The sequence below is a fragment of the Halomonas sp. DP1Y21-3 genome (genome assembly GCF_019801245.1).
Lineage (GTDB): Bacteria > Pseudomonadota > Gammaproteobacteria > Pseudomonadales > Halomonadaceae > Halomonas > Halomonas litopenaei.
The window spans coordinates 916395-1030116 of sequence record NZ_JAHVJM010000001.1; the positions used below are offsets into that span (position 1 = coordinate 916395).

The 113722-nt window shown below is 65.7% G+C and carries 103 protein-coding genes and 1 pseudogene (2 of these 104 only partly in view); 55 read left to right on the forward strand and 49 right to left on the reverse strand.

Going from position 1 to position 113722, the window contains the following annotated elements:
* The 4 genes from secD to KUV74_RS03955 all read left to right on the forward strand — a co-directional run.
* Positions 1 to 622, forward strand: the 3' portion of a protein-coding gene (gene secD, locus KUV74_RS03940; RefSeq protein WP_108131253.1) for a protein translocase subunit SecD. Its footprint begins 1229 nt before the window's first position; 622 of the gene's 1851 nt are visible here — the last part of the coding sequence; the start codon falls outside the window, past its left edge; it ends in the stop codon at positions 620 to 622.
* A gap of 34 nt (positions 623 to 656) precedes the next feature.
* Positions 657 to 1580, forward strand: coding sequence for a protein translocase subunit SecF (gene secF, locus KUV74_RS03945; protein ID WP_045992759.1), 924 nt, complete (start codon positions 657 to 659; stop codon positions 1578 to 1580).
* Positions 1581 to 1825: 245 nt separating this feature from the next.
* Positions 1826 to 2881, forward strand: coding sequence for a CNNM domain-containing protein (locus KUV74_RS03950; protein WP_222515670.1), 1056 nt, complete (start codon positions 1826 to 1828; stop codon positions 2879 to 2881).
* 118 nt (positions 2882 to 2999) lie between these two features.
* On the forward strand, positions 3000 to 3845 hold the full coding sequence (locus KUV74_RS03955) for an ABC transporter substrate-binding protein (protein ID WP_222515671.1): 846 nt from the start codon (positions 3000 to 3002) through the stop codon (positions 3843 to 3845).
* Between the two features lie 116 nt (positions 3846 to 3961).
* On the opposite strand, the gene KUV74_RS03960 is transcribed toward KUV74_RS03955, so the two are convergent.
* On the reverse strand, positions 3962 to 4786 hold the full coding sequence (locus KUV74_RS03960) for an inositol monophosphatase family protein (RefSeq protein WP_222515672.1): 825 nt from the start codon (positions 4784 to 4786) through the stop codon (positions 3962 to 3964).
* Positions 4787 to 5029: 243 nt separating this feature from the next.
* On the opposite strand from KUV74_RS03960, the gene trmJ reads away from it, so the two are divergent.
* The 14 genes and pseudogenes from trmJ to der all read left to right on the forward strand — a co-directional run bounded on the left by trmJ (position 5030) and on the right by der (position 18863).
* On the forward strand, positions 5030 to 5878 hold the full coding sequence (gene trmJ / locus KUV74_RS03965; RefSeq protein WP_222515673.1) for a tRNA (cytosine(32)/uridine(32)-2'-O)-methyltransferase TrmJ: 849 nt from the start codon (positions 5030 to 5032) through the stop codon (positions 5876 to 5878).
* Between the two features lie 179 nt (positions 5879 to 6057).
* A pseudogene (gene cysE, locus KUV74_RS03970) lies at positions 6058 to 6855 on the forward strand (serine O-acetyltransferase); the annotation flags it as partial.
* A gap of 341 nt (positions 6856 to 7196) precedes the next feature.
* Positions 7197 to 7667 (forward strand): Rrf2 family transcriptional regulator, encoded by a 471-nt coding sequence (locus KUV74_RS03975; protein ID WP_045992750.1) that lies wholly within the window; start codon positions 7197 to 7199, stop codon positions 7665 to 7667.
* Between the two features lie 41 nt (positions 7668 to 7708).
* A complete protein-coding gene (locus KUV74_RS03980) occupies positions 7709 to 8869 on the forward strand; it encodes an aminotransferase class V-fold PLP-dependent enzyme (protein ID WP_222515675.1) in 1161 nt (386 codons plus the stop codon).
* 125 nt (positions 8870 to 8994) lie between these two features.
* Positions 8995 to 9321: a HesB/IscA family protein gene (locus KUV74_RS03985; RefSeq protein ID WP_045992748.1), complete on the forward strand. Its 327-nt coding sequence runs from the start codon at positions 8995 to 8997 to the stop codon at positions 9319 to 9321.
* A gap of 208 nt (positions 9322 to 9529) precedes the next feature.
* Positions 9530 to 9955: a nucleoside-diphosphate kinase gene (ndk, locus tag KUV74_RS03990; protein ID WP_222515676.1), complete on the forward strand. Its 426-nt coding sequence runs from the start codon at positions 9530 to 9532 to the stop codon at positions 9953 to 9955.
* Positions 9956 to 10055: 100 nt separating this feature from the next.
* Positions 10056 to 11183, forward strand: coding sequence for a 23S rRNA (adenine(2503)-C(2))-methyltransferase RlmN (gene rlmN / locus KUV74_RS03995; RefSeq protein ID WP_222515677.1), 1128 nt, complete (start codon positions 10056 to 10058; stop codon positions 11181 to 11183).
* A gap of 120 nt (positions 11184 to 11303) precedes the next feature.
* Positions 11304 to 12035, forward strand: a complete 732-nt coding sequence (gene pilW / locus KUV74_RS04000; RefSeq protein WP_222515678.1) for a type IV pilus biogenesis/stability protein PilW — start codon at positions 11304 to 11306, stop codon at positions 12033 to 12035.
* Positions 12036 to 12066: 31 nt separating this feature from the next.
* Complete coding sequence (locus KUV74_RS04005; RefSeq protein WP_222515679.1) at positions 12067 to 13146, forward strand: RodZ domain-containing protein; 1080 nt, start codon at positions 12067 to 12069, stop codon at positions 13144 to 13146.
* 9 nt (positions 13147 to 13155) lie between these two features.
* Positions 13156 to 14268, forward strand: coding sequence for a flavodoxin-dependent (E)-4-hydroxy-3-methylbut-2-enyl-diphosphate synthase (gene ispG / locus KUV74_RS04010; RefSeq protein WP_045992780.1), 1113 nt, complete (start codon positions 13156 to 13158; stop codon positions 14266 to 14268).
* 60 nt (positions 14269 to 14328) lie between these two features.
* Positions 14329 to 15612: a histidine--tRNA ligase gene (gene hisS / locus KUV74_RS04015; protein WP_261395062.1), complete on the forward strand. Its 1284-nt coding sequence runs from the start codon at positions 14329 to 14331 to the stop codon at positions 15610 to 15612.
* 28 nt (positions 15613 to 15640) lie between these two features.
* Positions 15641 to 16300, forward strand: coding sequence for a YfgM family protein (locus tag KUV74_RS04020; protein ID WP_045992744.1), 660 nt, complete (start codon positions 15641 to 15643; stop codon positions 16298 to 16300).
* Positions 16297 to 17463: an outer membrane protein assembly factor BamB gene (gene bamB, locus KUV74_RS04025; RefSeq protein WP_222515680.1), complete on the forward strand. Its 1167-nt coding sequence runs from the start codon at positions 16297 to 16299 to the stop codon at positions 17461 to 17463. Before KUV74_RS04020 ends, bamB begins: the two co-directional genes overlap by 4 nt.
* Positions 17460 to 18863, forward strand: coding sequence for a ribosome biogenesis GTPase Der (gene der / locus KUV74_RS04030; RefSeq protein ID WP_045992742.1), 1404 nt, complete (start codon positions 17460 to 17462; stop codon positions 18861 to 18863). The genes bamB and der overlap by 4 nt, the downstream gene beginning before the upstream one ends.
* 166 nt (positions 18864 to 19029) lie before the next feature.
* On the opposite strand, the gene KUV74_RS04035 is transcribed toward der, so the two are convergent.
* On the reverse strand, positions 19030 to 19905 hold the full coding sequence (locus KUV74_RS04035) for an ATP-binding protein (protein WP_045992741.1): 876 nt from the start codon (positions 19903 to 19905) through the stop codon (positions 19030 to 19032).
* Positions 19906 to 20085: 180 nt separating this feature from the next.
* Between KUV74_RS04035 and KUV74_RS04040 the strand changes: the two genes are divergently transcribed.
* Together KUV74_RS04040 and KUV74_RS04045 are read left to right on the forward strand one after the other, a co-directional pair.
* Positions 20086 to 20889 (forward strand): M48 family metallopeptidase, encoded by an 804-nt coding sequence (locus KUV74_RS04040; RefSeq protein WP_108131243.1) that lies wholly within the window; start codon positions 20086 to 20088, stop codon positions 20887 to 20889.
* Between the two features lie 169 nt (positions 20890 to 21058).
* Positions 21059 to 21331 carry a hypothetical protein gene (locus KUV74_RS04045; RefSeq protein WP_045992739.1) on the forward strand — a complete coding sequence of 91 codons (273 nt, stop codon included), beginning with the start codon at positions 21059 to 21061 and terminating at the stop codon, positions 21329 to 21331.
* Between the two features lie 152 nt (positions 21332 to 21483).
* Here KUV74_RS04045 and aroE read toward each other — a convergent pair whose 3' ends face one another.
* The 4 genes from aroE to dprA form a co-directional block, all read right to left on the reverse strand.
* Positions 21484 to 22305 (reverse strand): shikimate dehydrogenase, encoded by an 822-nt coding sequence (aroE, locus tag KUV74_RS04050; RefSeq protein WP_222515681.1) that lies wholly within the window; start codon positions 22303 to 22305, stop codon positions 21484 to 21486.
* Between the two features lie 56 nt (positions 22306 to 22361).
* The gene (hemF, locus tag KUV74_RS04055; RefSeq protein ID WP_222515682.1) at positions 22362 to 23294 is read right to left on the reverse strand and encodes an oxygen-dependent coproporphyrinogen oxidase; all 933 of its coding nucleotides are present in this window, start codon (positions 23292 to 23294) and stop codon (positions 22362 to 22364) included.
* 95 nt (positions 23295 to 23389) lie between these two features.
* Positions 23390 to 23950: an L-threonylcarbamoyladenylate synthase gene (locus KUV74_RS04060; RefSeq protein WP_222515683.1), complete on the reverse strand. Its 561-nt coding sequence runs from the start codon at positions 23948 to 23950 to the stop codon at positions 23390 to 23392.
* A 177-nt stretch (positions 23951 to 24127) separates the two neighbouring features.
* Entirely contained in the window at positions 24128 to 25471 is a 1344-nt protein-coding gene (gene dprA, locus KUV74_RS04065; protein WP_261395063.1) for a DNA-processing protein DprA, read from the reverse strand.
* A 218-nt stretch (positions 25472 to 25689) separates the two neighbouring features.
* On the opposite strand from dprA, the gene def reads away from it, so the two are divergent.
* From def to KUV74_RS04095, 6 genes are all read left to right on the forward strand, one after another.
* Positions 25690 to 26202, forward strand: a complete 513-nt coding sequence (gene def, locus KUV74_RS04070) for a peptide deformylase (protein ID WP_045992735.1) — start codon at positions 25690 to 25692, stop codon at positions 26200 to 26202.
* A 170-nt stretch (positions 26203 to 26372) separates the two neighbouring features.
* Positions 26373 to 27350 carry a methionyl-tRNA formyltransferase gene (gene fmt / locus KUV74_RS04075; protein WP_108448512.1) on the forward strand — a complete coding sequence of 326 codons (978 nt, stop codon included), beginning with the start codon at positions 26373 to 26375 and terminating at the stop codon, positions 27348 to 27350.
* Positions 27351 to 27421: 71 nt separating this feature from the next.
* On the forward strand, positions 27422 to 28726 hold the full coding sequence (rsmB, locus tag KUV74_RS04080; protein WP_045995222.1) for a 16S rRNA (cytosine(967)-C(5))-methyltransferase RsmB: 1305 nt from the start codon (positions 27422 to 27424) through the stop codon (positions 28724 to 28726).
* Between the two features lie 59 nt (positions 28727 to 28785).
* Positions 28786 to 28992, forward strand: coding sequence for a dodecin (locus KUV74_RS04085; protein WP_045995219.1), 207 nt, complete (start codon positions 28786 to 28788; stop codon positions 28990 to 28992).
* Between the two features lie 178 nt (positions 28993 to 29170).
* A complete protein-coding gene (gene trkA / locus KUV74_RS04090; protein WP_045995220.1) occupies positions 29171 to 30544 on the forward strand; it encodes a Trk system potassium transporter TrkA in 1374 nt (457 codons plus the stop codon).
* 132 nt (positions 30545 to 30676) lie between these two features.
* On the forward strand, positions 30677 to 32125 hold the full coding sequence (locus KUV74_RS04095) for a TrkH family potassium uptake protein (protein ID WP_108448511.1): 1449 nt from the start codon (positions 30677 to 30679) through the stop codon (positions 32123 to 32125).
* A 39-nt stretch (positions 32126 to 32164) separates the two neighbouring features.
* On the opposite strand, the gene KUV74_RS04100 is transcribed toward KUV74_RS04095, so the two are convergent.
* On the reverse strand, positions 32165 to 33052 hold the full coding sequence (locus tag KUV74_RS04100; protein WP_222515684.1) for a LysR family transcriptional regulator: 888 nt from the start codon (positions 33050 to 33052) through the stop codon (positions 32165 to 32167).
* A gap of 99 nt (positions 33053 to 33151) precedes the next feature.
* Here KUV74_RS04100 and KUV74_RS04105 point away from each other — a divergent pair, with 99 nt between their 5' ends.
* The 3 genes from KUV74_RS04105 (at position 33152) to KUV74_RS04115 (ending at position 36382) form a co-directional block, all read left to right on the forward strand.
* A complete protein-coding gene (locus KUV74_RS04105) occupies positions 33152 to 33721 on the forward strand; it encodes a lactoylglutathione lyase family protein (protein WP_108131235.1) in 570 nt (189 codons plus the stop codon).
* A gap of 97 nt (positions 33722 to 33818) precedes the next feature.
* A complete protein-coding gene (locus tag KUV74_RS04110) occupies positions 33819 to 35051 on the forward strand; it encodes a TraB/GumN family protein (protein ID WP_222515685.1) in 1233 nt (410 codons plus the stop codon).
* 179 nt (positions 35052 to 35230) lie between these two features.
* On the forward strand, positions 35231 to 36382 hold the full coding sequence (locus KUV74_RS04115) for an alpha-hydroxy acid oxidase (protein WP_222515686.1): 1152 nt from the start codon (positions 35231 to 35233) through the stop codon (positions 36380 to 36382).
* On the opposite strand, the gene KUV74_RS04120 is transcribed toward KUV74_RS04115, so the two are convergent.
* From KUV74_RS04120 to KUV74_RS04145, 6 genes are all read right to left on the reverse strand, one after another.
* Positions 36379 to 36969 (reverse strand): carboxypeptidase-like regulatory domain-containing protein, encoded by a 591-nt coding sequence (locus tag KUV74_RS04120; protein WP_222515687.1) that lies wholly within the window; start codon positions 36967 to 36969, stop codon positions 36379 to 36381. The two genes, KUV74_RS04115 and KUV74_RS04120, sit on opposite strands and share 4 nt — an antisense overlap.
* A 102-nt stretch (positions 36970 to 37071) precedes the next feature.
* Positions 37072 to 38598, reverse strand: coding sequence for a hypothetical protein (locus KUV74_RS04125; RefSeq protein ID WP_146164622.1), 1527 nt, complete (start codon positions 38596 to 38598; stop codon positions 37072 to 37074).
* Positions 38599 to 38834: 236 nt separating this feature from the next.
* Entirely contained in the window at positions 38835 to 39716 is an 882-nt protein-coding gene (locus tag KUV74_RS04130) for a tRNA-uridine aminocarboxypropyltransferase (RefSeq protein WP_213228237.1), read from the reverse strand.
* A 171-nt stretch (positions 39717 to 39887) separates the two neighbouring features.
* Positions 39888 to 40610, reverse strand: coding sequence for an SIR2 family NAD-dependent protein deacylase (locus KUV74_RS04135; RefSeq protein ID WP_222515688.1), 723 nt, complete (start codon positions 40608 to 40610; stop codon positions 39888 to 39890).
* 47 nt (positions 40611 to 40657) lie between these two features.
* Complete coding sequence (gene aceK / locus KUV74_RS04140; RefSeq protein ID WP_108131228.1) at positions 40658 to 42400, reverse strand: bifunctional isocitrate dehydrogenase kinase/phosphatase; 1743 nt, start codon at positions 42398 to 42400, stop codon at positions 40658 to 40660.
* 165 nt (positions 42401 to 42565) lie between these two features.
* Complete coding sequence (locus KUV74_RS04145; protein ID WP_045993073.1) at positions 42566 to 44044, reverse strand: TrkH family potassium uptake protein; 1479 nt, start codon at positions 44042 to 44044, stop codon at positions 42566 to 42568.
* A 161-nt stretch (positions 44045 to 44205) separates the two neighbouring features.
* Here KUV74_RS04145 and KUV74_RS04150 point away from each other — a divergent pair, with 161 nt between their 5' ends.
* From KUV74_RS04150 to KUV74_RS04160, 3 genes are read left to right on the forward strand one after another with little or no spacing between them, the layout of a single operon-like run.
* Positions 44206 to 44982 (forward strand): pseudouridine synthase, encoded by a 777-nt coding sequence (locus KUV74_RS04150; protein WP_222515689.1) that lies wholly within the window; start codon positions 44206 to 44208, stop codon positions 44980 to 44982.
* Positions 44982 to 45779 carry a tRNA cyclic N6-threonylcarbamoyladenosine(37) synthase TcdA gene (gene tcdA / locus KUV74_RS04155; RefSeq protein ID WP_222515690.1) on the forward strand — a complete coding sequence of 266 codons (798 nt, stop codon included), beginning with the start codon at positions 44982 to 44984 and terminating at the stop codon, positions 45777 to 45779. Before KUV74_RS04150 ends, tcdA begins: the two co-directional genes overlap by 1 nt.
* A 19-nt stretch (positions 45780 to 45798) precedes the next feature.
* Positions 45799 to 46032 (forward strand): DUF1653 domain-containing protein, encoded by a 234-nt coding sequence (locus KUV74_RS04160; RefSeq protein ID WP_045993070.1) that lies wholly within the window; start codon positions 45799 to 45801, stop codon positions 46030 to 46032.
* A gap of 350 nt (positions 46033 to 46382) precedes the next feature.
* Here KUV74_RS04160 and bfr read toward each other — a convergent pair whose 3' ends face one another.
* From bfr to lptF, 5 genes are all read right to left on the reverse strand, one after another.
* Positions 46383 to 46868, reverse strand: coding sequence for a bacterioferritin (bfr, locus tag KUV74_RS04165; RefSeq protein ID WP_045994716.1), 486 nt, complete (start codon positions 46866 to 46868; stop codon positions 46383 to 46385).
* Between the two features lie 365 nt (positions 46869 to 47233).
* Complete coding sequence (locus tag KUV74_RS04170; RefSeq protein WP_045994717.1) at positions 47234 to 47440, reverse strand: bacterioferritin-associated ferredoxin; 207 nt, start codon at positions 47438 to 47440, stop codon at positions 47234 to 47236.
* Between the two features lie 340 nt (positions 47441 to 47780).
* The gene (locus tag KUV74_RS04175; protein WP_222515691.1) at positions 47781 to 48260 is read right to left on the reverse strand and encodes an RDD family protein; all 480 of its coding nucleotides are present in this window, start codon (positions 48258 to 48260) and stop codon (positions 47781 to 47783) included.
* Between the two features lie 199 nt (positions 48261 to 48459).
* A complete protein-coding gene (lptG, locus tag KUV74_RS04180) occupies positions 48460 to 49524 on the reverse strand; it encodes an LPS export ABC transporter permease LptG (RefSeq protein ID WP_222515692.1) in 1065 nt (354 codons plus the stop codon).
* A complete protein-coding gene (gene lptF / locus KUV74_RS04185) occupies positions 49521 to 50603 on the reverse strand; it encodes an LPS export ABC transporter permease LptF (RefSeq protein ID WP_083970631.1) in 1083 nt (360 codons plus the stop codon). Before lptF ends, lptG begins: the two co-directional genes overlap by 4 nt.
* Before the next feature lie 194 nt (positions 50604 to 50797).
* Between lptF and KUV74_RS04190 the strand changes: the two genes are divergently transcribed.
* The 4 genes from KUV74_RS04190 to KUV74_RS04210 all read left to right on the forward strand — a co-directional run bounded on the left by KUV74_RS04190 (position 50798) and on the right by KUV74_RS04210 (position 57375).
* Positions 50798 to 52315 carry a leucyl aminopeptidase gene (locus KUV74_RS04190; protein WP_222515693.1) on the forward strand — a complete coding sequence of 506 codons (1518 nt, stop codon included), beginning with the start codon at positions 50798 to 50800 and terminating at the stop codon, positions 52313 to 52315.
* 241 nt (positions 52316 to 52556) lie between these two features.
* Positions 52557 to 53651, forward strand: a complete 1095-nt coding sequence (locus tag KUV74_RS04195) for a branched-chain amino acid aminotransferase (protein ID WP_045994721.1) — start codon at positions 52557 to 52559, stop codon at positions 53649 to 53651.
* A gap of 66 nt (positions 53652 to 53717) precedes the next feature.
* A complete protein-coding gene (locus tag KUV74_RS20780) occupies positions 53718 to 54296 on the forward strand; it encodes a DNA polymerase III subunit chi (protein ID WP_261395074.1) in 579 nt (192 codons plus the stop codon).
* Positions 54297 to 54528: 232 nt separating this feature from the next.
* Positions 54529 to 57375: a valine--tRNA ligase gene (locus tag KUV74_RS04210; protein WP_222515694.1), complete on the forward strand. Its 2847-nt coding sequence runs from the start codon at positions 54529 to 54531 to the stop codon at positions 57373 to 57375.
* 135 nt (positions 57376 to 57510) lie between these two features.
* On the opposite strand, the gene KUV74_RS04215 is transcribed toward KUV74_RS04210, so the two are convergent.
* Positions 57511 to 57756 carry a helix-hairpin-helix domain-containing protein gene (locus KUV74_RS04215; RefSeq protein ID WP_222515695.1) on the reverse strand — a complete coding sequence of 82 codons (246 nt, stop codon included), beginning with the start codon at positions 57754 to 57756 and terminating at the stop codon, positions 57511 to 57513.
* 267 nt (positions 57757 to 58023) lie between these two features.
* Between KUV74_RS04215 and KUV74_RS04220 the strand changes: the two genes are divergently transcribed.
* On the forward strand, positions 58024 to 58830 hold the full coding sequence (locus tag KUV74_RS04220; RefSeq protein ID WP_222515696.1) for a hypothetical protein: 807 nt from the start codon (positions 58024 to 58026) through the stop codon (positions 58828 to 58830).
* A gap of 24 nt (positions 58831 to 58854) precedes the next feature.
* Here the strand turns inward: KUV74_RS04220 and KUV74_RS04225 are convergent, their stop codons facing one another.
* Complete coding sequence (locus tag KUV74_RS04225) at positions 58855 to 59316, reverse strand: META domain-containing protein (RefSeq protein ID WP_124804938.1); 462 nt, start codon at positions 59314 to 59316, stop codon at positions 58855 to 58857.
* A gap of 226 nt (positions 59317 to 59542) precedes the next feature.
* Between KUV74_RS04225 and KUV74_RS04230 the strand changes: the two genes are divergently transcribed.
* The 4 genes from KUV74_RS04230 (at position 59543) to KUV74_RS04245 (ending at position 63708) form a co-directional block, all read left to right on the forward strand.
* Positions 59543 to 59947 (forward strand): DoxX family protein, encoded by a 405-nt coding sequence (locus KUV74_RS04230; RefSeq protein WP_045991298.1) that lies wholly within the window; start codon positions 59543 to 59545, stop codon positions 59945 to 59947.
* A gap of 272 nt (positions 59948 to 60219) precedes the next feature.
* A complete protein-coding gene (locus KUV74_RS04235; protein ID WP_222515697.1) occupies positions 60220 to 61683 on the forward strand; it encodes a DASS family sodium-coupled anion symporter in 1464 nt (487 codons plus the stop codon).
* 385 nt (positions 61684 to 62068) lie between these two features.
* Positions 62069 to 62533 (forward strand): NfeD family protein, encoded by a 465-nt coding sequence (locus tag KUV74_RS04240; RefSeq protein ID WP_108131216.1) that lies wholly within the window; start codon positions 62069 to 62071, stop codon positions 62531 to 62533.
* A gap of 137 nt (positions 62534 to 62670) precedes the next feature.
* Positions 62671 to 63708, forward strand: coding sequence for an SPFH domain-containing protein (locus tag KUV74_RS04245; protein ID WP_045991301.1), 1038 nt, complete (start codon positions 62671 to 62673; stop codon positions 63706 to 63708).
* Positions 63709 to 63859: 151 nt separating this feature from the next.
* Here the strand turns inward: KUV74_RS04245 and rpoH are convergent, their stop codons facing one another.
* The 4 genes from rpoH to ftsY form a co-directional block, all read right to left on the reverse strand.
* Entirely contained in the window at positions 63860 to 64726 is an 867-nt protein-coding gene (gene rpoH / locus KUV74_RS04250) for an RNA polymerase sigma factor RpoH (protein WP_045991302.1), read from the reverse strand.
* Between the two features lie 130 nt (positions 64727 to 64856).
* Positions 64857 to 65900: a permease-like cell division protein FtsX gene (gene ftsX, locus KUV74_RS04255; protein WP_045991303.1), complete on the reverse strand. Its 1044-nt coding sequence runs from the start codon at positions 65898 to 65900 to the stop codon at positions 64857 to 64859.
* Positions 65897 to 66565, reverse strand: a complete 669-nt coding sequence (gene ftsE / locus KUV74_RS04260; RefSeq protein ID WP_045991304.1) for a cell division ATP-binding protein FtsE — start codon at positions 66563 to 66565, stop codon at positions 65897 to 65899. Before ftsE ends, ftsX begins: the two co-directional genes overlap by 4 nt.
* Complete coding sequence (ftsY, locus tag KUV74_RS04265) at positions 66562 to 68130, reverse strand: signal recognition particle-docking protein FtsY (protein WP_222515698.1); 1569 nt, start codon at positions 68128 to 68130, stop codon at positions 66562 to 66564. The genes ftsE and ftsY overlap by 4 nt, the downstream gene beginning before the upstream one ends.
* Positions 68131 to 68301: 171 nt before the next feature.
* On the opposite strand from ftsY, the gene rsmD reads away from it, so the two are divergent.
* Both rsmD and zapB read left to right on the forward strand, forming a co-directional pair.
* Positions 68302 to 68976: a 16S rRNA (guanine(966)-N(2))-methyltransferase RsmD gene (gene rsmD, locus KUV74_RS04270; protein ID WP_222515699.1), complete on the forward strand. Its 675-nt coding sequence runs from the start codon at positions 68302 to 68304 to the stop codon at positions 68974 to 68976.
* Positions 68977 to 69140: 164 nt separating this feature from the next.
* Entirely contained in the window at positions 69141 to 69362 is a 222-nt protein-coding gene (gene zapB, locus KUV74_RS04275) for a cell division protein ZapB (RefSeq protein ID WP_045991307.1), read from the forward strand.
* Between the two features lie 149 nt (positions 69363 to 69511).
* Here zapB and KUV74_RS04280 read toward each other — a convergent pair whose 3' ends face one another.
* From KUV74_RS04280 to prfB, 7 genes are all read right to left on the reverse strand, one after another.
* Positions 69512 to 70093: a GNAT family N-acetyltransferase gene (locus KUV74_RS04280; protein WP_253028930.1), complete on the reverse strand. Its 582-nt coding sequence runs from the start codon at positions 70091 to 70093 to the stop codon at positions 69512 to 69514.
* The gene (locus KUV74_RS04285) at positions 70065 to 71003 is read right to left on the reverse strand and encodes a hypothetical protein (protein WP_222515700.1); all 939 of its coding nucleotides are present in this window, start codon (positions 71001 to 71003) and stop codon (positions 70065 to 70067) included. The genes KUV74_RS04280 and KUV74_RS04285 overlap by 29 nt, the downstream gene beginning before the upstream one ends.
* A complete protein-coding gene (locus KUV74_RS04290) occupies positions 71000 to 71311 on the reverse strand; it encodes a BolA family protein (RefSeq protein ID WP_045991309.1) in 312 nt (103 codons plus the stop codon). The genes KUV74_RS04285 and KUV74_RS04290 overlap by 4 nt, the downstream gene beginning before the upstream one ends.
* A 72-nt stretch (positions 71312 to 71383) precedes the next feature.
* Positions 71384 to 72850, reverse strand: a complete 1467-nt coding sequence (locus KUV74_RS04295) for an MFS transporter (protein WP_222515701.1) — start codon at positions 72848 to 72850, stop codon at positions 71384 to 71386.
* A 163-nt stretch (positions 72851 to 73013) separates the two neighbouring features.
* Positions 73014 to 73400 (reverse strand): hypothetical protein, encoded by a 387-nt coding sequence (locus KUV74_RS04300; protein ID WP_045991311.1) that lies wholly within the window; start codon positions 73398 to 73400, stop codon positions 73014 to 73016.
* 159 nt (positions 73401 to 73559) lie between these two features.
* On the reverse strand, positions 73560 to 75089 hold the full coding sequence (gene lysS / locus KUV74_RS04305) for a lysine--tRNA ligase (protein ID WP_222515702.1): 1530 nt from the start codon (positions 75087 to 75089) through the stop codon (positions 73560 to 73562).
* A gap of 150 nt (positions 75090 to 75239) precedes the next feature.
* Positions 75240 to 76338 (reverse strand): peptide chain release factor 2 gene (gene prfB / locus KUV74_RS04310; protein ID WP_197037043.1). Its coding sequence is split into 2 segments (ribosomal slippage): positions 75240 to 76262 and positions 76264 to 76338, totalling 1098 coding nucleotides; the frame shifts between segments, so codons are not numbered across the junction.
* Between the two features lie 386 nt (positions 76339 to 76724).
* Between prfB and KUV74_RS04315 the strand changes: the two genes are divergently transcribed.
* From KUV74_RS04315 to KUV74_RS04335, 5 genes are all read left to right on the forward strand, one after another.
* Positions 76725 to 78356, forward strand: a complete 1632-nt coding sequence (locus KUV74_RS04315) for a peptide ABC transporter substrate-binding protein (RefSeq protein WP_222515703.1) — start codon at positions 76725 to 76727, stop codon at positions 78354 to 78356.
* A 158-nt stretch (positions 78357 to 78514) separates the two neighbouring features.
* A complete protein-coding gene (locus KUV74_RS04320; RefSeq protein WP_261395075.1) occupies positions 78515 to 80128 on the forward strand; it encodes an ABC transporter substrate-binding protein in 1614 nt (537 codons plus the stop codon).
* Between the two features lie 75 nt (positions 80129 to 80203).
* Positions 80204 to 81130, forward strand: a complete 927-nt coding sequence (oppB, locus tag KUV74_RS04325; RefSeq protein WP_045991315.1) for an oligopeptide ABC transporter permease OppB — start codon at positions 80204 to 80206, stop codon at positions 81128 to 81130.
* Positions 81131 to 81139: 9 nt separating this feature from the next.
* Positions 81140 to 82024 carry an ABC transporter permease gene (locus tag KUV74_RS04330; RefSeq protein ID WP_045991316.1) on the forward strand — a complete coding sequence of 295 codons (885 nt, stop codon included), beginning with the start codon at positions 81140 to 81142 and terminating at the stop codon, positions 82022 to 82024.
* A gap of 20 nt (positions 82025 to 82044) precedes the next feature.
* Complete coding sequence (locus tag KUV74_RS04335; RefSeq protein ID WP_108131209.1) at positions 82045 to 83679, forward strand: ABC transporter ATP-binding protein; 1635 nt, start codon at positions 82045 to 82047, stop codon at positions 83677 to 83679.
* 104 nt (positions 83680 to 83783) lie between these two features.
* On the opposite strand, the gene KUV74_RS04340 is transcribed toward KUV74_RS04335, so the two are convergent.
* The 3 genes from KUV74_RS04340 to KUV74_RS04350 form a co-directional block, all read right to left on the reverse strand.
* Positions 83784 to 84830 carry an MBL fold metallo-hydrolase gene (locus KUV74_RS04340; protein ID WP_108131208.1) on the reverse strand — a complete coding sequence of 349 codons (1047 nt, stop codon included), beginning with the start codon at positions 84828 to 84830 and terminating at the stop codon, positions 83784 to 83786.
* A 47-nt stretch (positions 84831 to 84877) separates the two neighbouring features.
* Entirely contained in the window at positions 84878 to 86812 is a 1935-nt protein-coding gene (locus tag KUV74_RS04345; protein WP_222515704.1) for a TonB-dependent receptor domain-containing protein, read from the reverse strand.
* A 364-nt stretch (positions 86813 to 87176) separates the two neighbouring features.
* Positions 87177 to 88505 (reverse strand): OmpP1/FadL family transporter, encoded by a 1329-nt coding sequence (locus tag KUV74_RS04350; protein ID WP_308812410.1) that lies wholly within the window; start codon positions 88503 to 88505, stop codon positions 87177 to 87179.
* 394 nt (positions 88506 to 88899) lie between these two features.
* Between KUV74_RS04350 and KUV74_RS04355 the strand changes: the two genes are divergently transcribed.
* From KUV74_RS04355 to KUV74_RS04365, 3 genes are all read left to right on the forward strand, one after another.
* Complete coding sequence (locus KUV74_RS04355) at positions 88900 to 89349, forward strand: MerR family transcriptional regulator (protein WP_045991319.1); 450 nt, start codon at positions 88900 to 88902, stop codon at positions 89347 to 89349.
* A complete protein-coding gene (locus KUV74_RS04360) occupies positions 89346 to 92027 on the forward strand; it encodes a heavy metal translocating P-type ATPase (protein ID WP_222515705.1) in 2682 nt (893 codons plus the stop codon). Before KUV74_RS04355 ends, KUV74_RS04360 begins: the two co-directional genes overlap by 4 nt.
* Before the next feature lie 95 nt (positions 92028 to 92122).
* Positions 92123 to 92578 (forward strand): VOC family protein, encoded by a 456-nt coding sequence (locus KUV74_RS04365; protein WP_222515706.1) that lies wholly within the window; start codon positions 92123 to 92125, stop codon positions 92576 to 92578.
* A gap of 94 nt (positions 92579 to 92672) precedes the next feature.
* Here KUV74_RS04365 and recJ read toward each other — a convergent pair whose 3' ends face one another.
* The 11 genes from recJ to ffh form a co-directional block, all read right to left on the reverse strand.
* Positions 92673 to 94502 carry a single-stranded-DNA-specific exonuclease RecJ gene (gene recJ, locus KUV74_RS04370; RefSeq protein ID WP_222515707.1) on the reverse strand — a complete coding sequence of 610 codons (1830 nt, stop codon included), beginning with the start codon at positions 94500 to 94502 and terminating at the stop codon, positions 92673 to 92675.
* A gap of 131 nt (positions 94503 to 94633) precedes the next feature.
* Positions 94634 to 95251 (reverse strand): glutathione S-transferase family protein, encoded by a 618-nt coding sequence (locus tag KUV74_RS04375; RefSeq protein ID WP_045991326.1) that lies wholly within the window; start codon positions 95249 to 95251, stop codon positions 94634 to 94636.
* A gap of 120 nt (positions 95252 to 95371) precedes the next feature.
* Positions 95372 to 96763 carry a threonine synthase gene (thrC, locus tag KUV74_RS04380; RefSeq protein ID WP_045991327.1) on the reverse strand — a complete coding sequence of 464 codons (1392 nt, stop codon included), beginning with the start codon at positions 96761 to 96763 and terminating at the stop codon, positions 95372 to 95374.
* Between the two features lie 91 nt (positions 96764 to 96854).
* Positions 96855 to 98171 (reverse strand): homoserine dehydrogenase, encoded by a 1317-nt coding sequence (locus KUV74_RS04385; RefSeq protein WP_045991328.1) that lies wholly within the window; start codon positions 98169 to 98171, stop codon positions 96855 to 96857.
* 104 nt (positions 98172 to 98275) lie between these two features.
* The gene (locus tag KUV74_RS04390; protein WP_045991329.1) at positions 98276 to 99013 is read right to left on the reverse strand and encodes a DsbC family protein; all 738 of its coding nucleotides are present in this window, start codon (positions 99011 to 99013) and stop codon (positions 98276 to 98278) included.
* Between the two features lie 3 nt (positions 99014 to 99016).
* Positions 99017 to 99913: a site-specific tyrosine recombinase XerD gene (gene xerD / locus KUV74_RS04395; protein WP_231498426.1), complete on the reverse strand. Its 897-nt coding sequence runs from the start codon at positions 99911 to 99913 to the stop codon at positions 99017 to 99019.
* 157 nt (positions 99914 to 100070) lie between these two features.
* The gene (gene rplS, locus KUV74_RS04400) at positions 100071 to 100427 is read right to left on the reverse strand and encodes a 50S ribosomal protein L19 (protein ID WP_045991330.1); all 357 of its coding nucleotides are present in this window, start codon (positions 100425 to 100427) and stop codon (positions 100071 to 100073) included.
* 110 nt (positions 100428 to 100537) lie between these two features.
* The gene (gene trmD, locus KUV74_RS04405; RefSeq protein ID WP_108131204.1) at positions 100538 to 101344 is read right to left on the reverse strand and encodes a tRNA (guanosine(37)-N1)-methyltransferase TrmD; all 807 of its coding nucleotides are present in this window, start codon (positions 101342 to 101344) and stop codon (positions 100538 to 100540) included.
* A 42-nt stretch (positions 101345 to 101386) separates the two neighbouring features.
* Positions 101387 to 101956: a ribosome maturation factor RimM gene (rimM, locus tag KUV74_RS04410; RefSeq protein ID WP_045991332.1), complete on the reverse strand. Its 570-nt coding sequence runs from the start codon at positions 101954 to 101956 to the stop codon at positions 101387 to 101389.
* Positions 101957 to 102006: 50 nt separating this feature from the next.
* The gene (rpsP, locus tag KUV74_RS04415) at positions 102007 to 102255 is read right to left on the reverse strand and encodes a 30S ribosomal protein S16 (protein WP_045991333.1); all 249 of its coding nucleotides are present in this window, start codon (positions 102253 to 102255) and stop codon (positions 102007 to 102009) included.
* A 252-nt stretch (positions 102256 to 102507) separates the two neighbouring features.
* Entirely contained in the window at positions 102508 to 103917 is a 1410-nt protein-coding gene (gene ffh / locus KUV74_RS04420; RefSeq protein WP_045991334.1) for a signal recognition particle protein, read from the reverse strand.
* A 267-nt stretch (positions 103918 to 104184) separates the two neighbouring features.
* Here ffh and KUV74_RS04425 point away from each other — a divergent pair, with 267 nt between their 5' ends.
* Entirely contained in the window at positions 104185 to 104985 is an 801-nt protein-coding gene (locus KUV74_RS04425; protein WP_045991335.1) for an inner membrane protein YpjD, read from the forward strand.
* A 75-nt stretch (positions 104986 to 105060) separates the two neighbouring features.
* A complete protein-coding gene (locus tag KUV74_RS04430) occupies positions 105061 to 106356 on the forward strand; it encodes an HlyC/CorC family transporter (protein ID WP_045991336.1) in 1296 nt (431 codons plus the stop codon).
* A 259-nt stretch (positions 106357 to 106615) separates the two neighbouring features.
* Here the strand turns inward: KUV74_RS04430 and KUV74_RS04435 are convergent, their stop codons facing one another.
* Together KUV74_RS04435 and KUV74_RS04440 are read right to left on the reverse strand one after the other, a co-directional pair.
* Entirely contained in the window at positions 106616 to 107323 is a 708-nt protein-coding gene (locus tag KUV74_RS04435) for a 1-acyl-sn-glycerol-3-phosphate acyltransferase (protein WP_308812411.1), read from the reverse strand.
* Positions 107320 to 107970 (reverse strand): TetR/AcrR family transcriptional regulator, encoded by a 651-nt coding sequence (locus tag KUV74_RS04440; RefSeq protein ID WP_108131203.1) that lies wholly within the window; start codon positions 107968 to 107970, stop codon positions 107320 to 107322. The genes KUV74_RS04435 and KUV74_RS04440 overlap by 4 nt, the downstream gene beginning before the upstream one ends.
* A 180-nt stretch (positions 107971 to 108150) precedes the next feature.
* Here KUV74_RS04440 and KUV74_RS04445 point away from each other — a divergent pair, with 180 nt between their 5' ends.
* Together KUV74_RS04445 and KUV74_RS04450 are read left to right on the forward strand one after the other, a co-directional pair.
* On the forward strand, positions 108151 to 108834 hold the full coding sequence (locus KUV74_RS04445; RefSeq protein ID WP_108131202.1) for an SOS response-associated peptidase: 684 nt from the start codon (positions 108151 to 108153) through the stop codon (positions 108832 to 108834).
* Positions 108834 to 111758 carry an insulinase family protein gene (locus tag KUV74_RS04450; RefSeq protein WP_222515708.1) on the forward strand — a complete coding sequence of 975 codons (2925 nt, stop codon included), beginning with the start codon at positions 108834 to 108836 and terminating at the stop codon, positions 111756 to 111758. Before KUV74_RS04445 ends, KUV74_RS04450 begins: the two co-directional genes overlap by 1 nt.
* Before the next feature lie 239 nt (positions 111759 to 111997).
* On the opposite strand, the gene sbcB is transcribed toward KUV74_RS04450, so the two are convergent.
* Both sbcB and minE read right to left on the reverse strand, forming a co-directional pair.
* The gene (gene sbcB / locus KUV74_RS04455; protein WP_222515709.1) at positions 111998 to 113488 is read right to left on the reverse strand and encodes an exodeoxyribonuclease I; all 1491 of its coding nucleotides are present in this window, start codon (positions 113486 to 113488) and stop codon (positions 111998 to 112000) included.
* A 215-nt stretch (positions 113489 to 113703) separates the two neighbouring features.
* Positions 113704 to 113722: the 3' portion of a cell division topological specificity factor MinE gene (gene minE, locus KUV74_RS04460; RefSeq protein ID WP_045991341.1), read on the reverse strand. Its footprint extends 236 nt past the window's final position; 19 of the gene's 255 nt are visible here — the last part of the coding sequence; its start codon lies off the right edge, out of view; it ends in the stop codon at positions 113704 to 113706.

Consider the following 113722-nt stretch of genomic DNA (forward strand, 5'->3'; position numbering starts at 1 on the left):
CACCGGGCTGGAATCGCCCACCGAAGCCGGCGAGCTGGCACTGCTGCTGCGCTCCGGTTCACTGGCGGCACCGATCTACTTCGCCCAGGAACGCACCATCGGCCCGAGCCTCGGCGCCGACAATATCGAGCGCGGCATGCTCTCGGTACAGATCGGCTTGCTGCTGGTCGTGCTGTTCATGTTGATCCGCTACAAGGTGTTCGGCGTCATCGCCAACATCGCCCTGGCGTTGAACCTGACCCTGCTGGTCGCCGCCATGTCGATGCTCGGCGCCACCCTGACGCTGCCCGGTATCGCCGGTATCGTGTTGACGCTGGGCATGGCGGTCGACGCCAACGTGCTGATCTTCGAGCGTATTCGTGAGGAGCTGCGCACAGGACTGTCGGTGCAGCAGGCGATCCACGCCGGCTACGAGCGCGCCTTCAGCTCCATCGTCGACGCCAACATCACCACCCTGCTGGTGGCATTGATCCTGTTCTCCATCGGTACCGGCCCGGTCAAGGGCTTCGCCGTCACCCTGTCGCTGGGCATCCTGACCTCGATGTTCACTGCCTTGCTGGTGACCCGTGCCATGGTCAATCTGATCTACGGCGGCAAGCCGGTGAAGAAGCTATGGATCTAAGCCCATGTCCACTTGCACACAACGGGGAGAGGGTATGAAACGCCTCACCAACCTGAATCTCGACTTCATGGGCCAGCGCAAGATCGCCTTTGCCATATCGGCGATCCTGATCCTGGTCTCACTGGTGTCGCTGGTGGTGCAGGGCCTGGCCCTGGGCCTCGACTTCACCGGCGGCACCCTGGTCGAAGTCCGCTACGCCACCGCCCCGGCGCTGGACAGCGTGCGCGGCGCCCTCGAGGGAGCCGGCTTCAATGACATCTCGGTACAGACCTTCGGCGCCGCCAATGAGGTGCTGATTCGTCTGCAGCAGACCTTCGAGGCCAACGTCGGCGACCAGGTCGTGGGCCTGCTGGCCCAGGGCGGCGCCCAGGTGGACCTGGTGCGTGCCGAATTCGTCGGTGCCCAGGTCGGCGGTCAACTGCGTGACCAGAGCGGTCTCGGCATGCTCGTCGCCCTCGGCGTGGTCATGCTCTACGTGGCCTTCCGCTTCCAGTACAAGTTCGCCATCGGCGCACTGCTGGCACTGGTCCATGACGTGATCATCGTGGTCGGCGCCTTCTCGCTGTTCCAGATGGAGTTCGACCTGACGGTGCTGGCCGCCGTGCTGGCGGTGATCGGCTACTCGCTCAACGACACCATCGTGGTCTATGACCGTATCCGCGAGAATATCCGCAAGTCGCGTATCGACGACATGCCGGCGATCTTCAACGAGGCGATCAACCAGACCCTGTCCCGCACCCTGGCGACCTCCGGCACCACCCTGCTGGTACTGCTGGCGCTGGCCTGGCTCGGTGGCGACATGATCCACAACTTCTCGGTGGCCCTGCTGATCGGTATCGGCGTGGGTACCTTCTCGTCGATCTACGTGGCGGCGGCCCTGCTGATCAAGCTCAAGCTTCAGCGCCGCGACCTGATCCCGGAGAAGAAGGAAGACGCCGAGGAAGAGCAGCTGCCCTGATATCACCGCAACTGCCCCTCGAGGCCCCGTCGTGGATCATCCACGGCGGGGCCTCTTGCTTTCCGAGGTCGGTGCAAGATCACGGCGAGCCGGCACCGCTGTCGGCGGCCTCTCAGTTCACTTCGAAAACCATGCAGCAACGCGAGATAGGTCGTTTCTTTCCAGAAAATGCCCCCCGTCACTTGCCCTGGCCAGCGCCCCCTTTCATGCTTGTCATCCACCCCATTAAAACGTGACGAGGCCGCATGTTCCTGCTGATCGCCTTTGCCGTACTGTCCATCGGCGCCTCCTTCCTGTGTTCGGTACTGGAAGCGGCCATCCTGTCGCTGACACCGAGCTATATCGCCCAGGTCCAGGAGACCAACGAGCCGCTGCACAAGAAGCTGAACGCCCTCAAGCGGGATATCGATCGCCCGCTGGCGGCTATCCTGACGCTCAACACCATCGCCCACACCGTTGGCGCCACCGGCGTCGGCGCCCAGGTCGCGGTGGTCTTCGGCGAGGCCTGGCTGGGCGTCGCCTCGGCGGTGATGACGCTGGCCATCCTGATCCTCTCGGAGATCATCCCCAAGACCATCGGCGCCACCTTCTGGCGCCAGCTGTCGCCCTGGCTGCCGCCCATCCTCAACACCCTGATCCTGCTCCTCAAGCCATTCATCTGGATGTCCGAACAGATCACCCAGCGCATCGGCGGCAATGCCGCCGACACCGACATGCGTGGCGAGATCAAGGCGCTGGCACGTATCGGCCTGGACGAGAAGGCACTGGACCAGGACGAAGCCAGAACCATCACCAACATCCTCAACCTGCACGAGATCAAGATCAGCAAGGTGATGACGCCAAGAACCGTGTGCGTCACGGTGCGCCCATCGATGACCGTGGCCCAGTTCGAGCAGGAACTGGTGCGCTCGCCGTTCACCCGCTTTCCGGTGATGGACGGCGGCGAGCAGGCCATCGGCTATGTGCACAAGGCCGACGCCTACCAGGCGGATGAATCCGTGGACATGAAAGAGATCATGCAGGACGCCCCCTCGGTACAGGCCGACGACAGCGTCGAGCACGTCTTCACCATGATGCTCAGGGATCGTCAGCATCTGGCGGTGGTGTATGACGACCACGGTACCTGGGTGGGGCTGATCACCATGGAGGACGTGATCGAGACGGTGCTCGGCCAGGATATCGTCGACGAGACCGACAACGTCACCAATATGCGCAAGTACGCCAAGCAGCGCTGGACCCAGCGTCGACAAGGCAGGTCAGCCAAGACAGACTCCGGCGACCCGGCCAGCCAGGGTTCCTGAACCCCGGCGCCAGGGAGCGTTCGCCAGTACGCAACGCAACGTAGCACGGCGACGCTCCCCCTTTGCCCGACCATTTGCGATAACATCTCCATTGAAAATGATTATCAATGGAGAAAGCATGTACAAGCCTCTCGCCATCGCCGCCCTGCTCAGCGTCACTGCCCAGGCCTGGGCGCAACCGGTGCCGGAAAGGGTCGTCGCCCTCGACTACGCGGCCCTGGACATCCTCGACAACCTGGCGCAGCGCGAGCGTATCGCAGGTGTCGCCCAGGCAACGCTTCCCGACTATCTGTCCGACTATGCCGACGACGCTTTCACCGACGTGGGCACCCTCAAGGTCGCCGACATGGAGGCCCTTGAGTCACTGTCACCCGATGCCATCCTGATCAGCGGGCGTCTGGAAGCCGAACGCGAAAATCTGGAAGCTCTTGCCCCGGTCTACGCCGTGGCGACCGAGGGCGAGGACGCCTGGGACCAGCTCGAACATCGGGTCGACGATCTGGCTGCGCTGTTCGATGCACAGCAAGCGGGTGAGCAGGCGCTTGCGGACCTGCGCCAGTCGCTCGATCAGCAATTGGCCGAGATCAGCGGGACGCCCAAGGTACTGGTGGTCGTCCACAACGACGGAAAGCTTATCGTCCAGCACAACGCCGTCGTGCATGACCTGATGGGACTGGCCTCGCCCGAACTTCCCGAAAACGTCGAGAGCGTGACGCGTGGTGAGCGTACCTTCACGCCGCTGACGCCGGCGCAGATCGCCGCCACCCAGCCCGACCTGGTGTGGGTGGTGGACCGCAGCGCCGCCATCGGCCAGACGCCTCTCGATGTCGAGGCGCTGACGCAGGCCATCGGTGACGATCTGGCGATCGCCGTCGGCTCGCCGCGACTCTGGTATCTGGCCGGCCAGGGCCTGGACAGCACCCGCCTCCAGGTCGAAGAGGTGGTGGCCGCGCTGGCGCCCTGACCAGGGTCACACCGAACTCACTGCACCAACAACGAATGACGCCCCCGCGGCCAGGCCGCGGGGGCGTTGCTGTGACGGCGTCACGATTACCGCTCGCTCGCGCGAGCGGTGCCGAATCAGTCCTCTTCGGGCTGACTGGGCGCGGTATGCACGTGGGGCGCAAGCTGCTTGATCAACACCTTGAACAGGCGCGGGTTGGCGGCCATCAGGGCGCCTTCGATACGCACCGAGGGCTGGCCATCCGGGGTGCCGATCAGGGCACCGGACTCCTTGAGCAGCAGCGAACCGATGTCCAGGTCCTGCTCCTCGACTCCCAGCACGAAGGCGGCGTCGGCACGACCGGCGGCCAGACGGGCCATGTCGAGCAGGCCACAGGCGCTGGCTTGAAGCTGTTCGGCCTGGGGGCCGAGCTGCTGCACCAGGGTCAGGTAGGTCGGCAGAAAACGCGAGCGCAGGTAGGTATCGGGAAGCCCCAGCGACAGGCGGGCGCCAGCGGCGCTCTTGATCTTGGACACACGCAGACGCTTGCCATTGAGCTGGGCGCCACGGCCACGGCTGGCAAGGTATTCGTCATCGCTGAAGGGGCAGATCACCACCGCGTGCTCCGGACGGCCCTTGATCAGACATACCACGGACAGGGCGAACTCAGGGGACGCCACACTCAGGTTCGAGTAACCGTGGAAGGGTTCGATGCGCCACAGGATATCCGCGCCTTCGCCTTCACCGGCACGGTGGGGCGTGTAGCGACCGACGACCCCGTGCTGGGGATAACCGCGGGTCAGCTGGCGGGTAATCAGGGATTCGGCGTTGCGAGCGGTGTCCTCGAGCAGACGGTCGAGGTTGTGCTCGTCGTGGGCATTCTCGATTCGTTCGCGAATGCGCAGAAACTGTTCGCCGGCGCTGCGGGCAGCGCGCAGGGCGTACTGGACCATCGGATGCATGATCGGGCCTTGGGAGTCGGTGGTGTTAAAGAACGGAGTCGACGTGGGTAACTGACTCGGCGCGAATCCTAGCAGACCACGGGCATGAATGCCACGCACTTCGCCCCAGCGCGCATCTACCCATGCTAGACTGGCGCCCCTGGCGCTGCCGACCGGTCCGCCATCAGCGCCCTTGCATCGGTCATTGAATAGACCACTGCACCAACCACCGCATCAACCCGCCGCGTCGTTACAGGATCTTCCATGCTCGAGCGCATTCGCATCGTTCTCATCGGCACCAGCCACCCCGGCAATATCGGCGCCACCGCCCGCGCCATGCACAATATGGGACTCGCCGATCTGGCCCTGGTCGCACCACGCTGCGAGGTCATCACCGCCGACAGTGTGTCCCGCGCCTCCGGAGCGGACGCCCTGGTCCACGACGCTCGGGTGGTCGACAGCCTCGAGCAGGCGGTCACCGACTGCACCCTGGTGGTGGGAGCCAGCGCGCGCTCGCGCACCTTACCCTGGCCGATGATCACCCCGCGTGAGCTGGGCGAGCGTCTGCCCGCCGAACTGGCCACGCCCGAGGCCCGCATCGCGCTGGTGTTCGGCCGCGAAGACAGCGGCCTGTCCAACGCCGAACTGCAACGCTGCCACGCCCACGTCCACATCCCCACCAATCCCGACTTCAGCTCGCTGAACCTGGCCGCGGCGGTGCAGGTGCTGGCCTACGAATGCCGCCTTGCCTGGCTGGCCCAGCCCCAGACCCAGACCCAGACCCAGAATAAGCCAGGCCCGGCACAGGACGATGAGGAAGAAGCGCAGCCACTGGCCAGCCACGAGGAGCTGGAGCACTATTTCGCTCATCTGGAACGCGCGCTGATCACCATCGGCTTCCACGACCCGGCGAAGCCTCGCCAATTGATGGCCAGGCTGCGCCGAGTGACCCTGCGCTCGCGCCCCGAACGCATGGAGCTCAACATCCTGCGTGGCATCCTCAGCGCCACCGAGAAGGCCGCAGGCGGCCAGGCGCTGGGCGCCCGCGAAAGCGAGCCGGAATTACAGCGAGAACATGACACGCACCAGGGCCAGAAGCCGGCCCAGGACTAGCCCAAACCAACAGCAGAACCAACAGCAGGATCAGCGCCAGGCCGGCGGCTCTGGAGCGACACGGCGTCCACCTTCGAGCCGCTGAGCTGCACCAGATCACTGACTCGACAGGTGGCAGGCTTGAATGGCCCACCACCAGCCCCCACTATGATTCTCTTGACCGACTCAGGGACCGCCGCATGTTTCAACGCCTACGCGAAGACATCAACAGCGTATTTGCCAGGGATCCGGCGGCGCGCAACTTTCTTGAAGTCCTGACCAACTATCCTGGCCTTCACGCATTGCTGCTGCACCGGATCTCCCACCAGCTGTGGAAGCGCAATCTCAAATGGATCGCGCGTACCCTGTCGACGCTGGGCCGCTGGTTCACCGGCATCGAGATCCACCCCGGCGCCACCATCGGCCGGCGCTTCTTCATCGACCACGGCATGGGCGTGGTGATCGGCGAGACCACCATCGTCGGCGACGATGTCACCCTCTACCAGGGCGTGACCCTGGGCGGCACCAGCTGGAACAGGGGCAAGCGTCACCCGACCCTGGAGGACGGCGTGATCGTCGGTGCCGGCGCCAAGATTCTCGGCCCCTTCACCGTCGGCGCTGGCGCCAAGGTCGGCTCCAACGCGGTGGTCACCAAGGAAGTCCCGGCCGGCGCCACCGTGGTCGGCATCCCCGGCAAGATCGTCCAGCGCCGCGACCCGGACAGCGACCCGGGCCTCGAGGTCGACCCGGCCCGTCGCGAGGCGATGTGTCAGAAATTCGGCTTCGACGCCTACGGCATGAGCCAGGACATGCCCGACCCGGTGGCCAAGTCGATGCAGGCCATGCTCGACCATATGCACGCGGTGGATGAACGCATCAGCGGCATGTGCAAGACCCTGAGGCAACTGGACCACAGCTACCGCGACGGTCAGATGCCGGAAATTCGCGACGAGGACTTCGCCGAGATACTGGAAGACGTCGACCGCGCCTGTGCGCCGGTGATCGGGCGTGACGCCAACGCCGATATCCTGGGCTCCGACACCTCCACCAGCGGCAACGAAAGCGCCTGCGGCAATGAAGACGTCGGGCCAGGCACCTCCGACCCAGACACCTCCGACCCAGGCACCACCGACAAGGACAGTGCCGGCGGCAGCGAGACGGCCAATGACGCCGAGCACGGGGCCGAGCGGGAAGACGAGGCGACGACGGCACGGCGCCAATAGTTGACCACGACACTCGGTCTTTCCCATAATATCGCTTTGATCCAAGCGTCGTCGGCTACCGACCACGCCCACACTTTCCGGACCGCCGACCCATGTCGGCGTCGAGGGTTCGCCCCATGCGCCTGACCACCAAGGGACGCTACGCTGTCACCGCCATGCTCGACATGGCGGTCAACGCCGACCAGGGCCCGATCTGCCTGGCCGACATCGCTCGGCGTCAGCAGATCTCGCTGTCCTACCTCGAGCAGCTGTTCGCCCGCCTGCGGCGCGCCGGCCTGGTCGACAGCGTGCGCGGGCCAGGCGGTGGCTACCTGCTGGCGGAGCCGGCAGCGTCCATCTCGGTGGCCCGGGTCATCGATGCGGTCAAGGAGTCGGTGGACACCACCCGCTGCGGCGGTCTGTCCGACTGCCAGAAGGGCGACACCTGCCTGACCCATCACCTGTGGTTCGAGCTGTCCGAGCGCATCCAGGACTTCCTCGACGGCGTCACCCTGGGCGAGCTGGCCGAGCGCCAGGAGATCGCCGAGATCGCCGGGCGTCAGCGCCGTCGCCAGCACAACGACGACATTGTGACCTCGGCGCCCTGAGCTAGACTTTCGCCCCTCTGCCCGCCAACGATGACATCGCCATGACTTCACCCGTCTATCTCGACTACGCCGCTACCACCCCGGTCGACCCCCGTGTCGCCGAGGTCATGAGTCGGCACCTGACCCTCGAGGGCACCTTCGCCAACCCGGCGTCGCGCAGCCATATGCCCGGCTGGCTGGCCGAGCAGGCGGTGGAGAACGGCCGGCGCCAGGTCGCCGACCTGATCAAGGCCGACCCGCGAGAGATCGTCTGGACCAGCGGCGCCACCGAGGCGGACAATCTGGCCATTACCGGCTTCCTCAGGGCCAACCGCGACAAGGGCCGCCACCTGGTCACCTCCATCATCGAGCACAAGGCGGTCATCGATACCGCCAAGGCGGCAGAGCGAGAGGGCTTTGACGTCACCTGGCTGACGCCCCAGGCCGACGGAAGCGTCAGCCCTGGCCAGCTGGCCGAGGCCATGCGCCCCGACACCGTGCTGGTATCGCTGATGGCGGTGAACAACGAACTCGGCACCATCAACGACATCCCCGCCCTGGCCGAGGTGGCCCATGACCACGGCGCCATGATCCACGTCGACGCAGCCCAGGCGGTGGGCCGCATCGACCTCGACGTGGGGCGAAGCAAGGTCGACATGATGTCGCTGTCCGGTCACAAGGCCTACGGCCCCAAGGGCATCGGCGCGCTCTATGTGCGGCGTAGCCCCGATCTTCGTCTCGAGGCGCTGATCCATGGCGGCGGCCACGAACGCAGCATGCGTTCCGGCACCCTGGCGACCCACCAGATCGCCGGGATGGGCGAGGCCTTCGCGCTGGCGGCGAACGAAGGCGAGGCCGATCAGGCACGTATCCAGAGCCTGCGGGATCGCCTGGTCGAGGCCATCGCCGATCTCGACGGCGTGCACTGCAACACCCGCCTCGAGGCCTCGGTGCCCAACATCATCAACCTCGGCTTCGAGGGCGTCGACGGCGAGTCGCTGCTGATGGCGCTGCGCGACATCGCCCTGTCGACCGGGTCGGCGTGCAACTCGGCCAGCGTCGAACCGTCCTACGTGCTCCAGGGCATCGGGGTGCCGCGCCGCCTGGCGCTGGCCTCGCTGCGCCTGAGCATCGGACGCTTCACCAGCGAAGACGACATCGACCGCGCAGGCCAGGCCCTGCGCACCGCGCTGATTGGCCTGCGCCAGCGCGCCATGCCGTGAGGCCTGAGCCCCGCGCCATGCCTTGAGACATGCCTTGAGAACATCACCCTTCGACGGGCAGCGCACGACAGAGACAGTTTCGGTGACTGCCGCCCAGGCGGCAGCACCCGACCCAGGAGAATGATATGGCACACCTGAAGATCACCCCCGCCGCGGCCGACCAGATCCGCCGCGTGCTCGACGAGCGAGGCCAGGGGCTTGGACTGCGGGTCTCGGTCAAGCCCAGCGGCTGCTCCGGCTACAGCTACGTCCTCGACTTCGCCGACGACGTCCAGGCCGACGATGCCCTGTTCGAGGAGCACGACGCTCGGGTCTATGTCGCCCCGGAAGCGCTCGAGATGCTCGACGGCAGCGAGGTCGACTACGTCAACGAGGGGCTGAACCGGTTCTTCCGTTTCAACAATCCCAACGTCAAGGACGAGTGCGGCTGCGGCGAGAGCTTTACCGTCTGAATTCGCCGTGATCGCGGCAGAACTCACCGGCGCAGCGACGAACAATTGTGTTCAAGGCGCCACGAGGACGCTATAATCTGCGCTCTTCGGCGCAACACGCCGCATCGCTTCGTTTTCCCGCGTCGCGCCGCCCCGGTCCCCGGGGCGGCGCGACGCCATCTACCTGGCATCCATGCCCACTTCCTGGGCCCAACTACTGGAGAGTTTCATGGCTACAGAGCGCACTCTGTCCATCATCAAGCCCGACGCCGTCGCCAAGAATGTCATCGGCGAGATCATCACGCGCTTCGAGAAGGCCGAACTGAAGGTCATCGCCGCCAAGATGGTTCACCTGTCCCAGGAGCAGGCCGAAGGCTTCTACGCCGAGCACAAGGAACGCCCCTTCTTCGGCGACCTGGTGTCCTTCATGACCTCTGGTCCGGTCGTGGTGCAGGTGCTGGAAGGTGACAACGCCATCGCCAAGAACCGCGAGCTGATGGGCGCCACCAACCCGAAGGAAGCCGACGCCGGCACCATCCGCGCCGACTTCGCCTCCTCCATCGACGCCAATGCCGTCCACGGCTCCGACTCCCCCGAGTCCGCCGAGCGCGAAGTGAGCTACTTCTTCGGCGCAGACGAGATCTGCCCGCGCTAAGGGCGTCGGGGTCCGACCCTCGTGATTGCGGCCCCATCGGTGAACGGATGCCCCTGGCATCCGTTCGCTCCTTTCTGCCCACCGACCCGCTGAACCTGCCATGAACACCACCGCTGCTCCCCAACGCGTCAACCTGCTCGGCATGACCCGAGAAGAGATGGAAGCCTTCTTCCTCTCCATCGGCGAGAAGAAGTTCCGTGCCGCCCAGGTGATGAAATGGATTCACCACGAAGGCGTCGACGATTTCGCCGCCATGACCAACCTGTCCAAGGCGCTGCGCGCACGCCTCGAGGAAACCGCCGAGGTACGCGGTCCCAAGGTCGTCTATGAAGGCGCCTCCAAGGACGGGACGCGCAAGTGGGTAGTGGAGGTCGAGGACGGCAGCTACGTCGAAACCGTGCTTATCCCCGCCGACAACGGCAAGCGCCGCACCCTGTGTGTGTCATCCCAGGTCGGCTGCTCGCTGGACTGCAGTTTCTGCTCCACCGGCAAGCAAGGCTTTCAGCGCAACCTCACCAGCGCCGAGATCATCGGCCAGGTATGGGTCGCCTCCAACAGTGGCGGCTCACGCAAGGACAGCGCCAATCGTCCGGTCACCAACGTGGTGATGATGGGCATGGGCGAACCCTTGATGAACTACGACAACGTCGTGCCGGCGATGAAGCTGATGCTCGACGATCAGGGTTACGGCCTGTCGAAACGCCGTGTCACCCTGTCCACCTCCGGGGTGGTACCGATGCTCGACCGCCTGGGCGACGAACTCGACGTCAGCCTGGCGATCTCGCTGCACGCCGCCAATGATGCGCTGCGCAGCGAACTGGTACCGCTCAACCGCAAGTACAACATCCGCTCACTGCTGGACGCCTGCCACCGTTACCTGGCCAAGTGCGACGACACCCGCCAGGTCACCATCGAATACACGGTGATCAAGGACGTCAACGACCAGCAGGAGCATGCCCGTGAACTGGCGGAACTGTTGAAGGAACTGCCCTGCAAGATCAACCTGATCCCCTTCAACCCCTTCCCCCATTCCGGCTACGAGAAGCCCTCCCGCAACCAGGTGATGCGCTTCCAGCGCTGGCTCTACGAACTGGGTCATACCGCGCCGATCCGTTCGACCCGGGGCGATGACATCGACGCTGCCTGCGGCCAGCTGGTAGGACGGGTCAAGGATCGTACGCGTCGTCACGAACGCTACATTCAGTCGATCCAGATCGACGCCGACTGACCCTGCCGTCTTGACTTCATTCCGGCATGGCGCTTTGATATTCGGGCCTTTTCCTGCCCACGGGCGGGTGTCGCCAGACGCCTTCCCGCCACGGCCAAGCAGCGGGAGTACGACAACGCCATGACGTGCCAGGCAGACAGCTCAAGCGCCGGCCTGCGCGGCCTGGTCATCGGACTGGCCATCGCGCTTCCCCTGACGCTTGCCGGCTGCGCCGTCGCCGTGCCCCAGTCCGACGAGTCCCCCGCCGTCGCCTATCGCAACCTCGGCGAAGCCTACCTGCGCCAGGGCAACCTTCCCCGCGCCACGGCGGCACTCGATCGCGCCGTCTCGCTCGATCCCGATGACGCCGCCGCGCTGCAGGCCCTGGCACTGATTCACCAACGCCAGGGGGAAGCGGCGCTGGCGGACGAGTTCTTTCGACGCGCCCTCGATGAAGACCCGAACTTCACCCGGGCACGCAACAATTACGCCGCCTTCCTGTATGATCGGGGGCAAACCGGTGAGGCCTGCGAGCAGCTTGAACAGGCCAGTCACGATATACACTATGCCCACCGGGCCCAGCTGTTTGCCAACCTGGGACGCTGCCGGTGGGAACTCGGCGAGGTCGAGACGGCCAGGGCGGCGCTGGAGCGATCCCAACGCATCGACTCGAGCCTGCCCGCGAGCCACTTGACCCTCGCCGAACTGGAATACGCACAGGGCAACCTTATGCGCGCCCGATCACAGCTGGATCGCTTCGTGAGCCAGGCGGGATGGACCACCGCCGCCAGGCAGCTTGCCGCTAGCCTGGGAGACGCCGACACCGGCGCCCGGACATCGGCCGAACCCGACCAGCCTTCACGCGCGCTTTGATCACTGTTTACACGATGAAGGAAGCTCAGCCATGAGCGACAGTCAGTACACCGACTCCGAGGTCTCCTTGTCCAAAACGCCCTCCGGGGACGCCTCTCCCGGCGCCTTGCTGTGCCATGAACGAGAGAGCCAGGGGCTGACCCGCGAGGAAGTCGGGGCAGCCCTCAACCTCCGTCCCGCCGTGATCGAGGGGCTGGAGATCGACAACTACGATGAAGTGCCGGTGGTGACCTACCGACGCGGCTACCTGCGCAGCTACGCCCAGTTGCTCGGCGTCGATGTCGGCCGGGTGATGGCGCTGTACGAAGCGCGCATGGGCAACGAGGAAGTCGAGCGCAAGGTCACCCCGGTGTACATCAACAAGCCCCCCTCGCGCCTGGGCGCCTGGCTGTTTCGGCTGATGACCCTGGTGGTCATCGCCGGCCTGATCGGGCTGACCCTGATGTGGTGGCAGAGCCGTGGTGGCAGCGAGCCGCCCGAGGTCAGCGACAACGGCCCGGTCTCGGTGGACACCATCGACGGCAACGCCGCGGTCAGCGACGAGGGCACCGAGGGCGACGACAACCTGCCCCCGCTGCCCGCCGAGGACAGCGAGATGGGACTGGTCGATGGCGAGCAGGCCTCCGCCGACAGCGCTGCAGAAAGCGCCGGCGCCGAGCCTGGCGCCTCGACGCCGAGCACCGTGGCGGCCACCGAAGCGGCTGCCGCCGAAGCCAGCGAGCCCGCTGACGACAGCGCCAACGACAGCACCGACCAGGCTGCAAGCGTGAGTGCCGACGACGCCAGCGCCGAGCAGACAGCTAGCGCCGACGATGCACAGGGCACCGAGGATGAGGGCGCCGCCGAGGCCGCGCCGGCTGCCGACAGCCGTCGTATCCTCAAGCTGACCTTCAACGAGCAGTCCTGGACCGAGATCTTCGACAGCACCAATACCCGTGTCTTCGTCGGCCTGCAGTCACCGGGCACCGAAGCCACCGTGGAGGGCGAGCCGCCCTTCCGCATGACTGTCGGCAACGCCACCGGCGTGGAGTTGTTGTGGGGCGGAGAAACCGTCGACCTGCAACAGCGTGCCGGCAGAAACAATGTCGCCCGCTTTACCCTGGGAGAGTGATTGATCGCCATGCATTCGCACTCACCGATCAAAAGACGCCAGTCACGCCAGATTCATGTCGGTTCGGTACCGGTCGGGGGCGACGCTCCCATCTCGGTGCAGAGCATGACCAACACCGACACCCTGGACGTCGAGGCCACCCTTGGCCAGATTCGTGCCCTCGAACAGGCCGGCGCCGATATCGTGCGCGTCTCGGTGCCGACCATGGACGCCGCCGAGGCCTTCGGTCGCATCAAGCAGGGCACCCAGGTGCCGCTGGTGGCCGACATCCACTTCGACTACCGCATCGCCCTGCGCGTGGCTGAGCTCGGCGTCGACTGCCTGCGCATCAACCCCGGCAATATCGGCCGTGAAGACCGCGTCCAGGCGGTGGTCTCCGCCGCCCGTGACAACGGTATCCCGATCCGTATCGGCGTCAACGCCGGCTCGCTGGAGAAGGACCTGCAGAAGAAGTACGGGGAACCGACACCGGCGGCCTTGGTCGAATCGGCGATGCGCCATATCGATCACCTGGATCGCCTCGACTTTCCCGACTTCAAGGTCAGCGTCAAGGCCTCCGACGTGTTCATGGCGGTGGCCGCCTACCGTGACCTGGCCTCACGCATCGAGCAGCCGCTGCACCTGGGTATCACCGAGGCAGGCGGTCTGCGTTCGGGCACCGTCAAGTCCTCCATCGGCCTTGGCATGCTGCTGATGGACGGTATCGGCGACACCATCCGGGTATCGCTGGCAGCGGATCCGGTCGAAGAGGTCAAGGTCGGCTTTGACATGCTCAAGAGCCTGCGCCTGCGGGCCAAGGGTATCAACTTCATCGCCTGCCCAAGCTGTTCGCGTCAGAACTTCGACGTCATCAGCACCATGAACGCCCTCGAAGAGCGCCTCGAGGATGTGATGACGCCGCTGGACGTGGCCGTCATCGGCTGCGTGGTCAACGGCCCCGGCGAGGCCAAGGAAGCCGACCTGGGTCTGACCGGCGGCACCCCGGCCAACCTCGTCTACATCGACGGCAAGCCCGCCAGCAAACTGCGCAATGACCACCTGGTCGACGATCTCGAGGCGCTGATTCGCCAGAAGGTCGCCGAGAAGGAAGCGACAGAACGCGACGTCATCGCTCGCCTGTAACACTCTCGCCCGGCGAGGCCGGGCGAGGGCCGTGACTACGGCGAGACCAAGGAGCAAGTTTTGAGCAAGAAGATCCAGGCCATCCGTGGCATGAATGACCTGTTGCCCGACGCCTCGCCGGTGTGGCAGTACTTCGAGTCCCAGGTTCAGGCGCTGATGAAGCGCTACGGCTACAACGAGATCCGTACCCCTATCGTCGAGCAGACGGCCCTGTTCGCCCGCTCGATCGGCGAGGTCACCGACATCGTCGAGAAGGAGATGTACACCTTCGAGGACCGCAACGGCGACAGCCTGACCCTGCGCCCCGAGGGCACCGCCAGCGCGGTTCGCGCGGCGATGGAACATGGCCTTCTGTACAACCAGACCCAGCGGCTGTGGTACACCGGCCCGATGTTCCGCCACGAGCGCCCGCAGAAGGGCCGCTACCGTCAGTTCCATCAGGTCGGGGTCGAGACCTACGGCCTGGAAGGCCCGGACATCGACGCCGAAGTCATCCTGCTGTCGGCGCGCCTGTGGAAGCAGCTCGGCCTGTTTGATCACGTCACCCTGGAGCTCAATTCGCTGGGCTCCAATGAGGCGCGCGCGGCCTACCGCGACACCCTGGTGGCCTACTTCGAGCAGCACCGCGAGGTCCTCGACGAGGACTCGCTGCGCCGCCTGACCAGCAACCCGCTGCGTATCCTCGACTCGAAGAATCCGGCCATGGCCGAGATGCTGAGCCAGGCGCCCCAGCTGATGGATCACCTGGATCAGGAGTCCCGCGAGCACTTCGAGGCGCTGACCGCGCGCCTCGACGCCGCCGGCATCGACTACGTGATCAACCCGCGCCTGGTGCGCGGTCTCGACTACTACTGCCGCACCGTGTTCGAGTGGACCACCGACGCCCTCGGCAGCCAGGGCACCGTGTGCGCCGGCGGACGCTACGACGGCCTGGTCGAGCAGCTCGGCGGCAAGCCGACCCCGGCGGTGGGCTTCGCCATGGGCATCGAGCGTCTGATCCTGCTGCTCGAGACCCTGGACATCGTGCCGCAGGAGGCCCGCGCTCCGCTCGACGCCTACGTGCTGGGCATGGACGCCAGCACCGACGGCGACGCCATGGCCCTGGCCGAGCGCCTGCGCGATGAGCTGCCGGCCCTTGGCGTGCAATTGCACTGTGGCGGCGGCAGCTTCAAGAGCCGCATCAAGAAGGCCGATCGCAGCGGTGCCCGCCTCGCCCTGCTGATCGGCGAAAACGAACGTGAAAACGGCCAGGTGGCGATCAAGTTCCTGCGTGACGACCGCGAACAACGCGTGGTCGAGCAAGCGTCCTTGGCCACCACCCTGACGAGCCTGCTGTCCGAGTGACGGCACGACCATTAGAAGGAGACCGCCCGTGGCGGAGCTGAGAACCGAAGAAGAACAGCTTGAGGCGATCAAGCGCTGGTGGAAGGAAAACGGCACCTCGCTGCTCGCCGGTGCGGTACTGGCCGCCGCTGGCGTGTTCGGCTGGAACGCCTGGCAGGACTACCAGCAGGGGCAGGCCGTGGCCGCCTCCAGCAGCTACCAGCAGCTTCTTGACCTGGCCAGCCGCGACAGCCTCGACGACGGGGCCCTGGCCCAGGCCCAGGGGCTGGTCGACACCCTGCAGGAAGACCACGACGGCACCCTGTACAGCGAGCTTGCGCTGCTGCTCGAGGCCCGCCTGGAGGTCGACGCAGGCGATGTCGAGGGCGCCCGCGAGTCGCTGGAGACCCTCATCGAGGGCAGCGACGATGGTTACCTGACCGGCCTCGCCCGCCTGCGCCTGGCGCGCCTGCAGAGCGCCGAGGGCAACCACGAGACCGCCCTTGCCACCCTCGACGGTGACATCCCCGAGGCCCTGGCCGCCCAGCGCGACAACGTGCGCGGCGACATCTACCACGCCACCGGCCAGCACGACCAGGCCGCCGAGGCCTGGCAGAGCGCCCAGTCACTGGCCGAAGAAAGCGGTCAGCCGCTCTACGGTATCTCGCTCAAGCTCGACGACCTCGGTGATCAGGAGGCCACCCTATGAAGACCCCGTTTAACCGAACCCGGATCGCCCTGGCGACCGCCGTCACCCTGACCGCCCTGCTGACCGGCTGCGCCAGCAAGTCCGAGCCCCAGTATCCACCCAAGGAGCTCAAGGACTTCGCCGAGTCCACCCGGGTCGAAACCCGCTGGAGCGAAGGCGTGGGCGCAGGCCTGGGTGAGGCCACCTACCCCATCGAACCCGCCCTGGCCGGTTCCACCCTGTTCGCCGCCGACGAGGAAGGCCTGGTCGAGGCGTTCAACACCGCCAACGGCGACACCCAATGGGAAGCCGAACTGGAATCACCGATCTCCAGCGGTATCACCGCAGTGGACGGCGATCTGTTCCTGGCCACCCGCAACGGCGAGGTGGTCGCCCTCGACCAGCGCAATGGCCGGGTCAAGTGGCGTACCCGTGTGCCCAGCGAAGTGCTGGCCGCGCCCCAGCCGACCACCCAGCTGTTGATCGTGCAGGCGGTGGACGGCACCGTGACCGCCCTGGATCGCCTGTCCGGTGACCGCCAGTGGGTGTTCAGCGCCAATATGCCGTCGCTGACCCTGCGCAGCACCGGCACCCCCACCGCCATCGATCAGGTGACCTTCGCCGGCTTTGCCAATGGCCGTCTGTCGATCATCGACAACCGCTCGGGCCAGCAGATCTCCGAGCGCACCATCGCCGTGGCCACCGGCATGAATGACATCAACCGTCTGGTCGACCTGGCCGGCCAGCCGGTGCTGACTCCGGACGGCCGCCTGTTCGTGACCAGCTTCAATGGTCGCCTGGTGGCGCTCAACGCCCAGAGCGGCGAGACCCTGTGGTCGACGCCGTTGTCCAGCTACCACACCCCGGTGCTGGTGGGCGAGACGCTTTACGTGGTCGACGAGGCCAGCCGCCTGATCGCCTTCGACGCCAACAGCGGCAACGAGCTGTGGCGCCTGGAGGACCTCTACGGTCGCTCGGTGACCGCCCCGGCCTTCGCCGACGGCCGCATCGTGCTCGGCGACGCCGAAGGCTATGTGCACTTTATCGACGCCAGCAGCGGACGCCTGGTCGGCCGCACCCATATTGACGGCTCAGGCATCAGCGTGCGCCCTCTCACCGACGGCAAGCGCGTGTACGCCCTGGCCAATGACGGAAGCCTGGAGGCTCTGGACATCCGCCCATGACCCCCGTGATCGCACTGGTCGGCAGGCCCAATGTGGGCAAGTCGACCCTGTTCAACCGCCTGACCCGCTCTCGCGACGCCCTGGTGGCCGATTTCCCCGGCCTCACCCGGGATCGCAAGTACGGCAACGGTATGCTCGGCAACAAGGCCTACACCGTCATCGACACCGGCGGCATCAGCGGTGACGAAGAAGGCATCGACGCGGCCATGGCCGAACAGTCGCTGCAGGCCATCGACGAAGCCGACATCGTGCTGTTCCTGGTGGACGCGCGTGCCGGCCTCAATGTCGCCGACGAGGCCATCGCCAACCACCTGCGGGTCAACCAGAAGAAGACCTGGCTGGTGGTCAACAAGACCGACGGCCTCGAGGAACACTCGGCCATGGCCGACTTCTGGCAGCTCGGTCTCGGCGATCCCCGGCCCATCGCAGCGGCCCACGGCCGTAATGTCACCGCGCTGATCGACGAGGTGCTCTCGCCGTTCCCCGAGCGCGACATGGACATCCCCGCGGACACCGGCAGCAAGGGTATCCGCATCGGTGTCATCGGTCGTCCCAACGTGGGCAAGTCGACCCTGGTCAACCGCCTGCTGGGCGAAGACCGGGTGGTGGTATTCGATGAAGCCGGCACCACCCGCGACGCCATCGAGATCCCCTTCGAGCGTCGCGGCAAGCCCTACGTACTGGTCGATACCGCCGGCGTCCGGCGGCGCAAGAACGTCACCGAGGTGGCCGAGAAGTTCTCGATCATCAAGACCCTGGACGCGATCAAGGAGTGCCACGTCGCGATCATGGTGCTCGATGCCCGCACCGGCCTGGTGGAGCAGGATCTGCACCTGCTCGACTATGTGCTGACCTCTGGCCGCGCGCTGGTACTGGCGGTCAACAAGTGGGACGGCCTGGAAAGCGAGGCCAAGGACAAGATGCGCGCCGAGATCAAGCGCCGTCTGGGCTTCGCCGACTACGCCGAGCTGCACTTCATCTCGGCCTTGCACGGCACCGCCGTGGGCGACCTGTACCCGTCGCTGGAGCGCGCCTTCGCCTCCGCCAACAGCCACTGGTCGACCAACCGTCTGACCACGCTGCTGCAGGACGCCGTCGAGCAGCACCAGCCGCCGATGGTCCACGGCCGCCGGATCAAGCTGCGCATGGCCCACCAGGGCGGCAGCAATCCGCCGATCATCGTGGTCCACGGCAACCAGACCGACAAGCTGCCCGAAGCCTACAAGCGCTACCTGACCAACACCTTCCGCAAGGTGCTCAAGGTCCGAGGCACGCCGATGCGCTTCGAGTTCCGCTCCGGCAAGAACCCCTACGACCGCCTGGCCGAAGCCTCCGACAAGGAAAAGGCCAAGAAGCGCGAACTGGGGCGCACCAAGGAGGCGCGCAAGAGCCGCCGCTAAGCGTCACCGGCGTCATTCGCCGCTCTTTCGCCCCTGGTGTTGAACGACAACGAAACGCCCGGTCCCTCGCCAGAGGAACCGGGCGTTTTCGTGCACGCATGCCGCCGGATGTCGAGACCATGCCTCGCTCGCTGCTGAGCCTGGCCTGCAAGCCTGCGGCAGCGCCTCAGGCTTGCTCTGCCAGGCGACGAGCCCCTACCCAGTCCAGCGCAAACTGGTAGGCACAGCGGCCGCTGCGTCCGCCTCTCATGGTGGCGAAGCGGGTGGCCGCCACCGGCGCTTCGTCATCCCAGTCCTGCGGCTGGCCCAGGCGCTCGACCCAGTGGCGACAGGTATCGAGATAGGTCTCCCGGTTGAACGGATGAAACGCCAGCCACAACCCGAAGCGGTCGGACAGCGAGATCTTCTCCTCCACCGCATCGCCGTGGTGCAGCTCCTCGCCGTCCGGCGTCAGGTGGCTCTGCTGGTTGTCGCTCATATGCTCCGGCATCAGGTGGCGCCGGTTGGAGGTGGCGTAGATCAGCACGTTTTCCGGGGGGCCGGTCAGGGTGCCGTCGAGGACACTCTTGAGCGCCTTGTAGGCGTCGTCGGAGCCTTCGAAGGACAGATCATCGCAGTACACCACGAAGCGCGCCGGTTCGTGACGCAACTGCTCCACCAGCAGCGGCAGTCCGGCCAGGTCGTGGCGGTCCACCTGGATCAGCCGCAGGCCTTCATCAGCCAGGGTGTTGAGCAGCGCGCGCACCATCGACGACTTGCCGCTGCCACGAGAGCCCCACAGCAGCGCGTGATTGGCCGGCAGACCGCGCAGAAAGGCCCGCGTATTGGCCAGCAGCTCACGCTTCTGGCGCTCCACCCCGACCAGATCGTCCAGGCTCAGGGCATCCCGAGGCGGCACCGGCACCAGTTGCCCGCCGAGGGCGTGGCGCTGCCACAGCGCAGCGACGTCACGACGCCAGTCCACCGCAGGGCGGGGCTCGGGCAGCCAGGGTTCGACGCGATCGAGAAGGGCCAGCAGGCGCTGGGCGAGTTGAGTGTCCATCGGGGCAGGTGTCCTTGTAACAAATGATGGCCGCCGGTCAGGGTCTGTCGCTGGTTAGCGACCGGCCGTGCACTACCTTTGCGGTTGACCCTTCCAGCAGTCCGGGTATCTTGAGGCCAGTTGCCACCGATTCTACACGCTCGGGCTCGACCCCGGCGGATCATGACAAGGAGACCCCCCATGCGCTGGATGAAGGCCGTGGGCGCCTGCGCCCTGATGGTTACCGTTGCTGCCTGTTCCACCTCACCCACTGGTCGCTCCCAGATGCTGTTGCTGGACGAACAGCAGCTCAGCCAGATGGGGGCCCAGGCCTTCGACCAGTACCAGCAGGAGCTGCCCACCGTGAGCGGTCGCCAGCTCGAGTACGTGCAGTGTGTGACCCGCAACGTGGTCCAGGCGCTGCCGGAAGACCAGCGCAATCAGAACTGGCAGGTCAAGGTATTCGAGTCCGAGGACGCCAACGCCTTTGCCCTGCCGGGCGGCTACGTGGGGGTCAACACCGGCCTGCTTGACGTCGCCACCAACCAGGACCAGCTGGCCACCGTCATCGGCCACGAGATCGGCCACGTGCTGGCCCACCACGCCAACGAGCGCGCCTCCACCGAAAGCGCGACCCAGCTTGGCATGTCGGTGGTCGGTACCGCCCTCGGCTCCCAGGGCGTCACCGGCAGCGATCAGTTGATGGCGGCCATGGGCATGGGCGCCCAGTACGGCATCCTGCTGCCGTTCTCGCGCAGTCACGAGAGCGAGGCCGACACCATCGGCCTGCAGCTGATGGCCGACGCCGGCTTCGACCCCCGCGCCAGCGTCCAGCTGTGGCAGAACATGAGCGCCGCCGGCGGCGGCCAGCCGCCAGAGTGGATGTCCACCCACCCGGCACACGGCAACCGTATCGCCGGGCTCGAGGCGGGCATGAACGACGCCATGGCCCGCTACGAGCAAGCCCAGGCACGTGGCCTGACGCCCAGCTGCAAGGCGCCCTGAACCAGAACAGCCCAGGCCCGTGGCCTGACGCCTAACTGCAAGGCGCCCTGAACCAGAACAGCCCCTGCCCTGCAGCCTGTCACCAGGCCGCTGACAAGGGGGCATCTATCGCCGAGGCCTCTATTCCTGGAGGCCTCGGCTCCCGTCACTTCCACGCTTCGTTGGTGCCATGAAACTCACCTCCACCAGGCTCGGCCTGATCCTGCTCGTCGTGCCCATTGTGGTGCTGTTGACCCTGTTCTTTGTGGAACTCGGCGATATCCGCCAGTGCGAACTGGTCGACCAGGGCCACTGGAACTACCTGGCCGGCCACTGTGGTGACACGCCGTCGCCCTTCGTTCCCTGGATCGTTCGCAGCCCCTGGCTGGTCAACGGCGGCCTGCTGGTGTCGGTGGTCGGGCTGGGGCTGTGCATGCTGGGGCTCTACCGTCGACGCGGCTGAATCGCCGCGCGCGACTGCTGGCTGACGACCAGGGGCTGACGGCTCCTGACAGACGACTCCCAACGACATCGACGCCCAACGACAACGGCGCCCCATGGCAATGAGCCAGGGGCGCCGTTGTCGTTGCTGCCGATGTGTCCGCGAAAGCGGCTTCAGCCGGCGTCGAGCTCTGCTCGCAGCTTTCGATGCAGCGGGCCGGTGTCCGGCGTGACGCCACGCCAGCGCTCAAAGGCCGCCGCCGCCTGTTCCACCAGCATGCCGAGACCATCGCTGGTGCTCGCCCCCCGCTCGGCCGACCAGGCCAGAAACACCGTCGGCTCGGCGCCGTACATCATGTCGTAGGCGACAGCCCCCTCATTGAAGAGATCCTCCGGCAGCGGCGGCAGGTCACCGGCAAGGCTTGCGCTGGTGCCGTTGATGACCAGGTCATAGCGCTCGTCAGCGGCGTCGTAGCCGCCGCCCAGGATGGGGCCCAGGTCGGCGAAATCCCGCGCCAGCGCCTCGGCCTTGGCGGCGGTGCGGTTGGCCAGCCGCAGCGAGGCGGGACGTCGCGACAGCAACGTTTCCAGCGCGCCGCGCACCGCGCCTCCGGCACCCAATACCAGAATACGTGCACCCTCAAGCCTTACCTGCTGGCGCTCCAGGTCCGCCACCAGGCCAATACCATCGGTATTGTGACCCTCGACGCTGCCATCGGCCTTGAGCGTCAGGGTGTTGACCGCCCCGGCCCGCTGCGCCTGTTCGCTCAGGCTGTCGCACAGCCGGTAGGCGTCTTCCTTGAACGGCACCGTCACATTGGCGCCGCGCCCGCCCTCGGCAACAAAGGCGCGCCAGGCTCCGCCGAAGTCCTCCAGTGGCGCCTCGATGGCGGTGTATTCCAGCGATTCACCGGTCTGCTCGGCAAAGGTGCTGTGGATCACCGGCGATTTCGAATGCCCCACCGGATTGCCGAACACACAGTAACGATCGTTCATCGGACGGTTAACCTCGCTCTTGACGTTGTCGTATGCCGCATTGTGACCGCTGACGGTCATCGCGCTTGGCTCGAGGCCTCTTCACCAAGCCAGTCCCGGGGCACCAGATAGGCATCCAGCGCCGCCTCGGGAGAGCCGGGCTGCGGCTGGTAGTCGTACTGCCAGCGCGCCAGCGGCGGCATCGACATCAGGATGGACTCGGTGCGACCGCCGCTCTGCAGGCCAAACAGGGTGCCACGGTCCCAGACCAGGTTGAATTCCACGTAGCGACCTCGCCGATACAGCTGGAATTCACGTTCGCGCTCGCCCCAGGAGGTATCGCGACGACGTTCCACGATGGGCAGATAGGCGTTCAGGAAGCCATCCCCTACCGCGCGCTGAAACGCGAAGCAGCGGTCGAAGCCCCCCTCGTTGAGGTCATCGAAGAACAGACCGCCGACACCACGGGTCTCGCCTCGGTGCTTGAGGAAAAAGTAGTCGTCGCACCAGCGCTTGTAGCGGTCGTAGACGTCGTCACCGAACGGCTGGCACAGCTCATGGGCCACCCGGTGCCAGTGACAGGCGTCTTCAAACTGGGGATAGAAGGGCGTCAGATCGAAGCCGCCGCCGAACCACCATACCGGCGCCTCGCCCTCGGCACTGGCGATGAAGAAGCGCACATTGCCGTGGCTGGTGGGTACGTGGGGATTACGCGGATGCAGCACCCAGGACACCCCCACCGCCTGAAAGCCGCGCCCGGCGAGTTCCGGTCGTGCTGCGGTGGCCGCCGGGGGCAGGGTCGCGCCGTGGACGTGGGAGAAATTGACCCCGCCCTTTTCGAACAGCGCGCCTTCCTCGATGACCCGGGAACGGCCGCCGCCGCCTTCCTCACGCACCCAGTCGTCTTCATGGAAGCGCCCTTCGCCGTCGGCCTCGGCCAGGGCCTCGCACAGGCGATCCTGCAATTCCAGCAGGTAGCGTTTGACCTCTTCGAGATTGGGCTCGGACACGTCTGCTCCTGTTGTTAAGTAAAAAGCGATGAGTAAAAACGATGAACAAAAGCGATGCGTAAAAAGGTGCGCCCAGGGCCGGGCCGAGAGCCATGTCAGTGGCGCAGGGTCTCGCGGCTTAGCAGGTCACGGATGGTGCTGGGGCGAGGATTGCCGCCCAGCTCTCCCGGCACGACCGCGTCCAGCTCGTTGCCGAAGATTCGCCGAATGTCCGCTTCGCTCATGGCCGGCGCTTCTCCTGCCCGGTTGGCCGAGGTGGACACCAGCGGCCCGCCGAAGGCACGACACAGCGCCTGTACACCGGGATGATCGCTGACCCTCAGCGCCACCTTGTCGTGGCAGCCTCGTACCAGCGACGGGGTGCGACCATTGTCCGGCACCAGCCAGGTGTTGGGGCCCGGCCAGCTGGCGACAAGAGGCGCATGAAGGTCGGCCGGCAATCCTTCGAGCCAGGGAGCAAACTGCTCGACGGTGGCGGCGATCAGGATCACCCCCTTGGCCGGGTCACGGCGCTTCAGGCGCAACAGCCGGGTCAGCGCCTCTTCGTTGTCGGGATCGCAGCCCAGGCCCCAGACGGCCTCGGTGGGATAGGCAATGACACCGCCACGACGCAGGGCGTCGACGACGGGCACGAGGGCGGAATCGGAATCACTCATGGGGTCGTTATCTGAATCGGTACCGAATCGAAAGATCAGGGTAGGGAGTCTCGTTGCGCCATGCTAGCACGGCGTCGGGACTTGCGTCGCACGCCGCTGTCGCCGCCGACGTAGACGATCCGCCCGTTCCCCCACGGCCATGGGCACCCTGTTCGGCCGGGCCTCGTCATCGGGCGGCTAGCCCTTGCCCCCATCCAGGCGCACCCAGCCGCCGGCCACCAACCCGGCCTGTCCTGCGATCTCGAGCAGCGTCAGTTCACGCTGGCAGGCGGCCACATCGCATCCCGCCAGCCCCATCAGATCGTCCACCGCCAACGGGGTGGCGCTCAGCAGATCGAGCAGCTTGCGACCCGGGGAAGGCGCGGGCCTTGCCCCGGTGCGCTCGGAGGCGCTGTCTAGAGGACTATCGACAGGATGATCGCCAGGGCTATCTACAGGACTATCTACATGGCGATCTACATGGCTATCTATATGACCATCGGCGGCACCAGCCGCAATGCACTGCGGGGTCGCGCGTCGCGGCCCCCAGCACGCCAGTTCCTCGAACAGGTCGTCGGGGTGTCTGACCAGGGCGGCGCCCTCGCGGATCAGCCGCAGGCAGCCCCGGGCCTGGGGCGAGTGGATGGAGCCGGGTAGCGCCAATACCTCGCGGCCCTGCTCGCCGGCCAGGCGGGCACTGACCAGCGAGCCGCTGTGTTCGGCGGCCTCCACCACCAGCACACCGCAGGACAGCCCGGTGACGATGCGGTTGCGTCGGGGAAAATCCCCCGAGCGAGGCCGCGTGCCGGGAGGAGACTCCGCCAGCAGCAGACCACCGTCGTCGCGAAGGCGCCGATACAGGGCGCCGTGCTGGCCGGGATAGACCACGTCGACGCCGCCGGCCAGCACCGCGATACTGCGCCCCCCAAGATCCAGCGCCGCCGCCTGGGCGGCACCGTCGATGCCGAGCGCCATGCCGCTGACCAGACACCAGCCGGCCTCCGCCAGCGCCACCGCAAAACTGCGCGCATTGACCAAGCCTTCGCGGGTGGGCCGCCGCGACCCCACCAGGGCAAGCCTCGGCGGTATCAGGGCATCGAGATCGCCAAGCGCCCACAGCAGCACCGGCGGGTCCGGGATCTGGTCGAGCAGGGCCGGCCAGCGCGGATGATCGGGATGCAGCAGGTGGCGCGCCTCGGCCCGCTCATGGAGGCGACCTCCATTGGCAGCGCTGCGCTCTTTGCTGCCGTCTTGGGCGGCTTGTGAGCCTTGGCTGGCTTGGCTGGCTTGGCTGGCTTGGCTGGCGTGAAGCTCCCCGGCCTCGCCGGCCAGCCACGCCTCGGCCTGCTCGATCAACGCCGTCAGCGGGCTGCGTCTGGGATGATCCAGCCACAAGCGCAGTTCCGCCGCGGCCCCGGGCGGCAGCCGGGCCAGCCAGCCACCGGGCCAGTCAGGGTTTAACTGGCGCAGGCGAGCCAACCGTCGTGGGCCCACCTGAGGCAGTGCGTTCAACGCCATCCAGCGTGCGAAGCCAAGTTCCATGACAGAGCCCTCCCTGGCCGAGTGCCGGCAGTATAGGCAGGCAGGCGCGACACGCCTTGGCGGTCTTCGCCGTCTCGGCTCCAGGCGGTGCGCGACGGCGATTCTGGCATGTTATAGTAGCGACCTATCACGCTCATTGGCGCCAACGACTATGGTCACCCCCGGCGTCGTCCTAGAATGGGCAACACGAACCGAACGAATAACGGTGGTACCACAGCATGGCCAGACTCCCTATTCTCGAGTTTCCCGACGAGCGGCTGCGCAACAAGGCAGTGCCCGTCGAAAACGTCGATGACGAGGTCCGCCAGCTGGTCGATGACATGCTGGAGACCATGTACGCCGCACCGGGTATCGGCCTCGCCGCCACCCAGGTGGACGTGCATCGCCGAGTCATCGTGATCGACGTCAGCGAAGATCAGTCCACCCCGTTGGTGCTGATCAACCCCGAGGTCACCCCGCTGGGGGACGAACGGGAACCGATGCAGGAAGGCTGCCTGTCGATCCCCGAGTACTACGCCGAGGTGCCGCGCGCGCTGCGGGTAAAGCTGAAGGCTCAGGGACGCGACGGCGAGCCCTACGAGCTCGAAGCCGACGGACTGCTGGCCCACTGCATCCAGCATGAGCTCGACCACCTCGAGGGCGTGCTGTTCGTCGACTACCTGTCACCGCTCAAGCGTGACCGGGTGATGAAGAAGATGCAGAAGCGTCATCGCCAGATGCAGGGCGCCTGAGCCGCTGCGCAGCCCTCAGGCCGCCGCCATCTCGGCCCAGAAATAGCCATTGCCTCGGCCCCGCAACCGCCTACGACGAAGACCGACAACGTGAATCACGTTGTCGGTCTTCGTCGTTTCGCCCGTCTCCGTTACTATTGTCCCCGCATTCTTCGGCCAAGGCCCTGAACATGACCCGATCGCTGCGCGTGATCTTCGCTGGCACGCCCGACTTCGCCGCCGAGAGTCTCTCGGCGCTGCTGGCCAGTCACCACCAGGTGATTGCCGTCTATACCCAACCCGATCGCCCCGCCGGACGCGGCCGCAAGCTGACGCCAAGCCCGGTCAAGTCGCTGGCGCTGGAGCACGGCCTGCCGGTGTACCAGCCCGAGCGGCTCAGGGACGAAGCCGAACAGCGCGCCCTGGCCGCGCTGGACGCCGACGTCATGGTGGTGGTGGCCTACGGCCTGATCCTGCCGTTGCCGGTACTCGAGGCTCCGCGCCTGGGCTGCCTCAACGTCCACGCCTCGCTGCTGCCGCGCTGGCGCGGTGCAGCGCCGATTCAGCGGGCGATCGAGGCCGGCGATGACGAGAGCGGCGTCACCATCATGCAGATGGACGAGGGACTCGATACCGGCGACATGCTGATCATCCGGCGCACCGAGATCCTGCCCACCACCACCGGCGGCGAATTGCACGATCGCCTGGCCGAGATCGGTGGCAAGGCCATGGTCGAGGCCCTCGACCGACTTGCCGACGGTGAGCTTGCCGCCACGCCGCAGCCCGAACAGGGCGTCACCTACGCCTCCAAGCTCAGCAAGGCCGAGGCCGAGCTGGACTTCGCCCAGCCCGCCGCGACCCTGGCCGCCCGGGTGCGCGCCTTCAATCCCTGGCCGGTGACCTGGTGCGCGCTGGGCGATGAGCGTCTACGTATCCACCTGGCCGAGCCGGCCGATGGCGGCGCACCAGAGTCGCCCGGCACCATCACCCGCGCCGACTCCGAGCTGCTGGTGGCCTGTGGCGCCGAGGGCCGCGAGCGCCTTCGCATCACCCGGGCCCAGCTGCCCGGCGGCAAGGCGCTGGCGGTATCCGAGCTGTTGCGCGCCAGGGCCGAACGCTTTCCCCAGGGCACGCTGCTGGGACGTCCTTTCCCGGAGACCTCCGCATGAGCGATTCTCAACCCCCACGCGATCGCAAGCCACCCCACCATGGCCGTCGTCACGCCAACGCCCGACGCGACATGGGTGACTGTGTCCGCGCCGCCGCAGCCAAGGCGCTGGTGCCGGTGATCACCGGCAAGGGCTCGCTGGCCACCCTGGACGACCATCAGGTGGTGGCCCGCGACCGTGCCCTGTTCAAGGCCATGTGCTTCGGCGTCTGCCGCACCCTGCCACGGCTCGAGGCACTGGCCGCCCAGCTGCTCGAGAAACCGTTCAAGAGTCGCGATGCCGACATTCAGGCGCTGCTGCTGCTGGGCGCCTATCAACTCCTGTACCTGCGCATCCCGGCCCACGCGGCGGTAGGCGAGACCGCCGGTGCCGCGCGTCTACTCGGCAAGGCCTGGGCCACCCGGGTGCTCAACGGCTGTCTGCGCCGGCTGCAGCGCGAGTCGTCGACGCTGGAAGCCGAAGTCGACCGTGACCCGGCGGTGGCGCTGTTGCACCCACGCTGGTGGCTCAAGTCGCTGCGCCAGGCCTGGCCCGATGACTGGCAGGCGATCTGCGAGGCCAACAACCAGCCGGGACCGATGACCCTGAGGGTCAATCGTCGCCACAACGACCGCGAGCAGTACCTGGATATCCTCGACGGTGCCGGCATCTCCGCCAGGCTATGCGCCCACGCCCCGGACGGGCTGGTGCTGGAGACCGCCCGCGACGTGGAGGCCCTGCCCGGCTTCGCCCAGGGCCACGTCAGTGTCCAGGACGAGGCCGCCCAACTGGCTGCGGTGCTGCTTGGCCCGGTGGTGGCACCGCGGCCGGGTGCGCGCGTGCTCGACGCCTGCTGCGCCCCCGGTGGCAAGACCGCTCACCTGCTCGAGCTGTTCGACGTCGACCTGCACGCCATCGACTCCGATGCTGCGCGCCTGGCACGGGTGGAAGACACCCTGACTCGTCTGGGCCTGTCGGCGACCCTGGCCCAGGGCGACGCCACCGAGCGTGACTGGTGGGACGGCACCCCGTTCGACGCCATCCTGCTCGACGCCCCCTGCTCCGGCAGTGGCGTCATCCGCCGTCATCCCGACATCAAGCGCCTGCGTCGGCCCAGCGACATTGCCCAGCTGGCCCAGCTTCAGCGCGCGTTGCTCGACAATCTGTGGCCGCTGCTCAAGCCCGGCGGCACCTTGCTCTACGCCACCTGCTCGGTGCTGCCGGAAGAGAATCGCGACCAGATCCGCGACTTTCTCGCGCGCACCCCGGACGCCAGCGAGCAGATGCCCGACGGCATCGCCTGGGGCCAGGTTTCCGGGGCCGGACGCCAACTGTTACCGAAGGTCGACAGCCATGACGGCTTCTTCTATGCCAGACTGGTGAAGGCGGGCCGCTAGTCCGACCAGGACGTCGGCCTGGCCGCCCGTGACCTATGCTTCTCCAACAGGGAGTCTGTATGAGCCAACACGTCTACAAGCAGATCGAGTTGACCGGTTCCTCGGAAACCAGCATCGAAGATGCGGTACAGCGGGCCATCACCAAGGCCTCGGAAACCGTGCATGACCTGCGCTGGTTCGAGGTGACCGATACCCGCGGCCATATCGAGAATGGCCGGGTGGCCCACTGGCAGGTCACGGTCAAGGTCGGCTTCACCCTCGACTGAGCTGCGAGGCTGATTCGACCCGGAGACCCACGGGACTTGCATTGCACAAGTCCTGCGGTGTTTCCTTTCAGCACAGGGCGGGACTCTCCCGCCCTGTTGTACTGTTCAGAGCTCGGGTATGCTGGCTCAATGCTGCAACGCACCATAGGCTCTGAACCCCTCTTCGGACACGACGACGATGAAGATCATCATTCTCGGCGCCGGCCAGGTTGGCGGCACCCTGGCGGAGCACCTGGCCCGCGAGGAGAACGACATCACGGTGGTGGACACCGACGGTGAGCGCCTGCGCGAGCTGCATACCCGGCTCGACATCCGCACCGTCTCCGGGGCGGCCTCCTACCCCATGGTGCTACGCCAGGCCGGCTGCGAAGACGCCGACATGCTGATCGCGGTGACCAACTCCGACGAGGTCAACATGATCGCCTGTCAGGTCGCCCATACCCTGTTTCGTACCCCGACCAAGATTGCCCGAGTGCGCGCCACCGCCTACCTGGCGCGCAAGGGACTGTTCGCCCACGAGGCGGTGCCCATCGACGTACTGATCAGCCCCGAGCAGGTGGTCACCGACCATATTCGCCGGCTGATCGAGCACCCCGGCGCCCTGCAGGTGCTGGAATTCGCCGGTGGACTGGTCCAGCTGGTGGCGGTCAAGGCCTTCTACGGCGGTCCGCTGGTCGGCCAGGAGCTCGGCTTCCTGCGCCGTCACATGCCCAGCGTCGACACCCGGGTGGCCGCCATCTACCGGCGCAACCGTCCGATCATTCCGCGTGGCGACACGGTGATCGAGGCCGACGACGAGGTCTTCTTCATCGCCGCCCGGCGCGATATCCGCGCGGTGATGAGCGAGCTGAGGCGACTGGATCGCGACTTCCGCCGGGTGGTGATCGCCGGCGGCGGCAACATCGGCGAGCGCCTGGCCGAGCACCTCGAGCACAGCCACCAGGTCAAGATGATCGAGCACAGCCTCGAGCGCTGCACCCAGCTCTCCGAACGCCTCGACCGCACCGTGGTACTGCACGGCAGCGCGACCAGCAAACGCCTGCTGGAAGAGGAGAACATCGAGGACTGCGACATCTTCTGCGCGCTGACCAACGACGACGAGGTCAACATCATGTCGTCGATGCTGGCCAAGCGCATGGGTGCCAAGAAGGTGCTCACCCTGATCAACAACGCCGCCTACGTGGATCTGGTCCAGGGCGGCGAGATCGACATCGCCATCTCGCCCCAGCAGGCCACCATCGGCAGCCTGCTGACCCATGTGCGCCGCGGTGACATCGTCAACGTCCACTCGCTGCGCCGCGGCGCCGCCGAGGCCATCGAGGCCATCGCCCACGGCGACAGTCAGTCCTCCCGGGTGGTCGGTCGTGCCATCGGCGACATCGACCTGCCCGGTGGCTCCACCATTGGCGCGGTGGTGCGCGGCAAGGAAGTGCTGATCGCCCACGACGACGTAGTAGTGGAGAGCGGTGACCACGTCATCCTGTTCGTGGTCGACAAGCGCAAGATCCGTGACGTCGAACGCCTGTTCCAGGTCGGATTGACCTTTTTCTGATGGGCGCGCCCCTCGCCCCTGCCGCCATACCAAGGAGAGCCGCCGCATGAGTCCGATGCCGACCGGGCTTGAGACGACGACCCGTCCCGACATGTCCCCCGCCTGTTGCTGTCAGCCAGGAGGCAGGACGCCATGAGCCTGAGGATGATCCTGCGCATTCTCGGGCTGCTGCTGATGATGTTCAGCCTGACCATGGTGCCGCCCATCGCCATCTCGCTGTTGTTCGGCGACGGCACCTGGGACGCCTTTCTGATCGCCATCGCCATCACCGTGCTGACCGGCGCGCTGATGTTCCTGCCCAATCGTCGTGCCCGGCGGGAATTGCGCACCCGCGACGGCTTTTTGATCGCCGCCATGTTCTGGACGGTGCTGGGGCTGTTCGGTTCGCTGCCGCTGATGCTCACCGGCAGCACCGCACTGTCGTTCACCGACGCGGTGTTCGAATCGTTCTCGGGGCTGACCACCACCGGTGCCACGGTGATCACCGGCATCGACTTCCTGCCCGAGGCGATCCTCTACTACCGTCAGCAGCTGCAGTGGCTCGGTGGCATGGGCATCGTGGTGCTGGCGGTGGCGATCCTGCCGACCCTGGGGGTCGGCGGCATGGCGCTGTACCGTACCGAGATACCAGGGCCGCTCAAGGATTCCAAGCTGACCCCGCGGATCACCGAGACCGCCAAGGCACTGTGGTACATCTACGCCACCCTGACGGTGGTGTGCATGCTGGCCTACATGGCCGCCGGGATGGACTGGTTCGACGCCCTGGGCCACAGCTTTTCCACCGTGGCCATCGGCGGTTTCTCGACCCACGACGCCAGCATCGGCTACTTCGACAGCGCGGTGATCGAGGCCATCTGTATCGTCTTCATGCTGATCTCCGCGCTCAGTTTCAGCCTGCACTTCCTGGCCTGGCGCGAACGCCGTATCGGCCACTACTGGGAAGACTCCGAGGCGCGCTTTCTGTTGCTGTACCTGACGGGGCTGGCCAGCATCACCGTGGTGGTGCTGTGGCTGACCGGTACCGAAGAGACCACCGTGGGACTTCGCCACGGCATCTTTGAGGTGGTCTCGGTAGCCACCACCGCCGGCTTTTCGGTGGCCGACTTCTCCGCCTGGCCCGGCGCCCTGCCGCTTTTGCTGTTCATCGCCGCCTTCGTCGGCGCCAGCTCCGGCTCCACCGGCGGCGGCATGAAGGTCATCCGCATCATCCTGATCATCAAGCAGGGCATGCGCGAGATCATGCGCCTGATCCACCCCAATGCGGTGATCGCGGTCAAGATCGGCAAGGTCAGCGTACCCGACGGCATCGCCCAGGCGGTGTGGGGCTTCTTCTCGGCCTATGTGCTGCTGTTCTTCCTGATGCTGGTGGGGGTGATGGCCACCGGGGTCGACCAGGTCACCGCCTGGTCCACCGTGGGCTCGGCGCTCAACAATCTGGGGCCGGCGCTGGGCGAGGCCAGTCTGCACTACGGTGACATGCCGACCATGGCCAAGTGGATCCTGGTGATGGCGATGCTGATGGGCCGCCTGGAGATCTTTACCGTTCTTGTGTTGTTTACCCCGGCCTTCTGGCGCAAATAGGACCGATCCTGGCGCCCTTTCCTTTGCCGTAGCCCTTCGCTAGAGGGCGGTGTCGGTACCCGCCACCGCCTCTCGCATCACCGAAAGCGCCCGCTGTGCCCGGGCCGACAGTGGCCACTCGGCGCGCTGGATTAGGTAGAGGGTATCGCTGACCTCGGGGGCACCCTCGACCACACGGATGGCGTGCTGGTCCTCGAAGGCCTCCCGGGCAAAGCGTGGCAACACGCTGAAGCCCAGCCCCTGGGCCACCGGCGCCAGGATCAGACCAATCTGATTGGTGAAGCCGCTGCGCGGCCAGCGAGCGTAGCCCGGCGAGCCCGGAAAGCGCCGACTGAGCAGACGGGTGGCCAGGGCCTTGCCGTCTGGATGGTCGATAAAGCCCAGCGCCATCAGCTCATCGAATGTCTCGACACGGGTGTCGGCCGGTACCACCAGTTCCAGCGCCTCGGTGGCAAACTCGCTGACCGTCAGACTGGCGTCGTCGGGACGCTCGCCCACCAGCCCCATCTCCACCTTGCCGTCGATGACGGCCTCGACGATCTCCCGCGTCGGACCGAAGCGATGGCGAATCGCCAGCCCCGGCGCGCGCTTCTGCAACGCCAGCAGACGCGGGTAGATCGCAAGCCCGATGCTCCCTGGCGTCATCAGGCTGATCTCGCCATGATCGTCCAGGTCACCGGCCAGGCGCTGGGTGAGGCGCTGATCGACCCGTTCACGTTCGTTCAGATAGTCCAGCAGGGCGTGGCCGGCCGGGGTCAGCTCGAGCCGCCGGGGCCGGCGAATGAACAACTGTCCCAGCTCGGCCTCCAGGCGCTGGATATGCTGGCTGACCGCCGCCTGGGTCAAATCGAGGCGCTCGGCGGCGCGGGTAAAGTTGCCCTGCTCCACCAACGCCTGAAACGAGCGTAGCCAGAGCGGATTTGCCATAAGCATCTGTTATCATCACCATAACGTCGCGTCGATTTTCATTATAGCGATCCCGGCCCAGACTGTGCTCATCATTCCTGCATCAAGAGGTGACACTCCATGAGCCAGCAAGACGCCTTGGCAAACGCCAACCACGACGCTCCCGCCAACTCTTCAAGCAACGCTCCCAACAGTTATCCCCGCAGCTTCTCCCATATCGGCATCTCGGTGCCGGACGTGGAGGCCGCGGTGGCGTTCTACACCCAGGTGCTGGGCTGGTACCAGATCATGGCGCCGACCACCATCGAGGAAGACGACTCCGCCATCGGCGAGATGTGCACCGACGTCTTCGGCCCTGGCTGGGGCAGTTTCCGTATCGCCCACCTGTCCACCGGTGACCGGGTAGGCGTGGAGCTGTTCGAGTTCGCCAACCACGAGGACCCGGAGAACAACTTCGAGTACTGGAAGACCGGCGTATTCCACTTCTGCGTCCAGGATCCCGACGTCGAGGGCCTGGCCGAGCGCATCGTCGCCGCCGGCGGCAAGAAGCGCATGCCCAAGGTGCGCGAGTACTATCCCGGCGAGAAGCCCTACCGGATGATCTACATGGAAGATCCGTTCGGCAACATCCTCGAGATCTACTCGCACAGCTACGAACTGACCTATTCCGCTGGCGCCTATCAGGACTGAACGCCGGACAATGTCAGCTCTAGGGCAGGCCAGGGTTTGGCCTGCCCTCCTCGTTCATGGATAATCGATCCTTCACATTCTCAAGGCCCCGAGCCCCATGAGCGAGATCGACGACATTGCGCTGGCCGAGCGGCCCGAGACCCGAGGCGGCCCCCGACGTGACCTCCGCGTCGGCGACACCACCTTTACCCTGCTGGGCACCGCCCACGTCAGCGCCGAGAGCGCCGACGAGGTGCGCGACCTGATCGATTCCGGCGACTTCGACGCCGTCGCCATCGAGCTGTGCGACGCCCGCCACAGCAACCTGGCCAACCCCGACGCCCTGGGTGACCAGGACCTGTTCCAGATCTTTCGTCAGGGCAAGGCCGGCATGGTCGCCGCCAACCTGGCCCTCGGCGCCTTCCAGCAGCGCATCGCCGAGCAGTCCGGCATCGAGCCCGGTGCCGAGATGCGCGCCGCCCTGGAGGCCAGTCAGCGCCACGAGCTTCCGCTGCTGCTGATCGACCGGGACGTGGGCCTGACGCTCAAGCGGATCTACCAGAACGTGCCCTGGTGGCAGCGCTTTAGCCTGCTGTCGGGCCTGCTCGGCAGCGTGCTGTCGCGCCAGGAAGTCTCCGCCGAGGAGGTCGAGCGGCTCAAGCAGGGCGACGTGCTGGAATCCACCTTCAGCGAATTCGCCGCCGAGTCGCAGTCGCTGTTCACCCCCTTGATCAGCGAGCGCGATCGCTACATGGTGATGCGCCTGGCCCAGCAGTGCCCACCTGGCAAGTTCAAGCGGGTGCTGGTGGTGATCGGCGCCGGCCACCTCAAGGGCATGGCCGAGCACCTGGAAGGCCCGCCTGCCGAGGACCCGGCCGAGGAAATCGCCGTGCTGGAGGCCACCCGGCCGCCGTCGAAGGTGTGGAAGATGCTGCCCTGGCTGATCACTGCCCTGGTACTGACCGGCTTCGCCATCGGCTTTTCGCGCAACACCGAGCTCGGCTGGCAGTTGGTGGCGGAATGGTTCGTGATCAACGGCGTGCTGTCAGGGGGCGCCACCCTGTTGGCCCTGGCCCATCCGGTCACGGTGATCGCCACGGTGTTCGCCGCCCCGTTGACCTCGCTCAATCCGACCATCGGGGCGGGCTTCGTCGCCGCCGGGGTGGAACTGGCCATGCGCAAGCCCAAGGTGCGCGACTTCTCCACCCTGCGTCATGACGTTACCCAGGTGAAGGGCTGGTGGAAGAACCGTGTCTCGCGCACCCTGCTGGTGTTTCTGACGGCGACCCTGGGCTCCGCCGCCGGCACCTGGATCGCCGGTTTTCGTATCGCCGACAGTCTGTTCGGCTAGCCCGACCGCCTCGTTCGGCACCCACGCACTGCCGCCCCCTCGGGCGGCGGTGTCGTTTCGACGCCCCCTACCATCAACGCGAACCCGCTCCGGGTCCACGCCAGCCCGCCATCGAAACCGGCTCCGAAGCCCGCTTAGACTATGCTCAAAGGAACAGCCTGCTGAACGGAGTCGGCCCCATGACCCGCAGCACCATCGAGGCGCTTCGCCAAGGCGCGAGACGGCGACTCCCACGGCTGGTCTTCGACTATATCGAAGGAGGCTCCGGCGCCGAGCAGGCGCTGGCCGCCAACCTCCAGGCCATGTCACGAGTGGCGCTGGCACCGCGCCTGGCCGACGTCAGCCGGCGCACCCTCGGTACTCGCATTCTGGGCGAAGATATCGCGCTGCCGCTGGTGCTCTCGCCGGTGGCCCTGGGCGGCCTGGCCTGGGCCGACGGGGAACGTCTGGCCGCACGCGCCGCTGCGCGAGCCGGGGTCCCCTACACCGCCGCCACCCTGTCAAACGCCCCCCTTGCGCATATCGCCAGGGACTGCCCGCGCCCACCCTGGTTTCAGCTGTTCGTGTTCAAGGATCGTGCCCTCAGCGAGCGACTGATGGACGACGCCCTGAGTCTCGGCTGCCGTGTGCTGGTGCTGACCATCGATATGCCGCTGCTGGCCGATCACCACCGGGGACTCGGCCACGACGTCAGGCCCGATCCGGCCACCGCCCTCAAGCTCGCCTGGGGGCTGGGCCGTCACCCCGGCTGGTGGTGGCGCCACCTGCGCAGCCGTCGTTTCGCCCTGGGCAATCTGGACGGACCGCTCTCGGCCCCGGACGGCATCGCCTCACTCGCCAGTTGGCTCGGCGACCAGCTCGATCCGTCACTAGGGTGGAGTGATCTGGGCTGGGTCCGCGCCCGCTGGCCAGGCTCCTTGGTCGTCAAGGGTGTACTGGACGCGGACTCGGCGCGCCAGGCCGCCGAGCAGGGGGCCGACGCCGTGGTGGTGTCGAATCACGGGGGGCGCCAACTGGACGCCGCCAGGGCCACCATCGCGGCGCTTCCCGAGGTGGTGGCGGCGGTGGGCGAGCGTCTCGAGGTGCATCTGGATGGAGGGATTCGCAGCGGCCTGGACATCCTTCGGGCGCTGGCCCTGGGCGCCGACGCCGTGCATATCGGCCGTCCCTATCTGTACGGACTGGCCGACGCGGGCGAAGCCGGCGTCGAGCGCTGCCTGGCGATCCTGCGCCGAGAGCTGGACCAGAGCCTCGCCATGTGTGGCTGTTCGAGTATCAGGGAAGTGGATGCACGCGCGCTGGCAGCGAACGGCGATCTCATCGATCGTTAGCTGGACGGCGGCGCTGCGCCACAGTCGCTGCCTTCCGCCAGGCGCCACCGGTAATTGTCGCGTTGTATCGCGCGGGAAATCGCCTCTTTGGCGACGTGATTGCCGACCTGATCCCCGGGGCTCTTTTCCTTGACCATCGTCTCGGCAGAGCGTCCAGCGGGCGCCTCGGCATCGAACGCCAACATGGGCAGGTTCACCGTGATCGGCTGGCGCAGCGTATCCGGGACCATCTCCATCACCTCGATCCACAGCGTCCGGTAGCCGTCGCGCTCGATCTTCCAGCACTGAGGACGGAGCCCGCTTGCAGCCATCAACAACTGCCCACCGATATACGAATTCCCCGGAATGCCGAACCGCCCGTTGCTGTCGGTCACGTCGGCGGCCTCGGCAAAGCCCTCGGCCGAGACCCTGGCCCCCGCCAGTGGGGCCCCGGTACGGGCGTCAATGACCTGCCCCTGCAATGGCTGGCGCGCCCAGCGCTCACTGATCACCGGCACGCAGCCAGAAACCAGCGACATCAGTACCAGCAACAGTGCCAGCACCGCCATCAACGAGATGCTTCGCCGACCACCCGTCGCCAGCCTCATGGGACTTCGCCTGTGCAGAATCGTCGACAGAAACTCTACGCCATCCCTGGCCCATCGTTTCAACGCTGGGCGGGCCGGTGGTGACGCCACAGTTTCAGACCGTCAGGCCAGCGAACGACCGGCTACACGCAGGCGACTGTACTCTTCCAGCGCCGATGATTCGGTCATGCTGCAGATCCAGTCATGCACGAGGCGTCCACGATGGTAGGCCTCCCAGACCTCGCGGCTCGCCCCTTCCCAGGGCTGCGCCATGGCCTGGCGGTACACCCTGAGCACACCGGGTGGCAACCGTTTCACCCACAGCGTCAGCCGCGGCGAGGCGCCATGGCCCTCGTCCAGCAGTCGCACGAAGGCCGCTTCCGGCAGGCGCAACGCCGGCAGGGCGGCATCGAGCAGTCCACATAAGGTGCGGTAGCCCTCGAGCTCCAGCCGTTCCAGCTCCGGATCCCGATATTCGACCCGGGTGGCCAGGCTGTCGAAGGCCTCGAGCAGAGCGCGACAGCCGACCTCCGCGCTCAGCAGCCTCAACTGAGGCTGTCCCTCCCGAATGTTCTCCAGGTGGGCCACGAAGGCATCGGCGGCGTGATTGACCAGGGTGCGCCCCAGCGCCAGTCGCAGGTAGTGAAAGAAGCGCCCCAGTTCCTCGACGTTGTCCCGCTCATAGCGGCGCAGCGCCCAGTCCAGCATGCCACCGAGGCTCCAGCGGCGTACTACTCCGTGGCGCGAGAAGCGCCGCTCCTCCAGACTCGCCCAGGGCTCTCCCTGGCGGGCCAGCCCCTCCACATAGGCCTGTTTGAGCGATGCCACCAGGGATGTCGGGTCGATCAACCCCCGCTCCACCACCGCCTCCAGACGAGACAGGGTCCGTGCAATGACCTCGGCGGCATCCACCACGTAGCTGGCCGGATGGCGATGATCCTGGCCCAGCCCCAGGACACCACGCATGGCCGTCTCCTGGTCGCTCTCGGCACGATAGCAGTAGCCCTGGCGGCCACGGCCATCGTCGCCCACTTCGCGCCACACCGCCTGCTCCCCCAGCAGCACCGCGCCCTGGACATGGGTCAGCGAGATCCCCTCCTGCTTGCTGATGGTGCGGAGCGCCTGGGCCTGGGCGTCGAAACGACACAGCTCGTTGAGCAGGGCCGCGCCCTGGATATCGTCCTTGGCCAGCGGCAGCTGGCGGCCTCCCAGGGCCGACATATGGCTGTCGAACCAGCCGCAAAGCGCAAGTTCTCCGGCCTGGCCGAAGGGAGGTCGACCGATATCACGCAGCAGGCTGCCCACCTCGACCAGACAGATGAAGGCGTCTTCCAGACCATCGAGGCCACAGTCACCCGCCCGCTTGCCCAGCTTGCGATAGACCATCTGCACGATCCGGCGCCCCATCTGCTGTCGCTCCAGTGAGGCCGACAGCAGTCGCCTCTGGCTTGCGTGGGCCAGCACCGCGCCCTGCTGGGGCAGCAGCTGCAATCGACGCAGGCTGGCACTGTGGACGACCCGGGTACGGTCCTTTTCCAAGCGACGCTCCAGCGTCGCCACGGAAAATGCGGCATCACCATCCACCGCCAGCGATGGACAGCGATCTCCCGGGAGAGGTCGGCAGGGGTGAAAACGCCTACGAAAATCCATAACGCTCCTCGTGCGCCAAGCCGCACAGATTGACGAAACTGTGTCAAAAGAAGAGCGTCTCCCAGAAAAAGCCCGGGTGAACTAGGATATTGGCGACACCACAAGCCAGCGGACGTGGATAGAGAATGTAGTTTTATACCGACAGGTCCGAAAAAACCCGCTCAATACGGCATAGTTATGCGTATACCGACACCGATCCTGGCGTTGTCGTCGCCTCGATGCCTGACCACGCCCTCTCACCCTCGCCGTGCGGCCAACCTGCGCATGGCCGGGCTTGGCGTCTCGATCTTGTGGTAGCGCCGACTGGCGGCGTAGCTGTCGTTGAAGACGTCGAAGTAATCGTCGAGCACCGAAGCGGCGTCTTCCTCGCCGCTCTGACGCAATAGCTCGGCGGCCACCTCGGCGGTGCACAGATGCGCCTGGGAAGCGGGCTTGCGCAACCGATAACGCGTCAGTCGATCGGTTCTCAACGGCAGTACCGGCAGGCGTTCCAGGTAGGGGCTCTTGCGAAAAATCCGCCGCGCCTGACGCCAGGTACCGTCGAGAAGGATCAGCACCGGGATGCGCTCCCGGGGGACTCGCCGGACCGCCTCCACCTCGACCACGCGGTCGGCGTAGTCGGGCTGGTCGTCGGGGAATACCACGAAGGGGGCGTAACGCTCGTCGGCCAGGAGCGCCAGCAGCTTTGCATCGGGCGTGGTGCGGTACCAGGTGAAGACACGGGTGGGCGCCAGCACGTCGGCGATCAGACGGCCGGTGTTGGTCGGCTTGTGGTGCTCCAGCGGATGGGTGATCAGCCACACCTGGACCCGAGAGTCGGCCTTGGCCTGATAGGGGCACAGGCAGTTGAGTTCAGGCAGGTTGCAGCCGGCGCAACGGGTGACGAAACTGCCGCGCGCCTTGAACTCTCGCCGCGGGGGACGCGGATGACCGGTGGCTGGGTCCCGGTCGAGGCTCGGGCTCTCGCCGAGGTGCGGATCCCCGACAGCGCTCGGCTCACCCGGATGGCGATCGGCGGACGCCTCCTCGGTAGTTGAAGCTTCCTGAGTCGAGCCGGAATCTTCGGAGCGGGCGTCTTGCTGGGAGGGGGCGGAATCGGCGAAACGAGAGTCACACATGGGCGGGAAGCAGGCTGCGGCAAAGGTCGCCCAATCTACCACGCCCCATTGCCTGCGTCAGGCAAGCCACGCGAAAGACCGCTCTCTCTACCACCCGTTCGAAGGCTCTCTACACAGGCAGCTCGAAGGCTCTTTAGACAACCCGCTCGACGGCGCCACCATCGCCTGGGCCTAGCCCAATTGCGGCATGAACAGTCGACCTTCACGCTGCCAGTGACGGGTCAGGGCCGGCACGCCCTCGCCTGCCGGCATCACCAGTCGGGCAACGCCAGCAGGCACCCTGAGCGATTCGTCAGGGTCCACCAGCACGCAGTCGGCATCGAAGGGCAGTTCGTTGATCAGCGCCGCCGCCGGCATCACCGCCAGCGAAGTGCCGACCACCAGCAACAGGTCCGCCTCGGCGACGATCTCGCAGGCGTCCTGATAGGCCGGCACCGCCTCGCCAAACCAGACCACGTCCGGGCGCAGTTGGCTGCCACCGTCACAGACGTCGCCCATGGCGATATTGCGACGCCCCAGCGGATAGCGCATGCGTTCGTCTACCGAGGAGCGCGCCATCATGATCTCGCCATGCAGGTGCAGCACCCGCCGGGAGCCCGCTCGCTCGTGCAGATCGTCGATGTTCTGGGTGACGATGCTGACCTCGAAGCCACGCGCCTCGAGGTTGGCCAATGCCCGGTGGGCGGCGTTGGGACGCGCACCACGTACCTGGTCCCGACGGGCGTCATAGAAGCTCAGCACGCGCTGCGGGTCTCGTGCCCAGCCCTCGGGGGTGGCGACGTCCTCGATGGGATGATCCGCCCACAGGCCATCGGCGGCACGGAAGGTCTGGATTCCGCTCTCGGCGCTGATGCCGGCGCCGGTCAGCACCACCAGGTGGGGGGCCTTGGACATGAACTCGCTCCACAGCTTTGAGAGTCTGAATCAGCGCCGCCACGGACTCAGTAGGTCAGGCCCCCGGGGTCCGAGGCGAAGCGCTGCTTGTTGCGATAAGGGTAGACGTCGATCACCTGACCGTCGGTGATCGCCGCCTGCAGGCTCTTCCAGTAGTCGGCATCGAAAAGCTCCGGATGCAGTTCGAAGAACAGCTTGCGCAACTGCACATTGGCGAACAGGAAGGGCCCGAATTCCTCGGGGAAAATATCATTGGGTCCCACCGAGTACCAGGGTTCGTCGGCCAGCTCCTGCTCGGGGTAGAGGGGCTCCGGGATATGCCGGAAGTTGCACTCGGTGAGATAGCTCACCTCGTCGTAGTCGTAGAAGATCACCCGCCCGTGGCGGGTCACCCCGAAGTTCTTCAGCAGCATGTCGCCGGGGAAGATGTTGGCCGCTGCCATCTGCTTGATGGCATTGCCGTAGTCCTTGAGCACCGCACGGGTCTCGGTCTCGTCGCACTGTTCCAGATACAGATTCAGCGGGGTCATCATGCGCTCGGTGTAGCAGTGCTTGATGATGACCTTGTCGTCCTTCAGGTAGACGTTGCTCGGCGCCACCTCAAGCAGATGTTCCAGACATTCGGGATCGAAGTGGTCCTTGCGCGACACCAGGTAGGAAAACTCCTGGGTATCGGCCATCCGGCCGACCCGGTCATGGCGCTTGACCAGGCCGTACTTCTCGCGCACGTTGTCGCGACTCATCGCCTTGGACGGGTCGAAGCGATCCTTGATGATCTTGAACACGGTGCGGTGTGAGGGCAGCACGAACACCGCCATCACCATGCCGCGCACCCCGGGGGCGATGATGAACTTGTCCTCGCGCCGCGCGATCTGCTGGTTCAGGGCGCGGAAGAACTCGGTCTTGCCGTGCTTGAAGAAGCCGATGGCAGCGTAGAGTTCGCTGATCGGCTTGTCCGGCATCAGCATGTGCAGGTAGGCCACGAACTCACGGGGCACGGTGGCATCGACCTGGAAGTAGACCCGGGTGAAGGAGAAGATGATCGACACCTCGTCGGGCTCGATCAGCACCGTATCCAGGTGCAGCCCCTTGCCCTCCTCGTGGAGCACCGGCAGCACCAGCGGCACCTGCTCGCCATCGCGGTGGATGCGGCCGACCAGGTAGGCGCCCTTGTTGCGGTAGAAGACGCTCTTCAGCAGTTCGATTTCGGTGTCCGTGCCGTCCGCCAGCCCTTGCGGCAGGTGCTCGACCAGAAAGTCACGCGCCAGATGCCCGCAGTGGCCCAGGTCGATGAACTCCATGCCCAGTTCGGCCCCCTCCAGCGCCTCGGCGATGGCCCTTGACCAATCCCCCTCCACCGCGATGTGTCGGCACAGCTCGATGCCCGAGTGGTGTGACGCGGCGTCCCTGGAGGAGTTGACGAACATCCAGTCATCGCGGATGTGGCGGTGATGAAAGATCGAGCAGAACAGCGAATTGAAGTAGGTCTCGGCCAGCTCGTAGTCGAGTCGCTGACCGATCAGCTCGACATAGTGCCCCTTGGCCTCACGCCAGCACTCGCAGTGGGTCAGGATGTCCTCGTCAAAGGTGCGCTGCAGGCGTCCCAGGGTCTCGTCGACCTTTTCCTGATAGAGGTTGATCCGCTCCGCCGAGGCCTGCTGGGCCTCGCGCCAGGCGGCGTCGCGAAAGCGTCGATTGGCGTCCAGGGTGATCTGCTTGAAGCGCGAGCGGTACTCGTCGAATCCATGCAGGATAGTGGCGGCGATGCGATAGGCAGGGGACAGTTTCATCACGGGGCTCCCGACGGGCGTCAGCTCAGAATGACCGCCGCCGCCACCTTCGGCGAGACGACCAATGTCGACTGTCATGTTGCCGTGCAACATGGCAGCCGCCAAGCCGTCTGTCCAAGCCGGCACACTACGCCCTCGATCACCTCCCCCACCGCCGCCAAAGACCTATTTGCGCCAGAACATCGGGGTCAACAGTACCAGCACGGTCAGGATTTCCAGGCGGCCCATCAGCATCCCCACACACAACAGCCACTTGGCGGCGTCGGGCAGGGTGGAAAAGTTGCCGGCTGGGCCGATGATATCGCCAAGTCCTGGCCCTACGTTGGCCACCGCCGTGGCCGCCCCGGTCAGTGCCGTGACCAGATCGAGGCCCAGCATGGCGAGGGCCAGGGCGAGGCCGGCGATGGTCAGAAAGAAGAAGAAGGAGAAGGCCACCACGCCCCGGCTGATCTCATCGGACAGCGGCGCACCGTTGTAGCGAGAGACGAAGACCCCATGGGTGTGGATCAAGAAGCGCAGCTGGCTGAGCAGCATCTTGATCGCCACCTGGAAGCGAAAGATCTTCATGCCTCCGCTGGTCGACCCACTGCAGCCACCGACAAAGGTCAGATAGAAGAACGCCATGGCGGCGAACGGGCCCCACTGGCTGTAGTCGTCGCTGGCGTAGCCGGTGGTGGTCACCACCGAGACCACGTTGAAGGCGGTGTGAGTCAAGGCATCGAACATCGCCTCGCCTCGCCATACCCGATAGAGGCTGAGGATCAGCGTCACCACCACCAGCAGCCACACCAGCCCACGGACCTGCTCGTCGCGCCACAAGGCCAGCGGCGAGCCGCGCAGAAAGCGGATGTAGAGCACGAAGGGCAAGGCGCCAAGCAGCATGAACAAGGTGCCCATCCACAACAGATGCGGCTGGTCGGCGTAGGCCCCGAAGGAGGCGTCAGAGTTGGCGAAGCCGCCGGTCGACACCGAGCTCATGGCGTGTACCACCGCGTCTACCGGTGCCATGCCGCCGATACCGTAGGCCAGGATCGCCACCAGGGTACCCAGGGCGTATATGCCGAGCGTGGCCTTGGCGATGCCGCCGGTGCGCGGCATTACCTTGTCCGACCAGTCCGAGGATTCGGTCTGAAAAAGGCGCATGCCGCCGACCTTGAGAAACGGCAGGATGGCGATGCCCATGACGATGATGCCGATGCCGCCGAGCCACTGCATCAACCCCCGCCACAGCTTGAGACCATCGGACAGCTGGTCGATATCGGTGAGGATGGTGGAGCCGGTGGTGGTGATCGCCGAGACCGACTCGAACACCGCATTGGTCAGCGACAGATGGGGCGCGCCAAGCACCAGCGGCAGGCTGGCGAAACCGCTGATACTGACCCAGCTCAGGGTGGTCAGCACGAACATCTGCTGGGTCTTGAGCGCCACCGGTATCCGCCAGGTCAGCCACCAGCACATCAGCACCGTGGCCAGCACCACCAGCAGGGAACGAGCGAAGGCCGGCGCGTCGGCGTCGCCTTCCCATACCAGCACCCCCCAGGGCAGCAGCATGAACAGCGCCAGCACCAGCCAAAGTACCGACAGTACCTTGAGGACCGGTGCCCAGTCCCTGCACCAGCGCAGCATCCCTATCCCTCGGGTCATAGCCTGCTCTCTCACCGATTGTCGGGGCTCATCATAGACCAAAGCCGTAGCCAGAGATGCCCCTCGACTCACGGAGTCGTCGCAATCCGGATGACAGATCGCCGCAACATGGCGACAATAGCGCGCCTCGAGCCCGCATTCACGCCATAGGTATCGCCGCGATGTCCCTGCCCTTGCCCATTCTCTACCAGGACGACGATCTGGTGGCGGTGCACAAGCCGTCCGGGCTGCTGGTGCATCGCAGCGCGCTGGCCCGTGGCGAGCGCGAATTCCTGCTGCAGCGCCTGCGCGACCAGTTGGGCCAGCGGGTCTACCCGGTGCATCGGCTCGACCGGCCTACCTCGGGGGTCATGGTGTTCGCGCTGTCCTCGGACATGGCCCGGCGGCTTGCCGAGGCCTTCAACGAGCGCCAGGTGACCAAGCGTTACCTGGCGGTGGTGCGCGGCATCGGCCCCGAGACCGAGCGCATCGACCGGGCACTGCGCGAGGAAGACGGTAGCCGGCCCAAGGCTGAGATGCCGGCGATGCCCGCGATCACCGAGGTGCGCCGACTCGACAGCGTGGAGCTGCCGGTACGTATCGACCGCTACCCTCAGGTTCGCTACTCGCTGATGGAAGCCCGCCCGCTGACCGGCCGGCGCCACCAGATACGCCGTCATCTGTCCGGCATCGGCTACCCGATCATCGGTGACGCCAAGCACGGCAAGGGCAATCACAACCGCTTCTTTCGCGACAGCCTGGACTGCGATCGGCTGCTGCTGGCGGCGACCTCGCTCGAGTTCGAGCATCCTCGCCATCGCACCCCGATGGCGCTGTGCTGCCCACTGGACGCCTGCATGACGCGGCTGTTCGACCGTTTCGGCTGGCGCGCCCACCTGCCCCGGCCAGTCAGCACCACCAACGCCAACGTGACCGCAACGACCCAGCGAGATTCCTGATGAGCACTGACCCCAGCGACAACGACTATGACCTGCGCTTTGGTGGTATTCGCCGTCTCTACGGCACCACCGCCAGCGCCCGTCTGGCGCAAGCCCACGTGGTGGTGGTCGGGGTCGGCGGTGTCGGCAGCTGGGCGGTGGAGGCGCTGGCCAGAAGCGGCGTCGGCAAGCTGACCCTGATCGACCTCGACGACGTCTGCGTATCCAACGTCAATCGTCAGCTTCACGCCCTCGACGGCACCATCGGGCGGCCCAAGGTGGAAGTGCTGGCCGAGCGCTGCCGGGCCATCCACCCCGGCATCGAGGTCATCGCCGATGTCGCCTTCGCCACCCCGACCAATCTCGCCGAACGCATTCCCGAGGACGCCGATCATCTGATCGACGCCATCGACAGCGTGGTGGCCAAGGCCGCACTGATCGCCTGGTGCAAGCGCCGCAAGCTGCCGCTGACGGTCACCGGTGCCGCCGGCGGCCAGACCGACCCCACCCGGATCAAGGTGGCCGACCTGACCCGCACGGAGCATGACCCCCTGCTTGCCAAGGTGCGCTCGCGCCTGCGCCGCGACCATGGCTTTTCGCGCAACCCCAAGCGCCGCTTCAGCGTCGAGTGCGTCTACTCCGACGAGCAGCTGGTCTACCCCGGCCAGGACGGTGAGGTCTGCCACACCAAGCCTGGTGCCGGCGAGTCCACGCGCCTGGACTGCGAGAGCGGCTTCGGCGCCGCCACCTTTGTTACCGGCAGCTTCGGCTTTGTCGCCGCCTCGCGGGCGCTGGCCAGACTGACCCGGGTGAAATGAGCCAGACAAGGAACCGACCATGACAACCCCGCAATCCCCCCTTCCGGTGCCCGGCATCTATCGCCACTACAAGGGCCCGCTCTACGAGGTGACCGGCGTCGCCCATCACAGCGAAAGCGAAGAGGCCCTGGTGGTGTACCGCGCGCTCTACGGGGACTACGGCCTGTGGGTGCGCCCGCTTGAGATGTTCTGCGAGAGCGTCGACGTCGAAGGTGTCACCACTCCGCGCTTTGCCCTCGAGAAGGCGTTCTAGGGCTTGTCTGAAAACTGCCTGCGCTCGGTAATACGGCGTTAAAAATCGGATCAACATGCTCATTTACACCCCGTAAACTGCGCTTTCTCACCGATTTTTGCCTTGTCTAACCATCGCTCGTCGACTTTTCCGACAGCGCCTAGCAGGCCCTGACGGCGCCCGGATCCATGTCGTCGGTCCGACGCTGCCAGTTCGATAACGCTGGTCCAACAGCGCCAGCCCGGCGAGGCGAGTCCATACGCCCTTGCCAGCGCGCAGGCAACGGAACACGCAGACGCAAAAAAGGGGAAGCCGCTGGCCTCCCCTTTTTGCTTGCCTGGGCGCTGTCGATGCAATGCGCCAGCGCTAAATCACTCTTCGCCGCCGGCCTTTTGCATTTGCGTCTGCAGATACGCCTGCAAGCCGACCTTGTCCATCAGGCCCAGCTCGGTCTCGATGATGTCGATGTGCTCTTCCTCGTCGTCGAGGATCTTCTGGAACAGGTCACGGCTGACGTAGTCCCGCACCTGCTCGCAGTACGTGATGGCTTCGATCAGGTCGTCACGCCCGGTATGTTCCGCAGCCAGGTCGGCCTCGAGCATCTCGCGGGTGTCCTCGCCGATATGCAGCTTGCCGAGGTCCTGCAGGTTGGGGATGCCTTCGAGAAAGAGGATGCGCTCGATCAGAATGTCGGCGTGCTTCATCTCTTCGATGGACTCGTCGTACTCCCACTTGGCCAGCCGGGCCAGGCCCCAGTCCTTGTACATCTTGGCGTGCAGGAAGTACTGATTGATGGCCACCAACTCGTTGCCCAGCACCTTGTTGAGATGCTCGATGACCTTGGGATCGCCTTTCATGGAAAACTCCTCAGTGCTTGCCGGACATGTGCTTGCCGGTCATGTGCTTGCCGGTCATGTGCTTGCCGGTGATTGCCGACCGGCCGTGGCCAGTCGTCGTTGATCGAACCGTCTTGCATCGGACGCCGCAGAGGCGACGTCTCTCCTTGGCCTCGCCCGCCTTCACAGGGCAACAGACGCGGGGCTACAGACACACTGGCACGACAAGCAATGCCCTACCAGCTCCCGTCAAGAAGCAGTATAGGGCATCCATGAAAAAACTCAATAAAATCAGAATCTTGAAAACCGCAACTACAACGATATCGATTGCTAATTCAAAAGACTACCGCAAAGGAAGTAGCGCAAGAGCGTACCGACGACCAAGGCTATACCGCATAGGCCAGCGCTTCGACTTCCAGACTCGACGCTTCCTGGATGGCGTCGCGGGTGATCTGCTTGCCCACACAGGCGCATTTGCCGCACTGGGTGCCACAACCGGTCTCACGCTGAACCTGACGCCAGCTACGCGCGCCGTCATCGACGCTCTGACGAATCTGTCGGTCACTGACCCCTTTGCACAGGCATACGTACATCGCCATCTCTCCTGAATCACTATAGGCAATGTAAATGATTCCCATAGCTACACGCAACCTTTTCAAGAGTAATTCGTATTTACTTTAGCTAAAGATTTGAATTTACATGACTCAGCTCAAGCGTTGCCCCTGCCGACAGCCAATCGACAGCATCCAGAAAACCAGGAACGAAACAGAGGGGAGCGACTCGTGCAGGCTGGATGGGGAGGGGCCGAGCAGCATCTCAGGGAGAACGTCGGCCGGGCGCTGCAGAGGGTAAAGGTTCGATGGCAGACGCCCGAGCCGGGCTAAGGCGTAAGCTGCCCTGTTCAGGAGTCTCGCGTAAGCGCTCGTTGCAGGGCTATCGCTTCGTTGCCTTCGGCAGCACTACCACCTGAGTGCCAGACGCCAGATCCGCCCAGCTGCGCCGTTCCGCGTCGAACAGCACCCACCAGTGGCCCAGCCCCAGCGGCACGAAGGAAAACGCTCCCACGGCGAAGCGCAGCATGGTCTGACGCAGGCTGATGGGCCCGCCGTCGAGGGTCTGGACGCGCAGGCGCCAGGCCTGCATCCCCAGGGTCATGCCCCCGCGGCGCCAGAAGAAGGCAAAAAAGGCAAAGGCCGCGACCACCAGCAGCAGTCGCAGGCTGAGCACCTGCCAGACGCCTGCCCCCACGTCTTCCGGGGCCAGGCCCAGCAGCTTGCGCACCACCAGCACGTGCAAGGTGGTGATCGCGATCCAGATGGCCAGCAACAGAAAGCTGTCGTAGAACATGGCGCCCAGACGCCGGCCCAACCCCGCGGGCCAGACATCATCGAGATGGGGAAAGCGTCGTGTCATTGGGTTTGCTCAGCAGGTGGAGTCTCGGCAAGGCGCATACTAACGTTGGCGCCGGGGCGATCGAGAGTGCCCAAGCCGGCGCCGGGCATGCCGCCCCTCATCCCGACCGCCTCAATAGGTGAAGTCCCAGCAGGGCGCACACTAACGTTGGGGCCGGGGCGATCGAGAGTGCCCAAGCCGGCGCCAGGCATGCCGCCCTTCACCCCGACCGCCTCAATAGGTGAAGTCCCAGCAGGGCGCACACGAGTGTGGGGGCCAGCACCGCCCAAGCCGGCGAAAAGCCGAATACCGTGGAGGCCGGTGCCAGCAGATCCTGCAGGTACTTGAACACCAGCCCGGTGATGACCCCGTAGAATACCCTCGTCCCGGCGGCCACGGTGCGCAGCGGGCCGAACACGAAGGACGCCGCCACCAGCACCAGCGAGGCCATGGTCAGGGGCATCAGCATCTTCTGCCAGAAGTACAGAAGCGGCTGGGTGGCCTCCAGGCCCTGCTCGTCCAGATAGTCGGCGTAGGCCCACAGCTCGCTCGGTGCCTGGGTCTCCACGTCGCGCAGCAGACGCGACAGCTGAGTCGGCGACAGGCTGGTGTCCCAGCGCAGGCTAGCCACCTTGTCGACCTCGGTGCGGTCATCGGCAAAGCGGGTCGTCTCGACCTGCTGCAACTCCCAGAAGTCGCCCTGCCACACCGCACGCCTGGCAGTGGTTACCGAATCCAGCCGGTGGCCGTCGAATTCGTAGCGGGTCAGATCCAGCACGGTGTCGTCGGCGCGAATCGCACCAAAGCGATAGAAGTCGTCGCCCTCGCGCTGCCAGCCACCGCGTTCGGTGACCACCGCGCCCTCGCCCTGCATCTGCTGCACCTTCCAGGCGTGGGCGAACTGCTCGGTTCTGGGGCTGACGAACTCTGCCACCGTCAGCACGATCACCACCACCAGGATGATCGGCTTCATCACCCCCCAGACGATGCGCGCCAGCGACCGTCCCGCCGCCCGCATCACCGTCAGCTCGTTGTTGGAAGCCATGCTGCCGAGTCCGATCAGGGCGCCGATCAGCACCCCTACCGGGGCATACTGATAAAAGCGCCAGGGCAGGCGCATGCACAGAAACAGGAAGACCTCGAAGGCACCATAGCCGCCTTCGATGTCTCCGAGGTCATCGATATAGGTGATGATCAGGTCCAGGCCCAGCAGCACCACCTGCACTACCAGAATGGCAGCGAGGACGTTGCGGGCGATGTAGCCGTCCAGGCGATCGAGAATCATCCGCTCATTCCCTTGCGTTGGGCATTGAAGGCCAGTCCCAGGCCGAGGATCAGGAAGCCTGCGTGGATCGGCCACATGCCGATGACGGCAGGCAGGCTGCCGCTGCCGATGGCGTCCATGGCCGCCAGCAGCAGACTCAGGTAGGCCACGTACAGAAAGATCGCCGGCAGCAGCTTGGCAAAGCGGCCCTGGCGTGGATTGACCCGGGACAGCGGCTGGGCCAGCAGGGTCAGCACGAACACCATCAGGGGAGCGCCGAGTCGCCACTGCAACTGGGCCCTGGCCTCGGGCGAAGCGTCATTCAGCAGGGTCGTGGTGGTGGCAAACTCCGCCGAGTCGGTCTCGACCGCCTCCACCGCCCGCGCCAGACGCACGGCGTAGGTACCGAACTCGAGCCGCTCGGCGTCGGCACGACCGGCCTCTGCGCTATAGCGTTCACCGTCTTCCAGCACCAGATAGCGACTGCCAGTGTCCGGATCCACCGACTGGTAGCCCTGGGTCGCCCGGGTCACCACGCTCTCGGGGGAGCCGTCATTGCGCTTCTGGCGTTCGCTGATGAACACCTCCTGCATGCGCTCGCCGTCCTCGGACACGTCGCTGGCGTAGGCGATACGCCCACTGCCGAACTCCTGAAAACGCCCTGGCGCCAGCGCCGAGAAGTCGAGCTTGCTGCGCTGTTCTTCCAGCACCAGTTCGTTGTGCAAGGCACCGGCGGGGGTCAGCCACAGGCTGAATATCCCGACCAGCAGTGCCACCAGGGCGGCGGGCACCAGGCTGACCGTCAGCAAGCGGTTGGGGCTGGTGCCGCAGGCCACCAGCACGGTGATCTCGCTGTTGAGGTAGAGCTGGCCGTAGGCCAGCAGAATTCCGAGAAAGAACGCCAGCGGCAGGATCAGCTCGAGAAAGCCCGGCATGTGATAGAGCATCAGCGAGCCGAGGATGTTCGCCGGGATCTCGCCTTCGGCGGCGTTGGCAAAATAGCGGATAAACCGACTGCCCATGATCACCAGCAGCAGCACCCCGGCCACCGCCGACATGGTCAGCAGAATCTCGCGGGTGAGGTAACGGAATATGATCAATGCGCGCTCCTGCTCTCGGTCGTCCTCACCGGTCGTCCCTGATCCAGTATAGGTCCCTGATCGACGTCTCTACCCGATCGGTCGCTGCGGCCACGGTGATCATGCAAACCCCGGGGGCCTTGGGTACACTGGATGGACTCGGCATCGTGCCGGCATTATCCAGAATCCCCCCACACTTGTCTTGTGGAGTCAGCATGGAATTCCCTGTAAAGACGGCCAACCCGGTCAAGATCGAGACCGCTTGCCTGGTCATCCCGGTGTTCAAGGACGGTGAACTTACTCCTGCCGCCGCCAAGCTCGACGACGCCAGCGAGCGTCTGATCGGACAGTTGATCGAGCGTGGCGATTTCAACGCCAAGCTCGGCAACGTCCAGCTGGTGCCCTTTGCGCCGGGGCTGTGCGCCGACCGCCTGCTGCTGGTCGGCTTCGGCGAGCGCGACAAGTGCCACGAAGGCGCCTTCTGCAAGGCCGTGGACGCCGCCTTCGCGAGCCTCGGTCAGCTGACCGTGGACGAAGTCTCGGTAGCCCTCACCGACGTGCCCGTCGAGGATCGCGACGCCGGCTGGAAGGCCCACAAGATCGCCGAGAGCGCGCTTCGCGCCAGCTACCGCTTCACCGACTTCAAGCAAGACAGTGGCCCGGCCCCCAGCCTCAAGACGGTGTCGATCCTGCTCAGCGAGGGCGAAGACCAGAACGCGGCCAGCGAAGGCGCCCGCCAGGGTGCCGCCGTGGGCCAGGGCATCAACCTGGCCCGCCAGCTCGGCAACCTGCCGGGCAACGTCTGCACGCCGCGCTACCTCGCCAGCGAGGCCGAGCGCCTGGCCAGCGAATCCGATGGCGCCCTGACCACCGAGATCCTCGACGAGGCAGCCCTCGAGGAGCTCGGCGCGCACTCGCTGTTGTCGGTCGGTCATGGCAGCGACGAGCCGTCGCGGCTGATCGTGATGCGCTATCAAGGCGCGGACGACGAAAACGAGTCGCCCCACGTGCTCGTCGGCAAGGGCATCACCTTCGACACCGGCGGCATCTCGCTCAAGCCCGGTGCCGGCATGGACGAGATGAAGTTCGACATGTGCGGCGCCGCCAGCGTGTTCGGCGCGGTAGCCTCGATCCTGGCGATCAAGCCGAAGATCAACCTGGTCGCCATCGTCGCCGCCGCCGAGAACATGCCCAGCGGTCGTGCGACCAAGCCTGGCGACATCATCAAGACGCTGAAGGGGCTGTCGGTGGAAGTGCTCAACACCGACGCCGAGGGCCGCCTGGTGCTGTGTGATGCCCTGACCTACGCCGAGCGCTTCGAGCCGGCCAGCGTCGTCGACATCGCCACCCTCACCGGTGCCGCCATCATTGCGCTCGGCCACCACGCCACCGGCCTGATGTCCAACGACGACGACCTGGCGCTGGACCTTCTCGACGCCGGCGAAACCGCCTGGGATCGCGCCTGGCATCTGCCGCTGTGGGACGAGTACCAGGAACAGCTGGACTCCAACTTCGCCGACCTTGCCAACATCGGCGGGCGCCCGGCGGGCACCATCACCGCCGGCTGTTTCCTGTCGCGCTTCGCCACCGACTTCCCCTGGGCGCACCTGGACGTGGCCGGCACCGCCTGGAACAGCGGCAGCGCCAAGGGTGCCACAGGCCGCCCAGTGGGCCTGCTGACCCGCTACCTGCTCGACCGCGAGGCAGAGGTGGTCAACACCGACCAGGACTGACCCGGCAAGTCCGCCGTCCACGCGGGCGCCGACAGACGTCGGCACCCGCCCCGGCGGGCTTCCCCGTCCTACAGGCTTTCCCGACCCACAGGCTTTCCCGAAAGGGCGAGCCTGTGTCATTCTGATTCCATCGGCAGGCGCGATGCCTGCCCACCCCATCCCGGTCGAGCCCCCTGACTCGACCTCGATCCGCTGTCGCCGCAGAGCCCTTGCGGCGCGATACGATTCTGGAGAACGACCCGTGTCCATCCAAGGCTTCTCGCTCGAGCCCAACGCCAACGCCACCGACGCGAGCATCCGTAACACCATTCTCGAGAACCCGGGCTTCGGTCGTCACTTCACCGACCACATGGCCCACATCCGCTGGACCGAGGACGCCGGCTTCCACGGCCATCAGGTACGTCCCTACGGCCCGCTGTCACTGGACCCGGCCGCCTCGGTGCTGCACTACGCCCAGGAAATCTTCGAGGGCATGAAGGCCTACCGCCACGCCGACGGCAGCGTCTGGACCTTCCGCCCGGAAAAGAACGCCGCGCGCTTTCGCGCCAGCGCCCGTCGCCTGGCCCTGCCGGAGCTGTCCGACGAGGACTTCATCGGCGCGGTCAAGGCGCTGGTCGCCCAGGACATCGACTGGGTGCCGACGCCGGCAAGCGCAGCCGAGGAATCCAGCCTCTACCTGCGACCCTTCATGATCGCCTCCGAGGCCTTCCTTGGCGTGCGCCCGTCCAAGGAGGTGGACTTCTACGTCATCGCCTCGCCGGTGGCGGCCTACTTCAAGGGTGGGGTCAAGCCGGTATCGATCTGGCTGTCGTCGAACTACAACCGCGCCGCCCCCGGCGGCACCGGCTACGCCAAGTGCGGCGGCAACTACGCCGCCTCGCTGCTGGCCCAGAAGGAAGCCGCCGACCACGGCTGCGACCAGGTGGCCTTCCTCGACGCCGTGGAAAACACCTGGATCGAGGAACTCGGCGGCATGAACCTGTTCTTCGTCACCCGTGACGGCCGTCTGGTCACCCCGCGCCTGACCGGCACCATCCTCGAGGGGGTGACCCGGGATTCCATGCTCGAACTGGCCAAGGATGAAGGCCTGACCCCGGAAGAGCGCCCCATCAGCATCGACGAGTGGCGCGATGGCGTGGCCTCCGGCGAAATCACCGAAGTCTTTGCCTGCGGTACCGCCGCGGTCATCACCCCCATCGGGCGACTGGTCAGCGAGGACGGCGTGATCGAGCACCCCGAGGGCAACGAGGTGGCCAGCCGACTGCGCAAGCGTCTGCTCGACATCCAGTACGGCCGTGTCGAAGACACCCATGGCTGGCTGACCCGTCTTGCCTGATCCGGCTCCTTCCCTACTAAAAGGCCGCCCCCGGGCGGCCTTCGTTCAGCCATCAAGTCAGAGCGCATGACCAAGATCGACTTCTACATCCTGCCGGACACCACCCTCGAGGCTCGCCTCGCCTTCGCCTGTCGGCTGACCGAGACCATCGCCCGCAAGGGCTACCGGCTCTACCTGTACGCCGAAGACGAAGCCATGGCCCGTGAGCTCGACCAGCGTCTGTGGGACTTTCGTCCCGACGCCTTCGTCCCCCATGCGCTCGAGGCCGGGGGCGGGGCCGATGCAAGAGCGGCCGGGGGCGGGGCCGATGCAAGAGCGGCCGGGGGCGGGGCCGGTATGCAAGAGACCGGCGACGGGGCCGATGCAAGAGAGGCCGGTGCCGGGACAACAGAGGCCGGTATCGAGAACGCAAGGCCGGTACCCGTCACCATCGGCTGGCAGGGGCCGCCGCAAAGCCTCGACCCGCCGCCCCAGGCGATGCTCAACCTGTCGCCGGAAATCCCCGAGTGGTTTTCTCGCTTCGAGCGGGTGGCCGAGATCATCAACCAGCACCAGGACGTGCTGACGGTCAAGCGCGAGTGCTGGAAGACCTACAAGCAGCGCGGCTACCCGGTCACACCGCACCACCTCAAGGGTCAGGGGTAGGCTCCTGTCACCAAATCCTCTGGACACTGCCGGTCATCCCGTCAGCCCCTGACGCCCCGCCTCGGATCAGGGTATAATCGAGCCCATTTTTCGCAGGCCTCACTCGCGCAACCGCTCTTCGGCGGGAAGCTTTCGAGCCCGAGCGCCGGCTGTCGAACTCCAAGCCCAGCGCCATGCGCGAGCCTCTGTCTCGTGCCTGGCATGCCCCGGGCTCCGCTAGCAAGAGTACCCCATGGACAAGACCTACCAACCCGAAAGCATCGAAGCCCGCTGGTACGAGCGCTGGGAAAACGACGGACGGTTCGCGCCCTCGGGCAAGGGCGCCCCCTTCGCCATCATGATTCCGCCACCCAACGTCACCGGCAGCCTGCACATGGGTCACGCCTTCCAGGACACCATCATGGACACCCTGATCCGCTGGCGGCGGATGCAGGGTCGCAACACCCTGTGGCAGGTGGGCACCGACCACGCCGGCATCGCCACCCAGATGCTGGTGGAGCGCAAGGTCGCCGCCGAGGAAGGCAAGACGCGCCACGACCTGGGGCGCGAGGCCTTCATCGACAAGGTGTGGGAATGGAAGCATGAGTCCGGCGGCCATATCACCCGCCAGCTCCGTCGCATGGGCGCAAGCCTCGACTGGAGCCGCGAGCGCTTCACCATGGATGAGGGCTTCTACAAGGCGGTGCAGGAGGTCTTCGTCCGCCTGTACGAAGAGGATCTGGTGTATCGCGGCAAGCGCCTGGTCAACTGGGACCCGACGCTGAACACCGCCATCTCCGATCTCGAGGTCGAGAATCGCGACCAGCAGGGTCAGTTCTGGCACTTCCGCTATCCGTTGGCCGACGGTGTCACCACCGACGCCGGCCTCGACCATCTGGTGGTCGCCACCACCCGCCCCGAGACCCTGCTCGGCGACAGCGCCGTGGCGGTCAATCCCGACGACGAGCGCTACGCCTCGCTGGTCGGCAAGTTCGTCGAGCTTCCGCTGGTCGGCCGTCGCATCCCCATCGTCGCCGATGAGCACGCCGACATGGACAAGGGCTCGGGCTGCGTGAAGATCACCCCGGCCCACGACTTCAACGACTATGAAGTCGGCAAGCGCGCTGGTCTTCCGCTGATCAATGTCTTCTCGAAGACCGCCCATATCCTCGAGGCCGCCGAGGCCTTCGACATCCAGGGCCGTCCGCTGACCGACATCGACACTAGCCTGCCTGCGGCCTACGCCGGCCTCGACCGCTTTGCCGCTCGCAAGGCCATCGTCGCCGACATGGAGGCCAAGGGCCTGCTCGAGAAGACCGAAACGGTCAACAACACCCTGCCCTACGGCGATCGTTCCGGTGACGTGATCGAGCCGCTGCTGACCGATCAATGGTTCGTGGCGGTGGAAACCCTGGCCAAGCCGGCCATCGAGGCGGTGGAGAACGGCGACATCCAGTTCGTGCCCAAGAATTACGAGAACATGTACTTCTCGTGGATGCGTGATCTGCAGGACTGGTGCATCTCGCGCCAGCTGTGGTGGGGCCACCGTATCCCTGCCTGGTATGACCAGAAGGGCAACGTCTATGTGGCGCGCACCGAAGCCGAGGCCCGCGAAAAGCACGGCATCGCAGGCGACGTCGCCCTGACCCAGGACGAGGACGTACTCGACACCTGGTTCAGCTCCGGGCTGTGGACCTTCGGCACCCTCGGCTGGCCCGAGCAGACCGAAGAGCTCAAGACCTTCCATCCCAGCAGCGTGCTGGTGACCGGCTTTGACATCATCTTCTTCTGGGTCGCGCGGATGATCATGCTGACCCTCAAGTTCACCGACGAGGTGCCGTTCAAGACGGTCTACGTCCACGGCCTGGTGCGTGACGGCCAGGGCCAGAAGATGTCCAAGTCCAAGGGCAACGTGCTCGACCCCATCGACCTGATCGACGGCATCGATCTGGAGGCGCTGGTCGACAAGCGCACCGGCAACATGATGCAGCCGCAGAAGGCCAAGGCCATCGCCAAGGCGACCCGTTCGGAGTTCCCCGACGGCATCGAGGCCCACGGCACCGACGCCCTGCGCTACACCTTCCTGTCCCAGGCCACCACCGGTCGCGACATCAAGTTCGACATGGGCCGGCTGGACGGCTACCGCAACTTCTGCAACAAGCTGTGGAACGCCTCTCGCTACGTCTTGATGAACGCCGAGAACGAGGACTGCGGCCGCGAAGGCGGCGAGGTCGAGCTGTCGCTGGCCGACCGCTGGATCGAGGCCCGCCTGCAGCAGACGGTGGATCAGGTCACCCGTGCGATGGAGGAGTTCCGCTTCGACCACGCCTCCCAGGCGCTTTACGACTTCGTCTGGAACGAGTACTGCGACTGGTATCTGGAGCTGTCCAAGCCGGTACTGTGGGACGAAGGCGCCAGCGAGGCCGCCAAGCGCGGCACCCGGCGCACCCTGGTGCGGGTGCTGGAAGCCATCCTGCGCCTGGCCCATCCGATGATGCCCTACATCTCCGAGGAGATCTGGCAGCGCGTGGCGCCGCTCGCCGGCACCCTGGAAGGCGACAACGACTCGCTGATGGCCAAGGCCTGGCCGCTGTCGGATGAGGCGTTGATCGACCAGGACGCGATCCGTGACATCGAATGGCTCAAGGGGGTGATCGTGGCGGTGCGCAATATCCGCGCCGAGATGAACATCGCCCCGGGCAAGCCGCTCGACGCCCTGCTGACCAAGGGCAGCGAGGCCGACCAGGCGCGCCTGAGCGCCAATCGCCTGTTCCTGTCCAAGCTGGCCAAGCTGTCGTCCATCGAGTGGCTCGATGACGCCAGCACGGCGCCGCTGTCCGCCACCCAGCTGGTCGGCGACATGGAAGTACTGGTGCCGATGGCGGACCTGATCGACAAGGACGCCGAGCTCGCCCGCCTGGGCAAGGAGATCGACAAGCAGGACAAGTTGATCGGCGGCGTCGAGAAGAAGCTCGCCAACGAAGGCTTCGTGGCCAAGGCCCCGGCCGCCGTCATCGACAAGGAGCGCGGCAAGCTCGAGGAGTACCAGGCCGCCCGCCGGGTGCTGGTCGAACAGCGCGACAAGATCGCGGCCCTGTAGTCGCAGCGCTCTAGTCGCAGCGCTCTAGTCGAGTCCCGGCCCAAGCCGGCACGACCGACGTCAGCACCACCCGAGCCGACCCCGCCACTGGCGGGGTCGGCTCTTTTTGGTCCGCCATGATCTCAAGTCAGGGTCTCAGCCTACCTTGAGTCCTTGCCTGGCACGCACGATGGCCGCCTCCACCGCCGCCAGGGCGCGTGGCGAATTCTTCCAGCAGCTGGTGTTGAGCATCGATGCCACCTGCTCGGCGATCTCCCGGGACTCGAACGTCGCCAGACGCTCGAAGGAGTCGATGCCAAGCTGCTCAAAACGGCTGACGACGGTCGGCCCTACCCCGTGAAGCGCCAGCAATGCTGCTCTCTCTTCGTTGCTGAAGGCCATCCAGCCCCCCCTGTCATAACATCGCTCTTGATTCGTGCCTGCCCCTCGCCTAAGGCAACCGTCTGCGTCGCCTCAGCCTGATCGGATACGACACAGAGATGACGGTATGACTACAAAATTCAGTTTCTTCTATTAAAGCTTTTTGCGGCACAGTGAAGCTGTCAGCACAGCCGCTCCTTCAGGCCAATCGCCGATTCGGCCGCAGATAAGACAACAGAGCGAACAACGACCATACCAACGACTACAACAACAATAGACGCGCACAGCATGACGCACTCGGGCCTTTCCCCCCTGGCGTTCCCTGGCACTGCCGGGCTCGCCGCCCTGCCACGCCTTCGCCGCCGAACACGGCGTGCCCTGCTGTACCTGGCCGAGCTGTGTGGCCGTGTCGACCTTCAACGTCGCTGGCTGAATGCCAACGACCTGCCGCTGGTCGACATCGACCCAAGGCGCATCGCGCGCTGCGTCACGCGCTCTGGCTTGAGCCGTGAGTTGATCAGTGAAGGCGACTGGGACATCAGCCATGTTGCACCACTTTGCCAGGCACGCCTGAACGAGACCGCTGCAGTCGAGGACATCTTCGCCCACGACAGGCACTTCCGCGAGACCGCCCAGTACGCCCAGATGCATCAAGCGGTGGCTCGCTATCGTTCCGGCGAGTGCACCGACCCGGCACAGCAAGGCGCCTACTGGTGTCGCAGCGAGGAGGATATCGCTCGCTACTTCGAGACGCTGTCTCGTGCCTACCACGGCATTCGCCGACACGGCTACAAGACCCAGCAAGAACTGGCTCGCCAACACCCCGACGACAGTCGCCACCCCGATGACGAAATGCAGGTATTGATTACCCGGGATGGCGAGGTCGTGCTCGGCTACGGCGGTTCACACCGCCTGGCCATCGTGCAATTGCTGGGACTAGCTTCCGTTCCGGTGCGCGTGGTGGCGATCCATCCCCGGTGGCTCGATCGCTTCCAACAGCGAAAGCACAGCCTGCGATCCTGCCTGCATCATGCAAGCCGCGCTGCAGCCGACATCTCGAGTACCGCGCTCAGGAGGGACAACCGGAGTCGCTGATCGCCCCGATGAACACTGGCCCGGTCAGCTAGCGTCGCGAAAACCGCCCAGCACCAGCGAGTTAGGGCCGAAGAACACCAGTCGGTCATGGTCGATCAGGTAGCGATAGGCGTTGTCGAGCATCTCGCGGACCTGCTGGGCCCCCTGGGGATTGGCACAGGCCATGCGGGTGGCGGTCAGTTCGCTGAAGTCGATACGCTGGCTGTCACCGAAGCTCACCGTGCCGGTGAAGCGATTGCAGCCGTCGCTACCGCTGACACTGCCATCGGAAGCCACCTCGAAGTACGGCTTCTGCGGCATCGACAGGCGATCGCTGGTGCCCACCAGCAACAGGTTCCAGCGCTTGCCGACCAGCGGGCTCGAGACGCTGCCCGGGGCCGCCGTGTCGCCCCCACCCACCGTGGGCCCAGGCTGGCTGGAGCAGGCACTGAGCGCCAGGGTGAAAAGAGCGAAAGCGGCGGTGCGGCGAAGTCGTGACGGAACCATGCTATCTTCCTTGCAGCTGAGTCATCTGGATAAAGCCTAATATGCCAGAATTGCCTGCGTGGTCCGACCGTTTCGGTGATTCTGGTGTTGCGACCGAAGGCACCATGCCGACGTCATCGCGATCATGCTGCGAAGCCACGGATAACTCGGCGCGACTGTTTTCTGCCCAACGCCAGAAGTGAAAGGCTCTCGAGTCAAAAAAGCCCCTAGTGAAAAGGAAGTCACCATGCTCAACGCCCTCGACAACGACGACCTGGGAAAGCTGATCCTGCGCCTGGCCCTTGGCGTGATGATCCTGCTGCACGGCGTCAGCAAGCTGATCAATCCCGGCAGCCTGTCCTGGATCGGTGAAACCCTGGCCTCCCATGGCCTGCCCACGGTGCTGGCCTATGGCGTTCTGCTGGGCGAAGTCGTCGCACCTGTCATGGCAATCCTCGGCTGGAACACTCGCATCGCCGGTCTGCTGATCGCCGGCAACATGGTGGTGGCCATCTATCTGGCGCATATGGGTGAGCTGTTCAGCCTGACCAGCAGCGGCGGCTGGGCGCTGGAGCTGCAGGGCATGTTCCTGTTCGGCGCCCTGGCGATGATGTTCCTGGGCAGCGGCCGCACCGCGATCAAGCCCGACTAGGGACCGTTCACCTCCTCTCGCGCCATGCCGGGCAGTTCCCGGCATGGCGTCGGCCGCAGCCCTCACCCAACTCCTGCACCGTTATCTCCTGCCTTGGCGCTGCGACCTCCTCAGCGCAAGTTGCACTCGACATGACCATTTCGACGAAAGTCGTACTTCTGCTTGATGTCCGTCATTCGGACGTCGCTTCGTCTATGCGTAAATGAGCACAACACCTTCGGATTCTCTCTGCGGAGAGGTGATCACTCGATCTTCCCCAAAGGAGCTCGCTTATGCTCGCATTCAAACCGCTTCCCGCCCTGGTCTCGGTGACCCTGGGGCTGGCGCTCTGGTTCGTAATCCCCGTACCTGACGGCGTCAACCCCGAGGCCTGGCACCTGCTGGCGATCTTCGTCGCCACCATCGCCGCCATCATCGGCAAGACCATGCGCATCGGCGCCCTGGCGATCATTGCCATCACCGTGGTCGCGCTGACCGGCGTCACCAACCCTGAAAGCTCCAAGGGCGCGGTCTCCGACGCCCTCTCGGGCTTTTCCAACCCGCTGATCTGGCTGATCGGCCTGGCCATCATGATCTCCCGCGGGCTGTCGAAGACGGGGCTGGGCAACCGCATCGGCTACGCCTTTATCGCCGCCTTCGGCAAACGCACCCTCGGCATCGGCTACGCCCTGTCCCTGGCGGAGCTGACCATCGCCCCGATCACCCCCAGCAACACCGCCCGGGGTGGCGGCATCATGCACCCGATCATGCGCTCCATCGCCGACAGCTTCGGCTCCTCCCCCGAGTCCGGCACCAGCAAGAAGATCGGCGAGTACCTGGCGCTGGTGAACTATCACGCCAACCCCATCACCTCGGCCATGTTCATCACCGCAACGGCCCCCAACCCGCTTATCGTCGACCTGATCGCCAAGGCTACCGACTCCGCCATCTCGATCACCTGGACCCAGTGGGCGCTGGCCGCGCTATTGCCCGGCCTGGTCGCCATCGCCTTGATGCCGGCGGTGCTGTACGTGCTGTATCCGCCGGAGCTCAAGCGCACCCCGGACGCCACCTCCTTCGCCCGCGAGCAGCTCACCGCCATGGGCGCGCTCGACCGCGCCGAAAAGATCATGATCGGCGTGTTCGGCCTGCTGTTGATCCTGTGGGCCGGTATCCCGGCGATGCTGTTCGGCCCCGAGTTCAAGGTGAACTCCACCGCGGTGGCGCTGCTGGGACTGTCCATCCTGCTGGTCACCAATGTGCTGACCTGGGATGACATTCTCGGCGAGAAGTCCGCCTGGGACACCATCGTGTGGTTCGCCGCTCTGGTAATGATGGCAAGCTTCCTGGGCAAGCTCGGACTGATCGGCTGGTTCTCCGGGGTCATCGAGGAGGGCATCAGCAGCTTCAACATGGGCTGGTTCGGCATGGCCCTGGCGCTGACCGGCGTCTACTTCTACGCGCACTACTTCTTCGCCAGCACCACCGCCCATATCACCGCCATGTACGCCGCCTTCCTGGCCGCCGGTATCGCCCTCGGCATCCCTACCCTGTACATCGCCCTGCTGCTGGCCGGCGCCTCCTCACTGATGATGTCGCTGACCCACTACGCCACCGGCACCGCCCCGATCATCTTCGGCTCCGGCTATGTGGAACTCGGCACCTGGTGGAAGGCCGGACTGGTGATGAGCCTGGTCAACCTGACCGTCTGGGTCGGTGTCGGTAGCCTATGGTGGAAGGTGCTGGGGTACTGGTAAGACGCCCGGAAGGCGGGTCCGCTCTTGATCAGAGCAGGAGCCTGGTCAACCTGACCGTCGGGGTCGGTGTCGCAGACTCTCTACGGTGGAAGGTGCTGGGGTACTGGTAAGACGCCCGGAAGGCGGGTCCGCTCTTGATCAGGGTAGGAGCCTGGTCAATCTGACCGTCTGGGTCGGTGTCGCAGACTCTCTACGGTGGAAGGTGCTGGGGTACTGGTAAGCACCGTAATACGACAGCCTTTCGGGCCTCCTCACATTCAGCCAAGCGCCACCGCAATCGCGGTGGCGCTGTCGTCTGCGGGCCTCACCGGCTTGCCGGGCCACGGCAGGCGGCGCAGAATCGGACAGGACAGGACGTCATTTCGCTGCTTCCAAGAGGCCCCTCATGGATTTTCTATCTCCCGCGCTGTGGTGGCTGCTGGCCGGACTCGCGGCTCTGCTGGTCGAGCTGCTGACCGGCTCCTACGTGCTGCTGGCCCTGGCGGCGGCGCTCGCCCTCACCGCCCTGGCCGCCTGGCTGGGCGCCACTTTCACCCTGCAACTGATCGTCCTGGCGCTCGCCTGCGCCGTGCTGGTGCCGCTGGCGATTCGACAGCTCAGACGACGCGGCCGAGGCGCGAAAAAAGGCTTCGGCGTGGCTGGCAGCGGTGGAGGCCGCGGTCAACGCTTCGTGCTGGTCAGCCGCGACTTCGATGACGCACCCTGCATCAAGCTCGACGGTGATCTCTACCGTGCCAGTCTGGCGGACGAAGCAGGGAGTGGTCCTGCCCTTCGTCCGGGGGACGAGGTAACGCTGGTCCGCTTCGAGGGCACCCAGGCGGTGGTCCGTCCCGCCGGCGAAGGTTCTTGATCCCGGTCATGCGCTCGTTCGGGCAGCGGCCGCCAGACGCTATCGCCACTCGCCCGCCCATTGCCTAAGCTGGCTTTCGGCGGCGGGATGCCGTCGGTCGCCCTGGGCGACACTCTCGATACCAAGGAGGTACCTGCATGTTGCCGTATGCCATAAATCCGGGGCTATTGATTGCCCTGGTGGTGGTCGTCATCGCCGTGATCATGGTGATCAAGGGACTGGTGATCGTTCAGGAGTCCGAGGTGATGGTGATCGAGCGCCTCGGCGCCTACCACCGCACGCTGCAGAAGGGCATCAACTTCATCGTTCCGTTCTTCGACAAGCCAAGACCGATCAAGATGGTGCGCTACCTGCGCAAGGGCCAGGAATTCACCCCGGTGCTGAGTCAGGAGACCCGCATCGACCTGCGCGAGTCGGTCATGGACTTCCCGTCCCAGCCGGTGGTCACCACCGACAACGTGACGGTTCGCATCGATGGCGCCATCTACTTTCAGATCATCGATCCGGCCAACGCCGTCTACAAGATCGAGAACATGAGTCAGGCGGTGGAGGTACTGGCCAAGACGACGCTGCGCTCGGTGGTCGGCCAGATGGAGCTGGACAAGATCTTCGAGTCCCGCGCCGAGGTCAACGCCAAGATCAAGGAACAGATGGAGGAACCTGCTTCCAAGTGGGGGGTGGCGATCAATCGCATCGAGGTGCAGGACATCGAGATGCCGACGGAGGTCAAGGAGGCCATGCACCTGCAGATGTCCGCCGAACGTCGCCGTCGAGCCACCGTCACCGAGGCCGAGGGCGAAAAGGCCGCGGCCATCGCCAAGGCCCAGGGCCAGAAGGAGTCAGCGATCCTCAACGCCCAGGGCGACAAGGAATCCGCCATTCTGCGTGCCCAGGGCGAAAGTCGCTCCATCGAGCTGGTACTGGGTGCCATGGGCGAAGGCGAGAAGAGCACCAGGGCGGTCATCGGCTATCTGCTCGGCCAGTCCTATATCTCGATGCTGCCGGAGATGGCCAAGCAGGGAGAGCGTGTGTTCGTGCCCTACGAGAGTTCGGCCCTCCTCGGCGCCATGGGCGCCTTTCGCGATCTCAGCGCCGGTGACGAGGCGCTGGGCGACATTGCCCGCCGCGCGGCCGCCGCTGGCGGCCTGACGGGTGCTGCCAGCGCCCAGGGCTAGGCGCAGGTACGAGGGCGTGTAGCGGCTCAGGCAACCACCCTACAGCCCTTGTGGCAGTCGCCCTGGTACAAGCTCAGCCACAACTGAAAACGCCCGAACCGTGAGGTTCGGGCGTATTCGTCCTGCCAGCGGCTGGCGCCATCGATGGCGGTCAGGCCGCCATGCTGTCGCCCAGGCGTTCGCGGATCTTCTTCATGGCGTTCTTCTCGAGCTGACGAATGCGCTCGGCGGACACGCCATAGACGTCGGCCAGTTCATGCAGGGTCGCCTTGTTTTCGGCGAGCCAGCGCTGGCTCAGGATATCCCGAGAGCGCTCGTCGAGCTCGGCCAGCGCGCCCTGGAGGCGGCGGGTAGCGTCCTGCTCCCAGTCGCTGTCCTCGAGCTGGGTCGCCGGGTCCTGGCTGGCGTCGTCCAGATAGTGAACCGGTGCCTGATAGGCCGAATCCTCGTCCTCGGACGGTGAGGCATCGAAGCCTGCATCGTGGGAGGCCAGACGACCTTCCATCTCGCGCACCACCTCGGGCTTGACGTCCAGATCCTTGGCGATGGCGTCGACCTCATCGCTGTTCAACCAGGCCAGGCGCTTCTTGGCGCCGCGCAGGTTGAAGAACAGCTTGCGCTGGGCCTTGGTGGTGGCGATCTTGACGATACGCCAGTTGCGCAGCACGAACTCGTGGATCTCGGCCTTGATCCAGTGCACCGCGAAAGACACCAGGCGTACGCCCTGGGTCGGGTCGAAACGCTTGACGGCCTTCATCAGGCCGACGTTGCCTTCCTGAATCAGGTCAGCCTGGGGAAGTCCATAGCCGGAATAGCTGCGTGCGATGTGCACGACAAAACGCAGATGGGACATGACCAGACGGCGGGCGGCTTCCAGATCGCCTTCCTGCTGAAGGCGATGGGCCAGGTCCTGCTCTTCATCCACCGTCAGCAGCGGAATGCGATTGACGGCCTGAATATAGCCGTTGAGGTCGTGCCCCGGTGAAAGATGACCCACCGGCAGAAGACTGTTGCTCATGTGCAGGTTGTCTCCTCGAAGACCAACAAGATTTCGGATGCACCTTGGAGGATAAAAATAGGAAGAAGTTCCCCTTTGGTCGTAGACATCCGACGAAACCGTACAAGAAACGGGTGATTACCTGTTGCCGCTAGCGTGGCTTGATGCCCGCCAGATGGCGGCTGACGGCGATCCAGGCTCCCAACCAGCCCAATAGTGTACTACAAGTCAGCAATGTTGTAGAGCCGACGAGGCCCAGGGTCGGTAGCTGATAGTGCGCGCCGTAGCTGGCCGCCAGCGATGCCACCGGCGCCGCCAGCCAGTCGCTGCCCAGGGTCAGAAGCCCCCACGCCAGCAGTCCGCCGCCCAGGCCATACCAGGCGCCGCTGTACAGGAAGGGTCGGCGTACAAAGGCATGGGTGGCGCCGATCAGGGTCACCACCTCGATCTCCTTGCGCCGGTTCTCCACCGCCAGGCGGATGGTGTTGCCCACCACCAGCAGCACGCCCAGACCAAACAGCACTCCCAGTGCCAGGGTCAGGCGACGACCCAGCTCAGCCAGTTGCCGCAGACGCTCGATCCAGGCCAGGTCGAGGCGCACCTCGGCCACCCCGGACATCGCCGACAGCCGCTCGGACAACGCCGCCATGGCCTCCGGTGACGGCGTCGTCGGCGAGATCACCACCGCGGCGGGCAGCGGATTCTCGTCGAGCCGCGCCAGGGCATCGTCGAGCCCCAGGGATTGCTGGAATTCCGCCATGCCCTGCTCGGCGGTGATCAATTCGGTGGCGGCGACCTCCGACTGAGCCTCCAGCGCTTCCAGGATGCGCCCGGTCTCGGACTCGCTCACCCCCTTGTCGAGGTAGGCCGTCAGGGTGGCGCTGGCGTCCAACTCGGCGTCCACCAGCTTGGCGCTGTCCAGTGACAGCCACAGGGCGCTGGGCAGCACCAGGGCGATGGCGATGGCGAGCATGGTCAAGAGGCTACCCACCGGCTGGCGCACCAGCCGGCGCAGGCTGTCCACACACATGGCGCGATGGTGGCGCAGCCAGGCTTGCCACTGCCCCTGTGCACGCACCGTCTGCTGACGCGCACCGCGAGGTGACGTCGAGGCCTCCTGGCGGCCGCCCGTACGTGCGGCGGCCGAGGCGCCCCTGGGCGTCGCCGCGCCCTTGCGCGAATGGCGAGCGCTCATGCGGCCTCCTCGTCGGCCACCAGGCGCCCCTCGCTCAGGCGCAGGGTGCGGTGACGCAGCCTGGCGATCAACGCCAGATCGTGACTGGCGATCATCACCGTGGTGCCGATGCGATGAAAGTCCTCGAACAGCCCCATGATATCGGCGGACAACTGAGGGTCGAGGTTACCGGTAGGCTCATCGGCCAGCAGCAGGGCGGGCTTGTTGACCACCGCCCGGGCGATACCCACGCGCTGCTGCTCGCCGCCGGAAAGCTCGATGGGAAGCGCCTTTTCGCGGTGCAACAGGCCGACCTTGTCGAGTGCGGCGCGGACCCGCCGCGCGATATCCCGCGGCGCCAGGCCGCGGATCTCCAGCGGCAACGCCACGTTGTGATAGATCGAGCGGTCGAACAGCAGCTGGTGGTCCTGGAAGACCACCCCGATCTGACGCCGGTAGAACGGCAACTGGCTGGGATGCAGCTTGTCGATATCGTGACCGGCGACCATCACCCGTCCGCGACTGGGTCGCTCCAGGCGCATGATCAGCCGCAGCAGCGAACTCTTGCCGGCACCGGAATGGCCGGTGAGAAACACCATCTCGCCCCGCGAGACGCGAAAATCGATATTGGAGAGCGCCTCGAAGCGCCCTCCATAGCGCTTGCCGACGTGCTCGAAGGCGATCATTCGTCGGCGTCACTCGGGCGACGATCGAACAGGGCGTCGACGAAGTCCTCGGCCTTGAACGGCCGCAGGTCATCCAGACTCTCACCCACCCCGATAAAGCGGATCGGCGTCTTCAGCTGCTTGGCCAGGGCGAAGATCACGCCCCCCTTGGCGGTACCGTCGAGCTTGGTCAGGGTGATCCCGCTGACCGGAACCGCCTCGTTGAAGGTGGCCGCCTGGGACAAGGCGTTCTGGCCGGTACCGGCGTCGAGCACCAGCATCACCTCGTGAGGCGCCTGCGCATCGAGCTTGCCCATCACCCGATGGACCTTCTTGAGCTCTTCCATCAGGTGACTCTTGTTGTGCAGGCGACCAGCGGTATCGGCGATCAAGACGTCGACGCCACGGGCACGGGCCGCCGCCACGGCGTCATAGATCACCGAGGCGCTGTCGGCGCCGGTGTGCTGAGCCACCACCGGCACGCTGTTGCGCTCGCCCCACACCTTGAGCTGCTCTACCGCGGCCGCGCGGAAGGTGTCCCCCGCCGCCAGCATCACGCTCTTGCCCTCGCGCTGGAAGCGCTGGGTCAGCTTGCCGATGGTGGTGGTCTTGCCGACGCCGTTGACGCCCACCACCAGGATGACGAAGGGCCCACCGTCGGCGGTCTCGAGGCTCAAGGGCTGGCTGACCTCGCCGAGCATGGCGGCCAGCTCCTGCTGCAGCGCACGATACAGCGCCTCGGGGTCCTTCAGCTCCTTGCGCGAGACTCGATCGGTCAGCGCCTCGATGATTTCGCTGGTGGCCTCGATACCGACGTCGGCCATCAGCAGCTGGGTCTCGATGTCCTCGATCAGCTCGTCATCGATCTGCTTGGCACCCATGAACAGGTCGGCCAGGCCGTCGCTCAGGTTGGCCCGAGTCTTGCCAAGGCCCTCGCGCATGCGCGCAAACCAGCCCTTCTTCTCGCCACCCTTGCCACCCTGCACCGGCGCTCTGGGCTTTTCCTGCAGGGCCGGGCCGGTGGGACGGCTGGGCTCGATCACCTCGGCGTGCTCGCGCTGGCCGCTGCCAGCGTCGGCGGCGGGCGGACTTGCAGGCTCGGGCACCTCCGCCTCGGCCAACTTGTGCGCCGAGGCCGGCGATTCATCTTCGGCGGGCTCGCCAGCCGGCTGGGGGCTGGCAGACGGCGCCTGGTCGGCTTGCGACTCGCCGGACTTCTGCTCGACAGACTTCTGCTCGACAGGCTTTTGCTCTTGCTCGTCGGGCTCTTGCTTGTCGGGCTCAGGTTCAACGGGCGCCTGCTCGGCAGGGGTGGACGGCTCGGCAGGCCCCGGCGCTGCCGGCTCAACAGGCTCCGGCACCACCGCCTCGGCGGTCTCGGTCGGCTCGGGGCCAGGTTCCCGGCCCTGCTGGGGTGGCTCGGCATCCGACGGTGAGCGTTGCGACAGCTCGTCGCCGAGGGGCTGTTCAGCCTCCCTGTCAGCCGCACCTTCCGCCTCATCTGCAGACGACTGATCGACGACTTCCTGGTCCTTGGCGGGTTCTTCGCCCGTGTGCTTCTTCTTGCGCTTGAAAATACCGAACATGGATGACCTGACGCCTCAGCCGGTGAACGAACCGCCACATCCTACCACCCTGCCCGCTCGCTGTGGACACAGGGCAGCCCCGAGGCGGCAACGCGACGCTGCCCACAGCCTGCCACAGAAGCGATGGCGAAGGCATGACGACACCCGGCCATGGGGGTAGAATCGCCGCCCATGAGTCGACAACGTCCTTCAAGAAACCGTCCGCGCGGCGGCGCCGGAAAACCCCGCTCGGGCAAGAGTCCCGCGAGCGGTCGGCCGCCTGGCAAGCTGCGTATCATCGGTGGCGAACACCGCCGCCGTCAGCTGCCGGTGCTCGACAAGCCCGGCCTGCGCCCGACCCCGGACCGGGTGCGCGAGACCCTGTTCAACTGGCTTGGGGTCGAGCTTTACCGCGTCCGCGTGCTCGATCTGTTTGCCGGCACCGGTGCCCTGGGCCTGGAGGCGCTGTCGCGTGGCGCCAGCGAGGCCCTATTCGTCGAGCGCGATGCCCAGGTGGCCCAGGCGATCAGCGACAACCTGGCGACGCTGGCGATCGATCGCGCCCAGGTGCGCCGCACCGACGCCGCCGCGCTGCTGAAAGACGATACCGCCAGCCCCTTCGACCTGGTGTTTCTCGACCCGCCCTTTCGCCAGGGCCTCGCCGAGCCATGCTGCCAGGCCCTGGAAGCCGGCTGGCTGGCGGATGAGGCCTGGATCTACGTGGAGGTCGAAAGCGGTCTGGTTCCCGCCGTGCCCCACACCTGGCAGCTACACCGAGAGGTCCGCGCCGGAGACAGCATGGGGCGTCTGTATCGACGCAGCGAAAGCGACGCCGACTCGCTCAAGGACGCTGCGCCTGAGAGCTGAGCCGGCAGTACCCCAAGCACGCGACCGTCGTAATTCCTGAGCCGAATCAGCAAAGCAGCCCCGTCGCCGCCCGGCGACGCTTGTTCGCCGGCGGCGGCGGCGTTACGCTCGTTCCATCGGGGCGCGCGTCGCGCCTTCACCCCACGTCATGTCAGGAGACGAGGATGAGCACGGAACTCTTCAACCAACTCGAAAAGAAGGTCTCCAGCGCCCTTGAGGCCCTGGAATTGCTGAAACTGGAAGCCGAGGAGTTGCGCGAGGAAAACGCTCGCCTGAAGCAGGATCGCGAAGAGTGGGAACGTCGCCTGACCGCCATCCTGGGCCAGCTCGATGAGGTGGAAGGCGAAACGGGCAATACCGAACAGGCGCCCGCCCATAGCCTCTGACCTGCCTTGTGTGCCGGCAGTGTCGACTCGAACGGCCGACTCGAACGGCTGATACGAACGATCGACACGAATGAAAAGGGCTCCCCATGGGGAGCCCTTTTGCATTGCGCGTACGATGAATGCACGGAAGCCGTGCGCTTCAGGCTGTTTCAGTCAAGCGCCAGCGACATCAGCAAGGCATCGACACGCTCGCCGCCATCGGCCAGCGGCGGATAGTAGCCGCGACGCACACCATCCTCGGCGAAGCCGGCGGCTCGGTAGCAGGCGATCGCCGCGCCGTTGTCGGCACGCACCTCCAGCAGCAGTCGCTCCGAGCCCCACTGGCGCGCTACCGCAATCAGGCTTGTCAGCAGCCGTGCGGCAAGCCCTTGGCGGCGAGCTTGCGGGGCCACCAGGATCGCTTCCAGCTCGGCCTCGAAGGGCTGGCGTGCCAGCAAGGCGTAGGCGTGAATAGCCCTCTGCCCCGTCATGCCCGCATCAAGGCCGCCTTCAACGCCGACATCACCCGCCGGACCCAGCCGATCGATCCCCAGCAGCAGGCGCTGGTCATCTTCCAGTGCCTGAGCCAGTGCCTGAGGGCTGGACAACGGCGCTGACGGCATCGCTTCCAGTCGCAAGAGGGCGTCAAGATCGGCGGCGCCGAGGACACGGACAGGACCGTAGACACCGCTATGCGGACAGCTCTGCTGGCCCGCTGTCGCCTCAGGCGCCATCGCTGTCGTCTCTTGCACCATCGCCTCCAGCACCATCACCTTTCGCGCCGTCACCCCACTGCGCCTGCCAATCGCCGATCTGCGCCCACAGCCTGCGCTTGGCCTCGGCACCGACGCCGTCACCGGCGAGCAGTTCATCGAGCCCCGGGCCCTGCCACAATGGCAGCGCCAGGGTCTGGCTGCGCGGAGGCTGCGCGCTGTTGTCGGTGGCGTCAGACGGGGCCAGTGCTTGCATCAGCGCCTCCTGGCGGCCGAATACCAGTACCCGCTCCGGAGCCCAGCCACGACGTGCCCGACCGGCCACAAAGGCCTTCAGCCCCTGACGCGCCTCGTCCAACGGCCGCCTGACCGGCAAGCCTTCTTCCAGTGGCCAGGCAAGGGAGTCGAATACCGGTCGCTGCGACGGCCTGACCCCGGCGGCGGTCAGGATATTGAGCAGAAGCCGCTGGTGCAGGGGCCCCAGCGGTTCGTCACGGGCGACCAGCAAAAGCCAGCGACCGTCGAGACAGGCCACCTGACAGCCGAAGCGCAGCGGCTCGGCGCCTTCCTCCGCCTCATCCTCTGCCGGCATGGCCGTGGGGGCCGTCGCCGCACCGTCGTCTGCATCGGGCACGATATCACCGAGCAGCGCCCTGGCCTTGCGCGGACCAGCCGGCGCCTGGGGTGCAGGAGCCTGGACGGCAGAGGACGAATCAGCGACAGCGGCCTGCTCGGTCGCCCCGGGGGAAGTGTCGCCGCCGGCCGAAGCGGGCATGTCATCGAGCAGCGCATGCAGGCCCTTGGCACCGGGCTGGGGCCGCTCCTCTGGTACCGGCTCGGGCCAGTCGCAGGCTTCGGTCTCGCGGGCGTTGGGCAGCTGGTAGCGGGCCACCCAGGCGGTCAGCCCCATGGCATCCAGATAGGCGAGCCGTGTCGGCTCCGGCGTCACGAGCGTGAGCCGCCCATGCAGTTGGGCGAGTCCGGACGCGGTGCGCTGCGGCTATCCCATTCACCGGGGGTGTAAAGGTGCAGCGCCAGGGCGTGGACCGGGCCGGACAGTTCATCGGCCAGCAGCGAGTAGATCTGCTGGTGGCGCTTGACCGGCATCAGCCCGGAAAAGCGCTCGGAGACCAGGGTCACCTTGAAGTGGGTTTCCGAGTTCGGCGGCACGCTGTGCATGTGGCTCTCGTTCTCGACCACCAGTTCGGTGGGCTCCAGGGCCTTTAGCTTGTGTTCGATGGTCGCCTGAATACTCATGATGGGTACTCGCGTCTGTGACGGTTAATTTTGTACATACTGTGCCATTGTACGCCCTCGCCCAGCCGCTGACTAAGCCCGATCCGCGACCCGGTTCGGGGAGTCCTCGCCCACTCGTTCGGAGTAGCCGGCGCGCGCGGCCTTCTTCTGCTCCCGCGCCGCACGATACGCACGATGGGCCCGGGGGATACGCACCAGGCTGATCACCAGCGCCAGCAAGGTGGTGGCAGCGCCGACCCACAACGCCTGCTGAACGCCGGCGCCGGCGGCCAGGCACAGCCCGACCAGGGCCACCCCCAGCGACTGTCCCACCGTGCGGGTGGTACTCATCACCCCCGAGGCGTTGGCGCTGCGGGCCTTGGGCACGCTGGTCATCAGTTCACGGTTGTTGGGCGGCTGGAAAAGGCCAAAGCCTGCGCCACACAGGGCGGTACGCCACAGGCTGTCGATCGCGCTGGCGTCCTGCGGCAGCGCCGCCAGGCTGACCAGCCCCAGCAACAGCATGACCAGGCCGACGCTTGCCACCACGCTCGGGTTGAAGCGATCGGCCAGACGACCGGACAGCGGCCCGACCACCATGATGGTCAGCGGCCAGGGGGTAAACAACCAGGCGGTATGCAGCGCCGAGTAGCCCATCTGCTGCTGGTAGAGAAACGACAGCGCAACGAAGGTCAGCCCCTGTCCGATGAAGGCGGTGCCCTGGGCGGACACTGCCAGGCTGAAACGCGGTTCACGAAACAGCCCCAGCGGCAGCAGCGGATGGGGAGCCCGCCCCTGGCGACGGATAAAGGCCACCGCCGACACCACCGTCACCGCCAGCCAGGCCAGGATCTCGGCCAGCGGCGCGCGATGACCGACGGCGTCCATGCACATGAACAGTCCCGCCAGCATGGCCATGGAGGCCAGGGCGCCGAAGGCGTCGAAGCTGCCCTCGCGGCGTTCCTCCCTGGGCAGGGCTCGCCAGGCCATGACCGCGGCGGCGGTGCCCAGCGGCACGTTCAGGGCGAACAGCCACGGCCAGTTGGCCACCGACAGCACCAGACCACCGATCGACGGGCCGGCGGCGTAGCCCCCCGCCACCACCAGCGACGACAGGCCCAGGGCGCTGCCGAGCAGGCGCGAGGGAAAGATCGAGCGATACAGGCTCGGCCCGATCGACAGGGTGGCGGCGGCGCCGACGCCCTGCAGGGCACGAAACACCAGCAGGGTCTCGAAGTTGGGCGACAGCGCGCTGCCCAGCGCCGCCACCACGAACAGGGTGAGCCCTGCCACGTAGACCTTGCGCCGACTGAGCAACTCGCTGGCGGCGGCGAACACCAGCAGCATGGCCGCGCAGACCACCTGGAACAGGTTGGTGATCCACACCGCGCGGGCATCGGACACGCCCAGATCCCGCGCCATGGAGGGCAGCGCGATATTGATCATGGTGGTGTCCACCACTGCCATCAGGGTCCCCAGCACCAGGGCGATGACCGCCAGCCGTCGCTCCGGCCCGGGCAGGCCGTCGTCGCCGTCACGGGTGGAGAACAGTCGACTCATCGGGGCAATTCCTGGTGTTGTCTAGGCGGGTGTTGTCTTGCATCGGGGTGGTCAGGCACAGGAGGTCATGCCGGCACGCAACGAGACCGGCCGTGGCCGGTCTCGTCGACACCTGCGGGGTACATCCGGCAGGTACTGATCAGCGGCGGCAGGCCGCGCTGTTTCAGTCCTGCTCGAGGTCGGCCAGCAGTTCGTCGTCCACCTCGGAGATCTCAAGCGCAGCCTCGCCATCCAGATCGATCGCCAGATAGCTGTGCTCGACCTGCAAGAAGCGCTGGAACAGCTCCCAGTTCAGGGCCTCGGGCCACTGCCGCTCGTCTTCTTCCCAGGCGCGCAGTTCGTTCTCGAGCACCTCGAGATAGCGCTCGCGAACGAAGGCTTCCAGCGCCTCGGGTGTGTCCATCTCCGGGATCAGGTAGACCGTGCTTTCCCGGTCGACGTCGGCGAGCGTGAGGTCGTCATCGCCCATGGTCGGTTCCAGGGCATTGATCCAGTCAACAAAGTGCTGGGTGGGTCTGACGCTCAGGGCGGAGCGGTTGAGCAGTTTCATCGCGGTCTCCTCGACGTCGAATCGCAGCCATTATGGGTGCTAAGGGCCTCGCTTGCCAGCAAAAGCCCGGCCCCGCCGACAATCCATCGGCCCGACCCCGCCGACAATCCATCGACCCGACCACTGGGGACATTGTCCCCGGTGGCCAGGCCCAACGGCTCAGGCCTCGCCGGCTTCCGGGCGCATCGCCGGGAACAGCAGCACGTCGCGGATCGAGGGGCTGTCGGTGAACAGCATCACCAAGCGGTCGATACCGATGCCCTCGCCGGCGGTGGGCGGCAGGCCTACCTCGAGCGCACGCACGTAGTCGGCGTCGTAGTACATCGCCTCCAGGTCACCGGCGTCCTTCTCGGCCGCCTGGGCGCGGAAGCGCTCGGCCTGGTCCTCGGCGTCGTTGAGCTCGGAGAAGCCGTTGGCGATCTCGCGGCCGCCGACGAAGAACTCGAAGCGGTCGGTGACGAAGGGATTGGCGTCGTTGCGCCGCGCCAGCGGGCTGACCTCGGCCGGATACTCGGTGATGAAGGTCGGCTGGTCCAGGCGCGCCTCGGCCACCTCCTCGAAGATCTCGGTCTGCAGCTTGCCGAGTCCCCAACCATCCTTGACCTTGATGCCGAGACGCTTGGCCAGGGCACGGGCGGCGTCGAGCTCGTCGATGTCCGCGGCCTCGATGCCTTCGCCGTGAGCCAGGATCGCCTCGCGCAGGGTCATCCGCACGAACGGCTGGCCCAGGTCGTAGGTCGCTCCCTGGTAGTTCAGGGTGGTGGTGCCGAGCACCTTCTGGGCGATCTCGCGCAGCATCGCCTCGGTCAGATCCATCAGCGCCTGGTAGTCCACGTAGGCCCAGTAGAACTCGACCATGGTGAACTCGGGGTTGTGGCGGGTGGACAGCCCTTCGTTACGGAAGTTGCGGTTGATCTCGAAGACCCGCTCGAAGCCCCCCACCACCAGGCGCTTCAGGTAAAGCTCTGGCGCGATACGCAGGTACATGTCGATGTCCAGCGCATTGTGGTGAGTGATGAAGGGACGCGCCGTGGCGCCACCGGGGATCGGCTGCAGCATCGGCGTTTCCACCTCCATGAAGCCGCGATCCTCGAAGAAGCGGCGCATGGCGCTGATGATGCCGGCACGGGTCTCGAACACCCGGCGCGAGTCCGGGTTCATGATCAGGTCGACATAGCGCTGGCGGTAACGCGCCTCCATGTCGGTGAGGCCGTGGAACTTGTCGGGCAGCGGGCGCAGGCTCTTGGTCAGGAGCTTGGCCTCGCGCATCATCACGTACAGGTCGCCCTTGCCGGACTTGTGCACCGGGCCCTGGCCGGCCACGATGTCGCCGATGTCCCAGCCCTTGATGTCCTCGAGCAGGGCAGGATCCAGCCCCTTCTTGTCGACGTAGAGCTGGATCTGGCCGCTGACGTCCTGGATCACGATAAAGGGACCGCGCTTGCGCATGATGCGCCCGGCGACCGCGGCCTCGCGGCCCAGCGACTCCAGCGCTTCCTTGTCATGCTCGCCGAGTTCCGCCTCGAGCTCGGCGGCCAGGCTGTCACGGCGAAAGTCGTTGGGGAAGGCGCTGCCGCCCTCGGCCTCGGCGCGCTCGCGACGAGCCGCCAGCTTGGCACGGCGCTCCGCGATCAGGCGGTTCTCTTCGGCAACGGCGTCATTGGTGGAAGGCGTATCCTGGTTGGCCATGGCTACTCGTCTCTGTCACGGCAGGGAAGCCGCCACGGCGGTTCCCCGAACGGCCCCGGCACGGGACCCATGAATGGTGGTGGCGAAACGCCCCGGGGCCACTTGGCTCCCGGGGCGAGGTCGCGACGCGGTGGGCTTGGCGACGGTCGCTTAAAGCCCCTGCTTGAGGCTCGCGACGATGTACTGGTCAAGATCGCCGTCGAGCACCTTGTCGCAGTTGCTCGACTGCACGCCGGTGCGCAGGTCCTTGATGCGCTGGTCGTCCAGCACATAGGAACGGATCTGGCTGCCCCAGCCGATGTCGGCCTTGGAGTCCTCGGCCTCCTGCTTGGCGGCGTTGCGCTTCTGCATTTCCAGCTCCCACAGCTTCGCCTTCAACTGCTTCATGGCGAAGTCGCGGTTGGCGTGCTGGCTGCGCTGGCTCTGGCACGACACCACCACGCCGGACGGCTCGTGGGTGATCCGCACCGCCGAGTCGGTGGTGTTGACGTGCTGACCACCGGCGCCGCTGGAGCGGTAGGTGTCGACGCGCAGATCCGCCGGATTGATCTCGACCTCGAAGCTGTCGTCGATCTCCGGCGACAGGAACACCGAGGCGAAGGAGGTGTGGCGGCGGCCGCCGGAGTCGAACGGACTCTTGCGCACCAGACGATGCACCCCGGTCTCGGTGCGCAGCCAGCCGAAGGCGTACTCGCCCTGGACGTGCACCGTGGCCGACTTGATCCCGGCCACTTCACCGGCCGACAGCTCGATGATCTCGGCCTTGAAACCGTGGGACTCGGCCCAGCGCAGATACATGCGCAGCAGCATGTTGGCCCAGTCCTGGGCCTCGGTACCGCCGGAGCCCGCCTGGATGTCGAGATAGGCGCTGTTCTCGTCCATCTCGCCGGAGAACATGCGCCGGAACTCGAGCTTCTCGAGGTTGGCCTGCATCGAGGCCAGTTCCTTCTCGACCTCTGCCACGGTGGCCTCGTCGTCTTCCATCTCGGCCAGCTCCAGCAGGTCGCGGCTGTCGCCGAGGCCCTGGTCCAGCTCGTCGATGGTGGCGACCACCAGCTCCAGCGAGGCACGTTCCTTGCCGAGCTTCTGGGCGTAGTCCGGGTCGTTCCAGACCGCCGGGTCCTCGAGCTCGCGGGTGACTTCCTCTAGCCGATCTTTCTTTTCGGCATAGTCAAAGATACCCCCTCAGGACGTCTGTCCGCTCAGACAGGTCCTTGATGAGGTTGTGAATCGGGTTGGTTTCCAACATGAAGTTCGCCTTTTGTCGTCCCTCGCCGGGTGCCGGCGTGCGCTCGCGATGCGCCGGTGGCGATGGGCCAGTTGCGATGATCGTCGGCCAGGCCGCGATAAAGGGGATGCATTGTAGCCAAAACGTCTAACCCCGTCATCCTGCTCCTGCCATCGAGCCCCCTTGCCACAAGGGCTCCCACGGGGCTATCGACGAAACGCAAGACGTCATGAAAATTTTCGTCTGGACAGCACCGGAGCCACGGCGCGATGGTCGATATCGACTAAGCGGGCTTAGCCGGTGTCGCACGCCTTGTGCGGTCTTCCCACAATGGCCGTGGTCGCAGCGAACCGCGCTGCCAACGGCCCGGCCCGCGACAACAATGCCAACACCAACAAGGAACTGACATGATCGCGAACCGTGCTCGCTGGGCCCGCCGCCTGGCGCTGGCCTCCGGCCTGACCCTGTCCTCGCTGGCGGCCGCCATCAGCGCACCGGCCATGGCCGAGACCCTCGATCTTGGCGTCACCGGCGAACTCGCCTCCTTCGACACCTCCCAGATCTCTGGCGGCGTGTGGGAGTCCCAGATCCTGATGGACGTCTACGAGGGCCTGGTGAAGAACGCCCCGGACGGCGAGATCCTGCCCGGCATGGCCACCGACTGGGAGGTCTCCGAGGACGGCAAGACCTACACCTTCAGCCTGCGCGAGGATGCCCGCTGGTCCGACGGCGAGCCTGTCACCGCCGAGGACTTCGTGTTCGGCTGGCGCCACCTGCTGGACCCGGCCAACGCTTCCAAGTACGCCTACATGCTCTATCCGGTGGTCAACGCCAGGGAGGTCAACACCGGCGAGCTGCCCCTGGAGGAGCTTGGCGTGGAAAGCCGCGACGATGGCCGCACCTTCGTGGTCCAGCTGACTCAACCGACGCCCTACTTCCTGCAGCTGCTGACCCACTACACCGGCTACCCCCAGCCACAGCACACCTTCGAGGAGTACGGCCGGGACTACGTGGATCTCGACAACATTGTCACCAACGGTGCCTTCACCCCCACCGAGTGGATCTCCCAGTCGCGCATCACCGTGGTCAAGAATCCCGAGTACTACGAGGCCGACCAGGTGGCGCTGGACGGCGTGCGCTACCACACCATCGAGGATCGCAACGCCGGCGTCTCGCGCTTTCGCGCGGGCGAGCTGGACATCATGACCGAGTACTCCTCGAGCATGTACCCGCTGTTGAAGGAAGAGATCCCCGAGGCCACCCACATGGCCACCTACCTCGGCAGCTACTACTACGTGTTCAACCACCGCGACGGTCATCCCACCGCCGACCCCAGGGTGCGCGAGGCGCTCAACATGGCGGTGCGCCGCGACGTCATCGCTCAGCAGATCATGGGCGGCACCTTCCAGAAATCGCTGTCCTTCGTGCCTGACGGCATCGATCACTACCAGGTGCAGAGCACCAGCTTCGAAGACGCCGACGGCAATGACATCACCGATGACATGAACGCCCGCATGGCCCGCGCCAAGCAATTGCTGGAAGAGGCCGGCTACAGCCAGGAGTCACCGCTCGAACTGCGCCTGCGCTACAACACCACCGACGAGCACAAGAAGATCGCGGTGGCGGTGTCGTCCATGTGGCGCCCGCTGGGTGTCGAGGTGGAGCTAGTCAATGCCGAGGCCACGGTGCACTACCAGACCATCGCCGAGGGAGACTTCGATGTGGCCCGGGCCGGCTGGATCGCCGACTACAACGACGCCGAGAACTTTCTGGCGCTGCTGCGTTCCGGCGTCGGCAACAACTACGGGGCCTACGCCAACGAGGAGTTCGACGCCCTCTACGACCAGGCCGCCGCCACCCTGGACCTGGATGAACGCAAGGCCGTCATGGAAAGCGCCGAGGCCCTGGCCATGGACGACGACGCCCTGATCCCGATGCTCTACTACGTCTCACGCAACCTGGTGAACCCGAAGATCAGCGGCTGGGAAGACAACATCGAGGACGATCACCCGTCTCGCTGGATCTCCTTCGACGAGTAGCAGCGCTGGGTTGGTAAATAGCAGCGCTGGGCTATCTTCAAGGACTCGCTTCAAGGACTCGCTTCAAGGACTCGCTTCAACGACTCGCTGCGAGAACTCGCCTCCACCAGGAGGCGAGTCCCCTACCGACGCTCTGCCTACCCCACAAGGACTTCGCTATGGTCTCCATGGACGCCTTTCGTCCGCTGGCACTTGCCGGCCTGATGGCAACGACAAGCCTCGGACTCTGTCTGCCCGCTGCCGACGCCCAGGCCGCCACCCTTCAGGTCGGCAACGGCGCCGAGCCCAGCACCCTGGATCCGCAGAAGGTCAGCGGCAACTGGGAGAGCCGGATCACCCGCCAACTGTTCGATCGTCTGGTCAACTATGGCCCCGACGGCGCGCTGGTGCCGGGCCTGGCCGAATCCTGGGAGCTGTCCGACGACGGCCGGGTCATCACCTTCCGGCTGCGCGAGGCGCAGTGGTCCGACGGCGAGCCGATCACCGCCGACGACGCCGTCTTCGCCCTGCAACGTCTGGTGACGCCGGCCACCGCCAACCACAACGCCAACCTCTACTACCCCATCATCAACGCCCGGGCGATCAACACCGGGGAGGCCGAACCCGAGAGCCTCGGCGTCACCGCGCTGGATTCCCACACCCTGGAAATCCGGCTGTCCGAGCCCACCGCCTATTTTCTTCAGGCCATGGCGATGACCGAGGCCGCACCTCTGCCCCGCCACCTGCTCACCAGCGGCGTCGAGGACTGGACCCGGCCAGGCACCCTGGTGGCCAGCGGCCCCTTCGTGCTCGCCGACTGGAAGCCCCAGGACAAGGTCGAGGTGGAGCGCAACCCTCGCTACTACGCCGCCGACGAGGTGGCGCTGGAGGGTGTCGACTTCCACGCCATCGAGGATACCTCGGCGCTGATGAACCGTTTTCGCTCAGGCGAGCTCGACATCGCCTACGGCGCGGTGCCTTCCGCGCGCTTCGAGTGGGCCCAGGAAAACCTGAGCGAGTCGCTGCGCGTCGGGCCGCTGATCGGCAGCTACTTCTATATGCTCAACCTGCGCGAAGGCACGCCGCTCAGCGATGAGCGGGTGCGTGAGGCGCTGAATCTGGCGCTCGACCGCGAGGTGATCACCGAGCGCCTGCTGGGCATGGGCCAGACGCCGTCCTACTGGTTCGTGCCGCGCACCATCGCCTCGCCCACCTCGGCAAGCCTCGACTTCCATGACCAGTGCATGGACAGCCGCCGGGCCAGGGCCCGTGAGCTGCTGGATCAGGCCGGCTACGGGCCGGATCGACCGCTTGAACTTGAGCTGTCCTACAACACCCTGGAAGACCACAAGAAGATCGCCGTGGCCATCGCCGCCATGTGGCGCCCGCTGGGGGTGGAAATAGATCTGGTCAATCGCGAGGCGGCGGTGCACTTCGCCGGCCTGCGCCAGGGCGACTTCGAGATCGCCCGCTACGGCTTCGTGGCCACGGTCAACGACCCCTACGACTTCCTCAACGCCTACGCGGCGGGAGGCTCGGCGGCGGCCAGCACCGGCTACGCGGACCCCGAGTACGACGCCTTGGTCGAGGCCAGCACCCATGAGCTCGACGTGGACCGACGCGCCGCGCTGATGACCGAGGCCGAGCAGCGCCTGCTGGAAGCCGACGTGATGCTGCCGATCTACGACTACGTGGTCGTCAATCTGGTCTCTCCGGACGTCAAGGGCTGGCAGCCCACGACGCTCGACGTGCATCCGCTGCGCTACGTGTCCGTGGACGGCGACGCTCCCTGACGACCACTCGCCCCAACCCAATCGTGGGCGCGGCCAGGGACGGCCCGCCCTTCATGTCAACCGAGGAACGGCGCCATGCTGAGCTACACCTTGAAACGCCTGGCCCAGGCCATACCGACGATGCTGATCGTCATCACCATCGCCTTCTTTCTGATGCGCATCGCCCCCGGCGGGCCCTTCGACGGCGAGCGCGCCCTGCCGCCGGAGATCGAGGCCAACCTGATGGCCGCCTATCACCTGGACGAACCGCTGTGGCAGCAGTACTTCCGCTACCTGGGCAACCTGGTCCAGGGCGACTTCGGGCCTTCGTTCAAGTACAAGGACTTCACCGTCACCGAGCTGATCATGCAGGGCTTCCCGGTAAGCCTGCAGATCGGCGGCCTGGCGATCCTGCTGGCGCTGGCGATCGGCCTGCCGCTGGGCATCATCGCCGCGCTAAAGCGCAATACCGCCGTGGACTACACGGTGATGGGCACGGCGCTGGCCGGCATCGCGGTGCCCAACTTCGTGGTGGCGCCGGTGCTGGCGCTGGTGTTCGGGGTGCTGCTCGGCTGGCTGCCGGCGGGGGGCTGGAACGACGGCGCCCTGCCCAACCTGATCCTGCCGGTGATCGCGCTATCGATCCAGCAGATCGCCTACATCGCGCGGATGATGCGCGCCAGCATGATCGAGGTGATGGGCAGCCACTATATTCGCACCGCCCGAGCCAAGGGGCTGACCGAGGCCGAGGTGGTCTGGCGCCACGCCCTGCGCCCCGCCCTGCTGCCGGTAACCTCCTACCTGGGCCCGGCCATCGCCGGCATCATCACAGGCTCGGTGGTGATCGAGCAGATCTTCGGCATCCCCGGCATCGGCCGCTACTTCGTCCAGGGCGCGCTCAACCGCGACTACACCCTGGTGATGGGCACGGTGGTGTTCTACGGCGCCCTGATCGTGTTGATGAACCTGATCGTGGACCTGATCTACTCGGCCCTCGATCCCCAAATCCGCTATGACGACTGAGGCGACGCCATGAGTACCGATTCCCTCGCCCCGACCGCCGCCCCCGTCGGCGACAGCCTCGGCCGCGACGCCTGGCGCCGGCTGAGCCAGAACCGCGCGGCCATGGCCAGCCTGTGGCTGCTCGGCCTGATGACCCTGGCCTGCTTCATCGGTCCCTGGCTGACCCCCTGGGGGCTGGCCGACGTCGACTGGAACGCCTTCGACGTGGGCCCGACCCTGGAAGGCGGCCACTGGCTCGGCACCGACGCCAACGGCCGCGACCTGCTGACCCGCACCCTCTATGGGGGCCAGGTGTCGCTGTCGGTGGCGCTGGTGGCGACCTTCGTCAGCCTGATCATCGGGGTGCTCTACGGCGCCGTGTCCGGCTATGTCGGCGGGCGCGTCGACAACCTGATGATGCGCTTCGTCGACATCATGTACTCGCTGCCGTTCATGTTCCTGGTGATCCTGCTGATGGTGGTGTTCGGCCGCAACATCTTCCTGATCTACGCCGCCATCGGCGCGGTGGAGTGGCTCGACATGGCGCGTATCGTGCGCGGCCAGACCCTGGCGCTCAAGCAGCGGGAGTTCGTCGAGGCGGCCCACGCCCTCGGCGTCAAGGACGGCAAGATCGTCACCCGCCACCTGATCCCCAACGCCATCGGCCCGGTGATCGTCTACGTCACCCTGACGGTGCCCAAGGTCATCCTGCTCGAGAGCTTCCTGTCGTTCCTCGGCCTCGGCGTGCAGGAGCCGCTGACCAGCTGGGGCGTGCTGATCTCCGAGGGTGCCGACATGATGCAGACCTCGCCCTGGATGCTGCTGGTGCCCTCGGTGTTCCTGGCGCTGACGCTGTTCTGCCTGAACTTCCTCGGCGACGGCCTCAGAGACGCCCTGGACCCCAAGACCCGCTGATCGACGACGGAGACGCGACCATGACCGACACACAACCCAAGAACCCCCGTCGTCCCGCCCGCGAGGCGCTGCTCGAGATCGAGGGGCTCAGCGTCAGCTTCGAGCTGCCCCACGGCACCGTCCAGGCGGTCAGGGACGTCAGCTTTGCCATCAATCCCGGCGAGACCCTGGCGCTGGTGGGCGAATCCGGCTCCGGCAAGTCGGTGACCTCCACCGCCGCCATGCGCCTGCTGCCGGAGCTCGCCCGGGCCGAGGGCGTCATCCGCTTCAAGGGCGAGGAACTGCTGGGTGCCACCGCCAAGCGCATGCGCCGGATTCGCGGTGGCAATATCGCCATGATCTTCCAGGAGCCGATGACCTCGCTCAATCCGCTGCACCGCATCGGCGACCAGATCAAGGAGGTGCTCGACCGCCACCAGAGCCTCAAGGGGCGCGCCGCCACCGCCAAGGCCATCGACCTGCTCGAGCAGGTCGGCATCCCCGAACCGGCAAGGCGGGTGTCGAGCTACCCCCACGAGCTGTCCGGCGGCCAGCGCCAGCGGGTGATGATCGCGATGGCCCTGGCCGGCGAGCCGGAGATGCTGATCGCCGACGAGCCCACCACCGCGCTGGACGTCACCGTCCAGGCCCAGATCCTCGAGCTGCTCAAGGACCTGCAACGCCGCTACGGCATGGCGATCCTGTTCATTACTCACGACCTGACCATCGTCAAGCACTTCGCCGACCGGGTCTGCGTGATGCGCCACGGCGAGCTGGTCGAGCAGGGTGAGACCCGGGAGGTCTTCGCCAACCCGCGCCACGAGTACACCCGCATGCTGATCGACGCCGAGCCACGCGGGCGCAAGGCGCCGGTGGCCGACAGCGAGCCCATGGTGCTCGAGGCCAAGGACATGCGCGTACGCTTCGCCCTCAAGAAGCGCCTGTTCGGTCCCAGCGAGTACTTCGAGGCGGTGCGTGGCATCGACGTCAGCATCCGTCGCGGCCAGACGGTGGGCATCGTCGGCGAATCGGGCTCCGGCAAGTCGACCCTGGGCCGCGCCCTGCTGAGGCTGCTCAAGAGCCAGGGCGAGATCCGCTTCCACGACACCCGCCTCGACGTGCTGGACAAGACCGCCATGCGGCCGATCCGCTCGAAGCTGCAGGTGGTGTTCCAGGACCCCTACGGCTCGCTGTCGCCGCGGCTGACCGTTGGCGACATCATCGGCGAAGGGCTCAAGGTCCACGCCCCGCACCTGTCCCGCGCCGAGCGCGAGGCCCAGGTGATGGCGGCGCTCAAGGAGGTGTCGCTGGATCCTTCGATGCGCAATCGCTACCCCCACGAGTTCTCCGGCGGCCAGCGCCAGCGGATCGCCATCGCCCGGGCGCTGGTGCTCAAGCCGGAGTTCCTGCTGCTCGACGAACCCACCTCAGCGTTGGACCGCTCGGTGCAGGTCACCGTCATCGACCTGCTGCGTGACCTGCAACAGAAACACGGCCTGACCTACCTGTTCATCAGCCACGACCTGGCGGTGGTGCGAGCGCTGGCCGACACCGTGCTGGTGATGAAGGACGGAGAGATAGTGGAACAGGGCAGCGCCGAGGCGCTGTTCGCCGCGCCGAAGACCGAATACACCCGCAAGCTGCTGGCCGCCGCCATGCTCGATCAGGTGGCCTAGGCCAAGCGATCTACGAGCTCTACCTACGTAACGTAACAGGCGCTGCTTGAGCAGCGCCTGTTGTGCGAAGGCAGCGGCCGCTGCTTTGGCTCGTATGAACGTCTCTACTCTGTCGGATGCTCGCCTGCGTAGACACGCTCGGCCTGGGCCAGCGAACAGCTCATCAAGAGGTCCAGGGCACCCAGCGCCTGGTCGCTGACGAAGGGATGGGGATCGCCGGCTTGCCGCTGCTCCAACGCCTCGATCCGCGCCAGGGTGTTGTCGCGGGTGGGATGGTTGGACAGGAAGACGTCCACGCCCTGCTGTTCAGAGATCGTCTTCATTCGTGAGGCGGAGGCCGAGTACTCCCGCAAGCGGGCCTCGTCCGGCCCGAAGTTGAAACCGGTACCGCCCCACAGCACCGCCCGATGGGTACTGTCGCCATCCTTCAGCGGAATCACCAGCGACAGCGTGCCGAGGGTATGGCCGGGGGTCACGTAGGCCTCGAGGGCGGTATCGCCAAGAGTCAGGGTGTCGCCGTCGGCGATGGTGATATCGCGCACTGGAGGCTCGCCCCAGCGGGGATTGTCGATGGCCAGCTCCGGCTGTTCGAGGGCGGTCCAGTCCGCATCGCTCATGACCACCTGGGCTCCGTAGTTGTCGACCAGGTACTGCTGACCACCGTAGTGATCACCGTGGGCGTGGGTCACCACCAGATAGGTGATGTCCTCGGGATCCAGGCCCAGATCCACCAGCCCCTGCTCGATAAACTTCTGCGCTTCCTCGTTGTTGTTGAGGGCATCGATCAGAATGATCCCCTCGTTGGTGGTCAGCGCCCAGCTGGCGACGCCGGGCGTGCCGACGTAGTAGAGATTGTCGAATACCTGGGTCGGCATCGGCTCGGCCGGGCCGCGCTGGCGCCGGTCATCGCGACTGGACTCACGACGCTCCCGCTCTGCCGCCTCGCCTTTCGGACGCTGGCCCGCCACCTTGAGCCTGGCCGACAGGTCACACAGGCTGGACAGCCCGGGGAAGGCCTGTCCGGCCGCCAGGCCCCGCTCAGCCAGCTGCTCGGCCAGCTGCTCGGGCAGCTGCTGGGGAGGTTCATCCACCGCCAGGGCGGTCTGACTCAGGGTGAGGCTTACCACGGCCCCTGCGATCATCGCTTTCATGGTCCTTCCTGTTCGCTGCTGTTCGTTTAGGTGGGTCGCTGCGCGCTTTAGAACTCCAGGTCGAGCCCGACCCAGTAGCGCCGTCCATCGTCCACATGACCGAAGTTATCGAACTCGATGTCCTTGTCGGTCAGATTGTAGATGCCGGAAAGCACACGGATCTGTCGTGTCGCCTGCCAGCTGAGCCCCGCGTCCCAGGTAGCGTAGGATGGGGCCCGGATGGAGGTGCTGCTGTTGCTTGAGAGGTTCACCGGCTGGCTTTCTTCGCCGCGGAAGGTAAAGCGCAGCCAGGGAACGAGGGCCTCGGTGGCCTGCCAGTTGACGGTGGTATTGAACAGGTGGCGAGGCACCTGGGTCAGCGGCTGACCCTCGTTGTCACCGCTCTTCTGTTCGGAATCGGTGTAGGTGTAGGAGGCCTGGGCCTGCCAGCGTTCGCCGATCGGCATCTGGACACCAGCCTCGATGCCCTTGGTGATGGCGTCATCGATATTGACGTTGGTGCGGGCGTCCGGGTCGCCGGCCGCCGCATCACCGCAGTCGCGATCGCCACAGGCGATGGTGGAGATCTTGTCATCGAAGTCGTTGTAGAACAGCGTCAGGCTGGCCTGAAGGCCGTTGGCGCCGTCATGGACCAGCCCCATCTCGTAGCTACGGGACTCTTCCGCGTCCAGATCCGGGTTGCCGTAGATATCGCCGCCCCGGCTCTCCTGGACCCAGTCGCCTGACAGCTCGCGCAGGTTGGGCGCGCGGAACCCGGTGGACATACCGCCCTTCAGGGTCCAGTCGGGCAGCAGGCTCCAGACACCGTAGAGTCTTGGGCTGTAGTGGTCGCCGAAGAACTCGTGATCGTCCATGCGCAGCCCGGCGGTCAACGAGAAGCTGTCGGTCAGATACCATTCGTCTTCGAGAAACAGCGCGTACTGGTAGACGGTGATCTCGTCGGTGCCTGCCAGGGCGTTGGTGGTGGTGTCCTCGAGTTTCTCGTCCTCCCAGGTGCCGCCGAAGGTCACGAAGTGGTCGCCCAGCGGCAGTACCCAGCGTGAATCCGCCACCGTATTGTGAATCTCGATATCGCGACCGACGTTGTCGGTTTCCTCCAGCTGCACGTAGGAATCCGAGGTCAGCAACCCCCAGTTGCCCTGGTGGGACAGCGCAACGGTCTTGTGTCGATTTTCGGTCTCGGCGTCGCTCGAACGCTCGGGCAGCGAGAATCCGGCACGACTGGTGCGATCCTGCTCTCGTCGACTGACATCAAGCGAAAGTGAGTGATCGGGCGTGGCCTCCAGCGACAGCCGCGCGGCCAGGTTGGAAAACTCGCGCTTGGCATAGCCGCGCTCGATCTTGTCCTCCTGGCGATGCTGGTACTGACCGGTCAGCTGCAACCCGAGGACGTCGTCGGCCAGCGGACCGGACACATACAGCTGATTGTTGAATTCGTTGCCGGAGTCACTGTCTTCCTGAATCGTCGCCTCGGTACGCAGTTGGGTGACCCAATCCTCCGCGACCTTGCGGGTGATGATGTTGATGACTCCACCGATGGCATCGGACCCGTACAGGGTCGACATGGGGCCGCGGATAACCTCGATACGCTCGATGGCGCTCAACGGTGGCAGCCAGTCCTTCTGGAAGCCGCCCCCGCCGCTCGGCTGGGATTCCCGCGAAGTCTGCCGGCGACCGTCTACCAGCCACAGGGTGTACTGCGCCGGCATGCCACGCAGGCTGACGTCTTCGCCATCGCCACCGCCGGTCACCACGACGCCGGGCACATCCTGTAGCGCATCGGTGATGTCCCGGTAGGCACGTTTTTCAAGCGATTCCCGGGTCACCACGCTGATCGAAGCCGGTGCCTCGGTCTGCGTCTGCTCATAGCCCGCAGCGGTAACGACGATATTGTCCAGGGCGAGATCCTGTTGCGCCTGAACAGACAGGGAAGCCGCCCCCAGGGGCAGAACAGACCAGCGAATCATCAAGCGAAGGGACATCCGGAGCACCAGGTTGTTGTATTGACCAAATACGATTGATTCGCAATGTTAACCAACCGGGATACGTCCAGACAGCGTTTAGCGATCAGAAAACCGGCAAACCGATGCAACGGGATGTTCGACAATAGTGGACTTCGCCGATTCGCGTGCTATCACCCTGACGGTGAAGCATCGCTGTTGTTACCCCCTGCCCTTCCAGAAAGGCCTCCACTTGCAACGCTGATATCTTCTCTTGGCATGGCTGGCTTCCACGAACGACAGCGCCCCCTCCTGGGAGGGGGCGCTGCGCAGGGTCTGACTATGTTCTAGCGGAAGCCAATATCGGTCGCCTGGACCGAGGTGGTGGCCGGTCAGAAGCGATAGGTCAGAAGCGATAGGTCAGCTGGGCACCGAAGGCCTGGGCGGTGTTTTCGAAGTCCGCCTCGTAGGTGCCGCGATTTTCCTCTTCCTGGGACAGCTCGGCGTCGGATTCGTGGATATAGGAGTAGGCCACGTCCACGGTCAGATCCGGGGTCGGGGTCCAGCCGGCACCCAGCGAGAAGATGATGCGATCATCAGACGGCACACGCACGCTGCGGTACTCGTCCTTGATCGGGGTCTCGTCGTAGGCGAGGCCAGTACGCAGCACCCACTGGGGGTTGAGCTGATAGGCGGTACCGATGGAGTACTGCCAGCTGTCCTCATAGTTCTGGGCCTCGACGATCTCGCGAACATCGTTCTCGACACGCAGCTCATCGAACTCGCTCCAGTTGGTCATGGCGGCGCCGGCCATCACCGTCCAGCGATCATTGAGCTCGTGGGTTACCGAGAAGTCCCACACCTCGGGCAGGGTGATCGACAGATCGGCGTCGACTTGCTGGCTCGCAGTGCCTACAGGGACTACGGGGCCGATACCAGCAACGACCGTCGGGTCACCCTGTCCACGTACATTGGTAAAGCGCGCCTTGCCTTCGAGGTCATACTCCACCTCAGAGTGGTAGGCGAAACCGAAGGTGGTGTGCTCCCAGGGCTTGTACATGGCGCCGAAGGTAAAGCCCCAGGCGTTATCGTCACCCTCGATGTCCACATCCCCTTCGCCTGCGACTCCGGTAGGAGTGAAGGCACCGGTTTGGTCAAAGAAGCCCACCGGGCCTCCCTGAGTATTGGCAGTCAGCTCACCATCGATCTGGTTGTAGGTCAGGCCAAAGCCGGCCGAGAACTGCTCGCTGAACTTCACCGAGATGGTCGGCTGAACGGTGACCACCTCGACCTTGCTGCGATCGCCGAAGAAACGGCCCTGGAACTGGCCTTCGTAGTCGGTGATCAGACCGAAGGGCGCGTAGACACCGAGGCCAAAGTGCAGGTTGTCGTTGATCGGCTGGACGTAGAAGCCGAAGGGAATAAAGGTGTCCGGCACCATATCGCCTTCGTTGGAGCCCGTGGCGCTGCCGTCGGCATTCTTGATGTCGGTGTCCACGGTCAGGAAGGCGGTACCGGCGGTGACCTGGGCACGATCGAGAAACGACATGCCGGCCGGGTTGCCGAACACGATGGTGGCGTCGGTCACGGTGGAGGCACGGCCCGCGTTGGAGGTGCCCTGGCCACTTACACCCTGCTCGTTGAGCTGAAAGGCGCCGGCCATCGCCTGGCCGGAAAGAGCAGCGGTGGCCACGGCAACCGCCAGGGTCAAAGGCTTGAAGTTGTTGTGCATCATGTCGGCGTCCTTATTATCAGCAAGCGTGTCGGCGTACTTGTTATGGCGTAGTGGTTATTGTGCAGTTGCGTCCGCACACTTGTCCGGGCGCAGTTCCTTTCGAGCACTCTTTGTAATTTGTTTGACCTGAATTGCTTGGCCCTGTCGACGGGCCTGCTCGCAGTGTTTGCGAAGGCGCCAAAGAGTTCAAGGCCAAACGTTCGTTTTAATGGCCAAATTACTCATACTTTGGTCAAAGAACATTTGCCAATTCAGTCATTTCAAAGACTTAGACAAGCTAAACAAAACGCTTCCTGCATACTTCAGGCGCCCTTGACCTTTGTGCAACACACAGGTTTTACACTATCCCCATCGTTCTCCCATGCGCAGCGCCGATGGGCGCCGAGGAGTGCACATGAAGGTCAGTGAACTGGCAAGAATCACCGGCGTGACCGCCGAGACGGTGCGCCACTACACCCGCGAGGGCCTGCTGGCGCCCGATCGAGACCCTGACAACGGCTATCACCTCTATGGCGACCGCGATCGCGAGCGTCTGGACTTTATCCAGCGCGCCCGAACCCTGGGATTCAGCCTGGCCGAGATTCGCGACATCCTGTCCCATGCCGATCAGGGGGATTCGCCCTGCCCCATGGTGCGCGACCTGCTGGCCGAACGGCTGCCGCAGATCCGCAGGCGCATCGCCGAGCTCGAGGCCCTGGCAGCGCGCATGGAAGACGCCATGCAGAGCTGGCAACACCTGCCCGACGGCGTGCCGGACGGACACAGCCTGTGCCGTCTGATCGAAAGCGTGCCGACGGCGTCCGTACCACAATCCGCCACGGCCAGACAGCGGGAGTCGTCATGAATCGCCTCGAGGAACACCAATTTCAGGTGACCGGAATGTCCTGCCAGGGCTGCGTCGGGCGCATGCGCCGGGCCATCCAGGAGCACGACGCCGAAGCCCAGGTCGAAGGCGACCCCGGGAGCGGCACGCTGTCGGTTGCCTCATGCCTCGGCGCCGACGAATTAGCCGCCCTGCTGTCGCAAGCCGGCTACCCCACCGAGGCGAGTGCCACCGATGAGCAGATAGCCAGCGACAGCACGACCACGCCGCTAGCGCCCGCCGAGGCGCCATCGCCTCAGGAAGCGTCCTCAGCGTCGCCGCATAGAGAGACCTCAGCGTCGCTGCAAGAAGCGCCCTCAGCGCCTTCGCAGCGTCTGGCGATCCAGGGCATGACCTGCGCCGGCTGCGTGGCCAGTGTGCAAAAGGCGCTGGCCGCCACCTCAGGGGTCGAGCGCGCCGAGGTCAACTTCGCCTCCCATACCGCGCGGATCCACGGCGACGTCGACGCCGAGGCGCTGGTTCAAGCGGTGGAATCCGTGGGCTACGGCGCCGAACCCATCGTCGACCTGCGCCAGGCCGAACGCCAGCGTGCCGAACGCAACCAGCGCGAATACCGACGCAAGCTCAAGGGCAGCCTGGCCTCGCTGGCGCTGGCGGTTCCGCTGATGGTGATGATGCTGATCCATCACCCTGAGCCGACGGGTCTTGCCCGCCTTGGCTGGGGACTGGTGGGCCTGGCGACGCTGGCCGTGCTGGCGTTCCCGGGACGCGCCTTCTTCGTCGGCGCCTGGAAAGCGCTGCGTCACCACCAGGCCAACATGGATACCCTGATCGCACTGGGCACCGGCACCGCCTGGCTCTACTCCATGGCGGTGGTGGTGGCTGCCCCTTGGCTGCCACAGGCCGCCCGAGGGCTCTACTTCGAGGCCTCGAGCATGATCATCGGCCTGGTGTTGCTGGGCAAGGCGCTGGAACTGCGTGCCCAGGGCAGGACCTCGGACGCCCTGCATCGCCTGCTCGACCTGCAGAGCCAGAGCGCCCGAGTGGTACGTGAAGAGGGCGAGCTGGACCTGCCCATCGACGAGGTTCGCCAGGGCGATCTGATCCGGGTGCGGCCCGGCGAGCGCCTGCCCGTGGACGGTGAGGTAGTCGAAGGCGACAGCCATATCGACGAATCGATGCTCTCGGGTGAGCCCGCGCCGGTCGCCCGAGGCCCGGGCGACGAGGTCAGCGCCGGCACGGTCAACGGCCGGGGGTCGTTGGTGTTCCGCGCGACCCGCGTCGGTGCCGATACCCGACTGGGGCGCATCACCGAACAGGTAGCCAACGCCCAGGGCTCCAAGCCGCCCATCGGCAACCTGGCCGATCGCGTTTCGGCGGTGTTCGTGCCCAGTGTGATGATCATCGCCGTGCTCACCGCCCTGGCCTGGTACCACCTCGGCCCCGAGCCGCGGGTCATCCATATGCTGGTCACCGCCACCACGGTATTGATCATCGCCTGCCCCTGCGCACTGGGCCTGGCTACCCCGTTGTCGACCATGATCGGGGTGGGCAAGGCCGCCGAGCACGGCGTGCTGATACGCTCCGGCGAAGCGCTGCAGACCGCCAGTCGACTGACCACCCTGGTGGTGGACAAGACCGGCACCCTGACCGAGGGTCGCCCCCGGGTCACCGACTGCCGCTGGTTCGATGGCAAGGCCAGCACCAGCGACGACCGCACCCGGCTGCTGGGTCTGGTCGCGGCTATCGAGGCCCGTTCCGAACACCCCCTGGCCGAGGCCCTGGGCCGCTATACCCACGACCATGCCCATGCCGACGCCGGCACCAGCGACGAACCTGGCAACAACGCCTATAACATTTCTTCTACCACCAACAGCACCATCGAGGCCTTCGAAAGCCTGACCGGGCGCGGCGTGCGTGCCCGGGACGCCGAGGGACGCCGCCTGGCCATCGGCAATGCGGCGATGATGCAGGAAGAAGGCGTCACACTCGCTGACCATGAGCTCGACGACTGGCAGGCCCAGGCCCGCACCCTGGTCTATCTGTCGCTGGACGGCGTCCTGACGGCGGGCTTCGCCATCGAGGATCCGTTGCGCGAGGACAGCCTCGACGCGGTGGCGCGACTGCGGGCCGATGGCCTCAAGGTGGTGATGCTGACCGGCGACAATAGCGCCACCGCCCGCGCGATTGGGGAAGAGGTCGGCATCGATGAGGTCCACGCCGAACTGTCGCCGGAGGACAAGCACGCCGAGATCGAGCGCCTTCAGGCCGAGGGCGAAGTCGTCGGCATGGTGGGCGATGGCATCAACGACGCCCCCGCCCTGGCCCGGGCCGACGTCGGCTTCGCCATCGGCCAGGGCACCGACGTGGCCATCGAAAGCGCCGGGGTGACGCTGATGCGCTCATCGCTTCACGGCGTCGCCGCCGCCATCGAGATCAGTCAGGCGACCCTGGCCAATATCCGCCAGAACCTGTGGGGCGCACTGGGCTACAACGCCCTGTGCATCCCCATCGCGGCCGGCCTTTTCTACCCGCTCACCGGCACCCTGCTGTCACCGATGATCGCTGGCGCCGCCATGTCTGCCTCGTCGATCACCGTGGTGGCCAACGCCAACCGACTGCGACTCAAGCGCCTGCGCGCTGAAAGCGAGCGCACGTCGCAGGCCGCCACCCCGCCATCGCAGGAGGTGCTGTCATGAGTATCGTGGTGACCCTGACGGGACTGGGATTGATCGGCCTGATTGTGTGGTGGTTCTGGCTATCCTGAAGAGACCGCCACGCCAAGGAGCGCCCCATGAGCAAGCCTTCCGTGAGTGACCTGGATTCGAGCCCCAGCCCCCGCCTCAGGTCGGTGCTGGAAACCGCCCTGTACGTGGCCGACATGGCGCGGGCGCGAGCCTTCTTCGAGGAGGTGATGGGGCTTGCCCCCTTCAACGCCGACCATCGCTTCACCGCCTACCAGGTCGGCCCTTCGGTGCTGCTGCTGTTTCTCGAGGGCGAGACCCTGGAGACGGTGGTGCTGCCGGATGACATGGGCACCATCCCGCCCCACGACGGCCGCGGCTGGGTGCATATGGCTCTGGCCATCGACCGCGAGGAGCTCGGTGCCTGGGAGACGCGCCTCGGCGCCCACGGGGTCGAGATCGAGGGTCGTACCCACTGGCCCAAGGGCGGCGAGAGCCTGTACTTCCGCGACCCCGACGGCCACCTGCTGGAACTCGCCACCCCGGGTATCTGGCCGAACTATTGATAACAGCATCGACACTGTCGCGGGACGACTCGATCGGGCACGTCAGCCGAGCGGCTTATTCGACGGGCCTAGTCGACCGGCTTATTCGACGGGCTTATTCGATGGGCTCTGCGTGCTCCACCATCAGCTGCAGCGACTCACGTCCGCGGAAGCGGTTGCAATTGAGCTTGTAGGCGCAGTGGAGGGTGGCGCCCACGTCGAAGTCCGGCAACTGGCCCGGGGTCAGGCAGCGAAACCAGATGGCCTTCAGGGTCAGTCCGCGACAGGACAGCTCCAGGGTCAGGTGACTGCCGTCACCCACCGGCTTGAGCCGCTCCACCAGAAAGCGCCCCTCGAACAGCGGCGCCTCGAACTCGCGGCCGAAGGGGCCAAGGCCCTCGATCTCGGCCAGGGTCTCGAGGCTTAGCTGATGCTCGCCGAGTTCACCGTCGGTGTAGAGCCTGGGCACCAGTTCCAGATCGCCGAGCTGTTCGCTGACCGCGGTGATCAGCGCCTGGCGGAAGTCGTCGAGACGTTCCTGTACCACGCCGACGCCGGCGGCGCCCCGGTGGCCGCCGAAACGCGTAAGCGCCTCGGGGGCCAGGTCGTGGGCGCGCTGCAGAGCATCGCGCAGGTGCAGCGCCTCCACCGAGCGTCCGGAGCCGGTCAGCATGCCGGCCTCTGCGGCGGGGGTCAGCACCAGGGTCGGCCGTCCGTAGGCCTGCACCAGGCGCGAGGCGACGATGCCCTGAACCCCCGGATGGCCGTTCTCCAGATAGACGATGACCACCGGCTCGTCGGCGTCCAGCGCCCGGCGGGCCAGCAGCCTGGCCTCGGCGACCATGTCGGCTTCGATGGCCTTGCGCGACTGGTTGTCGGCGTCCAGGGTCTCCAGGTGACGCCGCGCCACCCCGTCATCCCCGGCGAGCATGAAGTGAAGCGCCGCGTAAGGATCGTCGAGACGCGAACGGGCGTTGATTCTCGGCCCCATCTGGAAGCCCAGGGTCTCGGCGTCGAAGGGCACGCTGTCGGCGCCCAGGCGCTCCGCCATTACCCGCCAGCAGGGCTCGCCCATGCGATTGATCAGCGCCAGACCGTGGCGCACCACCGCCCGGTTGATGGCGCTGCCACCCAGTGACACACAGTCGGCCACGGTGCCCAGCGCCACGTAGGACAGCCAGGGCGAGAGCTTGGGCGTGGACGGCGACAGTACCGCCTGTTCGATCAGTACCTGGCGGGTCAGCGACATCAACAGCCAGGCCACCATGCAGCCGGCGATGGTGGCGTCCGGGTAGTCGCAGTCGGCTCGGGTCGGATTGACCGTGGCATAGGCCGAGGGCGGCGGCCCTTCCTGGGGCAGAGCGTGGTGATCGCTGACCACCACGTCGATTCCCGCCGCCTTGAGCCTGGCGATACGCGCCTCGTCGCTGCTGCCGCAGTCGGCGGTAATCACCAGGCTGGGCCGCGGGGTCAGCTTCAGGGTGCGCTCCACCAGCGGCAGGCTGATGCCATAGCCGTCATGAATACGGTGACCGATCAGACTGTGCAGACGTGACTCTGGCACCCCGAACAGTTCGTTCAGGGTGCGCCGGATCACCACGTGGGAGGTGATGCCGTCCACGTCGTAATCGGTGAGGATGCCGATGTGCTCGCCCTCGGCCACCGCCTGGGCGATGCGCTCGGCCGCTCTCGGCGCATCGGCCAGACGCTCGGGATGGACCAGATGACGTAGACTCGGGTCGACCAGCGGGTCGAGTTCGCCCTGGTAGTCGGGCAGGCGTCCGGCCAGCAGCCGGGCCTGAAGCTCCGACAGCCCGGCCTCGAGTCCCTGCCGATACAGCCTTTCGTTGCGAGGACGCGGTTCGATACGCGGACGCGGTTCGATACGCGGACGCGGCTCGGCATGCTCGCTCGAGCCGGTATTTGCCGGAGAAGAGTGGGACATCGGATTCTCTGGAAGGTTGAAGCGAGGCTGGCGCAGGAGGGTGTCGGGAACCGAGAAGGTCGGCGCAGATGGCGTGCTGACCGCCACCTGCGCCGACGCGATACCGGCGCGTCCAACGCAGCTGGATCGACTTAACTGATCGGCAGCATCACGTGTTCGCGATAGGCGCTGCGCTGGGTCAGCTTCTCGTACCAGGCCTCGAGGTTCGGCAGGCTCGGGCGCTCGATATCCAGGGCGAACCACAGGTAGACGTAGGCCCCCAGCGGAATATCACCGATGCCGAATTCCTCGCCGGACAGCCAGGGCTGGCGGGCCAGCGCACCGTCGGCGATACGCAGGCTCTTCTCGAACCCGGCCAGGCCACGCTCGATGGCCGCATCGTCGCGGGTCTCGGGGGTGCCGCGCACCAGGTTCATGATCAGATCCCGATAGGGGCCCGCCAGACTGCCAAGCGCCCAGTCCATCCACATGCTGCAGCGCGCCCTGGCGCCGGCAGAGTCGGTCGCGAGCCGACCGTCACCGTGCACATCGGCCAGATAGCGGACGATGGTGTGGGATTCCCACAGCACCAGGTCGCCGTCCTCGAGACAGGGAATCAGGCCGTTGGGATTCTTGGCCAGGAATTCCGGCGTATCGAGCCCACCGAAGGGCCCTCCCAGATCGACCCGTTCGAGGTCGATCCCCAGCTCGATGGCACACCAGACGGGCTTCTTGACGTTGACCGAGTTGTTGCGTCCCCACAGCTTCATGGAAGTCTCCCTGTCGGGATGCCCGGCAGCGGGCACCCTTGGCAAAAACCGATGGATAAGAACCGATTGGCACAAAACCGAGCCGAACGCCGCAAGGCGCTCGGCCCCATGCCGAAGGCCTCAGCGACGACGATGTTCGGCGACGAAGGCCTGTACCGCTTCGAGTCTAGCCGGCAGCACCTCGTAGCGTTCCTCGCGCTCGAGCAGATCGTCCATATGTGGCGGTAGCGGCACACCCGGGAAGCCGGCCTTGACCACCGCCTCGGCAAACTTGGCCGGGTGGGCGGTGGCCAGGGTGATCATCGGCGTAGAGGCGTCCCTGCGCTCGCGCTCGGCGGCACGATAGCCGGTCGCGGTGTGGGGATCGAGGATCTCCTGGGTGCGGTGGTGGGCCTCGCGGATCACCTCGAGGATGGTGTCGTCATCCACGCTGTGGCTCGAGAAGACCTCGCGCAGCCGGCCCAGCGGGGCTTCGGCCAGCACCGTCGGCTCGTTCTGGAAGCGCCCGAGCAGCTCGTCCACGGCGCCGCCGTCGCGGTCGTAGGCTTCGAACAGCAGACGTTCGAAGTTGGACGACACCACGATGTCCATGGACGGCGCCAGGGTGGCCAGCAGTTCCTGCTTGGAGAAGTCGTTGTCGGCCAGGGTACGGTGGAGGATATCGTTGGCGTTGGTGGCGACGATGAACTGCTTCACCGGCAGCCCCATGCGGTAGGCCACGTAGCCGGCGAAGACGTTGCCGAAGTTGGCCGAGGGCACGCAGAAGCTGACCTGACGCTGGGGCGCACCCACCGCCACGGCGGAGGCCACGTAGTAGACCACCTGGGCCATGATCCGCGCCCAGTTGATCGAATTCACCGCCACCAGCCGAGCCCCATCGAGGAAGCTCTGGTCGGCGAAGCTGGCCTTGACCATGGCCTGGGCGTCGTCGAAGTTGCCTTCGATGGCGACGTTGAAGACGTTGTCGGCCAGTACCGTGGTCATCTGCCGGCGCTGTACCTCGGACACCCGGTTGTGGGGGTGCAGGATAAAGATGTCGAGGTTGTCACAGTGACGACAGCCCTCGATCGCCGCCGAGCCGGTGTCGCCGGACGTGGCGCCCATGATCACCGCGCGCTCGCCACGCTTCTTGAGGAAGTGATCGAGGATACGTCCGAGCAGCTGCAGGGCCACGTCCTTGAACGCCAGGGTCGGACCGTGGAACAGCTCGAGCAGGAAGTGGTTGGCGTCGAGCTGATTGAGCGGCACCACGGCGTCGTGACTGAAGGTCGCGTAGGCGTCCTTGACCAGGCCACGGAAGGTGTCGTCGTCGATCTCGCCACCGACGAAGGGCTTCATCACCCGAAAGGCGATCTCGGCGTAGGACAGCCCGGCCATGTCGGCCAGGTCGTCGGCGCTCAGGTGAGGGAAGTCCTCGGGAACGTAGAGGCCACCGTCGGCGGCCATGCCGGTAAGGACGACTTCTTCGAAGGACAGCGCGGGCGCCTGCCCGCGGGTGCTGATATAGCGCATCTTGTGATTCCTTGCCGCCGCCCGGGGCGCGGCCTGAGATTCCAGCGAAGCGCCCGCGAAAGCGAGCCTGGGCCCGCTCCCGCAGGCATCATCAGTCCTGCTCGTCGAGGCTCTCGACGCGAATGCGGGTCACCGAGCCGGCGATGTCGGCCAGGGACTCGATGCGGCGAATGGCCTCGTTCATGTGCTTCTCGAGGGTACGGTGGGTCAGCAGGATGATCGGCACCAGTTCGCCCTCGGTGGCCTCCTTCTGGATCAGCGCCTCGATGGAGATACCCTCCTCGGAGAGGATGGTCGCCACCCGCGCCAGCACGCCGGGGCGGTCCACCGCCAGCAGGCGCAGGTAGTAGGCCGTGGTGATGTCTTCCATGGGCATGATCGGCAGCTCGTCACAGTCATCGGTGACGCCGCAGAAGGCCAGATAAGGCGTGCGATAGCGATGCTCGGTGGAGATGTCGCGGGCCACGTCGAGCAGGTCGGCGACCACCGCCGAGGCGGTGGGCTCGTCACCGGCGCCGGCACCGTAGTAGAGGGTCGGACCGACGGCGTCACCCATCACGGCGATGGCGTTCTTGACCCCGTGGACGCTGGCCAGGAGCCGCTCCTTGGGAATCAGCGTCGGATGGACGCGCAGTTCGAGGCCGTCACCGGTGCGCTTGGAGATGCCCAGGTGCTTGATGATGTAGCCCAGGTTGTCGGCCTGCTCGACGTCCTCCGCGGTGACCCGAGAGATACCCTCGGTGTAGGCCTTCTCGAACTGCAGCGGCACACCGTAGGCGATGGACGCCAGGATGGTCAGCTTGTGGGCGGCGTCGATGCCTTCCACGTCGAAGGTCGGATCGGCCTCGGCGTAGCCCAGCGCCTGGGCCTCGGCGAGCACGTCCTCGAACGCCCGGCCCTCGTCGCGCATATGGGTCAGGATGTAGTTGCCGGTACCGTTGATGATACCCGCCACCCAGCTGATGCGGTTGGCACCCAGGCCCTCGCGCAGCGACTTGATTACCGGGATACCGCCGGCCACGGCGGCCTCGAAGGCCACGATCACGCCCTTTTCATGGGCCGCCTTGAAGATCTCGTTGCCGTGCACCGCGATCAGCGCCTTGTTGGCGGTGACCACGTGCTTGCCATTCTCGATGGCCATCATCACCAGCTCGCGAGCCACGTCGTAGCCGCCGATCAGCTCCACCACCACGTCGATATCGGGGTTGGTCGCCACCTCGAAGACGTCCTTGGTGGTACGAATACCGGTAAGGTCACAGGCGGGATTGATGCTGCGATGGGCGACCTGCTCGATCACCAGCGGGCGACCGGCACGCCGAGCGATCTCGTCGGCGTTGCGCGTCAGTACATTGAAGGTGCCGCCACCGACGGTACCCAGCCCACAGATTCCCACTCTCACCGGTTTCAATGTCATTCTCCCTTCTCGACCGTCGCCGCAAGCGACGGCTGTGTCAGCGATTTGGCGAGGCCCGAGTCTGGCTCGGGCCTTCTCGATTGTGTTGTCGGACGGGCTCAGCCGTCGATGCCGAGGCGCTCGGCCAGCCGTTCGGCGGGCACATAGCCCGGGACCATGGTGCCGTCGGGCAGGATGATCGCCGGCGTGCCCTGCACGCCCAGCTCCAGCCCCAGATGATACTGCCGCTCCACCGGATTGTCGCAGCTTGTGGCGCCGCTCGGAACCTCTCCACTCTTGGCGGCGGTCATCGCCTCGCTGGTATTGTCGGCGCACCACACCTGTTCGAGCTGGCGGGCGCCTTCGCTCTGCATGCCGCCACGCGGGAAGGCCAGGTAGTTGACCTGGATGCCCAGCTCGTTGAGGCGCGGCACTTCCTCGTGCAGCTTGCGGCAGTAAGGACAGGTGGTATCGGTGAAGACGTGGATGGTGGCCTTGGGCTCATCGACCCCGCGATAGACGATCTGCTCGGACTCGTCGATGGCCGCCACGCGGCTGGCGCGGCTGGCGTTGCGGCTCTGCTCGGACAGGTTGACCAGGCCGTCCTCGGCGTTCTGGTACAGATCCCCCACCAGGAAGTGGCTGCCGCTCTCGTTGGTGTAAAAGGACTCCCCGGTCTCCAGACGCACCTCGTAGATGCCGTCCATGGGGGTATCCAGCACCTGACTCACCGGCATCTTCTGGCCGTTCACCTCAAGCTCGTTGAGCGCGGCGGGAGGGGCCGCCAGCGCACCGCTGGTCCACAGGGCAGCGGTGAGCAGAGCGGGCAGGGAAAGCACGAACAGAGGGCGTTTCATGGGTCAGCCTCGAGGATGATGGTCGGCGTGCAGGGCTTCCAGTCGCGCCTGCGCCACATGGGTGTAGATCTGGGTCGTCGACAGGTCCGAGTGCCCCAGCAGCATCTGTACGACACGCAGATTGGCCCCATGATTCAACAGATGGGTGGCAAAGGCGTGCCTCAGGGTGTGTGGCGACAGCGGACGATCGATGCCTGCCACACTGGCGTAGTGCTTGATTCGGTGCCAGAAGGTCTGGCGGGTCATGGCGCCGTCGCCCCGTCCGGGGAACAGCGCCGGACGCTGGATATCGCTCATCAGCTCGCTACGCCCCTGGCGCAGGTAGCGCTCGAGCCAGTGGCCGGCTTCCTCGCCCAGCGGCACGAGACGGTCCTTCTGCCCCTTGCCGCGCACCCGCACCACGCCCTGGCGCAGATTGACCGCATCGGTGGTCAGACCGACCAGTTCGCTGACGCGAAGCCCTGCGCCGTACAGCACCTCGAGCATGGCGCGATCGCGCAGTCCCAGGGCGGTGGACAGGTCCGGCGCATTCAGCAGGCGCTCGACCTCGTCCTCGTCCAGGGTGTCCGGCAACGATGGCCGCACCCGCGGCAGGCGCACCCGGGCCAGCGGATCCGCTTCGATCATCCCTTCGGCCAGGGCCCAGCGGTAGAAGCGCCTGAGGCTCGACAGCAGCCGGGCGTTGCTGGTGAGCTTGTAGCCCTCTTCGCGACGCGAGTCCAGCCAGTCCGGCAAGGTCCGCTCACCCGGCGTGAGCAACGCGCACGACTGACCAGCAAGCCAGTTGGCCCAGGCCTCCAGATCGTGGCGATAGGCGCTCAGGGTATGGTCGCTGACGCCCTGCTCGAGCCATAGCTGGTCGAGGAAGCGGTCGATTGTCTGACGATCGCCGGCGCTCAAGCAACACCTCCTGGGCTCTGGTGGCTAGCCATCGAGGGCACTGGTGAAGCACGAGAGGGCCCCCAATGCACCGACACCCCGCCCCACGAAGGTGGTGACGGGGTGTCGGGCGAGGGAGGCGGGGCCTCCCTCAGACTGGCTGACAGCGCTGGCTGTTTTAAGCCAGCTTTTCCTTGATGCGCGCAGACTTGCCGCTACGCTCACGGAGGTAGTACAGCTTGGCCTGGCGCACGTCACCGCGACGCTTGACGCTGATGGAGTCGACCAGCGGGCTGTAGGTCTGGAAGGTACGCTCGACGCCGACGCCGTGGGAGATCTTGCGCACGGTGAAAGCGGAGTTCAGACCGCGGTTACGCTTGCCGATGACCACGCCTTCGAAGGCCTGGAGACGCTCGCGGTTGCCTTCCTTGACCTTGACCTGAACGACGATGGTGTCGCCCGGTGCAAAGTCCGGCACCTGCTTGCTCATCTGCTCGGCTTCGAGCGCCTGGATCACCTTGTTCTTGCTGCTCATTTGACTCACTCCTGAAATCGTTGTGATCCATCGATCGGTCGTGGGTGCCGATGGATCGTGATCCCGGCCCTCGAAGCTCGAGCGCGCGGGTCGTTGATGACGCAGGTCCGTCAGCGGCGACTGGCCGCCTCGTCGGAATCCCGACGTTCGTCCTGCACCTCCGCCTTGTCGGCGTGTTCGTCGATGAACTCGTTCAACAGCCGCTTCTGCTCCTTCGACAGCTGCCTGCCCTCGAGCAGGTCGGGCCGCCGTTGCCAGGTACGCCCCAGGGACTGTTTCATCCGCCACTGACGGATCTGTCCGTGGTGACCGCTGAGCAGCACGTCCGGCACCTTGCGACCGTCGATTTCCTCCGGGCGCGTATAGTGCGGACAGTCCAGCAGACCGTCGTTGAAGGAGTCCTCGACCGCGGAATCCTGATGCCCCAGTACACCGGGCACCAGCCTTGCCGCCGTATCGATCAGCACCATGGCGGGCAGCTCTCCCCCGCTCAGGACATAGTCGCCGATCGACCACTCCTCATCGATGTCCGCTTCGACCACGCGTTCATCGATGCCTTCGTAACGCCCCGCCACCACCACCAGGGGCGGTCCGGACGCCAGTTCCCGCGCGCCCTGCTGATCCAGTCTGCGCCCCTGGGGCGACAGGTAGATCACCTTGGGACGCTCGCCGGTGGCCGCCTGGGCTCGGCTGCGGGCGTCGTGGATGGCACTTCTCAGGGTGTCGACCTTCATCAGCATGCCGGGACCACCGCCATAGGGGCGATCATCCACGGTGCGATGGCGGTCGGTGGCGTAGTCCCGGGGGTTCCAGAACTCCAGCGTCACCTGGCCCTTGTCGACGGCCCTGCCGGTCACGCCGTGACGAGTAATCGCCTCGAACATTTCCGGAAACAGTGACACCACCCCTATCCACACGTTATCGATCTCCTGTCGACGCGGTTTTCGAACGCACTGCGCTCAAAACTCCGGGTCCCAGTCGACCAGCATCTCTCCTGCCTCGAGATCGACGCGCTTGACCACGTCATCGGGCAGGTAGGGAAGCAGACGTTCGCGATCGTCCGGGGCGTCGCCGCCCTTCACGACCATGACGTCGTTGGCACCGGTCTCGAACAGGTAGGCCAGGCGTCCCAGAGACACCCCTTCCAGCGTGACGACCCTGAGGCCTTCCAGCTGGTGCCAGTAGTACTCTTCACTGTCGAGTTCGGGCAGGTCTTGCTTGGCCAGCAGGATGTCCGCTCCGGCCAGACTCTCGGCGCGGTCACGGTCATCGACACCGTCCAATTGGGCGACCAGGCCCTGTCCCTGCTTGCGCCCCTGCTTGAGGCGATGGCGCGAAATCTGTCCGTCGTGACGGACCACCCACTCGGCATAGTCGAGAATGCCTTCCATGGGCGAGGTGTAGGAATACACCTTCAGCCAGCCCTTGATGCCGTAAGGACTGGTCAGCTTGCCCAGCACGACGTAATCGTCGCTGTGGCGATCGTCTTGCGCTTGGCGCTGCGCGCTAGGGCGTTGTGGCGATGCCATCTGGGTCAAACCTCTTTCACACCGGGACATTCACAGGCAAGGCTTGCGCCTCAGGCCTGCTTGCGAGCTTCCTTGACCAGCTCGGCGACGCGGTCAGACAGCTGCGCGCCGTGGGACTGCCAGTGGGCGATGCGGTCGAGGTCGATGCGCAGACGCTCTTCCTGGCCACGGGCCACCGGGTTGAAGAAGCCCAGACGCTCGATGAAGCGGCCGTCGCGGGCGTTGCGGGAATCGGTCACGGCGAGGTGGTAGAAGGGACGCTTCTTGGCGCCACCACGTGCCAGACGAATGGTAACCATACGTTGACTGTCCTTCGGTTGGGATTTCAGATAACGGCGACGGCCAGGCCAGCCACCGGTGTTTCGCTCACGACGAGGGCCGCGCCAGGCGCGGTCCTCGAGTGAAGAGGCAGTATTCTACGGAAAACCACCCCCCAAGGGAACCTTTTTTGCCGCTCATCCCTTGACGAGCGAGGAGAGCCGGGTCCTGTCATCAGCCCTCGTCATCTTCGCGCTTGGCATTAAAAACAGCACCAGCGCAAGAAAACTGACTCAGCGCCAGGGCATGCCGCCGGGGCCACCCATGCCACCCATGCCTCCGGGGCCGCCAGGGCCACCTCCGCCCATCATGCCGGACATGCCCCTCATCATTTTCTGCATGCCGCCTTTCTTGCCGGCCTTCTTCATCATCTTCTGCATCTGCTTGTGCTGCTTGAGCAGACGATTGAGGTCCGGCACCTGCAGGCCGGCACCGGCGGCGATACGGCGCTTGCGCGAGCCGTTGATGATGTCCGGATTACGGCGTTCCTTCGGCGTCATCGAGTTGATCAGCGCCTCGAGCTTGCCAAGCTCCTTTTCGGGCCCAGGTCCCTGGGCCATCTCGGCCATCTGCCCCATGCCCGGCAGCTTGCCCATCAGGCCGCTCATGCCGCCCATCTTCTTGAGCTGCTGGAGCTGTTCGCGGAAGTCCTCGAGATCGAAGCCCTGGCCTTTCTTGACCTTCTTGGCGAGCTGTTCGGCCTTGCCCTTGTCGACGGTACGCTCGGCTTCCTCGATCAGCGACAGCACGTCGCCCATGCCGAGGATACGCGAGGCCACACGATCCGGATGGAAGGGCTCGAGGGCATCGACCTTCTCGCCGACACCCATGAACTTGATCGGACGACCGGTGACGTGACGCACCGACAGGGCGGCACCGCCACGGGCATCACCGTCGGCCTTGGTCAGCACTACCCCGGTCAGCGGCAGGGCATCGGCGAAGGCGCGGGCGGTGTTGGCCGCATCCTGGCCGGTCATCGAGTCGACCACAAACAGCGTTTCGGAGGGCTCGATGGCCTGATGCAGCCCCTGGATCTCCTGCATCATCGCTTCGTCGATGGCCAGGCGACCCGCGGTATCGACCAGTACCACGTCATGGAACTGGATCTTGGCGTGTTTCAGCGCCGCCGTGGCGATGTCCACCGGGGCCTGATCCGAGCGCGACGGGAAGAAGTCGACCTCGACCTCCTTGGCCAGGGTCTCGAGCTGGTCGATGGCGGCGGGGCGGTAGACGTCGGTGGAAACCACCAGCACCTTCTTCTTTTCGCGCTCGCGCAGATACTTGCCCAGCTTGGCCACCGAGGTGGTCTTGCCCGCACCCTGCAGGCCGGCCATCAGCACCACGGAGGGCGTGCCCTTGAGCGACAGCCCTTCGTTGGCCTCGCCCATGGTGACTTCCAGCTCCTGCTGGACAATCTTGATGAACTGCTGGCCCGGCGACAGGCTGCGGGAGACCTCCTGGCCCACGGCACGTTCGCGCACTCGCTCGATGAACGCCTTGACCACCGGCAGGGCAACGTCCGCCTCGAGCAGCGCCTTGCGCACCTCGCGCAGGGTGTCCTTGATGTTGTCGTCGGTCAGGCGTGCCTGACCCTTGATCGACTTCAGCGTCTGGGACAGACGCTCGCTCAGGTTCTGAAACATGGGCCTCTCCAAATGCGATGGCCTCAAGGCGCCCTTGTCGAGACGCCCCTTGAGACGGCCGCCGGTGCGCGGCCTTGACGATGGCGCAAATTATACGCCTTGTGGCGCGGACTCTCCATGCAGTTGCCAGCAAGACAGCCGAAGAAGGCCGCCCGCTGGCTGTCAGCCGAGGCGCTATCCGGTATAGTCGGTGTCGAGGGGAAGGCATTCCCCGGACCCAGGATCCCTATCTTCAAAGGCGCCGGCAAGGCGCACGGACAGCACAGCATGCAGGCGTTACCTCTGGCTCTACTGGCCTTTGTCTTCTATCTGGCGGCTGCCTCCTGGCAAGGGCTGACCCTGATTCGCCGGGTACCTCCGCGCGACCTACTGGTGCGCGGCTTCGGCACCCTGGCGGCGGCTCTCCACCTGGTCGTCGCCGGCGGCCTGCTTGCCCTCGAGGGCTCGATGCTGCCAGGACTGTCCACCAGCGCAGTGCTGGTCACCGCCCTGGCGGTGGTGGTGCTGCTGGGCGCCAGCCTGTTCAAGCCGGTGCTCAATATCGCCGCCGTGCTGTTCCCCTTTGCAGGCGTGGTGCTGCTGCTCGGTACCGAACTACCGACCCCTACCAGCGCAAACGGCATGACCCCCGGCATCGCCTTCCACGCCGTCAGCTCCGCCCTGGCCTTCGCGGTGCTGGCCATCGCCTCGCTGCAGGCGATACTGGTAGGCGTCCAGAACAAGGCCCTCAAGCATCACCGGATACGCGGCGTGGTACAGGCACTGCCGCCGCTGACCACCATGGAGCGGGTGCTGTTCGAGATGATCTGGGTGGGCATGGCCCTGCTTACGCTGGCCATCGCCAGCGGGTTCGTGTTCCTCGATAACATGTTCGCCCAACACCTGGTCCACAAGACGGTGCTGTCGCTGCTGGCCTGGCTGGTGTTCGCGGTACTGCTGCTGTGCCACTACCGCCTTGGGTGGCGAGGTATGCGGGCGGTGCGCTGGACCCTGGGAGGCTATATCGCACTGCTTTTGGCCTACTTTGGTAGCAAGTTTGTCCTTGAGGTGCTGTTAGCGCACAGCTAGACAGGAGGTCTCCTTGACACTCCCGGCCCGACCCCCTACAACTCGACCCCTACCCGCGACCAAGGATTTCACGTCTTGAACGACGACTTTCCGGTGGGCCTGCTGTTCGGCCTGCTCTTTCTGCTGATTGCCCTATCGGGCTTCTTCTCCAGTTCCGAGACCGGCATGATGTCGATCAACCGCTATCGGTTGAGCCACCAGGCCAACAGCGGACAGCGCAACGCCAAGCGCGTGATGCGCTTGCTCGCGCGTCCCGACCGGCTGATCGGCGTCATCCTGATCGGCAACAACTTCGTCAACAACCTGGCGGCCTCCATCGCCACCATCATCGCCATCCACTTCTTTGGCGATGTCAGCGGCCCCGCCATCTCCACGGCGATCCTGACCATCGTGGTGCTGATCTTCGCCGAGGTTACCCCCAAGACCTTCGCGGCGGTGAAGCCGGAGCGCATCGCCTACCCGGCCTCGATGATCCTGGAGCCGCTGCTCAAGCTGCTGTATCCGCTGGTGTGGGTGGTCAACGTGATCTCCAACGGCCTGCTCAGACTGCTTGGCGTCAAGAATATCGACGGCAATGGTGACAATCTCACCCGCGACGAGCTGCGCACCGTGGTCCACGAGGCCGGCACCCTGATCCCCCATCGCCACCAGGCCATGCTGCTGTCGATTCTGGATCTCGAGAATGTCACCGTGAACGACATCATGGTGCCGCGCCATGAGGTGGTCGGCATCGATCTCGACGACAGTCTCGAGGATATCCTGACCCAGATCCGCACCAGCCAGCACACCCGGCTGCCGGTATTCAAGGGCGACATCAACAGCATCATCGGCATGCTGCACCTGCGCAATGCCGCCCGCTTCCTGTCCAGAGGCGAGGTGACCAAGGCGGCCATCGTGCAGGAAGCGCGGGAGCCCTACTTCATTCCCGAATCGACGCCGCTGCACACCCAGCTGTTGAACTTTCAGAAGCAGAAGCGCCGGATTGGTATCGTGGTGGACGAGTACGGCGACGTGGAGGGTCTGGTGACCCTGGAGGACATCCTCGAGGAGATCGTCGGTGAATTCACCACCGACGTGGCCGGCCAGGAACAGGACATGCTGCCCCAGAGCGATGGCAGCCACGTGATCGACGGCACCGCCAATATCCGTGATATCAACAAGTCGCTGGGCTGGCACTTGCCCACCGACGGCCCCAAGACGCTGAACGGGGTGATACTGGAACACCTCGAGTCCTTCCCCGACGGCCCGGCCTGTCTGCAGATCGGCAACATCCGCATGGAAATCCTCGAGATGCGCGACAACCTGATCACCTCAGTCAGCTGCTGGCCTGGCACTCGCCGCGTCCTGGCAGAATCCGACGCGGGCGACTGACCACCGCAAGGACCAGAGGCACGTCAGTCGCGACGCGACATGCAGGGAAGAAACCGGCGGGCAAGGCACCAGCAGGCAGAGTACTTGCCAGCAAAGTACTGACAAGCAAAGTACTGACAAGCAAAGCACTGACAAGCAAAGCACTGACAAGCAAGGTATTTACGAGAAAGGGACGGCCGAGGCCGTCCCTTTCTGCGTTATCCCTTCCCTAACCCGACCTTCCCTCTGTCGGAGCCTGCGTACCCCGGCGGCGGTTGCCTCAGGGCTTACCGGTCTCGACCCAGCGATCGGCTTCGGCCTTGAGCTCGCGCACCCGGGCCTCCAGCGACTGACGGGTGGCTTGCCCCGGCGGCACCGGCTCGTCGAAGTAGAGCGCCACCCGGGCGCGGCAGCGCCTGGGGAAATGGGCCAGAGCCTTGCCGTGGCAATTGGAGGTCCACGAGCCCCACAGGCCTGACAGCGCGGCGGGAATCACCGGCACCGGGTCCCTCGACAGAATCAGATCGAGGCCCCGGCGGAAGGTCTTGACATCACCATCCGACGTCAGCCGCCCTTCCGGGAACAGCATCACCACGTCGCCGTTTCTCAAGGCGCGGCTGACTTCTTCCAGGGCGCGACGCACATTGCCCGGGTCACGACGATCCGACTCCACGGGTATCGCCCCGACCATGCGGAACAGCCAGTTGAGGCGCTTCGACTCGTAGATCGGGCGATCCATCAAGAAGCGCAGCGGCCTGGGGCTGCCGCCGCCCATCACCAGCGCATCCATGAAGCTGACATGATTGCACACCACCAGCGCCGGCCCGCGCGGGGGCACGAAGCGACGCCCCTGGAAGCGAAGTCGGTACAACACATGGATAAAGGCAAACACGAAACGTCGGATATACACCGCCGGGGCGCGATAGAAGCGCCAGGCAGCGATGCAGGCAAGCAGGCCGACGAGGCCCCAGACGAGTACGTCGATCACGGCGTGTCGTTCACCTGTCTATCGCCCCTCTGGTCACGGCCTATCTGCTTGAGTCCGGCGAGGGTGGTCGACAGCAGTTGATCGAGCAGCTCCTCGACCTCAAAGGCGCCGCCCTGGGAATAGCCAAGACGATCATTGAGCCCCAGCTGCACCAGGCCATGAACGCTGCCCCACAGGGTTCGCGCCAGGCGCTGCGCCTCGAGCGATTCGAGATCCGGTTGATACTCGGTCAGGGTCCCCTCGACCCGGGCAAACAGTGCGCCGATCATATCGGTCTGGCGCTGATCGAGCTCGCCTTCCTGGGCCAGCGGATAGTCGAACATCAGCTGCCAGCGATGGGCGTCTTCGCGGGCGAACTTCCAGTACCCCTGGGCCAGGGCACGCAGCCGGGCCTCAGGCTCGGTGGTGTCGACCAGCAGGGGCTCCATCACCGTGCGCAGCCGACCGAGGCTTTCCAGGTTGACGTGCTGAAGCAGGTTGTTGAAGCTGCCGTAGAGTTTCAGCAGGGTGCTCGGCGCACAGCCCACCTCCCGGGCCAACGAGCGCAGCGACAGGGCATGCACCGGCTGCTCAGCCAGCCAGGCATCGCAGGCGGCCATCACCTGGGCGTGAAGCTCCTCGGGGGCATGCTGTCTTGGACGCGCCATCGCTCTTCTCTCTCGCGGCCGGACATCGGCGGCTTCAGGTTCAGCGGTATCGTTCAGCATACATTAATCGAACACTGTTTTCGACCGCTCATTATGCCCCCTTCGCCGCAACAACGGGCTCAAGGCTTTCCTGACACCGGGAGCTTGGGTACGCTGGCCCTCCAGATCGCAGGAGCCCCCATGACCGGCCGTCTCTATATTCCCGCCCGCGCCATCGAGACCGCCCTCGACGACCTCGATGCTCCGGCCCAGGCCATCAGCGGCGTCAACATGGCCCCGCGCCGTCCACTGTCGATCATCCGCCTGGAAGCTGGACGCCCTACCCTGGGGATCGGTTTCTGGGGCCTGACACCGCCCTGGTTGCAGGTGCTCGATCACGCCCCCCACTGCGCCCGCGCCGAAAGCCTCGACTCGCGCCCGATGTTCCGTGACGCCTTCCGCGCGCGGCGCTGCCTGGTGCCGGTAGCCGGCGCCTACGCCTGGCAGCCGCGTCCAAACTACAAGCAGCCCTTCTTGATCACCAGGGCAGACCGCGGGCCGATGCTGCTGGCCGGACTATGGTGTAGGTTTCACACCACCCTTACCGACTATAACGACTCCTTCGCCTTGATCACGGTACCTAGCCCTGGCTTTCTGGCCCCCCTGACCGACCGTCTGCCGGCGGTCATAGCCCCCGGTCAAGCGAGGGCCTGGCTGGACCCGCAGAGTGATCCCGAGGACCTCAAGCCACTGTTGAGCCCCCCTCCCGGGGAACTGTTGGGCGCTTTTCCGGTATCAAGACGAGTGAACAATCCTCAAGAGCAAGACCCATCCTGTGCCCACCCCATCGGCAAGATGTGGCGCCAGACTTCCAAGGAGACGTGATGGCTTCGACCCTCACACGACGCGGCGCCAGCGCCCTCGTCGCCACCCTGATCGGCCTGTGGCTACCGCTGGCTCAGGCTTCCGCGGCCCCGGCCGCTACCAGCGAGCAACCGGTCACGGCTCAGGCCGACGCCGACGTGGCCACCGCCACGACGCCGATCGTCAGCCCCCACGATGATCGCGACTATCGCGTACTGACCCTGGACAACGGCCTCGACGTCCTGCTGGTCAGCGATCCCGAGGCCGACAAGGCGGCGGCTTCACTCAATGTGTCGGTGGGCAGCGCCCAGGATCCCGATGACCTACAGGGGCTCGCCCACCTGCTCGAACATATGCTGTTTCTGGGCACCGAGGCCTACCCCGAGCCCGACGCCTACCAGGGCTACATCAGCCGCCACGGCGGGCGCCACAACGCCTTCACCGCCTCGCTGGACACCAACTACTTCTTCGATGTGGAACCCGAGGCCTTCGAAGGCGCTCTGGATCGCTTCAGTCGGTTCTTCATCGACCCGCTGTTCAACGCCGACCGCCTGGGCAGCGAGCGCAACGTGGTGCACTCCGAATATCAGGCGCGCCTGCGCGATGACGCACGCCGCGAGAACGAGGTCCTCGACGCCCTGCTCAATCCGGCCAACCCCACCGTGGGTTTCTCGGTGGGCAGCAAGGAGACCCTGGCCGAGCGGCCCGAAGGGGAGCCCAGCCTGCGCGAGCGGGTCATGAACTTCTACGAGAACCACTACGGCGCCAACGTCATGCATCTGGCGGTGGTGGCGCCGATGCCGTTGGATCAACTGCAGACACTGGTGGTCGAACGTTTCGCCGAGGTGCCCGATCGCGGCCTCGAGGCACCCGTCATCGACACCCCACTGGTGGATCGCTCACGCCTGCCGCTGGCCGCCGAGGCCCAGTCGCTGCGCGACGCTCGCCGCGTCAGCTTTCTGTTCCCGGTTCCCGACCCCGTGCTCAGCTATCGCCACAAGCCGGCCAGCTACATCGCCAACCTGATCGGTCATGAGGGGCCCGGCAGCCTGTTGAGCCGCCTGCGCGAGGCCGGCTGGGCCGACGGCCTGTCCGCCGGCGTCACCCGAGGTGACGGCCGCCATGCACTGCTGGCCGTGGATGTCAGCCTGACCCCTGAGGGTCGCGAGCATCTCGATCGCATCCAGGCCAGTCTGTTTGCCACCATCGAGCAGATCCGCCAGCAGGGCATCAGCGAGGAACGCTACGACGAGCAGGCCAGCCTGTCCGAGCAGGCGTTCCAGTTCCAGCAGCACGGTAACGCCCTGGACGAGGCCATGCGCCTGTCCATGAGCCTGACCCACTACCCGCTCGAGGACGTCAACCGCGCCGGCTACCGCATGGACGGGCTCGACGCAGAGGAAGTGCGTCGCTGGCTCGATGCGCTGCGCCCCGACAACATGATCCGCCTGTACACCGGCCCCGAGGTCGAAGGCGACCAGCGCAGCCGCTACTACGACACCGCCTGGCAGGAGATGCCATTGGCCGACACCGCAGCCGACCCCCTGGCGGGGCTGGCACTGCCCGAGCCCAATCCCTTTATCGCCGAGGACCTGGCGCTGCTTGAGGCCCACGACGAGCGCCCCTCACTGCTGATCGACACCCCCGAGGCCGACGCCTGGTACAAGGCCGATGCCGAGTACGATACTCCCAAGGCCTCCTGGCGCTTCAGCCTGCAGCACCCTGGCGCCAGCCAGTCCCCGCGCCAGGCCGTGCTGACACAACTGCTGGCCGGCTGGCTCAACGACAGCCTCAACGAGAAGCTCTACGCCGCACGCCTGGCGGGACAGAAGTATGAAGCCTATGCCCACTCGCGTGGCATGACGCTGTCCTTCACCGGCTGGCGTGACCGCCAGGACAGGGTGATACGGGAGGTGATCGACCAGCTCAAGCAGGGTGAGATCCTCGACGCAAGCTTTGCCCGAGTACGCTACGGCCTGGAAAAGCAATGGGGCAATGCACCACGCAATCCGCTCTATCACCAGGGTCAACGCACCCTGTCCGAGGCGCTGATTCGGCCCCAGTGGTCCCCCCAGGTACTGCTGGAGGCGCTGTCCGACCTCGAGCCCCAGGACCTGCGCGACTTCCGCGAGCGCTTCCTCGACGAGCTGCACCTGCAGGCGCTGGTGGTCGGCAACCTGGAAGAGTCGCTGGCACGCGACGAGGCCGAGCAGGCCATCGCGGCGCTTGAGCCCAGCCTTGGCGCGGACGCCATCACCGACCTGCAGGTACTCAAGGCAGTGGATCTGCCGAGCCTGACGCCGGACTCCAGCCGAGACGAGTCGCTGCTGATTCGCTACCTGCAGGGGCCGGACCAGGGTATCGCCACCCAGGCCCGCATCGCGGTGCTCGGCAAGCTGCTCGAGACCCCCTTCTACCAGCAGTTGCGTACCGAACAGCAGCTCGGGTACATCGTCAGCGCAGGCTACTCACCGCTGCTGCACGCTCCGGGCATCAGCCTGCTGGTGCAGTCTCCCTCCACCCAGAGCGACGAGCTCAAGGCCAGGGTCAGCGACTTCCTCGACCGTATGCCCGAGCGTCTGGACAGCCTGGATGACGACACCCTGGCCACCTATCGCCAGGCGGTCCACGACGAGATTACCCAGCGTGATTCAGGCCTCGAGGAGCGCACCACCCGCCTGTGGCAGGCGCTGTCCTACGGCGACACCGACTTCGATAGGCGTGAGCGGCTGGCCGCCGCGGTGCTCGAGGTCGACGCCGCCAGCCTGAAGGACAGCTGGCAGCGTCTGGGTGGCGCCGCAGTGGTGGACGTGACCTTCGATCCGGGCGCCGCACCCAGCGACGTCATGGCGTTGAAAGGCGACCTGGAAGCCCTGCCCGGTGACGAGGAAGAAGCGCTGTCACCGACGCCGGCGGACACCAGCGCCCAGGCGGCCAAACCCTGACAGGGCTCTGCCAAAAGGCCCTGGCCCACCCCATCGCCCCCTGCTTGGGGGCGATCCCGCCCGGCTGGCGACGCCGCCGCCGACAGCAGTGACGACAAGGCCCGACCGGCAGCGCCGGTCGGGCCTTGTCGTTTCACCCGCTTCATCACACCTGATACATGGCACCTGATTCATGGCGCCATATTGATGATGCCCGACACGGCCAGCGCGACGCCGTGCGTCTGCGCCAGGCTGGTCCCCTAGCCGAACGCCTGGGCGGGCATGATCGACTCCACAAACATCACCATCTCCTCGAGGATCTGGCGTTCGCGATCGCTCAGCGAGGTCTGGTTCAGACGTTCGATTTCACGCGCGAAGTCCTTTAGCGTCAGGCTCGCCAGCGCCGAGTCGTTCATCCGCTCCCACCGGAAGGTCTCCCAGCGCGCCTGCTCCTCGCCGGTCAGGGTGTCCGGATAGCTGCGGGCGCGGTAGCGAAACAGCATCTCCTCCAGGCGCGGGTCCTGGAAGGCAAAGCTGGCGTCGACCAGATCCCAGGGATCCATGGCACGCACGCGCTCCATCTGTTGGCGGTCGGCAGGAGAGAAGAACCCGCCGGAGTAGAGCATCAGGTCCGGATCCCTCGGCGGCTCCGGCGGTGGCTCGGCGAACACCTCCTGCACCTTGGCGACGATATCGGGGTCCTTGGCCAGCCGCTGGTAGTGACCGCGACAGGCGTCCATCTCGAGCCCCATGCGCGCCACGATCTCGCCGTACTCGCCCTGATGGGGCCCCGACACATCCTTGAGCGCACTGGGCGGAAAGATCACCGGGCACTTGTTGATGTGCACGACCTTCAGCGGAATCCGGCTTTCCCCCTCGGCCAGGTCGTCATTGCTGACAAATACCCGAGCACGAATCTCCTGGGGCGAGAGACGCAGCAAGTCGGCAGGGTCCAGCGACAGGTCGTAGACGATGACGCCGTTGGGATTGGTCGGGTGTTCGGCCAGGGGCATCACCAGAGACCCGCAGGCACGGCTGGCCGGATAGCGCCGGGAGATATGCACCACCGGCTTGCGCTGGGTCGTATCCAGGCGTTTGCGCACCTCACGCTTGGCCCTGAGCGACAGCAGGTAGTCGAACAGGTTGGCATTGGCGCCACGCAACAGTCGCGCCAGGGCGATGGTGGCGCGCACATCGGCCAGGGCGTCGTGGGCGCCGGCATGCTCGATACCGTTGGCCGCGGTCAGGTCTTCCAGGCGAAAGCTGGGACTGCCGTCCTCGCGCCTTGGCCACTCGATGCCCTCTGGCCTCAAGGCGTGAAAGGCGCGCACCACGTCGATCAGATCCCAGCGCGAATTGCCGTTCTGCCACTCCCGTGCATAGGGGTCGATCAGGTTGCGGTAAAACAGGTGACGACTGACCTCATCGTCGAAGCGCAGGCTGTTGTAGCCCACCGCACAGGTCCCGGCGACGCTCATCTCGTCGACGATGGCGCCGGCGAACTCGGCTTCGGGCACACCGTTGCGCCTCGCCTGCTGGGGCGTAATACCGGTGATCAGGCAGGCCATGGGGTGCGGCAAGGCATCATCGGCGGGCTTGCAGAACAGCTCCACCGGCTCGCCAATCTCGTTGAACTCGGCGTCGGTACGTATGGCCGCGAACTGCGAGGGACGATCGCGCCGAGGATCGGCACCAAAGGTCTCGTAGTCGTGCCACAGAAAGGTCAGCGGAGCGGCTTTCGGCTGCGCCATGGGATTGCGGTCTCCACGCGTACGTCAAAGGCCCGTCAGCCTAGCACAGGCCAACGCCGGGCTCAGCCTGCACGATCACAGGTCGAGTCCGGCGCGGGAAGGAAATACACGAAAGACGCCCAAGGGGCGTCATCTTGATGGCTGGCATTGTCGATATCGCATCGGCGATGTGGCATCGACGATATCACGACGTTCAAGCAACGCCAGGCGCTGCATCAACTGCTGCGCGGCAGG

What these genes read in the sequence shown, in the direction of transcription:
- secF (WP_045992759.1), top strand. Translation starts at nt 657, where the DNA reads ATGAAACGCCTCACCAACCTGAATCTCGACTTCATGGGCCAGCGCAAG.
- KUV74_RS03950 (WP_222515670.1), top strand. Translation starts at nt 1,826, where the DNA reads ATGTTCCTGCTGATCGCCTTTGCCGTACTGTCCATCGGCGCCTCCTTC.
- KUV74_RS03955 (WP_222515671.1), top strand. Translation starts at nt 3,000, where the DNA reads ATGTACAAGCCTCTCGCCATCGCCGCCCTGCTCAGCGTCACTGCCCAG.
- KUV74_RS03960 (WP_222515672.1), bottom strand. Translation starts at nt 4,786, where the DNA reads ATGCATCCGATGGTCCAGTACGCCCTGCGCGCTGCCCGCAGCGCCGGC.
- trmJ (WP_222515673.1), top strand. Translation starts at nt 5,030, where the DNA reads ATGCTCGAGCGCATTCGCATCGTTCTCATCGGCACCAGCCACCCCGGC.
- KUV74_RS03975 (WP_045992750.1), top strand. Translation starts at nt 7,197, where the DNA reads ATGCGCCTGACCACCAAGGGACGCTACGCTGTCACCGCCATGCTCGAC.
- KUV74_RS03980 (WP_222515675.1), top strand. Translation starts at nt 7,709, where the DNA reads ATGACTTCACCCGTCTATCTCGACTACGCCGCTACCACCCCGGTCGAC.
- KUV74_RS03985 (WP_045992748.1), top strand. Translation starts at nt 8,995, where the DNA reads ATGGCACACCTGAAGATCACCCCCGCCGCGGCCGACCAGATCCGCCGC.
- ndk (WP_222515676.1), top strand. Translation starts at nt 9,530, where the DNA reads ATGGCTACAGAGCGCACTCTGTCCATCATCAAGCCCGACGCCGTCGCC.
- rlmN (WP_222515677.1), top strand. Translation starts at nt 10,056, where the DNA reads ATGAACACCACCGCTGCTCCCCAACGCGTCAACCTGCTCGGCATGACC.
- pilW (WP_222515678.1), top strand. Translation starts at nt 11,304, where the DNA reads ATGACGTGCCAGGCAGACAGCTCAAGCGCCGGCCTGCGCGGCCTGGTC.
- KUV74_RS04005 (WP_222515679.1), top strand. Translation starts at nt 12,067, where the DNA reads ATGAGCGACAGTCAGTACACCGACTCCGAGGTCTCCTTGTCCAAAACG.
- ispG (WP_045992780.1), top strand. Translation starts at nt 13,156, where the DNA reads ATGCATTCGCACTCACCGATCAAAAGACGCCAGTCACGCCAGATTCAT.
- bamB (WP_222515680.1), top strand. Translation starts at nt 16,297, where the DNA reads ATGAAGACCCCGTTTAACCGAACCCGGATCGCCCTGGCGACCGCCGTC.
- der (WP_045992742.1), top strand. Translation starts at nt 17,460, where the DNA reads ATGACCCCCGTGATCGCACTGGTCGGCAGGCCCAATGTGGGCAAGTCG.
- KUV74_RS04035 (WP_045992741.1), bottom strand. Translation starts at nt 19,905, where the DNA reads ATGGACACTCAACTCGCCCAGCGCCTGCTGGCCCTTCTCGATCGCGTC.
- KUV74_RS04040 (WP_108131243.1), top strand. Translation starts at nt 20,086, where the DNA reads ATGCGCTGGATGAAGGCCGTGGGCGCCTGCGCCCTGATGGTTACCGTT.
- KUV74_RS04045 (WP_045992739.1), top strand. Translation starts at nt 21,059, where the DNA reads ATGAAACTCACCTCCACCAGGCTCGGCCTGATCCTGCTCGTCGTGCCC.
- aroE (WP_222515681.1), bottom strand. Translation starts at nt 22,305, where the DNA reads ATGAACGATCGTTACTGTGTGTTCGGCAATCCGGTGGGGCATTCGAAA.
- KUV74_RS04060 (WP_222515683.1), bottom strand. Translation starts at nt 23,950, where the DNA reads ATGAGTGATTCCGATTCCGCCCTCGTGCCCGTCGTCGACGCCCTGCGT.
- dprA (WP_261395063.1), bottom strand. Translation starts at nt 25,471, where the DNA reads ATGGAACTTGGCTTCGCACGCTGGATGGCGTTGAACGCACTGCCTCAG.
- def (WP_045992735.1), top strand. Translation starts at nt 25,690, where the DNA reads ATGGCCAGACTCCCTATTCTCGAGTTTCCCGACGAGCGGCTGCGCAAC.
- fmt (WP_108448512.1), top strand. Translation starts at nt 26,373, where the DNA reads ATGACCCGATCGCTGCGCGTGATCTTCGCTGGCACGCCCGACTTCGCC.
- rsmB (WP_045995222.1), top strand. Translation starts at nt 27,422, where the DNA reads ATGGGTGACTGTGTCCGCGCCGCCGCAGCCAAGGCGCTGGTGCCGGTG.
- KUV74_RS04085 (WP_045995219.1), top strand. Translation starts at nt 28,786, where the DNA reads ATGAGCCAACACGTCTACAAGCAGATCGAGTTGACCGGTTCCTCGGAA.
- trkA (WP_045995220.1), top strand. Translation starts at nt 29,171, where the DNA reads ATGAAGATCATCATTCTCGGCGCCGGCCAGGTTGGCGGCACCCTGGCG.
- KUV74_RS04095 (WP_108448511.1), top strand. Translation starts at nt 30,677, where the DNA reads ATGAGCCTGAGGATGATCCTGCGCATTCTCGGGCTGCTGCTGATGATG.
- KUV74_RS04100 (WP_222515684.1), bottom strand. Translation starts at nt 33,052, where the DNA reads ATGGCAAATCCGCTCTGGCTACGCTCGTTTCAGGCGTTGGTGGAGCAG.
- KUV74_RS04105 (WP_108131235.1), top strand. Translation starts at nt 33,152, where the DNA reads ATGAGCCAGCAAGACGCCTTGGCAAACGCCAACCACGACGCTCCCGCC.
- KUV74_RS04110 (WP_222515685.1), top strand. Translation starts at nt 33,819, where the DNA reads ATGAGCGAGATCGACGACATTGCGCTGGCCGAGCGGCCCGAGACCCGA.
- KUV74_RS04115 (WP_222515686.1), top strand. Translation starts at nt 35,231, where the DNA reads ATGACCCGCAGCACCATCGAGGCGCTTCGCCAAGGCGCGAGACGGCGA.
- KUV74_RS04120 (WP_222515687.1), bottom strand. Translation starts at nt 36,969, where the DNA reads ATGAGGCTGGCGACGGGTGGTCGGCGAAGCATCTCGTTGATGGCGGTG.
- KUV74_RS04125 (WP_146164622.1), bottom strand. Translation starts at nt 38,598, where the DNA reads ATGGATTTTCGTAGGCGTTTTCACCCCTGCCGACCTCTCCCGGGAGAT.
- KUV74_RS04130 (WP_213228237.1), bottom strand. Translation starts at nt 39,716, where the DNA reads ATGTGTGACTCTCGTTTCGCCGATTCCGCCCCCTCCCAGCAAGACGCC.
- KUV74_RS04135 (WP_222515688.1), bottom strand. Translation starts at nt 40,610, where the DNA reads ATGTCCAAGGCCCCCCACCTGGTGGTGCTGACCGGCGCCGGCATCAGC.
- aceK (WP_108131228.1), bottom strand. Translation starts at nt 42,400, where the DNA reads ATGAAACTGTCCCCTGCCTATCGCATCGCCGCCACTATCCTGCATGGA.
- KUV74_RS04145 (WP_045993073.1), bottom strand. Translation starts at nt 44,044, where the DNA reads ATGACCCGAGGGATAGGGATGCTGCGCTGGTGCAGGGACTGGGCACCG.
- KUV74_RS04150 (WP_222515689.1), top strand. Translation starts at nt 44,206, where the DNA reads ATGTCCCTGCCCTTGCCCATTCTCTACCAGGACGACGATCTGGTGGCG.
- tcdA (WP_222515690.1), top strand. Translation starts at nt 44,982, where the DNA reads ATGAGCACTGACCCCAGCGACAACGACTATGACCTGCGCTTTGGTGGT.
- KUV74_RS04160 (WP_045993070.1), top strand. Translation starts at nt 45,799, where the DNA reads ATGACAACCCCGCAATCCCCCCTTCCGGTGCCCGGCATCTATCGCCAC.
- bfr (WP_045994716.1), bottom strand. Translation starts at nt 46,868, where the DNA reads ATGAAAGGCGATCCCAAGGTCATCGAGCATCTCAACAAGGTGCTGGGC.
- KUV74_RS04170 (WP_045994717.1), bottom strand. Translation starts at nt 47,440, where the DNA reads ATGTACGTATGCCTGTGCAAAGGGGTCAGTGACCGACAGATTCGTCAG.
- KUV74_RS04175 (WP_222515691.1), bottom strand. Translation starts at nt 48,260, where the DNA reads ATGACACGACGCTTTCCCCATCTCGATGATGTCTGGCCCGCGGGGTTG.
- lptG (WP_222515692.1), bottom strand. Translation starts at nt 49,524, where the DNA reads ATGATTCTCGATCGCCTGGACGGCTACATCGCCCGCAACGTCCTCGCT.
- KUV74_RS04190 (WP_222515693.1), top strand. Translation starts at nt 50,798, where the DNA reads ATGGAATTCCCTGTAAAGACGGCCAACCCGGTCAAGATCGAGACCGCT.
- KUV74_RS20780 (WP_261395074.1), top strand. Translation starts at nt 53,718, where the DNA reads ATGACCAAGATCGACTTCTACATCCTGCCGGACACCACCCTCGAGGCT.
- KUV74_RS04210 (WP_222515694.1), top strand. Translation starts at nt 54,529, where the DNA reads ATGGACAAGACCTACCAACCCGAAAGCATCGAAGCCCGCTGGTACGAG.
- KUV74_RS04215 (WP_222515695.1), bottom strand. Translation starts at nt 57,756, where the DNA reads ATGGCCTTCAGCAACGAAGAGAGAGCAGCATTGCTGGCGCTTCACGGG.
- KUV74_RS04220 (WP_222515696.1), top strand. Translation starts at nt 58,024, where the DNA reads ATGACGCACTCGGGCCTTTCCCCCCTGGCGTTCCCTGGCACTGCCGGG.
- KUV74_RS04225 (WP_124804938.1), bottom strand. Translation starts at nt 59,316, where the DNA reads ATGGTTCCGTCACGACTTCGCCGCACCGCCGCTTTCGCTCTTTTCACC.
- KUV74_RS04230 (WP_045991298.1), top strand. Translation starts at nt 59,543, where the DNA reads ATGCTCAACGCCCTCGACAACGACGACCTGGGAAAGCTGATCCTGCGC.
- KUV74_RS04235 (WP_222515697.1), top strand. Translation starts at nt 60,220, where the DNA reads ATGCTCGCATTCAAACCGCTTCCCGCCCTGGTCTCGGTGACCCTGGGG.
- KUV74_RS04240 (WP_108131216.1), top strand. Translation starts at nt 62,069, where the DNA reads ATGGATTTTCTATCTCCCGCGCTGTGGTGGCTGCTGGCCGGACTCGCG.
- KUV74_RS04245 (WP_045991301.1), top strand. Translation starts at nt 62,671, where the DNA reads ATGTTGCCGTATGCCATAAATCCGGGGCTATTGATTGCCCTGGTGGTG.
- rpoH (WP_045991302.1), bottom strand. Translation starts at nt 64,726, where the DNA reads ATGAGCAACAGTCTTCTGCCGGTGGGTCATCTTTCACCGGGGCACGAC.
- ftsX (WP_045991303.1), bottom strand. Translation starts at nt 65,900, where the DNA reads ATGAGCGCTCGCCATTCGCGCAAGGGCGCGGCGACGCCCAGGGGCGCC.
- ftsE (WP_045991304.1), bottom strand. Translation starts at nt 66,565, where the DNA reads ATGATCGCCTTCGAGCACGTCGGCAAGCGCTATGGAGGGCGCTTCGAG.
- ftsY (WP_222515698.1), bottom strand. Translation starts at nt 68,130, where the DNA reads ATGTTCGGTATTTTCAAGCGCAAGAAGAAGCACACGGGCGAAGAACCC.
- rsmD (WP_222515699.1), top strand. Translation starts at nt 68,302, where the DNA reads ATGAGTCGACAACGTCCTTCAAGAAACCGTCCGCGCGGCGGCGCCGGA.
- zapB (WP_045991307.1), top strand. Translation starts at nt 69,141, where the DNA reads ATGAGCACGGAACTCTTCAACCAACTCGAAAAGAAGGTCTCCAGCGCC.
- KUV74_RS04290 (WP_045991309.1), bottom strand. Translation starts at nt 71,311, where the DNA reads ATGAGTATTCAGGCGACCATCGAACACAAGCTAAAGGCCCTGGAGCCC.
- KUV74_RS04295 (WP_222515701.1), bottom strand. Translation starts at nt 72,850, where the DNA reads ATGAGTCGACTGTTCTCCACCCGTGACGGCGACGACGGCCTGCCCGGG.
- KUV74_RS04300 (WP_045991311.1), bottom strand. Translation starts at nt 73,400, where the DNA reads ATGAAACTGCTCAACCGCTCCGCCCTGAGCGTCAGACCCACCCAGCAC.
- lysS (WP_222515702.1), bottom strand. Translation starts at nt 75,089, where the DNA reads ATGGCCAACCAGGATACGCCTTCCACCAATGACGCCGTTGCCGAAGAG.
- KUV74_RS04315 (WP_222515703.1), top strand. Translation starts at nt 76,725, where the DNA reads ATGATCGCGAACCGTGCTCGCTGGGCCCGCCGCCTGGCGCTGGCCTCC.
- KUV74_RS04320 (WP_261395075.1), top strand. Translation starts at nt 78,515, where the DNA reads ATGGTCTCCATGGACGCCTTTCGTCCGCTGGCACTTGCCGGCCTGATG.
- oppB (WP_045991315.1), top strand. Translation starts at nt 80,204, where the DNA reads ATGCTGAGCTACACCTTGAAACGCCTGGCCCAGGCCATACCGACGATG.
- KUV74_RS04330 (WP_045991316.1), top strand. Translation starts at nt 81,140, where the DNA reads ATGAGTACCGATTCCCTCGCCCCGACCGCCGCCCCCGTCGGCGACAGC.
- KUV74_RS04335 (WP_108131209.1), top strand. Translation starts at nt 82,045, where the DNA reads ATGACCGACACACAACCCAAGAACCCCCGTCGTCCCGCCCGCGAGGCG.
- KUV74_RS04340 (WP_108131208.1), bottom strand. Translation starts at nt 84,830, where the DNA reads ATGAAAGCGATGATCGCAGGGGCCGTGGTAAGCCTCACCCTGAGTCAG.
- KUV74_RS04345 (WP_222515704.1), bottom strand. Translation starts at nt 86,812, where the DNA reads ATGTCCCTTCGCTTGATGATTCGCTGGTCTGTTCTGCCCCTGGGGGCG.
- KUV74_RS04350 (WP_308812410.1), bottom strand. Translation starts at nt 88,505, where the DNA reads ATGATGCACAACAACTTCAAGCCTTTGACCCTGGCGGTTGCCGTGGCC.
- KUV74_RS04355 (WP_045991319.1), top strand. Translation starts at nt 88,900, where the DNA reads ATGAAGGTCAGTGAACTGGCAAGAATCACCGGCGTGACCGCCGAGACG.
- KUV74_RS04360 (WP_222515705.1), top strand. Translation starts at nt 89,346, where the DNA reads ATGAATCGCCTCGAGGAACACCAATTTCAGGTGACCGGAATGTCCTGC.
- KUV74_RS04365 (WP_222515706.1), top strand. Translation starts at nt 92,123, where the DNA reads ATGAGCAAGCCTTCCGTGAGTGACCTGGATTCGAGCCCCAGCCCCCGC.
- recJ (WP_222515707.1), bottom strand. Translation starts at nt 94,502, where the DNA reads ATGTCCCACTCTTCTCCGGCAAATACCGGCTCGAGCGAGCATGCCGAG.
- KUV74_RS04375 (WP_045991326.1), bottom strand. Translation starts at nt 95,251, where the DNA reads ATGAAGCTGTGGGGACGCAACAACTCGGTCAACGTCAAGAAGCCCGTC.
- thrC (WP_045991327.1), bottom strand. Translation starts at nt 96,763, where the DNA reads ATGCGCTATATCAGCACCCGCGGGCAGGCGCCCGCGCTGTCCTTCGAA.
- KUV74_RS04390 (WP_045991329.1), bottom strand. Translation starts at nt 99,013, where the DNA reads ATGAAACGCCCTCTGTTCGTGCTTTCCCTGCCCGCTCTGCTCACCGCT.
- rplS (WP_045991330.1), bottom strand. Translation starts at nt 100,427, where the DNA reads ATGAGCAGCAAGAACAAGGTGATCCAGGCGCTCGAAGCCGAGCAGATG.
- rimM (WP_045991332.1), bottom strand. Translation starts at nt 101,956, where the DNA reads ATGGCATCGCCACAACGCCCTAGCGCGCAGCGCCAAGCGCAAGACGAT.
- rpsP (WP_045991333.1), bottom strand. Translation starts at nt 102,255, where the DNA reads ATGGTTACCATTCGTCTGGCACGTGGTGGCGCCAAGAAGCGTCCCTTC.
- ffh (WP_045991334.1), bottom strand. Translation starts at nt 103,917, where the DNA reads ATGTTTCAGAACCTGAGCGAGCGTCTGTCCCAGACGCTGAAGTCGATC.
- KUV74_RS04425 (WP_045991335.1), top strand. Translation starts at nt 104,185, where the DNA reads ATGCAGGCGTTACCTCTGGCTCTACTGGCCTTTGTCTTCTATCTGGCG.
- KUV74_RS04440 (WP_108131203.1), bottom strand. Translation starts at nt 107,970, where the DNA reads ATGGCGCGTCCAAGACAGCATGCCCCCGAGGAGCTTCACGCCCAGGTG.
- KUV74_RS04445 (WP_108131202.1), top strand. Translation starts at nt 108,151, where the DNA reads ATGACCGGCCGTCTCTATATTCCCGCCCGCGCCATCGAGACCGCCCTC.
- KUV74_RS04450 (WP_222515708.1), top strand. Translation starts at nt 108,834, where the DNA reads ATGGCTTCGACCCTCACACGACGCGGCGCCAGCGCCCTCGTCGCCACC.
- sbcB (WP_222515709.1), bottom strand. Translation starts at nt 113,488, where the DNA reads ATGGCGCAGCCGAAAGCCGCTCCGCTGACCTTTCTGTGGCACGACTAC.